The organism is Streptomyces sp. x-19 (assembly GCF_046549115.1).
GTDB lineage: Bacteria > Actinomycetota > Actinomycetes > Streptomycetales > Streptomycetaceae > Streptomyces > Streptomyces albulus_C.
This window is the reverse complement of record NZ_JAJPWK010000002.1, coordinates 1-112,705: the sequence shown is the minus strand read 5'-3', so window position 1 is coordinate 112,705 and position 112,705 is coordinate 1. Positions and strand designations below refer to the sequence as shown.

Genomic DNA, 112,705 nt, shown 5'->3' with positions numbered 1-112,705 from the left:
AGCTCCCGTCCCACGACGCCGCGGCGCGCGAGACCCCGGAGGACCGTTCGCACCGGGTGATACTGCCCCGCCGCAGCCCGAAGGCGCCCATACGACAGGTCGCCCGGCGGCTGCTGATGGCCCTGCTGGTGCTCGTCGCGACGGTCTTCATCGTCTGGATCGACCGCGAGGGCTACCACGACAACGCCGGTGGCCAGCTCGACCTGCTCGACTGCGTCTACTACGCCACCGTCACGCTCTCCACCACGGGTTACGGCGACATCGTCCCCTACAGCGCCAGCGCACGGCTGTTGAACATCCTCCTGGTCACACCCCTGCGCGTGCTGTTCCTGATCATCCTGGTCGGCACCACGCTGGAGGTGCTGACCGAACGCACCCGTGAGCAGTGGCAACTGAAACGCTGGAGAAACGCCTTGCGCGACCACACCGTCATCGTCGGCTTCGGAACGAAGGGCCGCTCCGCGGTGCAGACCCTGCGGGCCACGGGCCTGCCCCGGGAGCGGATCGTCATCGTCGACCCCAGCACCAAGGTCGTCGAATCGGCGGTGGCCGAGGGCTACGCGGGCGTGGTCGGCGACGCGACGCGCAGCGACGTCCTGCTGCGGGCCGAGATCCAGCGGGCGCACCAGATCGTCATCGCCACCCAGCGCGACGACACCGCGGTGCTGGTCTCCTTGACCGCACGTCAGCTCAACAAGCGGGCCAACATCGTCGCCGCCGTGCGCGAGGAGGAGAACGCGCCGCTGCTGCGGCAGTCGGGCGCGGACGCGGTGATCACCTCGGCCAGTGCGGCCGGCCGGCTCCTGGGCCTGTCGGTGCACAGCCCCAGTGCGGGTGCGGTCATGGAAGACCTGATCCAGCAGGGCAGCGGCCTGGACCTGGTGGAGCGTCCGGTGGTCAAGGCCGAGGTCGGCAAGTCCGTCCGGGAGACGAACGACCTGGTCGTCTCCGTGCTGCGCGGACACCGGCTCCTGGGCTACGACGACCCGCAGGCGAGCCCCTTGCAGACCGCGGACCGTCTGATCACCATCGTCCGCGCCGCCCCGGCGGAGGAGTCCGCCGTCCCCGGGAAGCCGCCCGCCAAGCCGACGTTGCCCGGCACCGCGGTCTCCCCGATGCGGCCGGCGGACGACTGACGGACCGTGGGACGGGACGCCGGCGACCGGTACGCGGGGCGGTGACCTGTGGCGGGGCCGCGCCCCGCCCTTTCGCCCCGTGGCCGGTCGGCGAGTAGCCTCGCGCCCATGCGAGCGATCACCATCCCCGAGCCCGGTGGCCCCGAAGCCCTCGTCTGGGCCGAAGTGCCCGATCCGCAGCCCGCCGAGGGCGAGGTCCTGATCGAGGTCGCGGCCAGCGCCGTGAACCGCGCCGACCTGCTCCAGCGCCAGGGCTTCTACGACCCGCCGCCCGGGGCCTCCCCGTACCCGGGCCTGGAGTGCTCGGGACGGATCGCGGCGGTCGGCCCCGGCGTGCACGGCTGGGCGGTCGGCGACGAGGTGTGCGCACTGCTGTCGGGCGGCGGGTACGCCGAGAAGGTCGCCGTCCCGGCCGGTCAGGTGCTGCCGCTGCCGCCTGGCGTCGACCTCGTGACGGCCGCCGCGCTTCCCGAAGTCGCCTGCACCGTCTGGTCGAACGTCTTCATGATCGCGCACCTGCGGCCCGGCGAGACCCTGTTGGTCCACGGCGGTGCCAGCGGCATCGGCACCATGGCCATCCAGCTCGCCAAGGCGGTCGGCGCGCGGGTCGCGGTCACCGCGGGCGGACCGGAGAAGCTGGCCCGCTGCGCCGAGTTGGGCGCCGACGTCCTCATCGACTACCGCGAGCAGGACTTCGTCCAGGAGATCCGCAAGGCCACCGAAGGCAAGGGCGCGGACGTCATCCTCGACATCATCGGCGCCAAGTACCTCCAGAAGAACGTCAAGGCGCTGGCCGTCGCCGGTCGGCTGGCGATCATCGGGCTGCAGGGCGGGGTGAAGGCCGAGCTCAACCTCGCCGCGCTGATCGCCAAGCGCGCCGCGATCACGGGCACCGGTCTGCGGGCCCGTCCGATCAGTGAGAAGTCCGCCATCGTCGCCGCCGTCCGGGAGCACGTCTGGCCGCTGATCGGCAACGGTCAGGTCCGCCCGATCGTGGACCGGGCCCTGCCGATGGCGGAGGCCGCCGAGGCGCACCGCATCCTGGATGCCAGCGGTCACGTCGGCAAGGTCGTCCTGACGGTCTGAGCCGGCCGCGACCCCGCCCCGGGGCCCTGAACGCCCCTCGCCCCTCCCCCTGCCGGCAGGTCACCCGGCCGATCTGCCCGAGATGCCGCGGTGCACCCGCTGTGTGACGCTGGGCACGTCACTCGACGGCTCGGCACGGGAGGGGCACCGTGGTCGCTCCAGGGTTCCGTACGCGCATGGCCTCCAGTCTGTTGGTGCTCGCCGCCGCCCTGCCCGTCTCCTTGACGGCCGGCCCCGCGCTGGCCGCGGACCGGCAGGCCACTCCGGCCGCGCGTCCCGACGCTACGTTGGACGACTTCGCGGCGGTCCCGGTGCTGACCGGGGAGTTCTCGACGGAGCAGTACCCCGGTCGTCCCGGCGGGCTGCCGGGCTTCCCCGGCGCCTACGACTTCCGCGACTTCCCGGATGCCTTCCTGGGCCTTTCCGGCACGCTGCCGGGCTTCCCGGACCACCCCGGCGGTCCGTTCCGCCACGAACCGCGGCAACACCACCACCCTCACCCGTTCGGCCTCGGCTTCCCCTGGCGCTCGGACCCCGTGCTGGGGCTCGACGAGGGCGCCCCGGACGACTCCGCGGACGCGGATGTGGACGTCTCCGAGCCGCCTCTGCCGTCCGCCCCGCCGCATGTTCCGGCCCCCGAGCCCACACCGCCGCCGACCCATCGGCCGAAGCCGCACGAACGCACCCCCTCCACCTCGGCGGACCCCAGCCCGCACACGAGCCCTGCGCCACGGCCGCACCCCGCACGCCCGCATGACCTGGCCGTCCCGCCCACCCCGACCCCCGATCGGCAGGCGCCGGCACCCGCTCCGGAGGAGGACGGGGACTCGACCATGGCCGGCCCGGATCCGGCCGCAAGTCCCTACCCCCTCGATGCCCCGGGCGCACGGGTCGAACGGGTCCTGCCGATGGGCGCCGGGATGGCCCTCACCGGCCTGGGGCTGGCCTTCCTCGGACTGCGACTGCGTCGCCGCTGAGGTCCGTTTCACGTGAAACGGTCCGCGGTGCGGGGCGGTCGCCCTCCGTGGTTTCACGCTCCGTGGTTTCACGTGAAACCGCGGCCGAGCCACGGCGTTTTCCTAGGAGCGCTCCACCGTGAAACGCAAGAAGGCCAGGGTTTCACGTGAAACAGCCGAGAATCCGTGGTTTCACGTGAAACGTACGGCCGAGGACGGGGGTACATAACGGGCGGGTCCGACGGGCAATTCGTCGCGCCGGCAAGGGTGGATCACCTTCTGCCAGGGGCACCACCGTTCTGGACCTGTCGTACGAGAGAATGGCGGCATGGATATGCCGATGAACGAACGGTCGCAGGAGAACCAGCACGTCCTGGTCGTCGGCCCGGACGGCATGGCGCTCGGCAGCGCCGGCTCCGGTGACGGGGACGAGGGCGGGGAGCCCCGTGAGACTCCGGTGACGGACATGGTCGAGCAGCCTGCGAAGGTCATGCGCATCGGCAGCATGATCAAGCAGCTGCTGGAAGAGGTGAAGGCCGCTCCCCTCGACGAGGCGAGCCGGGTGCACCTCAAGGAGATCCACGCCAGCTCGGTCAAGGAGCTGGAGGACGGCTTGGCCCCCGAGCTGGTCGAAGAGCTGGAGCGGCTGTCGCTGCCCTTCACCGACGAGTCGGTGCCGACCGAGGCTGAGCTGCGGATCGCCCAGGCTCAGCTGGTCGGTTGGCTGGAGGGCCTCTTCCACGGCATCCAGACCGCGCTCTTCGCCCAGCAGATGGCGGCCCGCGCCCAGCTGGAGCAGATGCGCCGTGCCCTGCCGCCCGGTCTCACCGCCGAGGGCCACCCGGAGCATCCCGGTCACGATGGCGCCCGCTCGGGCCCCTACCTCTGATCGAGGCGCCCGAACACCCACAACGGCCGGAGGGGCCGGCACGCAGTTCGCGTGCCGGCCCCTCCGGCCGTCAGATGCCGCTGTTCTCAGTTGTGACCCGTCGAGATGGTCAGCTCGACGGTGTCGTTGCTGCGGGGGTCCCACCAGCTGATGGCCGCCGGAGTCTGGTCCGTGACGGTGTTCTTGCCCCAGATCGCGTCGTTCTCTTCCTTGATGATCTTGTACTTCCAGCCAGCGGCCTTGATGCACGCCTCGACCGACTCCAGGTTCTTGAACTTGAACGAGGGGAAGAGGACCTTGCCCTTCTGGCTGTAGCTCGGCGTCGGATTGGTGCACTGGCTGGCCTGGATCGTCGCCGTCTTGTCCTCGGGACGGACGCTGGCGGTGGGCGACGGGGAGTAGGCGAACGTCGGGCTGTCGCTTCCGCCACTGCTGCCGCCGGATCCGGCGCTCAAGCCGATGCCGACGGCGATCGCGGTGACCACGACCACGCCCACCACCGCCGCGACGATGATCACCCCGCTGTTGTTCTTCCGGGGGCGTGCCGGTGGCATGGCGCCCGTCACCGGCGCGGGCGGACCGGGGAACGGTGGCGGGGCCTGGAAGCCGCCGGTGAACGGCGGGGGCGTCGGGGCCGGGGCCGGGGCCGGCGTCGGGTAGGGGCTGTTCACCGGCGGCGGCGTCGAGGGGCCGAAGGCGGCCTGCGTCGGCTGGTACGGCTGCTGGACGCTCGGCGGCACCGGGGTGTGCGGGTTGCCGGAGGCGGTGGGGAACACCGCGGAGGAGACCGAGGCGCCACTGGTGCGGGCCCGCGGGCCTTCGCTGATGATCAGCGGTGTCGCGCCGGACTGACCGGAGCCGGCGATCCGCAGGCACTCGTCCCGCATCGCCTCGGCGGTCGGGAACCGTTCGTTGGGGTTCTTCCTCAGCGCCCGGGCCACCAGCGCGTCCACCGCCGGCGGCAGCGAGCGGTTGATGGTCGACGGGACCGGCGGCTCTTCCTGCACGTGGGCGTAGGCGATGGCCAACGGGGAGTCCGCGTCGAACGGCAACTGTCCGGTCAGCAGCTCGAAGAGCATGATGCCGACCGAATACAGGTCGGAGCGGGCGTCCACGCCGCGGCCCAGGGCCTGCTCGGGCGAGAGGTACTGCGGGGTGCCGACGACCATGCCGGTCTGGGTCATCGAGGTCACGCCGGACTGCATGGCGCGGGCGATGCCGAAGTCCATGACCTTGACGACGTTGCGCTTGGTCATCATGACGTTGCCCGGCTTGATGTCCCGGTGGACCAGGCCCATCTCGTGGCTCGCCTCCAGGGCGGCGAGCACGTCGGCGGTGATTTTCAGCGCCTTTTCCGTCGGCATCGCGCCGTGCTGCGCGATGTCGGAGTCCAGCACGGAACGCAACGGCTGGCCGGCGACGTACTCCATGATGATGTACGGCACCATGCCGCCGTCGAGCTGGTCCTCGCCGGAGTCGAAGACCGAGACGATGTTGGTGTGCGTGAGCTTCGCCACGGACTGGGCCTCGCGCCGGAAGCGCTCGCGGAACGCCTGCTCGCGGCCGAGCTCGGTGTGCAGGGTCTTGATCGCGACCTCGCGGTCCAGCACGCTGTCATAGGCGAGGTGCACGGAGGCCATGCCGCCGGCGCCAAGAAGATCACGAAGCTGGTAACGTCCACCGCCGACCGAACGGCCCTCGAATTGGCCTTGAGCGCCGTCCTGGCTCATCGTTCCGCTTCCCCCTAGGCGCACTGCCCGTATGTCTAGCGATCAAAAACTAGAATTCCGCAGCCAAGTCTGCCCCAGGGCACGGACACGTCAAGCTGTGTGCCCGTTCCGTGACCAGATGTGCAAGATCCGGGCACGGTCATGAAGGGGCTCGGACTTCCGGTCACCCCTGGTGAACTTGCGACACTTGGGATGCGGAGGGTTTGATGGCCGGTCCACGACGGACCGGTGGGTGCCGCGGAACCTGTAGCGTGCTCTAGCGAAGACCGAGACCTTACCGCTGCAATGCGGATCGATTCGACGGCGAGGACCGATGGCACCGACGCAGCGCCCCCAAGGGCCGTCCGATCCTGACGCCACCGGCTCCAACGTCTCCGACGCGCCGGAGCTGTGGGGCAACGGCGGGCTGGTCGGTGACGGCCGCTACCGCCTGACGCGTCGGCTGGGCCGCGGCGGCATGGCCGAGGTGTTCGCCGCCGAGGACGTGCGCCTGGGCCGGACCGTCGCCGTGAAGCTGCTGCGCGCGGACCTCGCCGAGGACCCGGTGTCCAAGGCCCGCTTCACACGCGAGGCGCAGTCCGTCGCCGGTCTGAACCACCACGCGGTCGTCGCCGTCTACGACTCCGGTGAGGACTTCGTCAGCGGCAACACCGTGCCGTACATCGTGATGGAGCTGGTCGAGGGCCACACCATCCGGGACCTGCTGCTCAACGCCGAGGCGCCGCCGCCGGACCAGGCACTGATCATCGTCTCCGGGGTGCTGGAGGCGCTGGCCTACAGCCACCAGCACGGCATCGTGCACCGCGACATCAAGCCCGCGAACGTGATCATCACCAACAGCGGCGCCGTGAAGGTGATGGACTTCGGCATCGCCCGCGCCCTGCACGGTGCGCAGTCGACCATGACCCAGACCGGCATGGTCATGGGCACCCCGCAGTACCTCTCCCCGGAGCAGGCGCTCGGCAAGACCGTCGACACCCGCTCCGACCTCTACGCCACCGGCTGCCTGCTGTACGAACTCCTCGCGCAGCGGCCGCCGTTCACCGGTGAGACCCCGCTCTCGGTTGTCTACCAGCACGTCCAGGACATGCCGGTGCCGCCCTCCCAGGTCGCCGACGCGGTGCCGCCGGAGCTGGACGGCCTGGTCATGCGGTCGCTGGCCAAGGACCCCGACGACCGGTTCCAGAGCGCCGAGGAGATGCGCGGTCTGGTCCAGTACTCGCTGCAGATGCTGCACGAGCAGGGCGGCCACACGGGCACCTGGAACACCGGCCCGGTCGCGCTGCACGAGGGCGGCCACACCATGGCGCTGCGCGGCGGAGCGGCCGAGACCTCCGTCATGTCGCACGCCGACGCCGGGAAGACCACGGCCCAGCCGATCCTGACGCCCGGCATGCGGGACGACGACGGCGGTTTCGAGGGCGGCTACCGCCAGGCGAAGGGCGGCCGCGGCAAGATCTGGCTGATCGCGGTGCTGGCACTGATCGCCATCGCGGTGGGCGTGGCCTTCGCGCTGCAGAACACCAACGCCAACGAGCACAAGCCCAAGACGCCGGTCACCCAGTCCCCGCAGCCGTCCCAGTCGGACGAGACCACCCAGCCGCCGACGGACGAGCCGTCCACCACGGACACCTACCCGGGCAGCACCAGCGGCGGCGGGAACCCCTACACCCACCGCCCGACCCACCAGCCGAGCACCCAGCCGTCGTCCGAGCCGACGCCCTCGAGCCAGCCGAGCTCGGAGCCGCCGACCAGCACCACCGGCGGGACGACCGACGGTGGCACCACCAACGGTGGCACCACCAACGGCGGGACGACGGACGGCGGGACCACCAACGGCGGGACGACGGACGGCGGGACCACCAATGGCGGGACGTCGAACGGCGGGACCACCAACGGCGGCACGTCGAACGGCGGGACCACCAACGGCGGCACCACCAACGGTGGCACGACGCCCCTCGGCGGGGCGACCGGCGGCTGACCGGGACGGATGGACGGGCTGGCGCCGTGCGCGTCAGCCCGTGAACGCCCTTCGCACGGCGGGGAATTCGCGGGTCCACCACACGGCCAGCGCGGCCGCCGCGGGGAACTGCGGATCGGTGCGTCGGTCGCCGAGCCGGTAGCGCCAGGTCAGCATCCAGAAGTCGTTCAGCCGCTCCCACCACACCCGGTGCACGGCCGCGGCCAGCTCGTCGGCCCCGGCCCCGCACACGCTGCGGTAGGCGGCGGCGTACGCGGCGACCTTCGACAGGTCCAGCGTGCCGCAGGGACGGACGAAGAAGATCACGGCGGCGCGCACCGCCTCCTCCGCGCGCGGGTGGACGCCCAGCCGGTCCCAGTCGACGATCGCGCCCGGTTCGGTCCCGCGGTAGAGCACGTTCAGCGGGTGGAAGTCGCCGTGCACCCAGCCCGCGGGGGGCTCCGCACCGGGAGCCGGCCGGCGGTGCGCCTGCCGCTCCAGGAGGGCCCGGCGCTCCAGGAGGCGGTGCTCGGCGAGCTCGTCGAAGCTGGTCCGCGGCCGGGCACCGCGGGCGAGCGCCAGCAGCTCGTCGATCGTCTCGAAGGTCCGCTCCGGGTCGGCGGCGGCGTCCGTGCCCGGCGGCCGCGGTGGCGCCGGTTCGTCGGCCATCACCTGCTCCAGCGTCGTGTGGACCAGCCCGAGCAGCCCGCCGAGCCGGCGCGACTGCCCGTCGGTCAGTGCCGTGCCGCTCAGATGTCGGCCCGTCCTCCAGGGGTGCAGGGCGTAGTGGCGGCCGTCCAGGACGGTGAAGGTCCGCCCGTCCGTGCCCCTCACGGGCGGGACGACGGGCAGGCCGCACCCGGCCAGCCTGCGGGTGGCGCGGTGCTGGCGGGTGAGCGCGGCCCGGTCGCCGTCGAGGTGGTGTTTGAGGAAGTAGCGGCCGCGGGTGGTGGCGAGGAAGTAGCCGTGGTTGAGCAGGCCCTCGGCGACGGGTTCGCAGGACAGCGGTGCGCCGGCTCCGTCGTAGTGGCGCAGCAGGGATCCGAGGGTGTCGCGGTCGGGCGTGGCCGCCGACCGGACTACAGATGAGCGCAGCACGCGCCAGATGTTAGATCAACTTCGCCCAGTGGAGTGGGTGCCCCGGAAAGCCTCACAGAGGGTGTGCGTATCCGAAGACCGGGACGTCCGTGAGGTGATGCAGCGTCACGAATTCCGGCTCGATCCGCAGGAAGACCGCGTCGTACGGGACACCGTCGGCCAACCGCGGGGTGCGGCCGAACAGTTCCCGCTCGACCGGGGTGGGTTCGATGACCCGGGCGGTGCCGGTGAACTGCACGGACCAGGTGTCGCGGGCGCCGCTGTTGACGTTGTCGGCCTCGTAGGCGACGACGCTGCCGTCCAGCGCCCGGTGGTACTCGTAGCCGCGGTGCAGGCGCAGGAGCACGCGACCGTCGACGACGACGTGCCGGGTGACGGTGGTGAAGGGGAGCGCCCGCCGGCTGGCCGACACCCGGCCGTAGGGGGTGCTGCTCAACAGCTCGATGGCGCGGAAGACGTCGGTGGGCATGGTGTCACCCTGCCCGCCCGGTGTGGCGGCGGGTAGGGGCGGCAGCCCCCGCGACGCGGGACGTTGGTCCCTTCCGCCGGTCCCGGAACCGCCGGCTCCGGGGTCGTGGCCTTGGTGTCGTTCCTGTTCAGCGCCGTTCGGCCTGCATGCGGGCAACATAGGCAGCGGCCTGGGAGCGGCGTTCCATGCCGAGCTTGGAAAGCAGGCTGGAAACGTAATTCTTGATCGTTTTCTCGGCGAGGTGGAGTCGTTCGCCGATTGCGCGATTGGTCAATCCCTCGCCGATCAAATCGAGGATCTTGCGCTCCTGCTCGGTGAGGTTCGCCAGTCGGTCGTCGCCCTTCGCGGCGTTGCCGTCGCGGAGCCGTTCCAGGACGCGGGCGGTGGCCACCGGGTCGAGCAGCGATTTCCCGGCCGCCACGTCGCGAACCGCGGAGAGGAGTTCACTGCCGCGGATGGCCTTGAGGACATAACCGGACGCACCGGCCATGATCGCATCGAACAGGGCCTCGTCGTCGGCGAACGAGGTGAGCATCAGGCACTTGATCTCTTCGTCCTGGGCGCGAATCTCGCGACAGACCTCGACGCCGCTGCCGTCCGGGAGGCGGACGTCGAGCACGGCCACGTCCGGACGCGTCGCCGGGATCCTGACCAGCGCATCCGCCGCGGTGCCGGCCTCGCCGACCACCTCGATGTCGTCCTCGACCGACAACATTTCGTGGACGCCCCGCCGGACCACTTCGTGGTCATCGAGCAGGAAAACCGTGATTTTTCCGTCTTCACGCACCTTCCTAGTCTCACACATCAACTCTTCCCGTGCTCCAGGTCACCGATATAACGTGCCGTTGTCCCGGCGGCCTGCAACGCTGTGACCAGGAGTTGTTCCCAGCCTTCGCGATTTACTTGGAAATCCAAGCAAAATCGCAGGTCAGCGCCATTTCCACTTCGGCTTTGACAATGGGTAACGTGCAATGAGCAGGCCACTCCGGGGCGCTTTGTTCCACCCGGATCCGGCCGCGTTCGCACACACCCCGTGCGCCGTATCGGATACCGGGTGAGCCGCAAACGGCCACCGGCGGACCCCGGGGGCCGGACAGACGGAGGAGCAGCACGTGACCGTGGAAGGCACTGCCGAGCGGAAAACCGCCCGCGGCGGCAGCAAGCGCACCACCGCCAAAAAGACGACGCCGGCGAAGAAGGCGACGCAGTCCAAGGCCGGGAACAGCGCCGGGCCGGACCAGGCGGAGCAGGACCAGCTCGTACAACTGCTGACCCCGGAAGGGACGCGGGTCGAGCACCCGGACTACACGATCGACCTCTCTCCCGAGGAACTGCGCGGTCTCTACCGCGACATGGTGCTGACCCGGCGGTTCGACGCCGAGGCAACCACCCTCCAGCGCCAGGGCGAACTGGGCCTGTGGGCCTCGCTGCTGGGCCAGGAAGCCGCACAGATCGGTTCCGGCCGCGCGCTGCGCGACGACGACTACGTCTTTCCCACCTATCGGGAGCACGGCGTGGCCTGGTGTCGCGGCGTCGACCCGACGAACCTGCTGGGGATGTTCCGCGGCGTCAACCACGGCGGCTGGGACCCCAACAGCAACAACTTCCACCTCTACACCATCGTCATCGGTTCGCAGACGCTGCACGCGACCGGTTACGCGATGGGCGTGCAGAAGGACGGCGCGGATTCCGCGGTCATCGCGTATTTCGGTGACGGCGCGTCCAGCCAGGGCGACGTCGCCGAATCCTTCACCTTCTCCGCGGTCTACAACGCCCCGGTCGTCTTCTTCTGCCAGAACAACCAGTGGGCGATTTCCGAGCCCACCGAGAAGCAGACCCGCGTCCCCCTCTACCAGCGCGCCCAGGGGTACGGATTCCCCGGCGTCCGGGTGGACGGCAACGACGTGCTGGCCTGCCTGGCGGTGACCAAGGCGGCGCTGGACCGCGCGCGCACCGGCCAGGGCCCCATGCTGATCGAGGCGTTCACCTACCGCATGGGCGCCCACACCACCTCCGACGACCCGACGCGGTACCGCCCGGACGAGGAGACGCTGGCCTGGGAGGCCAAGGACCCGATCCTGCGGCTGCGGAAGTACCTGGAGGCCGAGGGCTTCGTCGACGACGCCTACCTCGCCGCGATCGACGAGGAGAGCGACGTCCTGGGCAAGCGGGTCCGCGACGTCGTACGGGCCATGCCCGACCCGGATCACCTGGCGATCTTCGAGAACGTCTATGCCGACGGGCACGCGCTCGTCGATGAGGAGCGCGCGCAGTTCGCCGCCTACCAGGCGTCGTTCGCGGACGCCGACGCCGCCGCGGAGGGGAACTGACCATGGTTGTCCACGAGAAGATCACCATCGCGAAGGCGATCAACGCGTCGCTGCGGGCCTCCATGGAGGCCGACCCCAAGGTCCTCATCATGGGCGAGGACGTCGGCAAGCTCGGTGGCGTCTTCCGGGTCACCGACGGGCTCCAGAAGGACTTCGGCGAGGACCGGGTGATCGACACCCCGCTCGCCGAGTCCGGCATCGTCGGCACCGCGATCGGCCTGGCCCTGCGCGGCTACCGACCGGTCGTGGAGATCCAGTTCGACGGCTTCGTCTTCCCCGCCTACGACCAGATCGTCACCCAGCTCGCGAAGATGCACGCGCGGGCGCTGGGCAAGGTCAAGGTGCCGGTCGTCATCCGCATCCCGTACGCGGGCGGCATCGGCGCCGTCGAGCACCACTCCGAGTCGCCCGAGGCGCTCTTCGCGCACGTCGCCGGGCTCAAGATCGTCTCCCCGTCGAACTCCTCCGATGCCTACTGGATGCTCCAGCAGGCCATCGCCGGGGACGACCCGGTCATCTACTTCGAGCCCAAGCGCCGCTACCACGACAAGTCGCGCCTGGACACCGAGTCGATCCCGGACCCGCTGCACAAGGCCCGGGTGACCCGGGCCGGCTCCGACCTCACCCTGGTCGCCTACGGCCCGATGGTGAAGGTCTGCGAGGACGTCGCCAAGGTCGCGGCCGAGGAGGGCAAGTCGGTCGAGGTGGTCGACCTGCGCTCGATCTCCCCGATCGACTTCGACACCGTCCAGTCCTCGGTCGAGAAGACCGGCCGGCTGGTCGTGGTCCACGAGGCGCCCGTCTTCTTCGGCTCGGGTGCGGAGATCGCCGCCCGGATCACCGAGCGCTGCTTCTACCACCTGGAGGCACCGGTGCTGCGGGTCGGCGGTTTCCACGCCCCCTATCCGCCGTCCAGGCTGGAGGACGAGTACCTTCCGGGGCTGGACCGGGTGCTCGACGCCGTTGACCGTGCGTTGGCGTACTGAGGGCTGAGGAGAGTCGTGACCATGACTGCAGGGACCGCCGGCGCCGCGCACACGCAGCGCATCCGCGAGTTCAAGATGCCCGACGTGGGCGAGGGCCTGACCGAGGCCGAGATCCTCAAGTGGTACGTCAAGGCCGGTGACACCGTTGCCGACGGCCAGGTCGTGTGCGAGGTCGAGACCGCCAAGGCCGCCGTGGAACTGCCCATCCCCTACGACGGGGTGGTGCACGCGCTCCACTTCGACGAGGGCACCACCGTCGACGTCGGCACCGTGATCATCGCGGTCGACACCGACCCGGGCGCCGGTCCCGTCGGGGAGGCCCCCGGTGAGGCTGCGGCGCCCGCCGAGGAGGACGACGCCGAACCGCAGGGCCGGCAGGCGGTGCTGGTCGGCTACGGCGCCGCGCCGTCCTCGACCAAGCGCCGGGCGCGCAAGCAGCAGCCGGGGGTGCCGGCCCAGTCGGAGCCGGTGACCGCCGGGCTCCAGGCCGAGCTCAACGGGCGCAGCGCGCCGGCGCCTGCCACCACTCCGGTGGCCGTGCCCGTAGCGCCGGCGGCACCCGCCGCCGCCGTTCCGGTCGCCGAGCGTCCGCTGGCCAAGCCGCCGGTCCGCAAGCTCGCCAAGGACCTCGGCATCGACCTGGCGACGGTCGTCCCGACCGGGCCGGGCGGCGTCGTCACCCGCGACGACGTCTACGCGGCCGCCGCACCGGCCGAGGCGGCGGCGCCGGCCGCCCCCGAGGTGGCCGTCCCGACGGCGGTGGCCCCGGTCACCGCCTTCGACGCCGCGCGCGAGCGTCGGGTGCCGGTCAAGGGCGTGCGCAAGGCCACCGCCCAGGCGATGGTCGCCAGTGCCTTCACCGCGCCGCACGTCACGGAGTTCATCACCGTCGACGTGACCCGCACGATGAAGCTCGTCCAGGAGCTCAAGCAGGACCCGGACCTGGCCGGGCTGCGGGTCAATCCGCTGCTGTTGGTGGCCAAGGCGTTCCTGGTCGCCATCAAGCGGCACCCGGAGGTCAACGCCGCCTGGGACGAGGCTACTCAGGAGATCGTCTACAAGGACTACGTCAACCTCGGGATTGCCGCGGCCACCCCGCGCGGCCTGCTCGTCCCGAACATCAAGGACGCGGGGGCCAAGACGCTCCCCCAGCTCGCCACGGAGCTGGGCGAGTTGGTGGCCACGGCCCGCGAGGGCAAGACCTCACCGGCGGCGATGTCCGGCGGTACGGTCACCATCACCAACGTCGGCGTCTTCGGCGTCGACACCGGCACCCCGATCCTCAACCCGGGGGAGTCGGCGATCCTCGCGGTCGGTGCGATCAAGCTCCAGCCGTGGGTCCACAAGGGCAAGGTCAAGCCGCGCCACGTCACGACCCTCGCCCTCTCCTTCGACCACCGGTTGATCGACGGCGAGTTGGGCTCCAAGCTGCTCGCGGACATCGCGGCGATCCTGGAGCGGCCCAAGCGGCTGATCACCTGGGGCTGAGTCGGCCGGACTGATCGTCCGGGGCGGGAGTCCGGGACGACGGTGGGGCGGTGTTTCACGTGAAACGGTCGGTGCGTTTCACGTGAAACACCGCCCTTGGTCGTTGCTCAGCCGCGGATGAGGTCGACCACGCGGCTGAGGTGCGCCACCGGGCCGGTCGGGGCGGACGGGTCGACCGGCGCCGCGCTGCGGGCCAGTACGGCGCCGGCCCACACGGTGGCGACGATCAGGGCCAGTGCGACGGCGTTGCGCGCACGGTGGCCGGTGTGCGTCCTGGACTGCATGGTCAACTCCCCTTGTACGGGTGCCTTATCGGTTCCGTGTGTCCATTCACCCATGGGAATGCGGCCGTTCCGTACGCGTCAGGTACGGACTCGCGTACGCCTTGAGTCGGACCGTGGGTCCCCCTCGGGTCCCCCTTTCGAGCGGGGCCGTCCTCGACCGGAAAGAGTTTGCTGCCGGCCGTCCGGCTCCCTACGGTCGGCGAAATGAGCAGTCACACGGTCATTCGGCGCTATCGGGACGCGGATCAGGACACGGTCTGCGACCTGTGGTCCAGGGCGTCGAAGCAGGCGCATCCGTTCATCGAGGGAGAAGGCGAGGGGGAGCGGGCCCGGATCCTCCGCGAGGTGCATCTCGTCCGGGCGGAGAAATGGGTCGCCGAGCGCGACGGGGCCGTCATCGGCGTGCTGGGGCTCCGGGCCGGGGACGACGCCGGGGCGGAGATCGGCGGGTTGTTCGTGGCGCCGGAGGCACAGGGCGCCGGGACCGGCCGGGAGCTGGTGGAGCATGCGGCCGCGCGGTACGGCGCGCTGACCCTGGAGGTCTTCGAGGAGAACGCCCGGGCCCGGCGGTTCTCCGCCCACCTGGGCTTCACCGAACGCGGGCGGTGGATCGACGACCAGACCGGCCACCCGCTGATCGCCGCGGAGCGGGAAGCCCCGCTGCGGTCGGTGTCGTGGCTCCACGTGCGGGACGGCCGGCTGCTGAGCGTGCGGACGCGGGGGAACGACACCTTCTACCTCCCGGGTGGCAAGTACGAACCGGGGGAGACGGCACGCGAGGCGCTCTCCCGGGAGCTCTCGGAGGAACTTGGCCTGCGCATCCCGGCCGCGGAGCTCTCCGAGGCGTTCGTCGTCCACGACGTGGCGCACGGCAAGAACGGTCGGCGGCTGCACATGACCTGCTTCACCGGTGGCCCCCAGGACATCGCGCCGGCCCCCGGCCGGGAGATTGCCGAGTACGCGTGGTTCGACCGCCACGAGTCCTCCGCGCGCTGCGCACCGGCCCACCGGCAGGTGGTGGACCGTCTGGTCGCGCAGGGGCGGATGTCGGCCTGAGGAGACGGTCGGCCGGCGCTCCGAAGCAGCTCCGGCCGACCCCGCATAACGCCTCTTACCAGGGCAAATATCTCGTTGATCGTCCGCATTGCGGAATGCCGTGCCGGTCGCATACTTGTTGTATCTATCCTGTGCGCATGCCATCAGCGTCCCTGTCCACCGTCCCCACGAGGGAGACCGGTCCCGTTCCCGCCAAACAGCCACCCGCTGCCGAGCGGGTCTACACCCACATCAAGGACGCCGTCCTGGAGCGCCGCTACGAGGGCGGGATGCTGCTCACCGAAGGGGAGCTCGCCGACGCGGTGGGCGTCTCCCGCACCCCGGTGCGGGAGGCACTGCTGCGACTGGAGGTGGAAGGGCTGATCAAGCTCTACCCGAAGAAGGGCGCGCTGGTCCTTCCGGTCTCCGCGCAGGAGATCGCCGATGTCGTCGAGACCAGGTTGCTGGTGGAGAAGCACGCCGCGGCCAAGGCCGTGCCCGCCGGCGCCGCGCTGATCAACGAGTTGACCGAACTGGTCGAGACGATGCGGGCGCAGGCCGCGGCGGGCGACCTGGCCGCTGTGTCGATCACCGACCGGGCCTTCCACGCCGCCATCGTGCGCAGCGCCGGCAACCAGATCCTGGACCGGCTCTACGAGCAGCTGCGCGACCGGCAACTGCGGATGGGCGTCGCGGTGATGCACGCCCACCCCGACCGGATCACCAAGAACATCACCGAACACACCGAGATCCTGGAGGCCCTGCGGGCCGGCGACGCCGAAGCCGCCACCGACGCCGTACAGCGGCACGTCAGCTGGGTCCGCAACCTCGCGCAGGGGAACGAGCGATGAGCGGGCGTACCGACGGTGCTGCCGGCAGCGACAGTTCCACCAGTGGTGGCATAGGCGGCATAGGAGGGGGCGGCGTCCGGCTGCTTCCCTCGGACCCGCCCGGTGGCCGGAAGGCCGTGGCCGTATGGGGCATCGGCGTCGCCGTCTACTTCGTCGCGATCACCTACCGCACCAGCCTCGGCGTGGCCGGCCTGGACGCCGCCCACCGTTTCCACATCAACGCCTCCGCGCTGTCCACCTTCTCGATCCTTCAGCTGCTGGTCTACGCGGGCATGCAGATACCCGTCGGCCTGCTGGTCGACCGGCTGGGCGCGAAGAAGGTCCTGACCATCGGCGTGGTGCTCTACACCGCGGGCCAGTTCGGCTTCGCGTTCTCGGACTCGTACGGCATGGCGCTCGGCTCGCGGGCGCTGCTGGGCTGCGGTGACGCGATGACCTTCATCAGCGTGCTGCGGCTCGGCTCCCGCTGGTTCCCGGCCCGTCGCGGCCCGATGATCGCGCAGATCGCCGCCCTGGTCGGCATGGCGGGCAACCTGATCTCCACCCTCGTCCTGGCCCGCCTGCTGCACACCTTCGGCTGGACGACGACCTTCGCCGCCAGCGCCCTGGGCGGCATCGTTGTGCTGGCCCTGCTGCTGCTCTTCCTCAAGGACCACCCCGAGGGCTTCGCCCCGCCGCCGGCGTCCCGCGAGCACAGCGGCGCCGCGTTCATCCGCGGCCAGATCGCGGCCGCCTGGCGCGAGCCCGGCACCCGGCTGGGCATGTGGGTGCACTTCACCACCCAGTTCCCGGCGATGGTCTTCCTGCTGCTGTGGGGCCTGCCGTTCCTCGTGGAGGCGCAGGGTCTCTCCCGCGGCACGGCCGGTGAGCTGCTGACCCTCGTGGTGCTCTCCAACATGGCCGTCGGCCTGGTCTACGGCCAGATCATCGCGCGCCACCACGCGGCGCGGATGCCGCTGGCGCTGGGCACCGTCGCGGCCACCGCCCTGCTGTGGGCGCTCACCCTGTGCTGGCCGGCCGCGCACGCGCCCATGGCGCTGCTGGTCGTGCTCTGTGCGGTGCTGGGTGCCTGCGGCCCCGCGTCGATGATCGGTTTCGACTTCGCCCGGCCGGCCAATCCGCCGGAGCGCCAGGGCACCGCGTCCGGCATCGTCAACATGGGCGGCTTCACCGCCTCGATGACCACGCTGCTCGCGGTCGGCGTCCTGCTTGACGCCACCGGCGACAACTACCGGATCGCCTTCGCCTCGGTCTTCGTTCTGGAGGCGCTCGGCATTTCGCAGATCCTCCGGCTTCGTCGGCGTGCGGCACGGCGCGAACGGGAACGGTTGGTGGTCAGCAGGGTCGAGGCCGTTCACGTCCCGGCCTGAGGACGGTCGCCGGTCTCCCCGGCGGACGCGTCCTCGGTGGCGGCGCGGCGAGGGGTGTTTCACGTGAAACGGCGAATCCCTTGCGGATCGCCCAGTCGACGGGCAGCGGTGTGGGCGGATGGAGACCGCGCTTTCGGGTTTCCTCGCGTCACCGCTTGTGCGCTGCCTGCGTCAGCGCTTCTGCCGCGGAATCGGTCGGGGTGGGCGTGGCTGCCTGCGGCGGGTGGATGTTGATGGTGTGCCCTTGGTGGACGCTGCCCGCCGTGATGTTCTGCGCGGTGTTCCACATCCCGCCGCTCCCCCGGCCCTCTTCGACCCCGGGGCGGCCGTCCCCCGCCTTGACCGTTCCCTCCACCGCGTCGCGCCCCTCGCAGCCGAAGCCTGCCGAGCCACGCTGCCCCAGCGAGCCCAGCGGCCCCTCAATCCCTCGTGGGACGCCCCGTCCGGGCCACTGGTTCCTCTCGGGAGTGCCTGAGCGGCCCGGGCGTTACGGCGTGACGGCGAAGTTGTCGAGGATGGCGTGGGCGAGGTCCTGGTCGCCGTCGATCTTGATCTGCTCGACCAGGGCCGCCGGCCGGACCCGTCCGCACGCCAGTTGGTGGAAGGCGTCCCAGTCCATGGTCAGCGTCACCGTCGGGCCGAGCGAGACGCTGCCGTCGATGGTGGCCTTCCCCTCGGCGTCGACCCGGACGGTCCGCATGAACTCCACCGGGCCGCTGATGTCGAAGACCACCGTCGAACGGGCCGGCGCCTTGGCCCGTTTGGTGACGATCCCGGGCAGTGCCCGCACCAGCAGGTCGCGGGCCACCAGCGCACCCGCCGAGTCGAGGTTGCCGGGCTTGCCGAACACCCGGCGGAGGTCCTGCTCGTGCGCCCAGACATCGAACGCCCGCTGCTCCAGGACGAATTCCAGGGTGCGCTCCTCGCCGAGCGGGCTGCGTACCACGGTGTCCGGCTGACGGGTCTCGTTCCGCAGCTGCCGGGAGCGCCGGATGATGGTGTATTCGAGCTCGCTGAGCATCTCCGGCGCGGTGTGGTGCCGGCGGACGTCCACCTGGACCTCCATCCGGCGGGCCGACTCGCTGCGCACGTGGTACAGGTCGCGGGGCAGCGTGTGGATCGGCCGGGGGTCGCCCAACATCTCGCATTCCAGGCCGATGACGTGGGAGACGATGTCACGCACGGACCAACCTGGCAGGTCCGTCGCCCTGTTCCACTCGCCTTCGACGAGCGGCGTCACCAGCTCGGTTATCGCTTCTATGGAGTGCGTCCAGGCATCGATGGAGGACTGAAGGCTGGGATGGACGGTCACGGGACCCCTCGAACGGTTCGTACGCGGGCTGCTGTCTGGCAGTTAAGTTACGCTGCGCACCGGCACCCCGGCAGTGCTTTCGGGTGACCATCGTAGGCGGATGTTTGACGGTCGGGCCGTTCGAAAGCGTTGCCGGTGGTACTGTGCGCGATTCGCCGCTCCCGATTGGTGCGGAGTCGGCGCGACCGGCCAATTACCGTACGGTAAGAGGGTTTTGGTCGGTACGCCCGGCGCGTCCTCAGTCGTCCTCCCGCTCCCGCTCGGCCATCCGGATCACGGAGACCGCGACGGCGATCAGCAGCGCCGGGTCCGCGTCCTCCCGCACGACATTGACCGCGTAGGTGTCACGGACGGTCAGCCACCGCCGTGAGATCTCGGCGAGCAGTTCGCCGTCGTACTCGACCGCGAACTCCCGATCGAGGATCTTGCCGCTCACGTCCAGCTCGGTGCCGTCGACCAGTTCGACGCGGAAGTGATGGCGCAGCAACGAAAGGCGCTTGCGCTTGATGGTGGCCAACGGCTCGTCGTCCCGCTCGATGGTCATCGCGTCGCGCAGGCTGAACATCTTCTTGCGGATGGTGATCAGGACCCGCCGCTCGGTGTCCTTGAGCTCGAAGGTCTCCCGCAGCCGGAGCGCCTTCCCGTCCACGAGGAACGCGTGCCGTCCGTGATCGTCGTCGACCCAGTAGTCATCGCCGATGCCGAAGATCCGGTCGTGCACGAAGTACTTGCGGGAGCGAGGGTGGTGCGCCTCGTGGGATTGCAGCATGGGTGACGTGTTCCCCGTGGCCCCTGCGGAATGCCTGGACACCGGAGTGACGTTGAATGTCCACATGGCTTCACGTGCGCGCGTCCGGGCCCCCGAGCTGATCGGCAAGGGCGGCTGGCTCAACACCGGCGGAAACGACCTCACCCTCACTGACCTGCGAGGACGCATTGTCATCCTCGATTTCTGGACGTTCTGCTGTGTGAACTGCCTGCACGTCCTGGACGAGCTGCGGGAGCTGGAGGAGCGCCACCGCGACTCGGTCGTGATCATCGGTGTGCACTCCCCGAAGTTCGTGCACGAGGCCGACCACCAGGCCGTCGTCGACGCCGTCGAGCGGTACGGCGTCGAGCACCCCGTCCTCGACGACCCCGAGCTCGCGACCTGGAAGCAGTACGCGGTGCGGGCCTGGCCGACGCTGGTGGTGATCGACCCCGAGGGCTACGTCGTGGCCCAGCACGCGGGCGAGGGCCACGCGCACGCCATCGAGACGCTCGTCGAGGAGCTGATCGCCGAGCACGGCGCCAAGGGCACGCTGCGGCGCGGGGACGGCCCCTACGTGCCGCCGGAGCCGGTCGCCACCGACCTCCGTTTCCCCGGCAAGGCCGTGCGGCTGCCTGGCGGCACCTTCCTGGTCTCCGACACCACTCGGCACCAACTGGTCGAGCTGGCCGCCGACGGTGAAGAGGTGCTGCGCCGGATCGGGAGCGGGGAGCGCGGGCTGGGCCCGGACTCCTTCAACGAGCCGCAGGGACTGGCGCTGCTGCCCGACGGCACGGTCGCCGTCGCGGACACCGTCAACCACGCGGTCCGGGTCTTCGACCCCGCGACCGGCACGCTGGAGACGGTGGCCGGCACCGGCAAGCAGTGGTGGCAGGGCTCGCCGACCGCGGGCCCGGCCCGCGAGGTGGACCTCTCCTCGCCGTGGGACCTCGCCTGGTGGCAGGACCGGCTGTGGATCGCGATGGCCGGCGTCCACCAGATCTGGGCCTACGACCCGGCCGACGGCACGGTGGCGGTGGCGGCCGGCACCACCAACGAGGGCCTGGTGGACGGTCCCGCGGCGGAGGCGTGGTTCGCCCAGCCCTCCGGGCTCGCGGCGGCCGGCGACCGGCTGTGGATCGCAGACTCGGAGACCAGCGCGGTGCGCTGGATCGAGCGGGCGGCCGACGACGCCGCGGACGGTTACGTGGTCCGCACGGCCGTCGGCACCGGCCTCTTCGACTTCGGGCACCGGGACGGCGCCGCCGAGCAGGCCCTGCTCCAGCACCCGCTGGGCGTCACCGCGCTCCCCGACGGTTCGGTCGCCGTCGCGGACACCTACAACCACGCGCTGCGCCGCTACGACCCGGCCAGCGGTGAGGTGACCACCCTCGCCACCGATCTGCGGGAGCCCTCCGCGGCGGTCCTCGCCGACGACGACATCGTGGTGGTGGAGTCCGCGCGGCACCGGGTGACCCGGCTCCGGCTCCCCGAGGAGGCGGTGCGCGTCGAGTCTGTGGCCCACCGCACCCAGCGGGCCGCGACCGACATCGCCCCCGGCACCCTGCGGCTCGATGTGGTCTTCCAGGCCCCGGCCGGCCAGAAGCTCGACACCCGCTACGGTCCCTCCACGCGGCTGCTGGTCAGTGCCACGCCGCCGGAGCTGCTCGCCGACGGGGCGGGTGCGGGCACGGACCTGGCGCGGGACCTGGTCCTCGCGGACGGCGCGACCGAGGGCGTGCTGCACGTCTCGGCGATGGCCGCGTCCTGCGACGACGCCCCGGACGTCGAGTACCCGGCCTGTCACGTGCATCAGCAGGACTGGGGCGTGCCCGTCCGGATCACCGGGGACGGCACGGCCCGGCTGGGCCTCGTGCTGGCGGGGCTGGACGCGGAGTAGCCCCGGCCACCGGCCCCCAGTCGAGGCTACGCGTGCCGGCCTGGGGGTCGGCGGCCGCGGGACGTCACCCGACGCCGGCCTCCAGCTTGGCCGCGGAGAGGGTGCTGTACCAGTTGGTGACCTTGCTCTGGCCGACGGAGACCGTCGTGTACTTCTCGGCGAAGTTGTAGGTCACGGGCTGGCCGGTGGTCCGGGAATCCTCCGATCGGCCCATGAACCGGACGGCCACGTCCTTCTGCTTCGTGCCCAGGGCGGCGGCGCTGGTGGTCGGGATGACCGCGTAGGCGGTGGAGTGCGGCCGCAGGGTCACCAGGTGGCCCGAGTCGGGCTTCACCCTCGGCAGCGGCGTCTTCGCCTGGTTGAACGACAGCAGCGGCGCGTTGTACAGCGTGCAGCTCAGCGAGCCGGAGGAGTTCCGGTACCGCACGGTCACATACCCCTTGGGCCCCGTCACCTGGCCGAACTGGAGCCGGGCAGTGGTGAGGTAGCAGTTCGACACGTGACGGTTGGCCGCCGCGCCGGCGCCGGCCCCTGCCGCGGCGGCGCCACCGCCGATGATCTTGCGCTTCTTGCTCTTGGAGGACGAGCTCGTCTTCGACTTCGAGGAGCTGCTGTTGCAGCCGGTCAGCGCGAGCGAGCCGGTCAGGCCGAGGGCCAGCGCGGCGTACACGGCGGAGCGGCGACGGGTGCGGCGTGCGGTCATGGAAGGTCCCCCGGTGAGGTACTGCGGACGGCGAGGCGGCTATGTCATGGCACGGCCACGATAGCGACTGCCCCTCGAAGGGCCGGGGCGGGTGCGTTCCGCCCGGCCTCCGGCTGCTTTTTCCCCGGTGTGGACGGCTCAACCCGGGCGCGGTCAGTTCGGGCACCGGGGCAGCTCGTCGTCGAGCTGCTCCGGCCGGACGCGGATGCCCGGCATCCAGGCCCTGCCACCGTCATGGTCGACCCGGAACCAGATGCTGCTGTGCCCGCCGGCCTCGTCGGTGACGCTGATCCCGTCGGCGATCCTGCAGATGGCCTGCAGGACGTCGCCGTGCCAGACGCGGCCCACGACGTTGGGCCGCAGGTACGGCGCATAGGGGTCGCGGGCCAGCCCGAGCGCGCAGTAGTCGGTACGGCTGTGTTGGCAGGCCCGTTCGATGTTGTTCACGGTGATCCGGGCCGAGCCGGCGGCCGGTCCCGCGCCCGCCGCGGCCGATGCCCGTCCGTCGCCCGCCACCCGGCCGTCCGCGTCCGAACCGGTCAGCGCCATGACGGCGAATGCCGCCCCGGCGAGGACGGCGGCGGTGCCGAGCCCGGCCAACACCAGTCGCAACCGCCGCCGCCCCGGCGCTGCCTCCCGTGGATCCGCACCCGCCACCTCCTCCACGATCTCGCGGTCCGCCGCTGCCTCCGCGTCCGGTTCGGCCGCTGCGGGCGGTTCCGTAGCCGGCGTCGCCGCCTCGTCCGCCGCCTCCTGGGCGCGGTGGAGCAGCTCCACCAGTGCCGGCAGCCGGTCCTCACCAGTGAAGGAGAGCTTGCACCACTGCACCAGCAGTCGTTCATCGGGCAGGCTCTGGCCGCGTAGATAGCGCGACAGGGACGAGCGGCTGGCCGGCAGGCGGGCTGCTAACTCCTGGAGGCTGTAGCCCAGTTCGCCGTGCATGCGGCGCAGTGCGGAGACGAAGTCCCGGGCGGGACCGGAGAGCTCAGCCGGGAGTGGGGCCAGTGGTTTGCGTCGGACATTCGTGGCGTCGTTCTCATGGCCAGGCACGCCTCGCATTCCAGCACAGTGGCCATGCGCGTGCGAGGGGCACTTCCGCTCCCCTGTGACGGAAGTACCCCTCGTTACGCGATCCGGAACGAACCCGGACCGTTCGGTGACGTTTCACGTGAAACAGCGCGCTGCGGCCCGGTCGATCGTGAGCCAGCTCGGCCGTACGTGCCTCGCCCCCCGTTCGCTGCCGCCGTTCAGTCGCCGAACACCACGGGCCGGTACGGCGTGAACTCCGGGTCACCGCCCGGCAGGCCGTAGGTCAGGTTCCGGTGGTCGGTGCCGTGGTCACCGCGCTGCTCGAATGCGGTGTACGAGGAATGTGCGGCGTCGTCCCACTTCTCGAAGATGACGACGTGTCGGTTGTTGTTGTCCCCCGACGCGTCGACGAGGAGGTCACCACCCCTCAACGCGCCGAGCGAGATCGGCCGGGTGAGACCGCGATCGGTCGCCAGGCCCACGGTGTTGGTGCCGGGTGTCGGCAGCCGGAGGGCCATCGACACATAGCCCGAGCAGTCCTGCCGGTAGCCGTCCTTCCAGACCTGGGACTGGCTGTACGGGACCTGGGACCCGTTGTCGGCGGTCAGCCAGGTGGCGGCGCGCGCCAGCATCTCCCGGCGTGCGGCACCGGGGCCGGGCGGCGGGCCGCCCTGCACGGGTATGTCCGGCAACCGGTCCTGCGGTATGTCCACCGCGACCACGGTGAGAAAGCCGCTGACCGGCCTGGTGAGGTGCGCCATGTAGGTCGAGCAGGCGTTGCCCTCGCACACGCGCCGACCGGTGTTCACCTGATAGTCGGCGGTGATCCGGTCCTTCCCCGGTGCCGAGGCATTGATCATTCCGACGGCGGGGGAGCCGGTGTCGGCGCTGGCGTGCACCACCCAACGGGTCCCCCAGGTGGGGAAGTCGGCGGCGGCCCGCGGCGTCGAACCGACGGCGCCGTGCGCGACCCCGGCGATCCCGGTGATGCCGAGACCCGCCGCGGCGGCCGTCGGAAGCACCCGGCGCAGCAGGGTCCGGCGGAGCAGGGACCGGCGGAGCCCGGATGCCGCGCCCACCAACGGGGTTGTGCCGTCCCCCGGTGGCGTGGTGCCGTGTTCCTCCATGCCGGTGCCCCTCCGCCTCGTCGGTCCTTGGTGCCGTCCGCGGGGTCCGCTCGCGACGACGGAGACCATGGTGGGCCGGGACGGCCCCCGTGCACCGCCGCTGCGCGGCCTGTGGGACGTCGCTCTCGTCTCACAGGGCTGTGACCTGCGGTGACGTGGCGCGCGACGGCGGCTTTCGGGACGCCGAGGGGTGCCTGCTGGGACATGACGGGACAGCCGCGGGCAGATCCGGAGGCCGTGCCGCACGCGGCTGCTGAGGACCGACGGGAAGCGGGCAAGAGGAAAGGGCGCCCGCCGGGGGAATCGCGGGCGCCCTGCTTCGGGGGGCCGTCGTCGGCCCTACGCGGTCCGGACTACCAGGAGGCCGCGGTGTTGGGGTCCGACTGCCAGTACGTCACCTGCGCACTGTCGTCGAGGTACGCCGAGCCGCCCGGCAGCGCGACCTTCACCGACCCGCCGACGCTCCCGTCGCCGTCACGACCGGCGAGGCTGACGGAGAGCGAGGTCGCCGTGCGGCCGCCCTGGGCGTCACCGTCGGCCCGGGACAGCAGCACACCGGCGTAGCCCGATTCCCCCGGTGCCAGGGTGATCACGGCCTGCGGCTTGCTGTCCGGAAGGTCGGCCACCGGCGACTGTGCCTCGTCGAACTGGAGGTAGGGGTAGGCGTGGAGGTCGCAGGTGGCGCCGGAGGTGTTGGTGGCCTGCAGCAGCAGGTGGTTGATCGGGCGGGTCAGCGGCTGCGCCACGATGCGGACCTTGGAGGGGTCACAGGTGGTGCGCCGGGCACTCGACCCGCGGCCGCCACCGTTGGCGGCCTGTCCCGAACCGGCCGTGGGACCGTGCTTCCCGCCAGCGGCCGTGCTGTCCGCGACGGTGGCGTCGCCCGTGCCGCTCTTCCCGGTCGCACCGCCGTTGCCCTTGGCGCCGCCGTTCTCCTTCTCCGCCGGGGTGGGTGCGCCCTGGTCGTTGTGCATGCCGTTGGCCGCGGGGTCCTTGGCGTCCTGGGGCGCGGGGTCGAACGGCTTGGCGTCGCTGGTCTTGAGCGGGTTGTCCTGGCTTCCGCAGGCGGTGAGGGTCAGCGCGGCCACCGCGGTCAGCCCGGCCGCGGCGATCCGCAGCGTACGGCGCCGGGCCGAACGGGTCGTACGGGCCGTGGTGGCGGCATCGGTGCGTGGCATGTCCGGTCTCCCCCCGGGCGGCGGAGCGCGGCGAGGCGCTCCGCGGTCTGGCCCGGCGTGGTCGGCCGGCCCTGGTCCTGCGGTCTGTCCACAAGACTGCCGACCGCCGCTGCCGTACCGCTAACGCCTGCCTAACGCCCATGTCCCCCGTCGCGGCCGTGGCTCAGCCGGCCCCGCTTCCCGGGCGTCCGCCCGACCCGTCGGGCTCCGTTCCCTCGCCGCCGTCCGGTCGCCGGCCGCCCTCCGCACCCCCGTCCCGGGCGAACAGCTGCGTCAGGGCGCTGATCGTGTAGACGTCGGTGGCCTCTTCGTCCACCAGGTGCATTTCCGCGAGCCGTTCGAGTCCGTCCTGCGTGCGCTCCTGGTCGTACCCGGCGAGGGCAGCCGCGGCTGAGGCGTTGAGATGCCCGTCGGGACTGTTGGCCAAGGCCCGCAGCAGCCGGGCGTCGTCCGCGGACAGCCGGGCGACCGACACGCGCAGCGCCGCCGCTATTCCGGTGTCCTCCGCCGACAGCAGCGCCAGCCGACGCCGCTCGTCGCGCAGCGCGGAGGCCAGTCGGGCCAGTCGCCAGCGCGGCCGGGCGGTCAGCTGTGCCGCCGCAGCGCGGAGCGCCAGCGGCAACCCGTCGCACAGATCCACCAGTTCGCGGGCCGCCGCCGGGTCTTCCGCGACCCGGCCCGACCCCAGCATGGCGCCGAGCAGCGCAGCGCCCTCGTCGTGGCCGAGGGCCTGGAGGCCCACCGGCCGGGCGCAGTCCGTGGCGACCAGTCCGTCGAGCCGGCTGCGGCTGGTGACGACCGTGACGCAGTGCGGACCACCGGGCAGCAGCGGCCGCACCTGTGCCGAACTCCGTGCATTGTCCAGGACGACCAGCACCCGGCGCTCGGCTACCAGCGAGCGGAACAGCGCCGAGGCGGCCTGCGTGGAGCTCGGTACCCGTTCCGGCGGGGTGCCGAGCGCCTGGAGGAAGTCGCGCAGGACCTCGGCCGGAGCCGTCTCGTCGCCCTCGCCGAAACCGCGCAGATCGGCGAAGAGCTGGCCGTCGGGGAAGGAGCCGGCGTGCAGGTGCGCCCACTGCACGGCGCATGCCGTCTTGCCCACCCCGGCCGGGCCGGCGACCACGGCGAGCGGGCTCTCCCCGGCCGTACGGTCCGTCAACACGTCCGTCAGGGAATGCAGTTCGGCCTGCCGTCCCAGGAAGCGGGCAGGCGGCCGGGGAAGCAGGCGAGGTGCCCCGCCGGACCCGCTCCGGCCGGTCTGCGCCGGGTCGCCGGCCCCGCCCGTGCCCCCGTCACGGGGAGCCGGTGCGTCAGCGTCGTGTTTCACGTGAAACGCGCGCCCCTCGGCCGGAGCGCCCGCTGCCCCGCGCGTCGGCTCCGCGGCCTTCCGGGGATCGTCCGCGGTCTCCGCCCGAAGGATCTCCTCGTACGCCGACCGCAGCCGCTCGCCCGGATCGACGCCCAGCTCCTCGCTGAGCAGTCGTCGGGTGCGGTGGTACCACTCCAGCGCATCGGACTGCCGGCCGGTCTGGAACAGCGCCCGCATCAGCGCGGCGATCAACCCCTCCCGCAAAGGGTGGTTGACGGCCGCGGAGTACAGGACGGCCGCGGCCTGTTCGTTCTCGCCGAGCGCGCCGTACGCCCGGGCCAGTGCCTCGACGGCCGACAGCCTGCGCTCTTCGAGGGCGTGCGCGGCGGCCGCGAACGGCGGGCTGGTGACCGTGCCGGTGAGCGCCGGCCCGCGCCACAGCCCCAGTGCCTCGCGCAGCAGCGGGACCGCATCGGCCGGCGCTGCCTCGGGGCGGGCCAGCGCGACCAGTTCACCGAACCGGTGGGCGTCGATCAGTTCTTCCGGCAGCCGAAGCAGGTAGGCCGAGCCGTGGGTGGCCAGCTCGATGCCGAACGCCTCGGCACCGCCCGCCGCCAGCGTGGCGCGCAACCGCGAGACGTGCCCTTGGACGACCGTCCGGGCGTGCTCGGGCGGTTCGTCCTCCCACAGGGAGTCGATCAACTGCTCCAGTGGAACGGTGGTGTTGGGCTGCAGAAGCAGCAGTGCCAGCACACTGCTCCGTTTGGCGGGCCCGAGCGACAGCTCCTCGGAGCCGCTCAGCACGGAGATCGGGCCGAGCAGTGAGAATTCCAACTCAGCTCTCCAGGAAAGCCGCGAGGGCGTTCGCCAGCAGGTACGGGTCCTGCGCGCCGCACAGCTCGCGGGCCGAATGCATGGACAGGATCGCGACGCCGATGTCGACGGTCTGGATGCCGTGTCGGGCCGCGGTGATCGGCCCGATCGTGGTGCCGCAGGGCATCGCGTTGTGCGAGACGAAGGACTGCCAGGGCACTCCGGCCCGTTCGCAGGCGGCGGCGAACACCGCACGGCCGCTGCCGTCGGTCGCGTACCGCTGGTTGACGTTCACCTTCAGGATCGGTCCGCCGTTGGGCATCGGGTGGTGCCCCGGCTCGTGCCGGTCGCTGTAGTTGGGGTGCACCGCGTGCCCGGTGTCCGACGACAGGCAGATGGTGCCGGCGAAGGCCCGCGCCCGGTCCTCGTAGCTGCCGCCGCGGGCGAAGACCGAACGCTCCAGCACCGTGCCGAGCAGCGGGCCGTCCGCGCCGGTGTCCGACTGGCTGCCGTTCTCCTCGTGGTCGAAGGCGGCCAGCACCGGGATGCTGGTCAGCCGGTCACCGGCGGCGGCCGCCGCGGTCAGCGCGGCCGTACCGGCGTGCACGGACAGCAGGTTGTCCATCCGCGGACCGGCGACGAGTTCGCGGTCGCGCCCGAGGTAGGCGGGCGGTTCCACGCTGTGGACCATCAGGTCCCAGCCCTTGATGTCGCCTGCGGGGACCCCGATCTCCTCGGCCACGAACGCGATCAGGTCGCCCTCGGCGACCTCGCCCAGGCCCCAGATCGGCGTCATATGGCGCTGCTTGTCGAGCTTGAGCCCCTCGACGTTCACCGATCTGTCCAGGTGGACGGCGAGTTGCGGCACCCGCAGCAGCGGCCGGTCCACGGTGACCAGCCGGTTGCTGCCGTCCCGCAGCGTCACCCGACCGCTGAGCCCCAGATCGCGGTCGAGCCAGGTGTTGAGCAGCGTTCCGCCGTAGATCTCCACGGCGATCTGCCGCCAGCCGCGGGAGCCGGTGTCCGGGATCGGTTTGACCCGGAGGTTGGGGGAGTCGGTGTGCGCCCCGACGATGCGGTACGGGGTCGCGGCGTCGGCCCCCTCAGGCACGTACCAGGCGATGATGGCACCGCCGCGCAGCACGTACGCGCCACCGCTCCGGCCGTCCCACGCGTCGGTCTCCGCCACCTGACGGAAGCCTGCCTTCTCCAGCCGCTCCGCTGCGTTCGCCACCGCGTGGTAGGGCGACGGACTGGCGGCGAGGAAGGACATGAGGTCGTCGGTGTGGCCGCGGTCGTAGCGGACGGAGTTGGTCATGGATTCAGCATAAGGAGCCAACTCCGCACTTCCGCGTGCCCGAGGGGTGCGACTCCATTGCCTTCCGGCCACGATTTCCCCCTCGCCGGGCGGATGCGCCGGCGGAATGAGCGGTTTCCGGGCCACTTGCGGGACAACGGGGCCCACGGGCAACGGTGGGCGTCCTCCGCACCACCCGCCCACACAACGGTGGTGCCCGCCTCCCGGGGGGATGAGAGGCGGGCTCCACCAGTGTGATCAGTGATTCTGAGAGGTTTGTGAGAACCGGGTGACGGTCCGGGAACAGGCCCCGGACCGTCCGGACTCAACGGTGCCTCAGAACGCGGCCTCGTCCAGCTCCATCAGGGACTGGTCGATGGAATCCGCCAGCGTGCGCTGGAGCGTGACGCCCGGCAGGACGTTGTGCGCGAAGAACTTCGCGGCGGCGATCTTGCCGGCGTAGAACGCCTTGTCCTTCGACGACGCGTCGGCCAGCTTCTCGGCGGCCACCGCGGCGCCCTTCAGGAGCAGGTAGCCGATGACGACGTCACCGGAGGCCATCAGCAGGCGGGTGGTGTTGAGACCGACCTTGTAGATGGACTTGACGTCCTGCTCGGTGGCGGCGAGGTCGGTCAGCATGACGCCGACGATCGCCTCCAGCGCCTCGGCGGCCTTGGCCAGCTCGCCGCGGGCCTGCTCCAGCTCGGCGCCGCCCTCGGCGTCGGCCAGGAACGCCTTGATGGTCCCGGCCAGCTGGGTCAGCGCCGCGCCCTGGTTGCGGACGATCTTCCGGAAGAAGAAGTCCTGGCCCTGGATGGCGGTGGTGCCCTCGTAGAGGGTGTCGATCTTGGAGTCCCGGATGTACTGCTCGATCGGGTACTCCTGGAGGTACCCGGAGCCACCGAAGGTCTGCAGCGACTGGGCCAGCTGCTCGTAGGACTTCTCGGAGCCGTAGCCCTTGACGATCGGCAGCAGCAGGTCGTTCAGCGCGTTGGCGGCGGAGACGTCCTCGCCCGCGGCCTCCTTGACCATGATCTCGTCCTGGACCGTGGCGGTGTACAGCACCAGGGCGCGCATGCCCTCGGCGTACGCCTTCTGCGTCATCAGGGAGCGGCGCACGTCGGGGTGGTGGGTGATCGTGACGCGCGGGGCGGACTTGTCGGTGAACGCCGCCAGGTCCGGGCCCTGCACGCGCTCCTTGGCGTACTCCAGGGCGTTGAGGTAGCCGGTGGAGAGGGTGGCTATCGCCTTGGTGCCGACCATCATGCGCGCGAATTCGATGATCCGGAACATCTGGCGGATGCCGTCGTGCTTCTCGCCGATGAGCCAGCCCTTGGCGGGGTGGCGGTCGCCGAAGGTCATCTCGCAGGTGTTGGACGCCTTCAGGCCCATCTTGTGCTCGACGTTGGTGGCGTAGACGCCGTTGCGCTCGCTCAGCTCACCGGTCTCGAAGTCGAACTCGTACTTCGGCACGAGGAAGAGGGACAGGCCCTTGGTGCCGGGGCCGTGGCCCTCGGGGCGGGCGAGGACGTAGTGGAGGATGTTCTCCGCCATGTCGTGCTCACCGGAGGTGATGAAGCGCTTCACGCCCTCGATGTGCCAGGAGCCGTCCTCCTGCTGGACCGCCTTGGTGCGGCCGGCGCCGACGTCCGAGCCCGCGTCGGGCTCGGTCAGCACCATGGTGGAGCCCCAGCCCTTCTCCACGGCGACCTTGGCGATGTGCTTCTGCTGCTCGGTGCCCTCCTCGAAGAGCACGCCGGCGAAGGCCGGGCCGGAGGCGTACATCCACACGGCCGGGTTCGCGCCCAGGATGGTCTCGGCGAAGGCCCACAGGAGCGAGCGCGGCGAGGTGGTGCCGCCGATCTCCTCCGGGATGCCCAGCCGCCACCACTCGGCGTCCATGTACGCCTGGTAGCTCTTCTTGAAGGTGTCCGGCACCGGCGCGGTGTTGGTGTCCGGGTCGAAGACCGGCGGGTTCCGGTCGGCGTCGGCGTAGGAGTCCGCCAGCTCGTTCTCCGACAGGCGGGCGATCTCGGACAGCACGCTCTTTGCGGTGTCGACGTCCATCTCCGCGAACGGTCCGGTGCCGTACACGCTGTCGCGGCCGAACACCTCGAAGAGGTTGAACTCGATGTCGCGGAGATTCGACTTGTAGTGCCCCATGGGTACGGCTCCGTAAGGGTTCGGGAGGGCCTCTGTACGAGGAAGACCTCGACGCGAGGAAGGGACCTCGATACGCAATACCAGCAAGTAGCTACGATGATGCTACCCATCAGTAATAAGAAGCAACCCCTAACGGCCGATCTGTGACGAGCGTCCCCCGCGCGACCCTCGAATCAGTACGCTGTGGCGCATGTACGGCTACGACCAGAACGCGGGTGCCGGGCAGCAGTACGGAGCGCCGCCCCCGCCGCAGCAACCGGCCCCCGGGGGCTACGGCGAGCAGCCGCTGTATCCCGAGCCGTCCCCGCCCTCCCTCGCCGACGCGGTGCGCGCCTTCACCACCGGGTCGATGTCGGCCGAGGACTTCCAGGGCATCTTCTCGACGTCCAAGGTCTACTGCCCGCGCGGTGACAACCCCGGCTTCCTGGCGCTGCACAACACCCAGCAGCCGGTCATCCCGATGTTCACCTCGCTCAAGGAACTGCGCCGGTACGCCGGCAAGGAGTCCAAGTACTTCGTGATCACCGGCGCCGAGGTGCTCGACCTGCTGCCGACCGGCTACGGGTTCGTCCTCGACATGGAGGGCGACCACCGGATGGTCTTCGACGCGAAGGCCGTGGAGCAGATGGTCGACTTCGCCATGCGGCGGATGTACGGCTAGTCGCCGGCGCTCCCCGGATGTCTGACGCCGCCCTTCGGGGCGGCCTTCTTTTGCCCTGCCGCAACTCGCTGACCTGCTGAAACGCCCTGACGCGAGAAGCGGGAATGTCGCACGCCTTGCGGGTTGTTCATCTTTCAACTAACTTGATTGAAGCGCGAACGACCGAGGAGGCCGTCATGCCCGCAGTGACCGTTGAGAATCCGCTGACCCTGCCGAAGGTGGCCGCACCCGCCGGTGCGCGCACCCGACCCGTGCTGACCGTCACCACCGCCCCGAGCGGTTTCGAGGGCGAGGGCTTCCCGGTGCGCCGAGCCTTCGCCGGGATCGCCTACAAGTACCTCGACCCGTTCATCATGATGGACCAGATGGGCGAGGTGGAGTACGCGCCGGGAGAGCCCAAGGGCACCCCGTGGCACCCGCACCGCGGCTTCGAGACCGTGACCTACCTGCTCGACGGCACGTTCGTGCACCGCGACTCGCACGGCGGCGGCGGGGTCATCAATGACGGCGACACCCAGTGGATGACGGCGGGCTCCGGTCTGCTGCACATCGAGGCGCCGCCGGAGTCGCTGGTCATGTCGGGCGGTCTCTTCCACGGCCTCCAGCTGTGGGTGAACCTCCCGAAGAGCGACAAGATGATGGCGCCTCGCTACCAGGACATCGGTGGTGGCAAGGTCAAGCTGCTGACCTCCGCCGACGGCGGTGCGCTGCTGCGGCTGATCGCCGGTGACATCGACGGCCATCAGGGGCCGGGCATCACCCACACTCCGATCACGATGATGCACCTGACGGTGAACCCGGGTGCCGAGGTGACCCTGCCCTGGCGCACGGACTTCAACGGTCTCGCCTACGCCCTGGCCGGCAGCGGCACGGCCGGCGCGGAGGGCCGTCCGTTCCACATGGGCCAATCGGTGGTCTTCGGCGAGGGCGATGCGCTCACGATCCGGGCCGACGAGAGCCAGGAGTCGCGCAGCCCCAACTTCGAGGTGGTGCTGCTGGGTGGGCTGCCGATCCGCGAGCCGATGATGCATTACGGACCGTTCGTCATGAACACCCACGCCGAACTGGCTCAGGCCTTCGAGGACTTCCAGGCCGGCCGGCTGGGGACGATTCCCGCTGACGCGCGCTGAGCGGCCGCCGAAGGTGGGATCGCGGGGGCGGTGTTTCACGTGAAACACCGCCCCCTCACTCGTGTTTCACGTGAAACGCCGCGCTGGCGACCCGTCGTCCGGACGTGAGGTGGCCCTCCAATGTCCGTCAACCGCGGCCCGGCCGTGGTGGACTGTCCGAGTGCGAAACGACTCGGATCAAGACCGGAGTGGTGCCGAGCACGGCCGGCCGCCGCACTCCCCGCCGCTGCTCCCGATCGAGGCCCGCCGAGCCGCCGCCTGGTGCGCGGCCGGGCTCCTGGTGGCGGCGGTGGTGGCCGTCGGCGTCTGGCTCTGCGTCGAGTTGAGCGCGGCGGTCACGCCCGTGCTGCTGGCCCTGCTGGGCAGTGCGCTGCTCGGGCCGTTGTACCGGCGGCTGGTGGCGATGCGCCTCAACCGCTCACTGGCGGCCGGGCTGACCTGTGCCGTGTTGATGGTCGTGGTCGGTGGAGCCGGATACATCGTGGTCAGCGCGCTGGTCGACACCGGGGACCAGATCATCGCCTCGCTCAAGGACGCGGCGAGCGACCTCACCAAGCACTTCGGCGTGGCGGGGAACTCGCTCAGCGACCTCGCCACCAACGCCAAGACGCTGGTGACCAAGTTCGGCAGCAGCGCGGCCTCCGGGCTGCTCGCGGGCGTGAGCATCGTGGGTCAGTTCATCGCCGCCGCGGTGCTGGCCCTGCTGCTGACCTTCTTCTTCCTGCGCGACTCCGACAAGGCGGTCCGCGCGCTGCACGACTGGGCGCCGGGCGACTCGGCGCCGCGGGTGGAGGGGATGGCCCGCAGGGGCTTCCAGTCCATCGAGGGGTTCATGCGCGGCACCACCTTCATCGCGCTGATCGACGCCATCTGCATCACCGTCGGCCTGCTGATCCTGGACGTTCCCGGTGCGCTCGGCCTGGGCGCGCTGGTCTTCGTCGGCGCCTACATCCCCTACCTCGGCGCCTTCATCTCCGGCGCGGTGGCGATCCTGGTGGCGTTCGCGGACCGCGGCTTGGTGATCGCGCTCTGGGCACTCGGCGTCGTGCTCGCCGTCCAGGTGCTGGAGGGCCATGTGCTCCAGCCGATGATCCAGAGCCGCACGGTGCAGATGCACCCGGCCGTCGTCATGCTGGCGATCACCGCGGGTGCGAGCGTCGCCGGGATCCTGGGCATGCTGCTGTCGGTGCCGCTGACGGCGGCCGTCTCCGGCGTCCTGCACGAACTGCGCAAGCACTACGCGGCGGGCTCGGCCACGGACTCCTCGGGGCCGGACGACACCGGACCCGACGGCTCCGCCAGCGTCCCGGCGTCCTCGTAGAGCTCGAACCACGTCGACTTGCCGTCCCCGCGCGGGTCCACTCCCCACGCCCCGGCGAGCAGCTCCAACAGCACCAGGCCGCGCCCCGAGGAGGCCAGCTCACCGGGGCGGCGGCGGTGCGGCAACTCGTCGCTGGCGTCCGCGACGTCCACCCGCAGGCGCCGGGTGCCGTGCTCACCGGAGACCTCGGCCACCAGCAACGCGTCCCCGTCGGTGTGCATCAGCACGTTGGTGACGATCTCGGAGACCAGCAGCACCGCGGAGTCGACCTGGTCCGGGTCGTGCCAGTCGTGCAGCACGTCGCGCATCTGGCGGCGCGCCGCGGCGATCCGCTCCGGCTCCGCTTGGGCGACCGAGAACACCGTGCGCCGCCCGGGCCGCTGGGCGAGCCGGTCCCCGGCGTCCAGGCCGCAGCTGGCACCCTCGCGGGAGAGCAACAGCAGGGCGATGTCGTCCTCGCGACGGTCCACCAACGGACCGGTGGTGTGGTGCGACGACGGGCCGTGCACCGCCTGGACCAGACCGTCGGCCAGCCGTTCCAGGCTCTCCGCGACCCCCTCGTCGGTGCCGGCGCGGTGCCCCTCGAAGACGTCGCGCAGCCGCCCCCAGCCGGTTTCCAGGTCGTGTCCGCCGGTCTCGATCAGTCCGTCGGTGCAGACCAGCATGGTCTCGCCGGGCTCCAGCACGATCCTGGTGGTGGGGTAGTCGCCGTCCGGGTCGATGCCCAGCGGCAGCCCGCCGGACGTGGGCCGCAGCATCACCGTGCCGTCGGCCATCCGGATCGCCGGATCGGGGTGGCCGGCCCGCGCCACGTCCAGCAACCCGGTGGCCGGGTCCACCTCGACGTACAGACAGGTCGCGAACCGCTGGTCCTCGCCGTGTCCGCGGAACTCGGTCTCGTTGATCCCGGCGAGGAAGCGGGAGGCGCGGGAGAGCACCGCGTCCGGGTGGTGGCCCTCGGAGGCGTAGGCGCGCAGCGCGATCCGTAGCTGCCCCATCAGCCCTGCGGCCCGCACGTCGTGTCCCTGGACGTCGCCGATGACCAGCGCGATCCGCCCGGACGGCAGCGGGATCATGTCGTACCAGTCGCCGCCGACCTCCAGGCCCCCGCCGGTCGGTACGTAACGGGCCGCGACCGCCATCTCCGGGATGTCCGGCTGCACCGTGGGCATCATGCTGCGCTGCAACCCCACGGCCAGCTCGTGCTGCGACTCCTGCACGCCGGCCCTGGCCAGTGCCTGCGCGAGCATCCGTGCGACGGTGGTCAGCACGGAGCGCTCGTCCGGCGTGAAGGCGACCGGCTGCGCGAACCCGGCCTTCCAGGCGCCGATCGTCCGGCCCGCGTTGACCAACGGGAGGTACGCCCAGGACCGGTGGTCGAAGGGGGCGGCCAACGGCCAGGTGATGGGGTAGCGGCGCTGGTAGTCCTCCGGGGTGGGGAGGTAGATGGCCCGGCCGGTCCGCACGACCTCGGCGGCCGGGTAGTCGGTCTCCAACATCATCTCGGAGAACGGCAGCTCGTCGTCGGGGAGCTGCCCGTGGTGACCGATCACCGAGAGCCGGTCGCCCTGGATGCCGAAGACCGCCAGGGCGTCCGGCATGAACCCCGGCATGGAGAGCCCGGCCGCGACCCGCAGCACCTCCGCGGTGGACCGTGCCTCAGCCAGGGCCCGGCCCGCGTCCAGCAGGAACGCCTCGCGCGAACGGCGCCAGTCGCCGGTCACCGGGGTCCGGGCGGCCGAGGTGCCGGGCTGCGGTTCGGGCACCTCCTGGAGGGTGCCGACCAGTTCGAAGTCGCCGTCGACGATCTGGGGCCGCGAGCGGGAACGGACGGTGCGCAGCACTTCCCCGCGCTCGTCCACGATGCGCAGCCGTGCCTCGGCGAGGGTTCCCTCGGATACCGCCAGCTGGACGACGCCGTTGATCTCGGCGAAGTCGACGGGATGAAAACGGGAGCGCACGGCCGCCTCGGTGACTTCGACCGGCTCGGCGGGAAGGCCCAGCAGCCGGGCCGCTTCGGCATCGAGGGTCACCCGGCCGGATGCGTTGTCCCAGCGCCACAGGCCGGTCGCGAGGACGGCCAGGAGCTCCTTGGTGCGCATTGCATCACTTTAGGCGGATTTGACGTGGCCCGACCAGCGAGCCGGGCGTGACCATCGTCGCAGCCCGGGGGCCCGGTTTCCCGCAGGGGGAACGCTGATGGGTATATGTCAACCAGGCCGCTTGGGGCGGGCGGTAACCTGGAGCGGTTATGCCACTCCTGGGGTGGTCTTTCGGGTGATCCACAAGGCGATCGATCGGGCGCGCCAGCCTGGTGCCTCCCCTTCCCGCCCGTCAGCTCCCCACCTCGACTCGCGACGACTTGGATGAGCGATGCATCGGTACCGGTCCCATAACTGCGGCGAGCTCCGAGCCGCGGACGTCGACACCGACGTCCGTCTCAGCGGCTGGCTGCACAATCGACGTGACCTGGGCGGCATCCTCTTCATCGATCTGCGTGACCACTACGGTCTCGTGCAGCTCGTCGCCCGCCCCGGCACCCCGGCCAACGAGGTCCTCGGTTCGCTGACCAAGGAGACCGTCGTCCGCATCGACGGCAAGGTCAGCGCCCGTGGCGCCGACAACGTCAACCCCGACCTGCCGACCGGTGAGGTCGAGATCGAGGTCACCGAGGTCGAGGTGCTCGGCGCCGCCGAGCAGATCCCGTTCACGATCAACGCCGAGGACGGGGTCAACGAGGAGAAGCGCCTCGAGTACCGCTTCCTCGACCTGCGTCGCGAGCGCATGCACCGCAACATCATGCTGCGCACGGCCGTGATCTCCGCGATCCGGCACAAGATGGTGGCGCTCGGCTTCAACGAGATGGCGACCCCGATCCTGTCCGCGACCTCCCCCGAGGGCGCCCGCGACTTCCTGGTCCCGTCCCGTCTGCACGCCGGCAGGTTCTACGCGCTGCCGCAGGCCCCGCAGCAGTTCAAGCAGCTGCTGATGATCGCCGGCTTCGACCGCTACTTCCAGATCGCGCCCTGCTTCCGCGACGAGGACGCCCGCGCGGACCGCTCGCCGGGCGAGTTCTACCAGCTCGACGTCGAGATGAGCTTCGTCGAGCAGGAGGACGTCTTCCAGCCGATCGAGCAGCTGATGACCGAGCTCTTCACCGAGTTCGGCAACGGCCGCACGGTCACCTCGCCCTTCCCGCGCATCCCGTTCCGCGAGGCGATGCTCAAGTACGGCTCCGACAAGCCGGACCTGCGCGCCGAGTTGGAGCTGGTGGACGTCTCCGACGTCTTCGCGAACTCGGGCTTCAAGGCGTTCGCCGGCAAGCACGTCCGCGCGCTGGCCGTGCCGGACACCGCCGAGCAGCCGCGGAAGTTCTTCGACCAGCTGGGCGACTTCGCCGTCACGCAGGGCGCCAAGGGCCTGGCCTGGATCCGCGTCGGCGAGGGCAACGCGCTCAATGGCCCGATCGCCAAGTTCCTCACCGACGACGACGTCAAGGCGCTGGTCGCGGCCCTCGACCTCAAGCCCGGTCACGCCGTCTTCTTCGGTGCCGGCGAGTTCGAAGAGGTCTCCAAGATCATGGGCGCCGTCCGCGTCGAGGCCGCCAAGCGCGCCGGCCACTTCGTCGAGGGCGAGTTCCGCTTCTGCTGGATCGTCGACTTCCCGATGTTCGAGCGCGACGCGGACACCGGCAAGATCGAGTTCTCCCACAACCCGTTCTCCATGCCGCAGGGCGGCCTGGAGGCGCTGGAGACCAAGGACCCGCTGGACATCCTCGCCTGGCAGTACGACATCGTCTGCAACGGCACCGAGCTCTCCTCCGGCGCGATCCGGAACCACGAGCCGGAGGTCATGTACAAGGCGTTCGCGATCGCCGGGTACGACAAGGAGACCGTGGAGGCCGAGTTCGGCGGCATGCTCCGCGCCTTCAAGTTCGGCGCCCCGCCGCACGGTGGCATCGCCCCGGGCGTCGACCGGATCGTCATGCTGCTCGCCGACGAGCCGAACATCCGCGAGACGATCGCCTTCCCGCTCAACGGCAACGCCCAGGACCTCCTGATGGGCGCCCCGTCCGAGGTCGACGAGGCCCGCCTCAAGGAGCTGCACCTGAGCATCCGGACCGGCCCGGCGAAGCCCACGCCGTACAAGCCGACCAAGTAAGCAGCACCGGACGAGGGCCCGGGACCGCCACCGCGGTCCCGGGCCCTCGCGCATCCCGCGGCACCTGCGCGCGGGGCCCGCACGGACGACGGCGCCCCTGGACCGGATCGGTCCAGGGGCGCCGTCGTACTTCCCGTCAGATGCGGGCGTCGGGCCTCAGCCCTCGTCGCCGCCGAACCGCTCCCGGTACGCGGCCAGATCATCCTCGGTGATCTTCGCGAAGAGCACCGGCGGCACGGTGAAGGACGTCCCGGCGGGCACGAACGCCAGCGCCTTCGCCTCCTCCTGCGACACCCAGGTAGCGGTGTCGCCCTCCAGCGCGAACGCACCGCGCATGGCCTTCGCCGACGCCGGGATGAACGGCTCGGAGACCACCGCGTAGAGGTGGATGAGGTTCATCGCGGTCCGCAGCGTCAGCGCCGCCGCGTCCTTGTCCGTCTTGATCTCCAGCCACGGGGCCTTCTCCTCCAGGTAGGAGTTGCCCGCGCTCCACAGCGCCCGCAGCGAGGCCGTCGCCTTGCGGAACTGGAGCGCCTCCATGTGGCCCTCGTACTCCGCGAGCAGCCCGGCGATCTCCTCGCCCAGCTTCTGCTCGGCGGCACCGGCCTCGGCACCGGCCGGCACGTCGTCACCGAACCGCTTCCGCGAGAACGAGAGCACGCGGTTGACGAAGTTGCCGAGAGTGTCGGCCAGATCCTTGTTGACCGAGGAGGAGAACAGCTCCCAGGTGAAGGACGTGTCGTCCGACTCCGGGGCGTGCGCCATCAGGAAGTAGCGCCAGTAGTCGGCCGGCAGCAGTTCCAGCGCCGCGTCGGTGAAGATGCCGCGCTGCTGCGACGTGGAGAACTTCCCGCCGTAGTAGTTGAGCCAGTTGAACGCCTTGAGGAAGTCCACCCGCTTCCACGGCTCGCGGGTGCCCAGCTGCGTCGCCGGGAACATCACGCTGTGGAACGGCACGTTGTCCTTGGCCATGAACTCCGTGTAGCGCACGTCGTCGGCCTCGTACCACCACGACTTCCAGTCGCGCTCCTCCGGCGCCTGGTCCGCCCACTCCTTCGTCGAGCCGATGTACTCGATCGGGGCGTCGAACCAGACGTAGAAGACCTTGCCCTCGGCGGCCAGCTCGGGCCACACGTCGGCCGGCACCGGCACGCCCCAGTCCAGGTCACGGGTGATCGCCCGGTCCTGGAGGCCCTCGGTCAGCCACTTGTGGGCGATGGACGACGCCAGGGTCGGCCATTCCTTGCTGCCGTTGCCGGCCAGCCAGCCCTCGACCTCGACCTGGAGCTTGGACTGGAGGAGGAAGAGGTGCGTGGTCTCGCGGACCTCCAGGTCACCGCTGCCGCTGATCGCCGAGCGGGCGTCGATCAGGTCCGTCGGGTCCAGGACCCGGGTGCAGTTCTCGCACTGGTCGCCGCGCGCCTTGTCGTAGCCGCAGTGCGGGCAGGTGCCGACGATGTAGCGGTCCGGCAGGAAGCGGCCGTCGGCGTTCGAGTAGACCTGGCGGATGGCCCGCTGCTCGATGAAGCCGTTCTCGTGCAGCTTGCGTGCGAAGTGCTGGGTCAGCTCGACGTTCTCCTGCGAGGAGCTCCGGCCGAAGTGGTCGAACTCCAAGCCGAAGCCGTCGTAGATCGCCTTCTGCTTGTCGTGCTGCTCGGCGCAGAACGCGGCGACGGACTGCCCTGCGTCCTTCGCGGCCAGCTCGGCGGGCGTGCCGTGCTCGTCGGTCGCGCAGATGTAGAGGACGTCGTGCCCGCGCTGTCGCAGGTAGCGGGAGTACACATCGGCCGGGAGCATGGACCCCACCATGTTGCCCAGGTGCTTGATCCCGTTGATGTACGGAAGGGCGCTGGTGATGAGGTGTCGAGCCATTGCCGGCTGCTCCCAAGTCGCTACGGTGAGTGATGATTTGCTTTACGCAACGTCAATATCGTACTGGACGGGGTGGAGGTCCCCGCCCGAGTATTTTCGGGCCTGGAGGAGGTCGCCGGGCGGCGGCTCGCCCCGTCCGTTTCACGTGAAACGGGCCCGCCCCTTCCCGTCCATCATCACGCACCCGCCGTGCGCCCCTCCGTCTCGTTTCACGTGAAACACAGTGGAAGGGGGCCGTTTCACGTGAAACCTTCCCCGCGCGCTGAGGGCGGCCGGGAGAGGCGGGCGCGAGGCCGGACGGCGGCGTGGAAAGGAAACAGGCCGCGGCAGGACCCGGTCGGGGCCTGCCGCGGCCTGAGTGGCGCGGGTGCCGAGCGTCAGCTGTCCTTGAGGACCTTGGCGGCGCGGGCCTCGGTGAGCCACTCGGGGAACTCGACCATCAGCTGCTGGTAGAACGCGTCGTGGGAGAGGCTGCGCGGGTCGCGCCCGGCGTGGAAGAAGCCGGCGTTGTCGACGGCTCGCTTCGCCGGGACGGTCAGGTCGTCGAGCTTCCGGAGGAAGTCGAAGCCCTTGGCCTCCGGATCGCCGAAGCCGATGAACTGCCAGAAGATGGGCAGTCCGGCCGCTTCGCACAGGGCCCGCTCGGCGGCGGGCTTGGAGGTCGGCGCACCGTCGGTCTGGAAGATGACGAAGGCGGGGTGGCTGGAGCCCGACTTCTTGTAGTGCGCGACGACGGCCTCGATGGCCCAGTGGTAGTTGGTCCGCCCCATGTGGCCGAGGCCGGAGTGCAGTTCCTCGATGCGGCCCGCGTAGTTGGTCAGGTCCAGGTCGGCGGAGCCGTCGACGTCGGTGGAGAAGAAGACGACCGGGACGGTGGCCTCGTCGTCGAGGTGCGCGGAGAGCCCGAGGGCCTGCTCGGCGAGGTGCTGGACCGTGCCGTCCTTGTAGTAGTTGCGCATCGAGCCGGAGCGGTCGAGGACCAGGTAGACGGTGGCGCGCTGGGTGGTGAGCTGGTGCTTCTCCAGAGTGGCGCGCGCGGCCTCGTAGAGGGGGAGGAGGTCGGGGGCGACCGTGGCGACGGAGTCGACCGTGGCAGCCACGGGAGACGCCGGCTCGGCCTCGGTGGCTTCGGCGGGAGCGGTGCTCCGTGCGGCTTCAGCGGGCTGCGCCGGCCATGCGGTCTCCGTGGCGGTCTCCGTGGAGACGGCGGCCGGTGCCGGCGTGGCGGCCAGGGACTCGGCAGGCGCCGGCTCGTCGACGGCCTGGATGGTCGCCTCCGTGGTCGCCTCTGCCTCTACTGCCGGTTCGTTGGCCGCAGTTGCCTCTGTGTCCGCCTCGACGGTCGCCTTGGGTGCCGCTTCGGGGGCCTCCTCAGGAGCCTTGGTGACCTCGGCCGTCGACGCGCCCGCGGCCTCTTCCGTGGCTTCCCCGGCTGCCGTGTCGGCGTCGGCGGCCGGCTGCGCCGCTGCTTCGACGTCGGCCTCGGCCTTCTCCGCCTTCTCCGACGGCTCGGCAGTCTCGACCTTCTCAGTCTTCTCGGCCTTCTCGACCGGCGCCGGCTGCTCGTCCGGCTCCGTCGCGGGGGCGTCGGCCGTCGTGGTCGGTGCGGTGGAGGGAGCGGGGCCGTCGAACGCCTGGCTGACCAGGTCGGCGGCGCTGTCGGTGTCCGCGGCAGCCGCGGTGGATGCCGCTTCTTCTGCCGTTTGTTCTGCCTCGTGCGTGTTCTCGTGCGTCGCCGCGCGCTGTTCCACGACCTTCACCGTGCCCGCGTCGGCGGCCGCGTCGGTTTCCTTGGGCCGGGCCGGCTCCGTCGTCTCGACAACGGCCACCGGCTCGTCCGTCGCGTCGGTCGTGGCCTTCTCGGCGGTCGACTCGTCGCGGTTCGGGGTCTCGTCCTGCGTCGGCTCCGCCTTCGTGGGGGGCTCCGGCGCGCGCTCGACCGGGCCGCTCTGGGCGGGCAGCGAGGCCGTGACCGGGGCGGGTGCCGGCCCGGAGGTTTCGCCGGGCGCCGTACGGGCGGCCGGGACCTCGACCTCGGGGGGCGTGGTGGTGGTCGGGGTGGCCGGAGCGGGGGTGGATTCCTCGCGGGCCTCCGGGATCGTTGCCGACTCGGGCTGGTCGGCATTGTTCCGGGCCGCGCCGGATCCGTCACGGGTCGCCTTGGAACGACCGAAAGCGTTGCGCAGCAGACTTCGAATGCCCATCGGCTGACCTCTCTTGCGTGTGGTGGGTGCGGCGAATGTCCGTGAAGCGCGGACATGTCCCTGACCAGGACGGATACGTAAGGGTAGCGGTCTGCACCGACTTGATCGCGGGAACCCGCGGCTCGGTTGCTGGGCCATACGGGGGTGTTGGGCGGGGCGAGGGTTTCGGTCGGCGCGGCGTCGGGCCGGAAAGCGCATGTCGGGCCACGCGAATAGGGCGCGCGCTCTTCGAGGGAAAGCCCGATTGATCGTTTTCAAAGGGGCGTTCCTGTCGCTCGTATGGCGGCTCTTGACCGCATTCGTGGTGCAGAAGTTACGTATGAGCTGCCCAATGTGACGGATGGCGAAATTGTCGACGGACTGTCACGGGGGTTCCGGGCGGAGCGGTGGATGCCTCAACTGCTCCGATGCAAGGGCAAGTTCAGGTGGGGGTGATGGAGGGTCGCCGGATATCGGTGTCGTCAGTCCCGAAGAGGGTGTTTTGTCGCCAGCTGTTCACCCGTGCTTCGTTTCACGTGAAACATGAGCGTGGTGCGGTCAGTTGTCACGGATCTTGCGGCCTCGCTTGCGCACATCACGTGGGGGAAACGAACAGGCAAGAGCTCGGTAAGAAGTAAGTCGCGCAGGTATCCGATTCGCGGATGCGTCCGTCTTCTCCGGTGACCATTGTCCTGAGCCGCCCGTTGTGCCTCGGGGGGCGGCCGGTGAGAAGGCAAGAACCCTTTCGAGGGTGACGGGAGATGTGGGCGCATGGGGCTGACCAGTCAGTCGCTCGAAATCACAGTGATCGTGCTGGCGGTGGTCTGTGTTGCCGCGACGGTGTGGCTCTGGCCCCGACTGTCGCGGAACGGGTGGCGTCACGTGTTGGGGAGGCTGGGGGCCATCGTGGTCACCCAGGTGTCGATCGTGGCAGCGCTCGCCCTCGCCGTGAACACGAACTTCGAGTTCTACGGCAACTGGGACGAGCTGCTGGGCAACAACGATCAGGCACCGGCCTCGGTGAGCCAGGGGGACGGGCAGTACGCCACGGTCGGCAACATCAAGGGCGGACTGATCCAGCCCGCCGGCCCCCAGGGGCTCGACCGGGTGACCGGACTGCCGAAGGGCCCGGCCGACAAGGTGGGCAAGGTCGAGTCGGTGCGGATCATCGGCCGCCGCACCCGGGCCATCAACCCGGGCTTCGTCTATCTGCCGCCGCAGTACTTCCAGCAGCAGTTCCACCGACAGCGGTTCCCCGTCATGGTCGTCATCAGCGGCTACCCCGGCGGGATCATGAACCTCGCGCAGCACCTGCAGATCCCGCAGAACGCCGGTCGGCTGATCGCGCAGGGCAAGATGCAGCCGACCGTGATCGTGATGGTGCGGCCGACCATCGCGCCGCCGCGCGACACCGAGTGCGTGGATGTGCCGGGCGGCCCGCAGGCCGAGACGTTCTTCACCAAGGACCTGCCGGACGCCATGAAGTCGGCCTACCGGGTGGGCCACGACCCCAGTGCCTGGGGTGCGTTCGGATACTCGTCCGGTGGCACCTGCTCGCTCCAGCTGGCGATGCGCAACCCGCAGGCGTACACCTCCGCGGTCTCGCTCTCCGGTGACTACGCGATCAAGGACGACCTGACCACCGGCAGCCTCTTCGGCCCCGGTCCGACCGGCGCCCAGCGTCAGCACGAGCACGATCTGCTGTGGCGGTTGCAGCACCTGCCCGCGCCGCAGGTCTCCGCGCTGGTGGCCAGCAGCCGCCAGGGCGAGTCGGACTACGGCGACACCATGAAGTTCATCCACGCGGTGAAGGCGCCGATGCGGGTCGACTCGATCATCCTGCCCCGAGGCAGCCACCAGTTCGGGACCTGGCGCAGGGAGGTCGTGCCGGCCCTGGAGTGGCAGAGCCAGCAGCTGACGTTCCCGCAGGACACCGAGCCGAACGCGCCGCAGAAGCCGGCACCGGGCGGGGAGAAGGGCGCCGCCAAGGGGCAGGCGCCGGCCGACGACCGGTCCCACAAGCGGGTGGAGGCGGAGCGCCCACAGGGCTGACACGACCGCCGGCAGGGCGGTGACGTGTGCGAAGGGGGCGCCGGACAGGGTCCGGCGCCCCCTTCGTCATGCGGTCGCTCCCCCCGGGTGAGGACGTCGCTCCCGTCTCCAACCGCACCGTCCGGGACGCGGGGCCCCGCCCCAACGGGACCTCGGCGCGTCCCGACGGGCCCGGTTCACGGCCGGTAGACCATCCCCGGTTCCGGCTTCGCCGGGGAGAGCAGCTGCGACACGGTGACGACCGTGTAGCCGCGCTTCTTGAGCTCCTTGAGGATGCCGGGGACGGCCGGCACGGTGCCCTTGTAGATGTCGTGCAGCAGGATGATGCCGTCGCGCTTGGTCTGGTCGAGCACCCGCTTGGTGATCAGGTCCGAGTCGGTGGTCTGGTAGTCCTTCGCGGTCACGCTCCACAGGACCTGCGCCAGGCCGAGCTCCTTGCTGATCTTGGAGACCTCTTCGTCGGTCCGGCCTTGCGGCGGGCGCATCAGCGTGGGCGTCTTGCCCGTGATCTTGCGGACGTCCTCCTGGACCCTGGACAGTTCGCGCTTGGCCTCGTCCGGCTTGATCTCCGTGAGGATCTTGTGGGACCAGGTGTGGTTGGCCAGCTCGTGGCCCTCGGTGTCGATCCGCTTCACCTCGGCGGGGCGCTCGGCGATGTGGTTCTTGCCGAGCATGAAGAACGTGGCGTGGGCCTTGTTCTCCTTGAGGATGTCCAGCAGCCGGTTGGTGTTCTCGCTCGGGCCCGCGTCGAAGGTCAGTGCCACGCACTTGGCCTTGTTGCAGTCGACGGCACCGTCACCGGCTCCGGCCTTCGCGTCCTGGGCCTTGGTGTCGCTCGCCGCGGCGTCGGCTCGGGCGTCGGCCGGCGCGGTGACGTCGTACGAGGCGCAGCCGCTGAGGGCCAGGGCCAGGGAGGCGGCCGTCAGCAGCCCGAGTACGGACGAGCGGCGGGTCGCGGATATCTGCTTCGGCATTGCGGTGTCTTTCCTGGAGTCGTTCGCCGGTGAGCCGGCGGCTGTGGAGTTCTCGGCCGTCTTCCTCGGATCCCTGCGCCCACGGGCGGTGCCCGGAGCGTCCGCGTCCCGGTCTCCGGGCATGGCGAAGCGGACGCGAACGGGCCGTGGCCCGGCGCGCCGATCGCCTTCCGAACGGACTCCCAGGACTATACATAGGGGGTACACACCATGTGTATAGAGGGGGTGTGGTGTGGCGCTGGCAACAGCCCGATCGGACGCACCCCGCGCGACACCCCCACCGCACCCGCGGTGAACTGCTGCTGTGACCGCCCCGCCGGACGACTGCCTGGCCCGCAACGACTGGATCTGCGGCGACTACCTGAGCACCCGCCGCCAGATCCTGCTCGACGCGGTCGGCCAGCACGTGCAGTTGACCGTGGTCTCGGTGGGCCTCGGGCTGGTGATCGCCGTCCCGCTGGCGCTGCTGGCCCGCCGTCGACGGTGGACGGTCGGGCCGGTCCTCGGCATCACCACCGTGCTCTACACGATCCCGTCGTTGGCGATGTTCTCGCTGCTGCTGCCGGTCTACGGCCTCTCCGCCACCCTCGTCGTGGTCGGCCTGGCGCTCTACTCCCTCACCCTGCTGGTCCGGAACATCCTCGCGGGCCTCGACGGCGTGCCGGCCGGTGCCACGGAGGCCGCCCGGGGCATGGGGTACGGGCCGATGCGGCAGTTGCTGACGGTGGAACTGCCGCTTGCGGTGCCCGCCGCGATGGCCGGTCTGCGCATCGCCACGGTCTCCGCGGTCGCCCTGACCACCGTCGGCGCGATCGTCGGGTACGGCGGGTTGGGCAACCTCATCTACGCCGGCATGAACTCCTACTTCAAGGCGCAGGTGCTGACCGCGTCCGTGCTCTGCGTGCTCATCGCGGTCGCCTTCGACCTGCTGCTGCTCGGCCTGGAACGCCTGCTCACTCCGTGGCGGCGGGCCGGCCGCAGCCCGCGACCGGCCCGCGGGCGACGGCCGCTCACCGCCTCCGGACGGCGGGCGTGAGCACCCCCGCCGCCGTCTGGTCCTGGCTGACCACCGCTGCCAACTGGTCGGGCGAGAACGGCATCGGGCACCGGCTCGCCCAGCACGCCGTGCTCACCTTCGCCTGCCTCGTCCTCAGTGCCCTCATCGCCCTGCCGATCGCGCTGACGCTGGGCCATCTCGGCCGCGGTGGCGCCCTCGCGGTCAACCTCGCCAACGTCGGCCGTGCGGTGCCGACCTTCGCGGTCCTCGTCCTGCTCCTGCTGACCCCGATCGGGCGGCACGGGCAGTGGCCGACGGTCATCGCGCTCGTGCTGTTCGCCGTGCCGCCGCTGCTGACCAATGCCTACGTCGGGATGCGCGAGGTGGACCAGGACGTGGTCAGGGCCGCCCGGGGCATGGGGATGACCGGGATGCAGCTGGTGTGGCGGGTGGAGGCGCCGCTCGCCCTGCCGCTGGTGTTGACCGGGGTGCGGATCGCCGCCGTGCAGCTCGTCGCCACCGCCACGCTGGCCGCCCTGGTGGGCGGCGGCGGACTCGGCCGCATCATCACCGCCGGCTTCAATCTGGCCAGTACCCCGCAGGTGGTGGCCGGCGCGGTGGTGGTCGCGGTGTTCGCGTTGTTGATGGAGGCCGTGTTCGAGCTGGTCCAGCGGTTCGCCCCGGCGAGGGCGCGCGGGCGGACCCGGTGAGGGCGCGGCGTGCGAGCTCGGCCCTGCTCCGCCCGGTCCGGGGCGCGCTCGGTGTGTCGAGCGCCCTGGCCGTCCTGTGCGGGCTGGTCTCCTGCGCCGGTGGGCCGTCGCTGGAACACCGGGGCGCGATCACCGCCCCGCCCGGCGACAGCCGCGATCTCGCCATCGGCTCGGCCGGTTTCACCGAGAGCGAGTTGCTGGCCCAGATGTACGCGGCGCTGCTCGGCCACGCGGGCTACCGCACCCACGTCCTCACCGTCGGCAACCGCGAGCTGTACGAACCCGCGCTGGAGGCCGGCCAGATCGACGTCGTCCCGGAGTACGCCGCCACCTTCGCGGACTGGCTCAACGCCAAGAAGTACGGCCCCGAGGCAGCCCCCGTCGCCTCCCCCGACCTGGACCGCACCATGACCGCCCTGCGTCGCCTCGCCGCCCCGCGTGGTCTGACGGTCCTCCCGGCGGGCCGGGCCGTCGACCAGAACGCCTTCGCGGTGCGTGCCGCCTACGCCGCCGAGCACCGCCTGCGCACCCTCAGCGACCTGGGCCGCGCCAAGCTGCCGGTACGGCTGGCGGCGGGTGACGAGTGCGTCCAACGGCCGTTCTGCGCACCGGGCCTCCGGAAGACGTACGGCATCGACATCACCGCCGTGGACCCCAAGGGCGTCGGCACCACGCCCGCGAAACAAGCGGTGCAGAACGGCCAGGACCAGATGGTGCTGACGACCAGCACGGACGCCACCCTCGACCAGTTCGGTCTCGTCGTCCTCGCCGACGACCGGAAACTCCAGAACGCCGACTACGTCGTCCCCGTCGTCAACCGCGCCCGGGCCGGCAGCGCCCGCCCGGCCGCCGCTCTGAACCGCCTCAATCACGTGCTGACCACCGAAGACCTGGCCCACCTCAACGAGCAGGTCGACAGCTGGCGTCGGCTGGCCGCCGACGTGGCGCACAACTACCTGGTGTCGAAGGGTCTGTTGAAGGACTGACCGGGGCGTGGTGTTTCACGTGAAACACCCACCCGGGCCGTCGCTCCCGGTGGGCGTTTCACGTGAAACACCACGCCCCGGCCGCCCCTCATTCCGTCGGGACCGAGTCCACCTCCGGCCGTCCCCGCGACACCTCACGGTCCTCCGGGGTGATGGTGCGGCGCAGCGCCTCGTGCAGGGCGGTCGGGGTCAGGACGCCCAAGAAGCGCCGACCGTCCAGGACCGCGATCCAACCGGCGTCGTGCTTCAGCATTTCGCTGAACGCCGCCTTGAGGGTTCCGGACGCCGGGATCCACGCCTCCATCCGCCGCGCATGGTCCGCCACGGTTCCCCCGGCGCCCGCCAGACGCTCGGTGCCCACCCAGCCGTGCAGCGCCCCGTCGGCGTCCAGCACCACCGCCCAGCGCGCTCCTTCGGCCCGCAGCCGGGCCACTGCCTCCGCGGCCGGCTCGGCGAGCCGGGCGAACGGCGGGCGCTCCAGGTCGGCGCGGTCGATGGCGGTCACCGAGAGTTGCTTCAACGCCCGGTCGGCGCCCACGAATTCGGCGACGTAGGGCGTGGCGGGTGCGCCCAGCACCCGCGCCGGGGTGTCGAACTGCTCGATCCGCCCGTCGCCGTAGACGGCGATCCGGTCGCCGAGCCGGATGGCCTCCTCGATGTCGTGGGTGACCAGCAGCACCGTCTTGTGCATGGTGGCCTGGAGCCGCAGGAACTCCTTCTGGAGGCGGTCCCGGACGACCGGGTCGACGGCGCCGAACGGCTCGTCCATCAGCAGCACCGGCGGATCGGCCGCCAGGGCGCGGGCCACCCCGACCCGCTGGCGCTGACCACCGGAGAGCTGATCGGGGTAGCGCGTGCCGTAGACGCCCGGATCCAGCCCGACCAGGTCGAGGAGTTCGGCGGCCCGCTCCCGCGCTTTGGCCCGCTTCCAGCCGGTCAGGACGGGCACGGTCGCGGTGTTGTCGAGGACGGTGCGGTGCGGGAAGAGCCCGGTCTGCTGGATGACGTAGCCGATCCCGCGGCGCAGTCGGACCGGGTCGACACCGGACACGTCCGCGTCGTCAACGAAGATCCGTCCACTCGTGGGGTCGATCAGCCGGTTCACCATCATCATCGTCGTCGTCTTGCCGCACCCGGACGGTCCGACCAAGGTGACCAGCTCACCCTCGTCGACGTCGAACGAGAGGTCGTCGACAGCGGTGGTCCCGTCGGGATAGCGCTTGGTGACCGACTCGAACCGGATCATTGCGCCATTGAATCCCGCTGCCCCGGACCGGTCCCGTCATGCGGGCAATCGAGTGGGGAAACGGAACGGGGACGGGGGCCGTACGAGTTGCTTCCGGGGCACCGCCTCCCGTCCTGCCGCGCCCGGCCCGGCCGGCGTGCTTACGATCCACTCCGGCCGCTCCTCGGAAGGGTGGAAGGGAACGCCACATGAGAGCCGTAGCAGTCAACGCCTTCGGTGCGGACCCGCAGCTCATGGAGCTGCCGCAGCCTGAGCCGGGGCCCGGTGAGGTTCTGGTGCGGCTGGCCGCCGCCGGGCTCAACCCCGTCGACTGGAAGCTCGCCGACGGCATGTTCGGGGAGGCCGTCCACGCGAAGTTCCCGCTGGTGCTGGGGGCGGACGGGGCCGGTGAGGTGGTCGCGGTCGGGAGTGGTGTGCGGCGCTTCACCGTCGGGGATCCGGTGTTCGGCCAGTTCCAGCGGCCGGATCGGGGCGGCGGTTCGTACGCCGAATTCGCCGTGGCCGAGGAGGGCGCCATCGCCCTGGCCGCCCGCAGCGTCACCTACGCCACCTCCGCCGCCGTTCCGACGGCCGGGATGACCGCCTACAACCTGGTCGAGGAGACCCGGATCGGCGAGGGCCGGCAGGTGCTGATCGTGGGCGCCACCGGCGGGGTCGGCACCTTCGTGACCCAGATCGCGGCCGGCCGCGGCGCGGAGGTGATCGCCACCGCCCGTCCGGCCAAGGCGGAGTTGATGCGCACGCTGGGGGCCGCGGAGACCGTCGATCACACCGCGGGGCCGATCGCCGACCAGGTCCTGGCGAGCCGTCCGGACGGGGTGGACGTGCTGATCGACATGACCAGCGACGCGGCGGGGTTCGTCGAGCTGACCCGGACCGTGCGGGACGGCGGTGTGGCGGTCTCGCTGATCGGCTCCGCCGACGCCGACGTCCTCACCGAGCACAACCTGCGTGGCTTCAACTTCGTCAACCGCCCCTCCCCGCAGCTCCTGGAGATCCTCGCCGGCCACCTCGACGCGGGCCGCCTGACGGTCCTGGTGGGGCTCGAAGTCCCCTTGGAGGAGGCCCCCGAAGCGCTGGCCGCCAGCCGCACCGGGCGGGCGCAGGGCAAGACGGTCCTGGCGATCTGAGGGCACCCGCCCCCGGTCCCGAGCGGGCCGTCACCGGCGTGGACGGTCCTCGGCGGGCCCGCGCCGGCCACCACGACGCACGCTCCGCACGCCGGGGCACGCCGTCCACCAGGGCACCGCGTCGCCCTGACGGGTCGACGGCACGGCGCGACGGAGGCGGACCGTCAGCGGGCCCGCGACGGCCAGGGCGATGGTGACCGCCGCCGCGCCGACCGTGGTCCAGGCGCCGGAACGCAGGGAGGCGGTCAGGGCATCGGTGTAGGCGTCGGCGGCGGGGCGCGGGACGGTGGCCGGCAACGCGTCCAGGAGGCGGGCCCGGAGCAGTGCCAGTGCCGTGGTCAGGAGCGCGCAGGCGACCGCGCAGCCGACCGCCGTGCAGATCAGCGCCCGGCGGCGACGTCGGGTCAGCAGCAGACCGGTCAGCAGGCAGAGCCCGGCGGCCGGCGGCAGGAACAGCGCACCGGTGCGTGCGGCCTGGAAGCCGGTCCGCAGGCGCGGCACGTCGGGGGACTTCAGCAGCACGATCGAGGCGCCGGTGGGCGGCACCCGGCGGACGATGTCGATGCCCAGCCCGTTGCCGGACAGCTGGTGCCGGACGCGCTCGATGACCGGCGAGAGGTCGAGGGTGACGGGGGCGTCGCCGGAGGCGGTCAGCGTGCCGTCCAGGGTGCGGTGGGCGGTGCGGTGCACGCCGGTCCACATCGCGGGGAAGGTGCGCCCGGTGACGACCTGGCGCACCTGTTTGTCGACGAACTCGCGGATGCCGCGGGTGAACTTCCGCCGCAGTGCCGGTCGTTCGGTGCGGGGCACCACCTTGAGCAGGCCGTCCAGCCGCACGTGCGGCATCACGCCGTCGGTGACGTCCCGGACGATGGCGTCCTGGACGGCGGGGTTCCCGGCGAGCGGGGCGACTGCGGCCACGTAGCGCTCGGTGTCGGTGAGTTCGGCGCGGGCCCAGAGGGCGGCCAGGCTCAGTGGCAGCAACAGGGTTCCGACCAGCAGCAGCGCGGTGCCGACCAACGAGCGGGCCCGCTGCGGTCGCCTTGGAGGGCAGCGCGCCGCCGTCACCCGTCCGTCGGCGCGTGCGGGTGCACTCGCGGACATGCGTCCCGGTCCTTCCTGCGACGGCGATGGCTGCCATCTCCAGGCAAGTCCGTACGCTGGTCGGCCGCGAGCGGGACGGGTGCCAATGGGTGACCGCGTGGGCGAGCGGGCGCACGGGTGACCCGGCGCCGGGGCGGGCCCGCGCGCTGCTCAGCCGGGTGCCCGCTGCTTCGCCGCGCGGCGGCGGCCGGTCAGTGCCGGTGCGGTCCCGGGCGGTGGACGGGGCCGTGGGAGTCGTCGCAGTGGCTGCCGGAGGGGTGCTCGGGGGAGGGCCGCGGGCCCAGGGTCAGCAGCTCGTCCTCGTCCTGTTCGCCGAGGTGGTCGACCTGGAGCGTGGCGTGGGTGATGCCGTACTCGGTGTGCAGCAGCTCCTGAAGGCTGCGGCGGACCTTGTGGCAGTCGCCCGCCGGGGCGACCAGGATGTGCGCGGAGAGCGCGGGCTGCCCCGAGGTGATCTGCCAGATGTGCAGGTCGTGCACCTCGACGACCTGGTCGGCGGCGACCAGGTGATCGCCCAGCGCGTCCGGGTCGATGCCGGCCGGCGCCGCCTCCATGAAGATCCGGCCGGACTCCCGCACCAGCCCCGTGCCGGCCTTCAGCATCAGCGCGACGACGACGAGCGAGGCGATCGCGTCGGCCTGCTGGAAGCCGGTGGTCAGCACGACGAGACCGGAGATCGCGGTGGCGATGAAGCCGAACAGGTCGGTGAGGATGTGCTGGTAGGCGCCCTCGACGTTCAAGCTGGAGCGGTTGGCCTTCGACAGGAACCAGGTGCAGATCAGGTTCACCACCACACCGGACAGCGCGGTGATGACCACCAGCCCGCCGGTGACCTCGGGCGGCGAGATCAGCCGCTGGACCGCCTCGTAGGCCAGCCAGAGGGAGAGCACGAGCAGGGTGATGCCGTTGGCCTGCGCGGAGAGGATCTCGGCGCGCTTGAGGCCGTAGGTGTACCCGCCCCGTGCGGGCTTCGCGGCCAACCGCATCGCGACCAGCGCCAGCACGATCGACACCGCGTCGGTGAGCATGTGGGCGGCGTCCGAGATCAGCGCGAGTGATTGCGCCAGGAAACCGATGACGACCTCGATCGCCATGTAGGCGCTGAGCAGGATCAGCGCGGCCCGCAGCCAGCGCCGATCGGCGTCCGGGGACACGGCATGGGTGTGGCTGTGTGCATGGCTGTGCCCGCCGTGGGCGTGCTCGGACATGGGCGCGCTCCTTCTCCTGGCTTCACCTTGCTCCTCGCAGCGAAGCAAACCGCACTTCGACAAAAGATCCAAAGGCTGCACCGGTGACCGTTGTCATTACCGTCAAACGGGCTATCGTTCCTGGTCAGAGCGGTGCGGCGGAGAGGCGTGAGCGGACGGACACGGTCCGGTCCGGTGCGCTCCGTGCGGTGGTCGTCCCTCGTTTCACGTGAAACGAGCTGCCGGCTACCGGCGGCCGTCAGGCGGCCCGTGCACGGCCCGTGGCGACGGGGTGCAGCGCCGCGTACGCCAGAGGTGCCGACGGATCGATGGACACGTCGAGCGGCGCCGGTGCGGCGCCGGCCCGGACGAGCAGGTCGCCGACGGCCGCGATCATTGCGCCGTTGTCCGTGCACAGCCCCAGCGGCGGGACCCGCAGGGCGATGCCGGCGGCGGCACAGCGCTCCTCGGCCAGCGCGCGCACCCGGGAGTTGGCCGCCACGCCGCCGACCACCACCAGCGTGCCGACGCCGTACTCGGTGCAGGCGGCGACCGCCTTGCGGGTCAGTACGTCGGCGACGGCCTCTTGCAGCGCGGCCGCGCCGTCGGCGACCGGCAACGGACGGCCCGCGGCGCGGTGCGTCTCCGCCCAGCGCGCCGCCGCCGTCTTCAACCCCGAGAAGGAGAACGCGAACCGCTTCTCGGCCGGGCCCGTGGTGAGCGGGCGGGGAAAGTGGACAGCGCGCGGATCCCCCTCGCGCGCTGTCCGGTCGATGGCCGGACCGCCCGGGTAGGGCAGTCCGAAGACCCGCGCGACCTTGTCGAAGCACTCGCCGGCGGCGTCGTCCACCGTGTCGCCGAGGTGCACGATCGGGTCGCGGGCCAGGTCCCGTACGAGCAGCAGCGACGTGTGCCCGCCGGAGACGATCAACACCACGCAGGGGTCGGGCAGCGGACCGTGCGCGAGGGTGTCGGCGGCGACGTGGCCGGCGAGGTGGTGGACGCCGTAGAGCGGGACGCCCAGCGCGTACGCCAGACCTTTGGCCCCGGCCAGTCCCACCTGGAGCGCGCCGGAGAGTCCCGGTCCGGTGGTGACCGCCACCGCCCCGATGTCGGATGCCTGTAGGCCCGCGTCGGCCAGCGCGCCGCGCACCACGGGCGTCAGCGCGTGCAGGTGTGCCCGAGCGGCGATCTCCGGCACCACTCCGCCGAACCGCGCGTGCTCCGCCATGCTCGACGCGACGGTGTGCCCGAGCAGGCGCCCGTCCCGGACCAGGCCGGCGCCCGTCTCGTCGCAGGACGATTCGATGCCCAGCACCACCGGCGAGCCCATGGGCCGCACTCCTTCCGCGTCGCGTTCCGTGCCCTGGACAGTATTAGCAAGTAATTGCAAACAATGTGCAAGAAGGGTGGGGGTGGGCGCACCGGAGCGTGCCGGGAGACGTGCGCCCTCCCCGGGAGCCGGAGCCGCCGGGCCGGTCAGTAAAGTTCGGCACCCGTCCCCCGATCGCCCCGCGACCTCCGTTCGGTCCCTTCGTGCCCCGAGGTGCCCCGCAGTGACTCCCCCGCTCCCGCTCTCCGTCGTAGGCATCGGGGCCGATGGCTGGGAGGGACTGTCGCCGGCCGCACAGCGGGAGCTGGTCGCGGCCGAGGTGCTGATCGGCGGGGCGCGCCAGCTGGCGCTGCTGCCCGCGGAGTGCGCCGGGGAACGGGAGCCGTGGCCCTCGCCGCTGCGTCCCGCCGTGCCCGGGCTGCTCGCCGCCCACGCCGGACGCCGCGTCTGCGTGCTGGCCAGCGGGGACCCGATGTTCTACGGCATCGGCCGGACCCTGACCGAGGTGATGGCGCAGGACGCGGCGGTGCGGCGGCCGCTGCGCGTGGTGCCGCATCCGTCGTCCGCGGCGTACGCCTGCGCGCGACTGGGCTGGGCGGTGGAGGACACCGACGTCGTCACGCTGGTCGGCCGGCCGGTGGCGAACCTCGTGCGGGCGCTGCACGACGGACGGCGGGTCCTGGTGCTGTCCGCCGGGCCGGCGACGCCCGGTGAGGTCGCGGAGCTGCTGCGGGAACGGGGCTTCGGCCCGACCCGGATGCGGGTGCTCGAACAACTCGGCGGCGCCCGCGAGCGGGTGGTCGAGGGTCGGGCGGAGCGCTGGGACGCGCCCGCCGGCGATCCGCTCAACGTGATCGCCCTGGACTGCGTGCGGGCGCCGGACGCGCTCCGGCTGCCGGTCGTGCCCGGCCTCCCCGACGACGCCTACGAGCACGACGGCCAGTTGACCAAGCGTCATGTTCGGGCCGCCACCCTGGCCGCGCTGGCCCCCGCGCCCGGCGAGCTGCTCTGGGACATCGGCGGGGGGTCCGGCTCCATCGCCGTCGAATGGCTGCGCGCGCACCGCAGCTGTCGGGCGGTCAGCGTTGAACGGGACGTCGCGCGGGCGGCACGGATCGACCGCAACGCACGGGCGCTCGGCGTCCCGGCGCTGCGCGTGGTGCAGGGGGCCGCGCCCGCCGCACTGACCGGACTGCCGACGCCGGACGCGGTGTTCATCGGCGGCGGACTGACCGCCCCCGGCCTGGTGGACGCCTGCTGGGAGGCGCTGCCCCCGGGCGGACGGATCGTCGCGAACACCGTGACGCTGGAGTCCGAGGCGCTGCTCACGCAGTGGTACCGGCGGCACGGCGGCGAACTGGTGCGGCTCGCGGTCGCCCACGCGGTGCCGGTCGGCGGCTTCACGGGCTGGCGGCAGGCGATGCCGGTCACCCAGTGGTCGGCGGTCAAGCCCGGCTCGTCCTGCGCGCCGGACCCCGGCTCGCAGGAGGCCGCCGCGCCGCCACGCTCCCAGGACCCCTCGTAACCTCCCCAGGAGACCGACAGCCATGACCGTCTACTTCATCGGTGCGGGCCCCGGCGCCGCCGACCTGATCACCCTGCGCGGCGCCCGCACCCTCGCCTCCTGCGGGGTCTGCCTCTACGCGGGAAGCCTGGTGCCGCGCGAACTGCTCGCCGAGTGCCCGCCGGGGGCCCGGCTGATCGACACCGCGCACCTGGACCTGGACGCGATCACTGCGGAGCTGGTCCGCGCCCACGAGGAGGGCCAGGACGTGGCCCGGCTGCACTCCGGCGACCCGTCGGTGTTCAGTGCGGTGGCCGAGCAGATGCGGCGCCTGGACGCGGCGGGGGTGACGTACGAGGTCGTGCCCGGAGTACCCGCGTTCGCCGCGGCGGCCGCCGCGCTCAAACGCGAACTGACCGTGCCCACCGTCGGCCAGACCGTCATCCTCACCCGCGTCGCCCAGCGCGCCACCCCCATGCCCGACGGCGAGGACCTGGCCACTTTGGGGCGCAGTGGTGCGCTGCTGGTGCTGCACCTCGCCGCGATGTACGTGGACCGGATCGTCGACGAACTCCTGCCGTACTACGGTGCCGACTGCCCTGCGGCCGTCGTGGCGATGGCCTCGCGGCCCGACGAACTCGTCCTGCGCGGCACGCTCGGCGACATCGCCGACCAGGTGAAGGAGGCGGGCGTGGTCCGGACCGCCGTGATCATGGTCGGCCGCACGCTGGGCGCCGAGCAGTTCCGCGACAGCCACCTCTACTCGTCGGAGCGCGAGCGGCCGCACGCGCCCTGCGACGGCAGTGCCTGAGGCGACGTCAAACACGCTGTGCGGCAGACCTGTACGGCTGAATTGTATGACCGCATCGGGGTGAATATCTGTTTTCTGTTCGCGGAGGTCGGTAAGGAAGCTGCGACACCCAGGGGGGTTGACGCAAAGGAGCACGCCAGGATGCGTACCAGAATGGCCGCCACCGCGGTCGTCGCCGCGACCGTGCTGACCCTCACCGGCAGCACCGTCGCCACCGCCAGCGGCAAGGACACCCCGCGCCGGTCGAAGGACAGTCCCGTCAAGATGGCCGCCTGTGCCCTGGGCAGCGCGCTGGGCGCGCTGACCGGTGGGGACGACAGCTGCATGCGGGAGCGGATGGACCGCGCACGCGAGATGGCGGCGCGCAAGGCCCTTGGCGAGCGCCGTCGGTCCGAGGCGGGCCGCGAGGACGAGATGGGCCGCGAGGACGGCATGAGCCGTGAGGAAGGGCTCAGCCGCGGGGAGACACTGCCGCGGATGTGACGAGGGGCTGCACGGCGGGGCGTCGGATCCCGGCCATCGGGCCGGGGCGAGTTTCACGTGAAACATCCGGCGCCAGTCGCGCTAGCCTCCCGGCCCCCGTGACTCCGCCCGGCCCACCACCAGCCCCGCTCGATCGATGCAGATGACGTCGACGGCGACCGGCGCACCCCGCAGTACGGCCAGTGACGCGTCCCGTGCCGTGGCCGCCACCAGGTCGCCGAGGGGAACGCCGGCCGCCGCGCACAACTGGAGCGCGGCGAGGCCGGTGTTGGCCCCGGCCACCGCCTCGGCCAGCGCCTCGTCGGCGCCGCCCTGCCGCGCCAGTTCGGCGAGGAAGCCCTTGTCCACCTGGGACCGTGCCGAGTGCAGGTCCAGATGACCGGCCGCCAGTTTCGACAGCTTGGCGAAGCCGCCGCAGATCGTCAGCCGGTCGACGGGATGGCGGCGGACGTACTTGAGCACCGCCCCCGCGAAGTCCCCCATGTCCAGCAGCGCGTCCTCCGGCAGGTGGTGCAGGGCGACCGCGACCTTCTCCGACGTCGAGCCGGTGCACCCGGCGACGTGCCGTCGGCCCGCGGCGCGGGCCACGTCCACTCCGCGCCGGATCGAGTCGATCCACGCCGAGCAGGAGTACGGCACGACGATCCCGGTCGTCCCCAGGATCGACAGGCCGCCCAGAATGCCGAGGCGCGGATTCCAGGTGCTGCGGGCGATCTCCTCGCCGTGGTCGACGGAGATCTCCACTTCGACGTCCGCGGTGGCACCGCTGCCGGCGTGCTGCTGTGCGACGCGCGCCAGGTGCTCCCGGATCATCTGCCGCGGCACGGGATTGATGGCGGGTTCGCCGACGTCCAGCGGCAGTCCGGGGCGGGTGACCGTCCCCACGCCCGGACCGGCCGCGAAGACCACGCCGCTGCCGGCCGGCAGCGCCCGCACCGTGGCCCGCACCAACGCGCCGTGCGTCACGTCCGGATCGTCCCCGGCGTCCTTGACCACCCCGGCCATGGCGGTGGCCGGTCCCGCCCCGGCGCCGGTCAACTCCTCCACCGCGAGAGCGAAGGACGGCGTCTGCCCCTTCGGCAGAGTGATCGTCACCGGATCCGGGAACTCCCCGCGCAACAGCGCCGTGTACGCGGCCGTGCTGGCGGCCGTGGCGCACGCCCCCGTCGTCCAGCCGTGCCGCAGACCGGTGTGCGCGAGCTGCGCGCTCCGCCCTCCCGTACCCTTCGGTTGCGTTTCACCCACGGAGGAACCCGCCGCTCATGCCGACCTCACCCGTCCACGAACCCGTCCGCCAGGTGCTGATCCTCGGCGGCACCACGGAGGCCCGCCGCCTCGCCGCGGCCTTGGCGACGGAGCCGGGGGTGCGGGTGACGACCTCGCTGGCCGGCCGGGTGGCAACCCCCCGGCTGCCCGCCGGCGACGTGCGCATCGGTGGGTTCGGCGGCCCGGAGGGCCTCGCCCGCTGGTTGCGCGAGCACGCGGTGGACGCGCTCATCGACGCCACCCATCCTTTCGCCGACACGATCAGTTTCAACGCGGCCCAGGCCGCCGCCACCGCCCATGTTCCCCTGCTGGCCCTTCGCCGCCCCGGTTGGGACGCGCAGCCCGGGGACGTCTGGCACCCGGTCCGCTCCCTCACGGAGGCCGCCGCCGTCCTGCCCACCCTCGGTGACCGGGTTTTCCTCACCACCGGCCGAATGGGCCTCGCCCACTTCGCCCACCTCACGGACCCGTGGTTCCTGGTCCGCTCGGTGGATGCCCCCGAGCCCCCGCACCCGCCCCGGATGACGACCGTCCTGGACCGCGGCCCGTTCACCCTCGAAGGCGAACGGGAACTGCTCCGCCGGCACCGCATCGACGTGCTGGTGACGAAGGACAGCGGCGCCGCGGCGACCGCCCCGAAGCTGGCGGCCGCACGGGAGGCCGGGGTGCCGGTGGTGGTCGTCCGGCGACCGCCGGTCCCGGAGGGCGTGCCGGTGGCCGCCGAGCCGGGCGCGGCGGTGGACTGGGTGCGCACGCTCCTCGGCTGACGCCGCGCGGGCGGTCAGCGCTCGGGGTACCTGCGCGGCGTCCAGACCACCTCCGAGTCGTCCCCGCGCCGGACCCGCTGGGTCTGGGACGAGCCGACGAGCAGGATGGTGCGCATGTCGACCTGGGCGGGGTCGAGGTCGGTGAGCCGCACGGTGCGGAGCGATTCCTCGGGGCCGCCTATGTCGCGGGCGAGGATGACCGGGGTGTCCGGCGCGCGGTGCTCCAGCAGGACGTCCCGGGCCTTCGCCACCTGCCAGGTGCGGCTGCGGGAACCGGGGTTGTAGAGCGCCAGCGCCAGGTCGGCGGAGGCCGCCGCACGCAACCGTTCGGCGATCACCTCCCAGGGCTTGAGGCGATCGGAGAGCGAGAGCACCGCGTAGTCGTGGCCCAAGGGGGCGCCGGCGCGGGCGGCGGCGGCGTTGGCGGCCGTGACGCCCGGCAGCACGCGCACCGGAACGGAGCGGTAGGGCTCCTCCGACGCCACTTCCAGGACCGCTGTGGCCATGGCGAAGATGCCCGGGTCGCCGCCGGAGACCACGGCCACCCGGCGGCCGCGGCGGGCCAGGTCCAGGGCGAATTCGGCGCGTTCCGACTCGACCTTGTTGTCCGAGGGGTGCCGGTGCTGGCCGGGGCGCACCGGGACGCGGTCCAGGTACGTGGTGTAGCCGACGAGGTCGTCGGCGGCGGCGAGGGCGCCGCGGGACTCCGGGGTGAGCCAGCGCGGGCCGGCCGGGCCGGTGCCGACCACGACCACCTCACCGCGGTCCGCGGCCACCGGCTCCGGCTGCTGCGCGGCGGTGGCGATGCGGCTGGGCACCACCGCGACCGAGAAGTACGGCACGGAGTCGGCATCGACGTCGGAGAACGCGCCGGTGCGCTCCCCGGCCATGGTGGCGCGTTCGACGTAGCGGGCCTCGGTGAGCCGGCCGGAGCGCTCCAGTGCACGACGGACACCGGGGAAGGTGCGCCCGAGCTTCATCACGACGGCGGAGTCGGTGGCGCTCAGACGCGCCGTCAGCTCCTCCTCGGGCAGGGTGCCGGGCAGGACGGTCAGCACCTCGTCGGCCTCGGTGAGCGGGGTGCCCAGGCGGGCCGCGGCGGCACTGATGGAGGTGACGCCGGGGATGACCTCGGTCGGGTAGCGGTGGGCCAGCCGCTTGTGCATGTGCTGGTAGGAGCCGTAGAAGAACGGGTCGCCCTCGGAGATCACCGCGACGGTGCGGCCGGCGTCCAGGTGGGCCGCGAGGCGCGCCGCCGCCGCTTCGTAGAACTCGTCCAGGGCCCCGCGGTAGCCGCCGGGATGGTCGGTCGACTCGGTGGTGACCGGATAGACCAGGGCTTCCTCGATGTGGTCCGGGCGGATGTGCTGCGCTGCGATGGAGCGCGCGATCGACCGGCCGTGCCGGGCGCTGTGGTAGGCCACCACGTCGGCCCGGGCGATGACCTCCACCGCCCGCACGGTCATCAGGGACGGGTCGCCGGGGCCGAGGCCGACGCCGTAGAGGTGGCCGGTGGACCGCTCCGGGGACTGCGCGGCCGCCGGGTCCGTCGTGCCGCTGCTCGCCTGCTGCTCGCTCACGCCTACTCTTCCTCGCTCGCCAGGGCGTTGATCGCGGCCGCGGCCATGGCACTGCCGCCGCGCCGCCCGCGCACCACGATGTGATCCAGCTTCGACGGATGGTCGATCAGCGCGTCCTTGGATTCGGCCGCGCCTATGAAGCCGACCGGGATGCCGAGGACGGCGGCGGGGCGGGGCGCCCCCTCCTCGATCATTTCGAGGAACCGGAAGAGCGCGGTGGGCGCGTTGCCGAAGGCGACCACGGCGCCCTCCATCCGGTCCCGCCACAGTTCGAGGGCGGCAGCGCTGCGCGTGGTGCCCATCCGCGCGGCGAGTTCCGGGACCGACGGGTCGCCGAGGGTGCACAGCACCTCGTTGTCCGCCGGCAGCCGCTTGCGGGTCACCCCGCTGGCGACCATCGTGGCGTCGCACAGGATCGGCGCACCGGCCCGCAGCGCGGCGCGCGCACTGGCCACGACGCCCGGGGTGAAGGCCAGATCGCGGACGAGATCGACCATGCCGCAGGCGTGGATCATCCGAACGGCGACCCGGCTGACGTCGGCGGGCAGTGCGGAGAGATCCGCCTCGGCGCGGATGGTGGCGAAGGACTGGCGGTAGATGGCCGCCCCGTCCTTTTCGTAGTCGAACGCGGTCACTGGGGCCTCGGGGTGGTGGGTTGAGGGGTGGAGGAGAGCGGGGCAGCCGGAGGGGCGGCGGATGCGCTCGGCGTTTCACGTGAAACGACGCCCGGCCGGGGCGTTTCACGTGAAACGGTGCCCGGCCCGGCTGTTTCACGTGAAACCGGCGGTCGGGCAAGGGAGTTGGGAGGCATCGCGATGGTCCGATAGCCGTCGGGCGTCGCCAGCACGTCGACCCAGGCACCGTGCGGATGGCCGCACCGCCGCTCGCAGCCCGACCAGTGCACGGGCAGTCCGACGGGCGCACCCGAACCGTCCGCCGGAACCGTTTCGCCCCCGGCGAGCACGCCCGCCGCATCGCTCCGCACGTCGGTGAGGGACTTGGCGCAGCCGGGCAGGCCGGTGCAGGCGGTGACCCGGCGCCAGGGGGATGTCGGGTCGGTGATCAGGCCGGCGGCGGCGAACTCGCGCAGCCGCCGGTGCGCCGGTGCGGCGGCCAGGCCGGGGACGACGACACCGCGCCAGGGCGTGAGGCGCAGTTCGCCGTCGCCGTCCGCGGCGGCGGTCGCGGTCAGCAGCCGCCACTGGGCCGCGGTCAGCCGGCCGAGCGGAGCCAGGACGGCCAGCGCACGGCGACCGTCGGGCCCCTCGACCGGGCCGGGGGCGGTGGCGTCGGCGTAGTGCGCGGCCGACCCCGGGACGGGGGCGGCCGGATGTTCCACGTGCTCCGCGGCGATGCCCGCGGCCCGCAGCGCACGCTGCACCTCCTGGGCGGTCAGCGCTCCTGCGGTGGGGAGCTCACGGACGCGCCAGGCGCCGCTGCCGCGCTCCGCGGCGGCGGCCAGGAAGACCTCGGCGGCCGTCAGGGCCGCCCGCGGGGCGGCGTCCGCCGCGATCCGCAGTGCAGCCCGGTCGTCGCCGACCCGGAGCAGTGCTCCCCACCCGGACGCGGCGCCCGGCGCGTACCCGGCGGCCGGTGGGGCCTGTCGACCGGATTCTGCGAGCAAGGTCACATCGCCGCCCAGGCCCGCCACGTCGCCCCGACCGTCGTCGAGGACGAACAGGAAGCGGCCCGAAAGCCCCGTCGCGGCGTCGCTCGCACACAGCAGCGCGTCCAGGCTGCGGGCCCACAACCGCACGTCGGAGGGGGTGTGCCGGTCCAGTCCGGCCAGCGGCGAGGCCAGTACGTTGCGGATCCGCTCATGGCGTACGGACGGCAGCAGCCCGGCGTCGGCGAGGAGGTCGGCGAGGTGCCGGCCGCCGTCGTCGGGCAGGCCGCGCAGTTCGACGTTGCCGCGGGAGGTGAGCGAGAGGTGCCCGTCGCCGAGGCGTTCCGCGGCGTCCGCCAGGGCGGTGGCCTGGCGGACCGTCAAGTCCCCTGCGGGGAGCCGCACTCGGGCCAGGTTCCCGTCGGCGGCGGAGTGCAGCCGCAGCGCTCCCGGGCAGGCGTCACCGCGGTCCCGAACGGGTGGTTCGGCCCGGTCGGGGCGTGGTGCGGGGGAGGGCGGCATGGCGGCGAGCATACCTACGTCGGTTTCGCCCGGAACCGTGGCGAGGGGGGCGTGGAGGGCGGCTGAGAAAGGCCCGCTCCCGCGGTGCGGCCGCAGCCCTTACTATGCAGGTCGGCGGGTCGGCTGACCCGCCGGACGCCAGCGACGGCGCCAAGGGAGGAAGCCCGGTGAGAATCCGGCGCGGTCCCGCCACTGTGAACCCGGCCACCGCCGGGTGAGCCAGGAACTCCCGCCGTCCATACGACCACCCGGGGCGTGGACACCCCGAGGAAGGGCTGCGCCGTGATCCTGCTGCTGTCGACGTCCGACACCGATCTGCTCAGCGCCCGGGCGGCCACGGGTCCCGTGCCGTACCGGCTCGCCAACCCCGCCCGCCTCGACGTCGCCGAACTCCCCGGGCTCCTTGAGGGCACCGACCTCGTCGTCGTCCGGCTGCTCGGCGGCATCCGCGCCTGGCAGGACGGCCTGGACGTGCTGCTGGCCGCGGGCCAGCACCGCCCGGTCGTCGTGCTCACCGGCGAACAGGCCCCCGACGCCCAGCTCATGGAGGCGTCCACGGTCCCGGTCGGCATCGCGGCCGAGGCGCACGCCTACCTCGCGCACGGCGGTCCGGCCAACCTCTCCCAGCTGGCCTGCTTCCTCAGCGACACCGTTCTGCTCAGCGGCCACGGCTTCGAGCCGCCCGCGGCCGCCCCGTCCTGGGGCCCGCTGGAGCGTCCGGCGTCGGAGGCGACCGGCCCGACCGTGGCGGTGCTCTACTACCGCGCCCACCACATGAGCGGCAACACCCGCTTCATCCACGACCTGTGCGACCAGGTCGAGCGGGCCGGCGGTCGCCCGCTGCCGCTGTACGTCGCCTCGCTGCGGGCCCCCGAGCCGGAGCTGATCGAGGAACTGCGCGCCGCCGACGTCATCGTCACCACCGTGCTGGCCGCGGGCGGCACCAAGCCCGCCGAAGCCTCCGCGGGCGGCGACGACGAATCCTGGGACGCCGGCGCGCTGACCGCCCTGGACGTGCCGATCCTGCAGGCGCTCTGCCTGACCGGGGCGCGCGCCGCCTGGGAGGAGAACGACGAGGGCCTCTCCCCGCTCGACGCCGCCTCGCAGATCGCCGTGCCGGAGTTCGACGGGCGCCTGATCACCGTGCCGTTCTCGTTCAAGGAGATCGACGAGGACGGGCTGCCGGTGTACGTCGCCGACGCCGAGCGGGCCGCCCGGGTCGCCGGGATCGCCGTCCGGCACGCCCGGCTGCGCCACATCCCGGCCGCCGAGAAGCGGCTGGCGCTGGTGCTGTCGGCGTACCCCACCAAGCACTCCCGGATCGGCAACGCGGTCGGTCTGGACACCCCGGCGAGCGCCGTCGCGCTGCTGCGCCGTCTGGAGGCCGAGGGCTACGACTTCGGTACCGAGCCGGTGCCCGGCCTGGCGTCCGGCGACGGCGACGAGCTGATCTACGCCCTCATCGAGGCCGGCGGCCACGACCAGGAGTGGCTGACCGAGGAGCAGTTGGCCCGCAATCCGGTCCGCATCCCGGCCGCCGACTACCGCCGCTGGTACGGCACCCTGCCGCAGGAACTGCGGGAGTCCGTGGAGGAGCACTGGGGCCCGCCGCCGGGCGAGATGTTCCTCGACCGCAGCCGCAACCCCGAGGGCGACATCGTGCTGGCCGCGCTGCGCCGCGGCAACCTGCTGATACTGATCCAGCCGCCGCGCGGTTTCGGCGAGAACCCGATCGCGATCTACCACGACCCCGATCTGCCGCCCTCGCACCACTACTTGGCGGCCTACCGCTGGATCGCCACCCCCACCGCCGACGGCGGGTTCGGCGCCGACGCCATGGTCCACCTCGGCAAGCACGGCAACCTGGAGTGGCTGCCCGGCAAGAACGCCGGCCTCTCCGCCGCCTGCGGTCCGGACGCGGCGCTCGGCGACCTGCCGCTCGTCTACCCGTTCCTGGTCAACGACCCGGGCGAGGGCACCCAGGCCAAGCGCCGGGTGCACGCCACGCTCGTCGACCACCTCGTGCCGCCGATGGCCCGCGCGGACTCCTACGGTGACATCGCCCGGCTTGAGCAACTGCTCGACGAGTACGCCGCGATCTCCTCGATGGACCCGGCCAAGCTGCCCGCCATCCGCGCGCAGATCTGGACCCTGATCCAGGCCGCCAAGCTCGACCACGACCTGGGCCTGGAGGCACGCCCGGACGACGACGGCTTCGACGACTTCCTGCTGCACGTCGACGGCTGGCTCTGCGAGGTGAAGGACGCGCAGATCCGCGACGGCCTGCACGTCCTGGGCGCCGCCCCGGTCGGCGAGGCCCGGGTCAACCTCGTGTTGGCGATCCTGCGCGCCCGGCAGATCTGGGGTGGCACCTCCGCGCTGCCCGGGCTGCGCGAGGCGCTCGGCCTGGACGAGTCGGCCGCGACCCGCACCGCCGCCGACGAAGCCGAGGCGGTCGCCCGCGGACTGGTCCAGGCCATGGAGGACGCGGAGTGGGACCCGGCCGCGGTGGCCCGGGTCGCCGCGGGGCACCCGACCGCGGTCGCGGACGTCCTCGACTTCGCCGCCCGGCAGGTCGTCCCGCGACTGGCCGGCACCACGGCCGAGGTCGACCACGCGGTGCACGCCCTGAACGGCGGGTTCGTTCCGGCCGGTCCGTCCGGCTCGCCGCTGCGCGGCCTGGTCAACGTCCTGCCGACCGGCCGCAACTTCTACTCCGTCGACCCCAAGGCCGTCCCGTCGCGGCTGGCCTGGGAGACCGGGCAGGCGCTCGCCGACTCGCTGCTGACCCGCTACCGCGAGGACAACGGTGACTGGCCGGAGTCGGTCGGCCTGTCCCTGTGGGGCACCAGCGCGATGCGCACCTCCGGCGACGACGTGGCGGAGGCGCTCGCGCTGCTGGGCGTCCGCCCCGTCTGGGACGACGCCTCGCGCCGGGTGACCGGTCTGGAGGCCGTCGAACTCGACGAGCTGGGCCGCCCCCGGATCGACGTCACCCTGCGCATCAGCGGATTCTTCCGGGACGCGTTCCCGCACGTCATCGGCCTGCTCGACGACGGGGTGCGGCTCGCCGCCGGCCTCGACGAGCCCGTCGACCGCAACTTCGTCCGGGCCCACGCCCAGGCGGACCTCGCCGCACACGGCGACGAACGCCGGGCCACCACCCGGATCTTCGGCTCCCGTCCCGGCACGTACGGCGCGGGCCTGCTCCAGCTCATCGACTCCCGCGACTGGCGCACCGACGCCGACCTCGCCGAGGTCTACACCGTCTGGGGCGGCTACGCCTACGGGCGCGGGCTGGAGGGCCGTCCGGCCCGGGAGGAGATGGAGACGGCGTACAAGCGCATCGCGGTGGCCGCCAAGAACACCGACACCCGCGAGCACGACATCGCCGACTCCGACGACTACTTCCAGTACCACGGCGGAATGGTCGCCACCGTCAAGGCGCTCAAGGGCAAGGCGCCCGAGGCGTACATCGGCGACTCGACCCGCCCCGAGACGGTCCGCACCAGGACGCTGGTGGAGGAGACCTCCCGGGTCTTCCGGGCCCGGGTCGTCAACCCCCGCTGGATCGAGGCGATGCGCCGCCACGGCTACAAGGGCGCCTTCGAACTCGCCGCCACCGTGGACTACTTGTTCGGCTACGACGCCACGACCGGGGTCGTCGCCGACTGGATGTACGACAAGCTCGCCCAGACCTACGTCCTGGACCCGGAGAACCGCGCGTTCCTCCAGGAGGCGAACCCCTGGGCGCTGCACGGAATCGCCGAGCGCCTCCTGGAGGCCGAGTCCCGCGGCATGTGGGAGAAGCCGGACGCGGAGACGCTGGCGGCGCTGCGCGAGGCGTTCCTGGAGACCGAGGGCGAGCTGGAGGGCGAGGACTGACAGCTCGGGGGCGTGACGGAGGGGCGGTGTTTCACGTGAAACACCGCCCCGGCCTCCCTCCGCTCCGCGGAGGCCCTCCCCTCAACCCACCGGCCACGCACGCCGCTTGGCGAAGTGCAGCCACGCGACCAGGGCCACCAGGACCGCGGTCGCCCCGCCCAGCACCATCACCACCGCGGGGGACGTGCGGTCCACCACCATCCCGCCGGCCAGCGCGCCGAGCGACAGCGTCGCCTGGAACGACGCGGTGAACAGCACCGAGGCCGCCTCGGGCGCCCCGGGCGCCGCCTTGGCGAACCAGGTCTGCGAGGCGACCGGCACCGCGCCGTACGCGACGCCCCAGACCACCAGCAGGGCCAGCGCACCGACCGGTTCCCGACCGAGGACCGGCAGCAGCAGCGTGGCCAGGGCCAGGAGCGCGGCTGCGGTCCCGAAGACGGTGCGCGGACGCCGGGCCACCACGGCACCGCCGGCGAAGTTCCCCACGACCCCGGCGACGCCGTAGACCAGCAGGAACAGCGTCACCGTCGCGGCGGTGGTCAGATGCGTGGTCCGTTCCAGGAACGGCGTCACGTAGGTGTACGCGCCGAAGTGCGCCAGCACGACCAGGAACGTCATCAGCAGCGCGAACCGGGTGTGCACCCCGCGCAGCGTGGCGCGCAGCAACGCCGGGCTGGTGGCCCGCACCGCCGGCAGCGGCGGCAGCACCAGGGCGGTCAACACCCACACCCCCAACGCCAGTCCGCCGACCGCGGCGCAGGCGGTGCGCCAGCCGGCCAGATCGCCGAGGAAGGTTCCGGCGGGCACCCCGATCACCGAGCCCAGCGGCACCGCGGAGAAGATCACGGCGGTGGCCCGGCCCGCCGACGCCGCCGGTACCAGTCGCTCGGCGAGCCCGACCCCGATCGACCAGAACCCGCCGATGACCACGCCGACCAGGACCCGGGACAGCAGCACCAGCCAGTAGACCGGAGCGGCCGCGGCCGTGAAGTTCGCCAGGGCCAGCAGGGCGACGAGGCCACAGAGCATCAGCCGCCGGTCGAACCGGGCGGTCGCCACCGTCACCGTCGGCGCCGCGCAGGCGGCGAGGAACCCGGGAAGCGTCATCATCAGCCCCGCGGTGCCGTCGGAGACGCCGAAGTCCGCCCCGATCCGGGTAAGCAGGCCGATCGGCAGGATCTCGGTGGTGACGATGGTGAAGATGCCGAGGGTCACCGCCAGCACGGCGAGCCGGCCCTTGAGCGGCGCCCGACCGGCCGGCGCCGGGGGCGCCGGGCTCCCGGAGTCCGGTGGGGCCGTGGTCCGGTGCGGGCGTCGGGCGGGGGCGGTGCGGGGGCTGCCGGTGGTCGTCATGGTGTCCGTCCTGAGAGGCGACCGGTTGCGGTGCTCTCAGTCCAGCAGCCGCCGGCCCGACGGTCCGGCGCCTTTCCGACGTGGTGGTTCCGCCGCCGGGGACGCCGGCCGGTGGGCCTTCAGCCCTTGGTCGTCCCGGCGTGGATCTCCCCGTTGCCGGTGGTCAGATCGAGCCGGTAGCGGCCCGCCGGGTCGTTGCGCACCGCGATCCGCTTCGCGCCGTTGGAGGTCTGCGCGGACACCCGGAACGGGGCGTCCGGCACGGTCACCGACAGCGCGCCGTTGGAGGTCTTCGCCCGGACGTCCTGCGGCTTCGTCGCGGTGAGCGTGACCTCTCCGTTCGAGGTCTCGGCCTTGATGCCGGTGCCCGCCAGGCCCTTTCCGGTGATCGCGCCGTCGGTGGTGCGGACGTCCACCGCGCCGGACACCCCGTCCAGGTCGATCGCGCCGTTGCTGGTGGTCACCCGCACCGCGGCCACCTTGGACAGGTTGAGCGCGCCGTTGGAGGTCCTGCCGGTCACCGGCACCGTGCCGGGCAGGTCGACCGTGTACGTCACCGAGCAGTGCTCGCCGCAGCCGCCGAGCACCAGGGTGCCGCCCTCGACCCGGTGCGTCGGCCCCTGCGGCCGGTCGCCCCGGTAGGTGACCTTGCGGTGCACGCTGGCCGTGTTCCCGCCCGTGCCGCCGCGCACCGTCACGCCGCCGTCGGAGGTGTCCACCCGCACCGCCGTGATCTTCTGCGCCACCGTGGCGTCGTCGGAGAAGGTCTCGCCGACCACGAGGCCGCACGCGCCGAGCGTCAGTGCCCCGGCCGCGGCCAGTGCCGCGGCCCCGGTGAAGCGGACGTGCCTGCGCATGAAATCCCCCCGGAATCCGGTCCGTTCACGGCTCAGGGTCGGCCCGTCGCCGCTGTGGTCCGGGCCCGCGCCACGGCCTGCCGGCCGCCCGCACCGGGCCCACTGCCACCGACCCTAGGCACTTCCCGCCCGTTGGACCATGGGGCTGTCCCCCGGGCCCCGGCGGGGGCAGACCTCCGGGTGCGACCGCCGGGCGCCGGTGCGACGCTGGCTGTGGGGACTGTTCCGCTGCGGCATGAGGAGGCTTCCGGTGACCGGCACGGGCAAGGGTACGAACACGAAGGCGTGGCACGCGGAGATCGACATCGTCGAATCCGGCAGCGAGGTCCGGGCCGAGGCACGGCTGCGCGGCAAGGACGGCGGTCAGCTCATCGGCGAGGGATCCGCCCGGTGCAACCCGGCGGACGAGAACGTCCCGGCCATCGGGGACGAGTTGGCGACGGCGCGGGCGCTGTCCGACCTGAGCCACCAGTTGCTCAGCCGCGCCGCGCACGACATCGAGGTGCACACCGCCCGCCCCGTCGAGCGACTGCACGCCTGACGGGCCCCGTGCGCCCGGCCCCGGGCGGACCGGTCGCCGGTCCGCCCGCGGCCCGTGCGCGCACCCGTCCCCGCGACGTCCGGTCCCCCGGGGGCCGGGCGTCGGTCGTCCTCGTCGTCAGCTGTCCTTCGCGGAGAAGTTCGCGCCGACGGTGAACGTCACCGCCCCCGGTGCCGCCTGCGCCGACTCCGTGATGGTGGTGCCGGGCAGCCGCGAGGCGAGCACCTGGGCCTGGGTCTTCATGCCGGGCGGGTAGCTGATGGTGGACTTGTCGGAGCGCTCGCCGTTGTCGGTGAAGACGACGGTGAAGCCGAGCTGGCGCAGCTTCTGGGCGGCTTCCCCGGCGAGGCCCGTGGTGACGGTGCCGTTGAGCACCCGCACCCGGACCGAGCGCGCCGTCACCGGGTTCTTCTCGGCCTCGGCGAACTTCTTCTTCCCGGCGGCGCCGACCTCCCGGTCGTGGGCGAGGTCGGCGAACAACTCGCCGGCCTGCGGGTACTGCCAGATGACGTTGGCCTTGTCGGTGGGGACGTCCGCCTCGCGCGGATAGGTGGGGACGGTGAGGAAGGTGAGGCGGTCGCTGGGGATGTCCTTCACCGTGGCGGCGAGGTCGTACAGCGGCTTGATCCCGGCCAGGTCCTTGTCGGTGGTGAGGGACTTGGTGGCGGAGTCGAGGAAGCCGTAGAGGTCGGTCGGGCTGGTCAGCTTGGACTGCGCCTTGGCCGCGATCGCCTTCATGAACTCCTGCTGGCGGCCGATCCGGCCGAGGTCGGAACCGTCGCCCACGCTGTAGCGGGTGCGGACGTAGCCGAGCGCCTTCTCGTCGGTGACGTTCTGGCAGCCGGCCTCCATGTCGAGGTGGGCCTTCTTGTCGTGGATGGCCTGCTTGGGGCAGACCTCGATGCCGCCCAGCGCGTTGACCATGCCCTTGAAGCCCTGGAAGTCGACCGAGACGAAGTGGTCGATGCGCAGGCCGGTGTTCTTCTCGACGGTCTTGATGCTGCACGCCGCCGCCTTGTTGACGTCGCCGCCGAGCCCGCCGAGGGTGTACGCCTCATTGATCTTGAAGTGGTGCGGGGAGGACTGCGAACCGCCGCCCTTGTCGCACGCCGGGATCTCCACCCAGGAGTCGCGCGGGAAGGACACCGCGGTGGCCCACTTATGGTCGGCGGAGATGTGCAGCACCATCAGGGTGTCCGACTGCATGGTGGTCAGCCCGCTGCCGTACTTCCCGCCGGTGCCCGCCCGGCTGTCGGAGCCGACGACCAGGATGTTCTTGGAGCCGGGGCTGAGGTTGACCGGCCGGTCGCCGCCCAGTTCGCTGTTCACGTCCGCGCCGTGGATGTTGCCGTCCAGGTGCTGGTACACCCACACGCCGACCCCGGCCGTGCCGAGCAGGAGCACCCCGAGCACCCCGCCGGTCCACGCCACGATCCGGCCGCGCCGGGTCATCCTCGTCTTCCCGCCCTTGCGGGAGCCGCCGCCGGCCCGTCGTCCGGAGCCGGTCCGCCGCCGTTCGGCGCGGCCGCCGCCCGCGCCGCGGTCGCCGTCGTCCGCCGCCGAACCCCGGCCGCTCCCGTTGCCCCGCCGGGCCCCCTGCCTGTGCGTCGTCCTGTCATGCACGCCGATGGCCCTTCTGGTCCTTCTGGAGCTGGTCTTGCCGAGTGCGCAGGTGTGCGGACGCGGGGGTGGGCGCGCCGTCGGTGACGGGTGGCGGTGCCGGCCGGGGGCCTCGGGGCGGTGGCCCGAACCGGTGCGTCAGATGCCCTCGGTGGGCAGCAACCGCACGGATTCCGGGTCGTAGCGGAGCCATTGGGGACGGCTGCCGTGCGGCACGGTGCGCAGCAGGCACCACGTCTCGCCCGCCCCGTCCGTCCACCAGGCGCTGATCCGGCCCAATTCCCAGGCGCCGTCGGGGTATTGGACCTCGACCGGTTGATAGACCCATCGCACTTCCGCCTCTGGAGGCGGGCTGTCCCAGGTCAGGGGTCCGCACCTCGTCGCCATCTCCCCCTCCGGCAGCGCCCGTTGCGCATGTCAGCCGCAACCCTACCGGCAACTTCTACAAGGCTGTAGAAGTCGGTTGGTGTGCTCCGGGTCACAAAGAGGTGTCCGTCGCGTGGCGTGCTGGAGAGTCCGGCATCAGTGTGCACTCACCACGGCGTTGCTGCCTTCAGAACGAGGAACAGAGCTACCGACGCGTTCAGCGCGGACAGCGCGGACGCCGCCGTGCCCGCCGCGGCGACCAGCGCGGCCAGCCCCGCCGGGGTCAGCGCCGGCGGCCAGGTGCGGGCCGAGGGCACCGGGCCGAGCAGCGCCGCCACCCGCCGCGGCACCGGCCCGGGTTCGGGCGCGGCGAACTGCACCGCCACCGGGTACGGCGCGGGCCGCGAGATCAGCGCGGCCTTCCCCACCGCGCGGGCGGTCAGCCGCCGGTCGCCGACCGCCCGGGCCGCCTCCTCGTCCGCCCAGCGCTCGGCGCTGAACGCGACCGCGGAACGCAGCGGCAGCAGCAGCGGGTTGACGCACCCGGCCAGTCGGGCGGCGAGCAGGTAGCGGTGGTGGCGGCAGTTCAGGTGCGCCCGCTCGTGGGCGAAGAGGGCGCACCGCTCGTCCTCGTCCAAACTCCGCAGCATGCCCCGGGACACCGCGATCCGGCCGGCCCGGGCCGGCCGCCCCGGTCGTGCGGGGGTGCCGGGCACGGCGTAGGCGTACGGATCGTCGTCCGGCAGCACCGCGGGATCGGTGCCGACCGGCAGGACGTCGAGCGCGCGGTGGGCCCGGAGCCGGATGCGGAGGTCCCGGCGCAGGGCGGCGCCGCACACGGTGAGGGCGGCGGTCAACGCGAAGATCGCCGCGATGCCGGCCACCTCGGCGAACGGCACGGCGGCCCGCACCTCCGGGTCCGACCAGCCGTCCGGCAGCGGGTTGCCGGGCAGTTGGGCGGTCCCGACGACCACCAGGAGGCCCAGGCAGAGCGTGCTGCACACCCCGAGGACCACGGCCAGCAGGGTCAGCAGCCGCGTGGTCACCCGCGGGTGCAGGTGCTGCTCCGCGAGCCGGGCGATCGGCAGCGCGGTCAGCGGCAGGACGAGCGGCAGGAAGACGAAGACGCCCACCGGTCACCCCCCACGGGCTTCGTCCGAGCGGCCCGCGCGGCCCGTCCCCGGGGCGGGACCGGGAGCCCGGCCGTCGTCCTCGGCGCGGGCCAGGAGGCTGCGCAGCACCTCCTCGTCGTGCGCCGAGAGCGCCGAGACGAAGCTGGTCAGCACGGCGTCCCGGTCCGGTTCGCCGTCCAGGACGCGGCGCATCCGCAGCGCCGCGAGCCCGGCCTCGTCGGCCGCGGGGGTCCACAGGTAGGCCCGGCCGGACCGTTCGCGGGTGACCGCCCCCTTGGCGTGCAGCCGGGACAGGATCGTCATCACGGTCGTGTAGGCGAGGTCGTCGCCGAGCCGCTCCTGGACCCAGGCGGCGGTGGCCGGTCCGGGTGCGTGGTGCAGCACGGCCAGCACCTGCGCCTCCAACTGGCCCTGTCCGCGCCGGGCCCGGTCCCGTCCGTTGCCGCCGAGGGCCTTGCCGAAGGGTGTTCCGCCCATGTCGTCGCCTCCCGTCGCGCCGGGCGTCCCGCGGGCTGGGACGCCGGGGCATTTTACGGCGGCCGAGGCCCCGCCATCCGGTCCGTCCAAGGGTTCGCACCCGCGGGCGTCGCTCCCGGCCGCGCTTACTTCTACACTCCTGTAGTTTTTCCGCCAGGTCCTAGTTCACAACCGGGAACCGGTCACGGCAACCGGCACCGGCCACCACCTGGAGGGAAGCCATGGGAGTCTCGCTCGCCAAGGGCGGCAACGTCTCGCTGTCGAAGGAAGCGCCCGGCCTGACCGCGGTCTCGGTCGGTCTCGGCTGGGACGTGCGGACGACCACCGGCGCCGACTACGACCTCGACGCCAGCGCGCTGCTCTGCACCGACGCCGGGAAGGTTGTCTCAGACCGGCACTTCGTCTTCTACAACAACCTCACCAGCCCGGACGGCTCGGTGCAGCACACCGGCGACAACCTCACCGGTGCCGGCGACGGCGACGACGAGACCCTCAACGTCGCGCTGGACGGCGTGCCGGCCGAGGTCACGAAGATCGTCTTCCCGGTCTCCATCCACGACGCCGAGGGCCGCGGCCAGAACTTCGGCCAGGTGCGCAACGCCTACATCCGCGTCGTCAACCAGCAGGGCGGCGCCGAACTGGCCCGCTACGACCTGACCGAGGACGCCTCGACCGAGACCGCGATGGTCTTCGGCGAGCTCTACCGGCACGGCGCGGAGTGGAAGTTCCGCGCCGTGGGCCAGGGTTACGCGTCCGGGCTGGCGGGGATCGCGGCGGACTTCGGCGTCAACGTCTGAGCCGGGCGCACCGGCCCCACGACGCGGACGAGGTCCGTCGCACGGCACGGGAGCGGGGGCGCGCCGGCCCCCGCTCCCGTCGTGGTCAGACGTCGAACTCGGCCGGGGGGATCCCCAGCGCGAAGCACACCTCGCGCACGACCGCGCGCTCGGTCGGGTCGAAGTCGCCGTCGGCACCGCCGATGACGATGCCGATCTGGACCACCGCCCGTGCCTCCACCGGCTTCTTCTTCACCTTCCCTATCTCCTGCATCAGCGCGACCTTGCCAAAGTCGAAGTCGGCGGCGAGCTTGTCCAGGCAGCCCTCGAAGCGGAGCCGCAGGTCGTCGGCGGGGAAGTTCTGCAGCGCCTCGTTGGTGGCGATCAGCTGCGCCACCCGCCGGCGCTCCGACGGGTCGACGACCCCGTCCGCGGCGGCCACCAGGGCGCACATCGCCATGCTGGCGTCGCGGAAGGCGCCGCTCTTGAGGTCGTTCTTCTTGGCGACGAGCTGGCTCTGCATCGTCTGCGCGGACTCTCGGATCCGGTCCCAGAGCGCCATGTGAATCTCCTCGGCTGGTCGTGCGGCGAGCATGCGAAGGGCGGGCCCTGGGCATGCTTCACGCATGCGTTTGGTCATGCGTAAGTAAAATCTACAGCCCTGTAGAAGGTGCGCGGATGCCACCCCCGGTCGTCATGGCCATCTTTGGCGCGATATGCCCCCACTGTGCGGAGTACGGTGGAGAAATCAGTGCAAAGCGAAGAGTTTCCGACGATGTCCGGGATGCTCGCGTCGTGAGTGCCCGGGACCCTGCGGGTGAGCGCCATGCAGACCTTCTTGTCCGTGCTCGTGCTGCTGGCCCTGATCGCGTTGGGCGTGCTGTTCCTGATCCGGGTCAACGCCCAGACGGTCGGTCGGCCCACCCCGCACCGGTACGCGCACCTGAAGGAATCGTTCCAGCAGCGGCTGCACAAGCACCCGCATGGCGCCGGCCCCGGGGCGCACCCGACGGGCCCGCCGCCTTCCCGGGAGCCGGGCGACGACCGGTGACGCCCGCCGCCGGCTCCGCCCGCCCGTCGCCCGACCACCGCCCCTCGACGACAGGCTTCGCCCGGCCCCTCCCGTTCCCGGCGATCACGGCCGCCGCGGTCGCCATCCGCCGCGTCAGGAGCGACGTATGACCACCGCCCCCGAGGGCCGCTCCCCGCACCCCCGCCCCCCGCAGCACCACGCACCGCCACCGGTCGCCCGACTGGCCATCGCCCCGCACGGGGAGGTGGCCCGGCGGATCGACGGCGTGTGGTGGCCGCACTCCACGGACCTGCTCACCGAACTCCCCGAGTTGCTGGCCGCGTTGCCCTTCGACTGGCCGCGGATCACGCACGCCACGGTGAACGGTGCCGGCTGGCCCGCGCTGCCCGGCCGGATCCTCGTCGCCGGTCACGTCGTCCGACTGCGCCACACCACCAACCGCCCCGGCCCGGACACCGTCTGCCTGGTCGCGGCCGGCCACGGCCGCTGGGACCTGCTGATCCTGGCGCCCGCGACCCCCGAGCCCGACGCGCTCCGGATGCTGGCGGAGACGGCGCGGGCCGGCGTGCCGACGCCGGCCTGACGCCGCATCACCTGGCCGACACCGCATCACCCCACGGAACGCGGCGGCCGCGCGCGGAGCATGGCCGTCGGTCTCCGGCATACCGCGGGAATCCGGAGCGCGCATCCCGCGGCTTCGCCCCGCGGCCCCCGCACCGCCGCGAACCGGTCGCTCCATCGCCCTCCGATCCCCCTGCTGCCTGGGGTTTTCCGGGGGCGACTACTGCGGACGGGTGGTGTTCATCAGAAGAACGCCGATCCGGGGGCGTGGGTCCGCGAATCCTCCCATTGCGTACTCATCATAAGAAAACGCAACAGGAAGAACTCTGTGGATCCCTCCCGGGGATCCCGACCGAAAGAGAGGGACCATGGCTGCGACCAAGGTCATGAGGTTCTGGGCGGTGTGCCTGGCGGTGCTGGGCAAACTGCTCGCGTCACTGGGGGTCTCCGCCGCCGCGTCCGCGGCCCGCCGGGAGGCCGTGCTCTACGAGCGGACCCTGGGCAGCACCGCCCCGGGCACGGCCCGCCCCGAAGCGCTGCACGGCGCCGAACCGGACCCCGATCCAGGTCCGTTGACGCCTGCCGCGGGCCCCGTCAAGCCCTTCGTGCCCGCCGCGCGCACCGCCCCCCGGTACGGCGAGGCGTCGTCGGTCCGCCGCCGGGTCCCGCTGCCGACGCTGCCGCCGACCATCAAGCAGCGCATCCGCGCCGAGGCGCACGGGGCCTCCCCCACCTCCCGCGTCCGCCGCACCGCCGGCGCCCTGCCGTTGTCCATCGGCCCGTTCGGCGACCCCGCGCACCTCGACGCCGCTGCCGCCGCCCCGGTCATCCCGGCCGCCCGTCGCCGCGAGCGCAGCACCGCCCATGCCGTGTGAGTCGAACCGCGCATGCGCCCCGGCAACCCGACGCACCGCAGTCCGGTGCGCTCCCCGCCGCCAACCCCAGCGGCAGGATTGGCAGCACCGAACGGCGCCCACGGCCGGCAGCAGCACCCGCAGCACGCTGCCGAACGCACCGGGCACCACCCCGAGCAGCACCCCGGGCGTCCCGTCCGGCGTGACCGCACGCACCGCCAGATCCGATGGCGGAGCCCACGAACGGACCCACCACAGGCCCGACACCAGGCCCGTTGCCAAGTCGGACGCCAGGCCCGGCAAGAGGGGCGAACCCAGCTCCACGAGTACTCTCCACCGCAGTACCCACACACTTTGACGTGACGTCGCGTTCGACGTCGAGGGCACGAGGCCGGACACGAGCCGGTGACGAAGCCGTGAACGCCCCACGTGAGGCCGGACAGCAGAAGCCGCCGCAGCAACCGACAGGAAGCCGCAGGCAGCTACAGACCTCCAGCCCCCGGGCAGTCGAGGCTTCGGACATCCGTGGTTTCACGTGAAACGGCATACGGTAGACGGCAGTTCCGCTTTGAGGACCGGGATCGAGCCCGGTGCGCCGTGAGCGGAGTCCCGCCGCCCGGCCCACGATGACGAAGCGCACCGCACGGCCCGGCGCTGACCGGGGACGGCCAGCACCCTCACCGACCGGCCGCAGGGACCGGCACGGCGCGCAGCGCTCTCAGGGAGAGCACACGGCCCGGCCGGGACACCGCCTGTGGTGGCCCACGACGCGCGTGACGCGTCCGTGACGAGCCGTCGGGAGCGATCACCGGGACGCCGGACGTCCGCGTCGACCGGTGCGCGCGAGCCGTCCGCCGCCTCCGCGCAGGATGTCGTCACGCAGCAGCCGTCCCGCGACGGGCGGCCCTTTGGCATGCCCGGGATTCCGGCGGGGGGCCGGCGCGGGACCGGACGGGCGCCGGACAGAACACCTAGGGCAGGATCACCGCGTGCGGATCCGGCTCTGCGGCGTTGCGGGCGCCGGCGCTCAGTTCCCGCCAGGACTCCATGGCGAGTCGGAACGCACCGGCCTGTTCGTACCCCGCGGCGGCGGCCTTGAAGAACTCCTCGGTCTCCGCGGCCCGCCCGCCGGCGCGGTGCGCGCGGGCGACCTGGAGCAGACAGCGTGCCCGGTCCAGCGGGGACAGTCCGGCCATGTCGGGGTCGATCGCGGCGACCTGGGCGGCGGCCCCGGCGGGGTCGCCGTGGCGCAGTGCGCCGACCGTCTCCAGCACGGCCAGCCAGGTCCGCGCCGATGCGGTGTCCACCAGCGCCGCGGCCTGCCGGGTGCGGGCCAGTAGGGCGTCCGCCTCGTCCAACGGGCCGGCGGTGAGCGCCAGGAGGGTCCGGGCGCGGGCCAGGCGGAACCGCTGGCGGACGCCGTCCGTCGACGCGATCAGCGTCTCGGCCTCGGCCAGGAGCGCCAGCGCGCCGTCGGTGTCACCGGCCAGGTACTGCGCACCGGCCGCCGCCCACAGTGCACCGGCCCGCACTTCGCCCGCGGGCAGCGGAGCGACCTCGGCGCGCAGATGCGCGCCGAGCTCGTCCGCGCGGCGCCATTCGCCGCTGTCCACGCATGCGGACAACAGCACGATGTGGGCCTGCGCCCGCTCCGGACGGCCGGGCTCCAGCCCAGCGGTGACCCGGACGGCGTCCTCGGCGGCCCGGACGGCGTCGGACAGCCGGCCGCCGGTGCGCAGCAGATGGGCCAGTTCGACGGCGACCCTGGCGTACAGCACCGGCGCGGAGCGGGTCATCGGATCGTCGAGCAGTCGGCGCAGCGCCGCCTCGTGCGGGGCGGGGTCGTCGAACCGGCCGAGGACCGTGGCCAGTTCCCAGCGGGCTTCCCAGCGGACCGGGTCCTGGTCGCTCCCGTCGGCATGTGCGAGGACGGCCTCCAGTTGGCGCCGGGCCGCGGGCCAGTCGCCGGTCAGCTGGCTTGCCCGGGCCGCCACCAACCGGCCGACCAGGTCGAGGCGTTGGGCCTGGCGGTCGGGCGGCCGGCGGACGGTGCTGAGTGCCTCGACGGTGGTGCCCAGCCGCTCCGCCAGGGAACGGACGATCTTGGTGCCGGGGATCCGGCGGCCGTTCTCGACCAGCGAGACGTAGCTGGGGGAGAGGTCCGTCCCGGCGAGGTCCCCCTGGGAGAGCCCCTGAGCGCGCCGGATCTCCCGGACTCGTTGTCCAAAGGCGGGCTGCTCGATCGTCAAGGGAATCGCTCGCAGTTGACTTGGGGGAACGGACGGTGACGGCGAGTCTACCCACGGGCCCACGCCGCGGGGTGATCTGTGGACGGCCCGCCGTCGGCCCGGCCGGCCCCCTCGTGACGGCTTGTCATTTTTTGTCACGCCGGCCGTCGGCTCGCCGCCTCGTTCCCTCCCGAGCGGCGACGATGCGTGGATTATCCGCCACCTGCTTGGGCGGTCCATTTTGTCAGAATCCGGAGGTTGAAATCCATGACTGGGCATGACGATAAGAGGTAATCGCGGGCGGTGTCTTCGAGTGAACTGCGCGCTAGTGGGCCGTGGCGTCGACGGGTGAAAGGCGGGGCGGTGAAGCTTCCGCCTTTTATTCGACCGGCTGGCCGGTATTTTCCGGCGGAGAGGGGCCCATTCCTACCTCCGGCTCCCCTCCCCGGCAACTCACGCGCAACAAAACCGGACGCCAACGCAGGGGTGTGGCAGGTCGGTTGGCTTGTGCGGAACGGCCGGCGGGTAGGCCGAATCCGTATCGACTTCTTGTTGACTGCTTGGTAAAGTGCCCGCTATTCGTTGCGACTCGACGACGACGTGGGTACCCGGCCGAAGTCCCGGGCCATTCGAAATCTGAAGGGTTTGTCGCATGCCTGAGCCGGTGGACACCGGGCGGCGAATCAAAGAGCTCCGGGTCAGTGCGGGAATGACCCAGCACGAACTCGCCGGACCGGACATCTCCGCCAGCTACATCTCCCTCGTCGAACGCGGCAAGCGCATTCCCAGCGGCCGCGCCCTGAAGATCCTGGCCGGGCGGCTCGGCGTCGGCATGGCGGACATCTCCGGGGGCGCCGCACGGGCGGAGTCCGCCGGCCGGGTCCGCCGGCTCGACCTGGTCGGCCGGCTGGTCGCGGCCCGCCGCCAGTGGGAGGGCGGCGATCCCGAAGGGGCGCTGCGGGCGTTCCGCGCGCTGGCCGGCACCTCACCGGTCGGCCGGCCGGACGACGTGTACACCGAGGCCCAACTCGCCATCGCGGAAATACTGGGCGCGCAGGGCCGCGCCGACGACGGCGCGGCCGTCCTGCTGCGGATGCTGGACGGCCTCGGCCCCGCCGGCTACGCGGAGACCCGGGTGCGCGCCCTGATCGCCCTGGCCGACCTGTTGGAGTCGGCCGGCCGGGTCCAGGACGGACTGCGGTACGCGCTCACGGCCTCCCTGGAGGAGGCCGTCACCCCACCCTCGGAGAGCGCCTTCCACTCGCTGTTGCTCCTCGACGCACTGACCCGGTGCGCCTACTGGAGCGGCTGCGCCCATTGGGCGACGGGGACCGGCCTGGGGGAGCCGCCCACCGACGGCGGGCTGCCGGGCCCGCGCGCCGGCATCGCCCTCCACCGGGCGCTGGACCTGTGGGACCGCGGCGCGACCGACCGGGCCGCCGCGCTGCTGGCCGAGACCGCCCGCCGGGTCACCCCCGCCGCCGGCTTCCGCCTCTGGGAGGCCGTCAACGGCCGCCATGCGTTGCTGCTGCTCGCCCGTGGCGAGCGGTCCGCCGCGCGGAGCATCGTGGAGCGCGGGATGGTCGTCGCCTCGGTGGCCCAAGAGCCCGACTTCCCCCTCTGGTTGACGACCGCGGAGGCGGTCTGCGCGGAGGCGGCCGGCGACCACGCCCGGGTGCGCGAGCGCGGCGAGCAACTGGCCGCGCTGCCCGATGACGGGCGGTGTCACGAGAAGGCCGCCGCGCTGTCGGAGGTCGCGGGAGCCTGTGCGCGGCTGGGCGACCGGGAGCGGGCGGCCGGGTACCTCCGTTACGCCGCGGAGCTGTTCCGGCGGGCCCAGGCGTACCGGCACGCCGACCGGGCCCGGGAACGGCTGTCCGACCTCCTGGAAATGCGGAACTGACCTCCCCCGCACCCCCGTTGGCGGCGAGCCGCCGCTATTTCTTGGCCTTCCTGCCCGCTCCGAACAGGGCGAACAGCGCCTCCGCTGCGCCGACGACCGCCAGCACCAGCCCGGCCTTGTGCAGCGAGACCACCGGCGTCTGCACCTCCTTGGTGGTGAGCCACAGGATGACGCCGACGATCGCCAGGATGACGCCGACCGCAATGCCCTTCATGAATTCCCACGTCCTCGTCGCTGGTGCGGATTCGGTTGACCGCACCAGCGTCCCGCCCGGCCCGGGCGCAGGGATCGTCCGCAGGTAGGCACTTCGCCCGGCGACGACTGTCACTTTCTCTGTACGTCGGGTCCTACCGGCGGCTCGGCCGTGACAGTCACATGGCGTGATTTGCCAGTCATGACTTGATCCGAGTTTCCTGCGCCGTAGGTGGATTCCACGCCCTTTCGGCAGTCATGACGGGGAATCGGGCGGGTGGCGGTGGCGGCGCGTCCTGTGACTCGGCACGTCCTCGCGCGCGGGCGCGCACCCGTGGACCGACGGTGGCGGACGCCCGGGCGCCGTGGCCCAACGGCGCGTGGAGGGCGCGGGTTGGCGACCGCACGGGTGAAAATCCCTTCCCCTGGCGTACCCAGACCTGCCGCCCGACCTGACGGCGGGTTACCTGGTGCCTGCCCCTCAGTCGTGGCGAGCGCGATGCCGCGACCCCGCTGGAGCATGCAGGAGGAAGTACGCCATGTCGTCGCCGCTCGCCGGCCGCACCGCCGGACCGATCCCCTCCGCCGTGCGCGCCCTGTTCCCCGTGCTGTTACTCCTGGGTGCCGCGGTCGCCACCGCGGACCCCGCGGCCGCCGCGCCACCACCGTCCTCGGGCACCGACTGGGACCAGATCGCCGCCTGCGAGAGCAGCGGCAACTGGCACACCAACACCGGCAACGGCTACCACGGCGGCCTCCAGATCGCCCCGTCCACGTGGCGCGCCTACGGCGGCGGCCGGTACGCCCCGCGCGCCGACCTCGCCAGCCGCGCCGAGCAGATCGCCATCGGCGAGCGCATCGCCCAGGACCGCGGCCTCTCCCCCTGGCCCAACTGCGGTGTGCAGGGCGCCGCGACCAGCGACCGCGCCGCGTCCAGCCGGGGCCCCGCGCCCCCCTCTGCCGAGGCCCACCGCACGACGCCGCGGCGCGGCACCTACACCGTCCGTCCCGGCGACTGCCTCTCCGACATCGCCCACCACACGGACGCCCCCGGCGGCACCCGCAACCTCTACGCCCTCAACAGGGCGCGCCTACGGAACGGCCCGGACCGGATTTACCCGGGGCAGCGGCTGCGGTTGACGTGAGCTCGGCCGCGGGCGACGCGCCCGCGGCGGCCCGGACCGGCTTGTGCGGGACGAGGTACGGCATGCAGACGTCGGTGATGACGACGCCGAAGCCGACGACGGCGAGTGCGGTCATCACGGTGCCGACACGTGCCATGGGGGAGTTCTCCTTGGAGGGGTGGGTCGAGCCGCGGGCAGGCCGAATTAGCGGCTCATGGCCAGCGAGAAGGAGGAAGCGGAACCCGAATTCGGGCTCACCGCGGCAAGTTAAACGAAGATCAGTCGCCCGTGCAAATCTCTATACAAAGGCGCGATGGCCCTTATTGGGAGATGCGGATTTTTCGCGCATGGAAAATTCATTTGGCATATGTCAATAGAGTCCACGGCGTGGTCGGGCGGAACGAAAAGCGCAGGTTCAGCCTGTCTGTCGCTTTTGCTTGACTATCCCTCCGGGGTTATTTCCCCGTGGCGCCGCAGCCGGTTCAGGGCTCGTTCGGAACGGGATTCCTCCGCGCGTGCGCCGATGCGTCGATAGATGGTGAGGCTCTCCTCCAGGTGGGCGGCGGCCTGCCGGACGCAGCCGATCCGTTGTTCGGCGCAGCTGAGGTCGTACAGGACGGTCGCCTCCTCGCCGGTGGCGCCGATGCGGCGGGCGGTCGAGAGGGCCGCCACGTGTTGCGGGATCGCCTCCTCGGTCCGGCCGACCGCCTGTAGGGCCTTGCCGATGCCGTTCAGTGCGATGGCCTCGCCGCGCTGGTCGCCGACGCTGCGCAGGGTCGGTAGGGCGGTCTCGTACAGGCCGAGTGCCTCGGGGGCCTTGCCGGTGGTGGTGAGGATGCCCGCCAGGTTCACCTGGAGCGTCGCGAGGTCGCCCCGGCTGCCCATGTCCCGGTGGGTCTCCAGGGCTTCCCGATAGGCGTTTTCCGCGGATTCGTAATTTCCGCTCCGCTTCTGCAATTCGGCGATATTGTTCAAGGTACGGTAACGGCCCCGCTGGTCCCCGACATCGGTGAATCCCGAGAGTGCCCGGCGTAGGCACGCGAGGGACTTTTCCTTCTCGTCCAATTGGAGATAGGAGATCCCCAGGAGGTTGTAGCTCCGTGCGACCTGTAACTGGTTCGATGTTTGCAGTCGCAGATTCAGTGAGAGTTCCTGGAGGTCGCGGGCCAGTGCATATTGCCCGGTGTGCCACAGAGGGATGGTCAGTTGGTGGAGGCATTCGCCTTCCAGCCCCGGGTCCTTCAGTGTGCGGGCCAGGTCGAGGGCCTCCCGCGCCGTGCGGTGCGCCTCCTCGTACTGACCGCTGTGCGCGCACACCGTACTGAGGTCGAGGAGGGCGCGGGCCCGGGCCGCGGCGTGGCCGGCGGCCTGCCAGTGCGCGAGGGCGCGCCGCAGCAGGGGTTCGGCCGTGGCGAGGTACCCCTCCACGTCCAGGAATCCGGCGAGGACGTGGGTGAACAGGGCCAGTTGGCCGGCCGGCCCGTGCGTGCGCACGTGGTCCAGTGCGGCCAGCAGGTTGGCGCCCTCGGTGATGAACCACTCCTCGGCGTCGTGGGCGGTGGCCGGTTGCGGTCCGTTCGCCGTCGGGAGAACCGTGCCGTCCGGGGTCACCGCGACCCGGGCCCGGAAGGGGAAGGCCAGCCGGTCCGCCCGGTCCGCGACGTACAGGTAGTGGTCGGTCAGGCGGCGCAGGGCCAGCCGGGCCTCGTCCGGCGGGTCGACGTCGAGTGCGGCGGGGGCCGCGTCGGCGATCAGCGAGCGGGCGTACTCGCGCAGCAGGTCGTGCATCCGGAAGCGGTGCGGGGACGGTTCGGTGACGAGGTGGTACGCGAGGAGGCGTTCCAGTGCGCGGGCGGTGACGTCGGGCGGGAGTCCGGTCAGCGCGGTCGCGGCGGGGACGCCGAACTCGCTCCCGGTGTGCAGCCCGATCCGTTGGAAGACCAGCCGTTCCAACGGGGGCAGGGTGCGGTACGAGACCTCCAGGACCGTGGACAGCCGCCCTTCGTGGTCGTCGATGGCGGAGAGCCGGCTGGCGGCGTCGTTGAGCAGGCGCAGCAGGTCGGCGGTGGTCCAGGAGGGATGGGACAGCAGCCGGCTCGCCATGAGTTCGATGGCGAGGGGCACGTAGCCGCAGAGCCGGACGAGGTGCGCGACGTCCGCCCGGTGGGGGGCGGCGTGCGGTCCCAGCCGGTTCTCGAAGAGGGCGATCGCGTCCTCGCGCGGCAGCACGTCGAGGGAGAGCGGGCGGACGCCGGGCAGGCCGGTGAGGCGCTGGCGGCTGGTGACGATCACCACTGTGGGGGAGGCGCCGGGGAGCAGCGGGCGGACCTGGGCGGGGCCGGCGGCGTCGTCGAGGACCATCACCATGCGGCGGTTGCGCACCGCGCTTCGCCACAGCGCGGCCAACTCGGCCTCGTCCTGGGGCAACGGCCCGGGGACCGTGCCCAGCATGCGGAGCAGGACGGTCAGTGCGTGGGCCACGCCCAGGGGCGGCTGGTCGGGCGCGTGGCCGCGCAGGTTCAGGTAGAGCCGGCCGTCGGGGAAGTGGTGGCGCATCTGGTGGGCGATGTGCACGGCCAGCGAGGTCTTGCCGACGCCGCCCATGCCGCCGATCGCCTGGAGGGCGACGACCGGGGCGGCGCCGCCGCCCTCGGAGAGTGCCGCGCCCAACTGCCGGAGTTCGGCGCGGCGTCCGATCCACGGGACGTCGCCCGGCAGGTTGTCCGGGACGTCGGGGGTGCGAGGCGCGGTGGTGGTCGTGGTGGCCGGTAGGAGCGCGGCCAGGGGGGCCGAGGCGAGGATGCCCTGTTGGACGCGGTCCAGCCGGGGGCTGGCGTCGGTGCCGAGGTCGTGCACGATGCGGCGCTGGGTGCGGTGCAGGAGGCGCGTGGCGTCGGCGGTGCGGCCGCAGCCGTGCAGGGCGAGGGCGAGCCGTTCGACGAGCCCCTCGTCGACGGGGCGGTCCGCCACGAACGGCAGCAGGACCGGGACCGCCTCCCCGAACCGGCCGGCTTCGAGCAGGATCTCGGCCCGCAACATCGCCGCGGCGAGGCTCTTCTCCCCTACGGCGGACCGCAGTTCACCGGCCCAGTAGGCGGAGATGCCGGCCAGGGGCTCGCCGCACCACAGCGTCTCCGCGCGGTCGAGCAGCTGGAGCGCGTCGGCCGCGCTGTTGCTCTCCTTCAGGGAGCGTGCCTGGTTGACCAGGCTGACGTAGCGGCGCAGGTCGACGCGGTCCGGATCGACGTCCATGACGTAGGAGTTGGCCCGGGTGCGGACCGTGGGCGCCGGTTGCCCGTCGATCTCCAGCGCCTTGCGGATGCGGGTGACGTGCACGTACAGGGCGGCCCGGGGCTTCGCCGGCGGGTGGTCGTCCCAGATGCGGTGCACGAGCGTGTCCATGCTCACGGTGCGGCTCGCGTCCCAGGCCAGTGCGGCGAGCGCCAGACGGGTCTGTCTGGGGCCGGGATCGCGGCGCCGGCCGGCCGCCCGCACCTCGACCGATCCGGAAAGTCGAATTTCGATCTCCACCAGCGCCCCCTCCCGCCGGTCGGTCCCGCTTATCGAGGATGACACGCATGGCCTGACCGGTGCCATATCGGATTGGTTGAAGTCCAAATCTGACTTCACGATGAACGGCTTTGTTCGGGGGGCGGAAAAGCCGGGGAGAGATGTCAACTGCGTTCCAGCACGGCGGCATTGACAATGCATATGCCGGTGACAATCGAGTGCATGGCGAGGAGGAGGTTACGGACGTGCCGACTCCGGAATCGGACGGGTGGGAAGAGCTGCTTTCGGCCATGGTCGGCTTCGGCGCACCGCTCGACGGCGCCGCGCACCTCCGGGGGCGGCGCGTGCAGGCCCGCGACATCCAGGGCGGCGTCCACCTCCACCACCAGGCCACGCCCACCGTTCCACGGCCCCGGCAACTTCTCCCGGTACGCGCACGGTTGGTGGGCCGGGAAGTCGACCTGCGGGCGTTGGACCGGCTCCGCGCCGACCGGGGCGGCGGGGGCCCGCTCCTTGGTGGTCGTGAGCGGATTCGCCGGTGCGAGGAATTCCGTCGTGGAGGGCCGACACGGTGAATCCGGTGGTCGTTCAGGGTGAACGGGGCGGATCGACCGCTCTGCCGGCTTGGTCGAACTGCGGACTGCCGGTAGCAAGACTCCGGGGATTTCCAACCGTGAGGGGCAGGATCGCACTGTGAAGAGAGCACGCCGCATGAAGAGGGTGATGGTGGGCCTTTCCGGCCTGCTCCTGGTGGGCGCCGGGGCGTCGCCGGCGATGGCCGGAGGGGACGGGCCGTTCGGGGCGAGCGGAGACACCTTCGTCCGGTTCTTCGCCGGATTCCGGTGTGAGGGGCGGGCGCGTTACTGCATCAACGGCTCCGTCAACAGCGGTAATACGAAGAACGCCGGGAACGTCAACCTGACCGGGAATCCCAGCAACAGCGGAAGTCCCGTGAACAGCAGCGGATCCAACAACAGCGGGTCCACCAGCACGGGTACCGCGTCGGGCAGTTCCAACCACATGCAGCAGATCGGGCAGGGCACCGGCAGCCTGCACCTGTAGAACGTCGGCGGCGGCCACCACGCGGTGCAGAACCGGGAGTGCGGGTTCTGCACCGCGTTGCGGCTATCGGGCCGCTCGGAGCCTCCGGTGTGGCCCGGCTCAGTGGAGGACCTTGAGGATCCGGGAGATGTTGTTGCTGCTGTCCTGCTGGGCCCCGTCGACGGTGTTGAGGCTGTTGGTCGAGCCGCTGGCCGTTTCGATGTTCCCGCTGTCCACGGGGTTTCCGTGGTTGAGGAAGTTGTTGCTGTTCTTGCTGTTCCCGCTGTGGACCGGGCCGTTGACGCAAGGGTGCGGCGATTTGGTCGCCGGCGACTGGTAATTGAAATCAGCGAGGCGGTTGTCGCAGACCACACCGGAAATCATGCCGGTGACGGTGCCGACGTCGGCGCCCGCCACCGCGGAGAGCAGGGAATCGCCCGGATCGGTCTGCGCCCGTGCCACGCCGGTGCCGAACAACACCAGTCCGCACGCCCCGACGACGGTCCCCGCCTGCATTAGTTTCTTCACGGCTCTCCTTGCCCGATCGGCCTGCTGATGCCAGACGTATCGTGCTGCGGTTGTCCGTCCGCGGCGTTCAGAACCCGCAGGGAGCCAAACGCTCGCGGGCCATATTCAGCCGGGTGGCCCAACGGCCGCGCGCCCCCTCGCGGCCGGCCGGATCGGGGGAAAACCCCACCACGAGCGGGCGGTCCGCCGGATGGGCCGCCGGGCACGGGACAACGAACCTTGGCACATGACGAGTTACAGGGGGATCAAGGTCCGCAGGGCGTTGCTGCTGGGACTGTCGGGCGCGTTGACCGCGGCGACGCTGGGCGTCGCCGCGCCGTTCGCCCGGGCGGTGGACGGCGCGCGCGGCGAGGGCGGGGCGCCGGCGCCCCGGCTGGCCTGGCGGGCCTGCGAGCGCGCCGGCGGGCCGGCGGGGCAGGAGTGTGCCGACCTTCCGGTGCCGTTGGACTACCGGGACCCGGCGGGACCGCAGGTCTCGCTGGCGGTGAGCCGGGTGCGCAGTGACCGGCCGGCCGCCCGGCGGGGCACGCTGTTGGTGGTCCCGGGCGGTCCGGGCGGTTCCGGGGTCGACCGGCTGACGCAGCGGGCCCCGGCGCTGCAACGGCAGCTGGCGGGCACGTACGACCTGGTCGGCTTCGATCCGCGCGGGGTGGGCGGCAGCACGAGGGGCGGCTGCGGACTGGACCCCGCCGACCGGGAGTTGGTGACGTTGCGGTCCTGGCCGACGCCGGACGGCCGGATCGCGGAGAACACCGCCCGGTCGCGCCGGATCGCGCGGTCCTGCGCACGCCACGGCGGCGCGCTGGTGCGCAGCATGAGCACGGCGAACGAGGTGCGCGACGTCGAACGGCTGCGCGCGGCGCTGGGCGAACGGAAGCTGTCCGCCTGGGCCGTGTCGTACGGGACGTACGTGGCGGCGGCGTACGCCCAGGCGCACCCGGACCGCACCGACCGGTGGGTGCTGGACAGCAGTGGCGATCCCGATCCGGCGCGGGTGGCGCGGGGCTGGCTGGCGAACATGGCGCAGGGGGCGGACGACCGGTTCACCGACTTCGCGGCCTGGGCGGCGGACCCGGCGCGGGCGGCGGACGGGCTGCGGCTCGCCGAACGAGCCGCCGAGGTACGGCCGTTGTTCCTCGCCGTCGCGGCGGAGCTGGACCGGCGGCCGAAGTCGTCGAACGTGCCGGGGACGCCGCTGACCGGCAACCGGCTGCGGCAGGCGATGCAGACCGCGCTCTACGGCGACGAGACCGCCTTCGCCCGGCTGGCCGCGCTGGTCAAGGCGGCCCAGGACCCCGCCGCGACCCCGCAGTTGCCGGCCGACGTGGCCGGTCCGCTGCCCGACGCGGACGCCGCCGTGACGATCGCGACGATCTGCAACGACGTGGCGTGGCCGCGGGACCCGGACGGCTACCGGCGGGCGGTGGCCGTCGACCGGGTGCGCCACCCGCTCACCGCCGGCATGCCGGCGAACGTCACGCCCTGCGCGTTCTGGCCGGACCGGCCGGCCGACCCGCCGGTCCGGATCACCGACCGGGGCCCCGCCAACGTGCTGATGGTGCAGAACCTCCGCGACCCCGCGACGCCCTACTTCGGGGCGTTGAAGATGCGGGCGGCGCTCGGGGCGCGGGCCCGGCTGGTGACCGTCGACCACGGCGGACACGGCGTCTACCTGGCGAACGGGAACGCCTGCGCGGACCGGGCCGTGACCGGGTACCTGCGGGACGGCCGGCGGCCCGCGCAGGACGCGTACTGCGCGGGGTGAGGCCGACGGCCGGGCCGCCTGGTGGCGGCCCGGCCCTCGCCCCGGCCCGCGCCGGGCGGGCCCGGGCCCGCCGCACCACGGCACGGCGCCGCGTTTCACGTGAAACACCGCTCCGGAGCCATCCGTCCGCCCTGCCGCCCGCCCCCTAACCTGGGAGGAGGAAGCCGGTGCGTGCCGATGACCGCTGATCCCGTCACCCTCGCACTCTGCGGCGACGTGATGCTCGGCCGCGGGGTCGATCAGATCCTGCCGTGCCCCGGCGACCCGGAACTGCGCGAACCGTACGTCCAGGACGCCCGGATCTACGTGGGCCTGGCCGAGGCCGTCAACGGCCCCGTCCCCCGCCCCGTCGACGTCCGCTACCCCTGGGGCGCCGCCCTGGACGCCCTCGATGCCGCCGCGCCCGCCGCCCGCGTGCTGAACCTGGAGACCTCCGTCACCCGGCGGGGCGCCTTCGCCCCCGGCCGGCAGATCCACTACCGGATGCACCCGGCGAACCTGCCCTGCCTGGCCGCCGCGCGTCCCGACGTCTGCGTCCTGGCCAACAACCACGTCCTGGACTTCGGCCGCGAGGGACTGACCGAGACCCTGCGGAGTCTGGCCGCCGCGGGGCTGCGCACGGCGGGCGCCGGCGACGACGCCGAGGCGGCCCGCCGCCCCGCGGTCGTCCCCCTGCCCGGAGGGCGCCGGCTGCTCGTCCTCGCCCTCGGCATGCCGTCCAGCGGTATCCCCCGCACCTGGGCCGCGACCGCCCGGCACGGCGGCGTGCACTGGGCGGACGGCCCCTCGCCGGCGACCGCCGCCGCGGCGGCCGCCCTGCTCCGCAGCCGCAGGCGGACCGGCGACCTGACCGTGGTGTCGGTGCACTGGGGGTCCAACTGGGGCTACGGCGTGCCCCGCGCCCAGACCGCCTGCGCGCACGCCCTCGTCGACGCCGGCGTGGACCTCGTCCACGGCCACTCCGCGCACCATCCGCGCCCCGTGGAGGTGTACGCGGGCAAGCTCATCCTCCACGGGTGCGGCGACTTCATCGACGACTACGAAGGCATCACCGGCTACGAGCGCTACCGCGACGACCTGCGCCCGCTCTACCTCGCCGCGCTGGAGCCCGGCACCGGACGCCTGCGGGAACTGCGGATCGTCCCCTTCCAGGCCCACCGGATGCGGCTGCGGCACGCCTCCGCCGCGGACGCCCGCTGGCTCGGCGCCCTCTTCGACCGCCTCGCCCGCGGGTTCGCCCCCGCCGTCCTCACCACCGACCCCGCCCCGGCGCTGACCCTGCACCCGGCCCGTGCGCCGGGGCCCGTACGGTAGCGCCGCCGGTCCGGTTATCGGCCGGCGTCCGCCACCGCCGTGGCCAGCGTCAGCACCCGCCGTGCCTCCTCCACGTGGAGGTTCTCCACCATCCGGCCGTCCACGGTGACCACTCCGCGGCCCTCGCGGTCCGCGGCCTCGAACGCCTCGATGATCCTCAGGGCCCGCGCCACCTCCTCCTGGGCCGGCGCGAACGCCCGGTTGCACGGCTCGATCTGCGACGGGTGGATCAACGTCTTCCCGTCGAACCCGAACTGCCGCCCCTGGACGCACTCCGCCTCGAACCCGGCCGGGTCCTTGACGTCGTTGAACACCCCGTCCAGGATCGCCTTCCCCGCCTCACGGGCCGCGAGCAGCGCCAGCGACAGCCCGGTCAACAGCGGTGCCCGGCCGGGCACGTGGGCGGCGTGCAGTTCCTTCGCGAGGTCGTTGGTGCCCATCACCAGCACCGTCAGCCGCTCGCTCGCACCGGCCACCGCGCGGGCGTCCAGCATCGCCCGCGGTGTCTCCACCATCGCCCAGATCGCCGTGCGGTCCGGGGCGCCGGCCGCCTCCAGGTGCCGCTCCACCTCGTGCACGGTCCGTGCCGACTCCACCTTCGGCACCACCACCGCATCCGGTCCGGCCTGCGCCGCCGCCCGCAGGTCGTCCGCGAACCACCGCGTGCCCGGCCCGTTGACCCGGATCGTGACCTCCCGGCGGCCGTACCCGCCGGCGGCCACCGCCGCCGCGACCCGTTCCCGGGCCGCCTCCTTGGCGTCCGGGGCTACCGCGTCCTCCAGGTCGAGGATCAGTCCGTCCGCCGGCAGCGACGCCGCCTTCTGAAGCGCCCGCGCGTTGGCGCCCGGCATGTACAGCACCGACCGGCGCGCCCGCACGCCCTCCTGCGCCTCGTCCGTCGCAGCCATGGCCCCTACTCCGTTCCCTCGTCGCTCGCCGCCGCGTACGCCGCCCGCAGTGCGGGATCGCGCGTCACCAGCGCGTCGGCGAGCTCCACCACCACCCGGCACTGCTTGACCGTGGCGTCGTCCTGCATCTTCCCGTCGATCATGACCGCACCGGTCCCGTCGCCCATCGCCGCGATGACCCGGCGCGCCCAGGCGACGTCGGCCGGCGCCGGCGAGAACACCTTCTTCGCGATCCCGATCTGCACCGGGTGCAGGCTCCAGGCCCCCACGCAGCCCAGGAGGAACGCGTTGCGGAACTGGTCCTCGCACGCCACGGTGTCCTTGATGTCGCCGAACGGCCCGTAGTACGGCAGGATCCCGTGCGCCGCGCAGGCGTCCACCATCCGCGCGATCGTGTAGTGCCACAGGTCCTGCTGGAACACCGCGCGCGGCGCGTCGGCCGCACCCGGCTGCGGGTCCTGGCGCACCAGGTAGTCGGGGTGCCCGCCGCCGACCCGGGTGGTCTTCATCCGTCGGCTCGCCGCCAGGTCCGCCGGTCCCAGCGACATGCCTTGCATGCGCGGGCTGGCCCCGGCGATCTCCTCGACGCTCGCGACCCCGCGCGGCGTCTCCAGGATGGCGTGCAGCAGGATCGGCCGCCGCACCCCGGCCTTCGCCTCCAACTGCGCCACCAGCCGGTCGACGTAGTGGATGTCCTCGGCGCCCTCCACCTTCGGCACCATGATCACGTCGAGCTGGTCGCCGACCTCGGTGACCAGCGTCAGCAGGTCGTCCAACGCCCACGGCGAGTCGAGGCTGTTGATCCGCGTCCACAACTGCGTCTCGCCGAAGTCGGTGCCGCGGGCGATCTCCACCAGCCCGGCCCGGGCCGCCTCCTTGCGGTCCGCGGCGACCGCGTCCTCCAGGTTGCCGAGCAGCACGTCGACGTCCGGCGCGATGTCGGGCACCTTCGCCGCCATCCGCGGATTGCCCGGATCGAAGAAGTGGATCATCCGTGACGGCCGGAACGGCACCTCCCGCACCGGCTCCGGAGCCCCCACGGCCAACGGACGGAAAAAGTCCTTCGGAGCACGCACCCTGCCTCCCACCTCGCACCGAACGCCCCGGCCCGGAGCCGGCCAACGGCGCACACTCTAGGCCCGCCACACCCCTCTTGTTACCGGGCAGTACGTGTGCCGTTGATCACGGAAAGCGAGGAGTGGTCGGGCTGTCGCCGTGCGCACTGCGGCGGCACCCGCCGCAGAGCCCGGGCCCGGAAGCCCGGCGCCCCACGCGCGCCGGGGTTCCCCCGCGCAGGTGGTTTGGCCGACCGCTCCGCGGGCTGGCGGTCGGACGCGCCGCTGTCGCTGAGCATCGGGAACCGCGACGGCGTCGTCCCCGGGGACGGCCGCCCCGCGGAGGGCGGGTCGGTCACGTGGAGCGGCGACGCGGGGAAGGGGTCGGTGACCTTCTTCGACAACGGCGGTCGCTTCGAGGGCACCGCCCAGTTCCCCGACGAAGGCCCCGTGGCTACCGGGGCACGATCCAGGACTGACCCCGCCCCGCGCGCAACGCACCGGGCCCAGGCTGCCGGCCTGGGCCCGAACTGCGCGGCGGGCGAAGGGAATTGCCGTTGCGCGTCGCTGAGGGGGGCGACGGCGCGCCCCAACGGGCCCTGAGCAACGGGCCATTTGGGGCGCGATAGCACGTTCCGTCGCACGGCAGTGTAATTAGGGGCGCTTATTACCTGTTGTTTAACGACCCTGTCACAAGGCAAGCGGGCCTTGAACCGCTCCCCGGCCGGACGCGTGACCTACGAGTGACACCTGTACGCCGCACGTTTCGGGGAGATTCATGAAGCGCAGATGGTCGCTCATCACCGCGATCGCCGTCCTGACCGTCGCGCTGGCCTTCGTCGTCGTGCAACTGGTGCGCGGCCAGGGGGCCGGCGACCAACCGGCCGCGGCGAAGCCGGTCGCGTCCGCTCCGGGCACCGACCCCGGCGCGCTGCGCGGCGTCGCGTGGTGGCCGCTGCACCAGTCCGGCACCGCGAAGGTGGGGGAGCGCGACGCGGAGGTCCTCGGGCGCACGGAGTGGGTCGACGGTCCCACGGGCGGTGCCCTGCAGTTGGACGGGCTCAGCGGCTACGCCGAGACCGGCACCCGGCTCGACACCAAGGGCCAGGACTATTCGATCGCCGCACGGGTGCGGCTCACCGCCGACGACATGAACGGCTTCCACACCGCCATGTCCCAGGACGGCGACCAGATCAGCGCGTTCTTCCTCCAGTACTCCGGTCAGGACCAGAACTTCGCGTTCAGCTTCTCCGGCGCCCGCACCGTCGCGGAGAAGACCGAGAAGCCGCAGGCCGGCCGCTGGTACCACCTCACGGGCACGTACAGCCAGAAGGACCACCGCATGCAGCTCTACGTCGACGGTCGACTGGCGGGGAGCCGGATCGCCACCAACAGCGTGGACCCCACCGGCGAGGTGGTGCTCGGACGCGCCAAGTTCAACGGGGAGACGGTCGACTTCTGGCAGGGCGACATCGCCGACGTGCACCTCTACGACCGGGAACTGACGCCCCGTGAGGTCGAGTCGCTGTCGGCCCGCGAACCGGACTGACCGTGGCACCGGGGCGGGCCCACCGCCGACGCAGGCCGGCGGACACACCGCACGGAGCGCACGCACGACCGCTCGCGGCAGTGCCCGCCGGCCTCCCGCAGCCGGCTGACCCGTCTCGCCCACAGATGACCGGAGAGGAAAAGGCCCTTGTCGGCCAGCGCTTCGACCGAAGACCGCATACCGGACCCCGCCACGCCGGAGTCCCGCCCGGACGAGTTCCTCAGGGCCCTCTACCACTCCCACGGCAGCGCGTTACTGCAGTTCGCCGCACGGCGCCTGGAGGGCGACTGGCACCGTGCCGAGGACGTCCTCCAGGAGGTCGCGATCCGCGCCTGGCGGCACGCCGAGGAGCTCGACCCGACCGCGGAATCGGTGCGGCCGTGGCTGTTCACCGTGCTGCGCAACCTCGTCATCGACGGGCACCGGGCCCGCCAGGCCAGGCCGCCGGAGAGCGGTGACCCGGAACTCGCCCACCTGACGGTCCCGGACGACGTGGACCACGTCCTGACCTCCCAGGTACTCGTCGAAGCGCTGCGCGACCTGCGGCCTTCGCAGCGCGAGGTCCTGCTGCACGTGCACTACCTGGGGCGCAGCGTCAACCAGACGGCCCAGGTCCTCGGCGTTCCGCCGGGCACCGTCAAGTCGCGGACGCACTACGCCGCGCGCGCCCTGCGCGAGGCGCTGCACAATCGCGGACTGCACGTGGACGGCCAGGAGCGCGAAGCCGGCTGAGGCTCACGCGAAACGCCCCACGTGCCGGGTGATCTCCAGGCCGAGCGGTCCGGTGTCGAGTGTGCCGCCGGCACCGGCCCGCCAGCGCCACCCCGCGGGCGCCTCGCCGACCACCAGCAGCGCGTCCCCGCGTCCCAGGGCGTCCAACGCGCCCTGCCGTCGCGGAAGTTGCGAGGCGTCCACCACGAACAGGTGCGGGGCCTCGCCCTGGACGGCGATCCGGCTGCTGCCCTCGATCAGCCGGAAGATCTGGGTGACGTCGGAGACTCCGGGCTGCGGCTGTCCCGGTGCCCCCGAAGCGGCCCGGGCGAACGCCTCCTCCAAGGTGGCCGCGGTGTGCAGCCGCGAGCTGTGCGGCCCGTCGCCGGTCACGAGTCCCGCGCCTGCCAGGGATCCCACCAGGGTGACCTCGGCGAGGGCGCCCACCGGGCTGGAGAGCGTCTCGGCGACGAGGGCCCGCACGAGGCTGTGCACCTCCTCGTCCGGGCCCGTCACGGACACCGGTCCGGACGAGCGGGAGAGGTCGACCAGCACCCGGTCGGGGCCGTCCAGCCCCACCGTCACCGTCAGCGCGTACGGCAGGGCCGGCTCGCCCTCCGGACCGGGGCGGTGCAGGGCGTCGAGCGAGGCCGTCCAGCGCTCGCCGTCCTCCTCGGCGGTCCAGGGCGCGGGGGCGGTCTCCTCCGCGCCGGCCAGCAGCAGTCCGAGCCGCTCCTCGGAGTAGACGACGGCGTACAGGTCGGGCAGCGACCGGCCGGAGCGCAGGCACTCGCCCGTCAGCCGGCGCAGGCCCGCGTTGACCGCGTCCAGCGCCTCCCGTCCCACGACGGCGGCCGAGGCGGCGACGGGCTTCGGCGGGCGGGCCCGCCACTCGGTGACGGCCAGCGCGGCCACCGCCCCGATCAGCGCCAGCCCCAGCACCGCGGCCAGGACGTACCAGATCATCTTCTGACTCCTTGTCGGGACGCCCCGGCGGCGGAGCCGGGACGGTCGAAAGCGGGGCGGCACCGCGGCGGCGTCGCGGCGCCGTGCCTCCCAAGGCGACTACGGCGCCGGCCCCCGGATGGTTCACGGGCCCGCCAGGTGAACCATCCGGGGACCGGCGCCGTAGCTCACGTCAGTGGCACGGGAGCCGTCGAACACGGCTCCCGAGGCCCCCCATTCGCGCCGGCTGGAGGACGTTTCGTGTCGTTGATGTTGACCGTGGTCGAGGGGGACGGTGACGCGTTCGACGTCCACCTCGACGCCGACCCCGACACGCCGGTGGGCGCCGTCGCGGAGGCGCTGGCCGGGGCGGGCGGCGGCCACCGGCCCCCGGAGGGCCTCGGCCTGTACGCCGGCGACCGCCTGTTGCCCGCGGACCTGCGGCTGCGGGACTCGCCGCTGCACCACGCGGCCGTCGTCGGCCTGGGCCGCCCGGCGGGCACCGCGTCGGCCGAACCGGACGGGCTGGTGGAGGTCCGTGCGGTCGGCGGGACCGCGGCGGGCGCGGTGCACCGCCTCGACATCGGCGAGTACCGGATCGGCCTGGCGCACGACGGGACCGCCCAGGTGCTGCGCGCCATGCCGGACCGGCCGTTCGCCATCTTGACGGTGGGCCCCGGAGGGCGCTGCCGGGTGGCGCCGGACGCGGCCGCGCCGGCCGGCGACCCGCCGCAACTGGACCGCGAGGACCTCGCCGAGCCCACCGCCTGGCCGGCCGGCGCGCAGCTCCTCGTCGGCGGCTGCCTGCTCGAACTGGCCCTGCCGCAGCGGCCGGACGCGGCCGTGCAGCCCTCGGAGGACGGCGCCGGCTGGGACTACAACCGGCCGCCGCGGCTGCGGCCGGCCGAGAACGCCACCCGCTTCACGCTGCCCTCCCCGCCCGCCTCGCCCGCCGCCCGCCCGCTGCCGTGGATCACCGCGCTCGCCCCGCTGGTGATGGCGGTGGCCGGCGCGCTGGTCTTCGGCCGCATGTCGATGCTGCTGTTCGGGCTGCTCTCCCCGGTCGCCATCCTCGGCAACTACCTGGTGAGCCGGCGCAGCGGACGCCAGTCCCACTCGGACGCCGTCACCGCCTACGAGGAGAAGAAGGCCCGCATCGAGGGCGACGCGCAGCAGGCCCTGGCGGCCGAACGCACCGCCCGGCGCCGCGGCTTCCCGGACCCGGCCGAGGTCGTCCTGACCGCCGTCGGCCCCCGGCGCCGCCTGTGGGAGCGCCGCACCTCGGACGCCGACTTCCTGGAACTGCGCATCGGGACCGCCGACCTGCCCTCCGACGTGGTGCTCCAGGACCCGACCAAGGACGAACACCGCCGCCAGGACCCGTGGACCGCGTACGACGTCCCGGTGACCGTTCCGCTGCGCCAGCACGACGTGCTGGGGATCGCCGGCGAGGGCCCGGTCGCCCGTGCCGTCGCGCAGTGGGCCGTCGCCCAGGCCGCCGTCCTGCACAGCCCCCGCGACCTCCAGATCCACCTGCTGACGACCGGCGGCCCGGGCCGGGACAGCTGGTCCTGGCTGCGCTGGCTGCCGCACGTGCGCAAGAAGTCCGGCGACACCCCGGCCAGCATCGGCTACGGCACGGAGACCTGCGCCCGGCGGGTCGCCGAACTGACCGCGCTGATCGCCGAGCGCGCCGGAACGGACGACCGGCGGAAGCGGTCCGCCGGCCCCGACGTCCTCGTCGTCCTCGACGGCGCCCGCCGGCTGCGTTCGCTGCCCGGCGTCGCGCAGATCCTGCGCGACGGACCGGCCGTCGGCGTCCGCGCGGTCTGCCTGGACGCCGAGGAGCGGCTGCTGCCCGAGGAGTGCCAGGCCGTCGTCGCCGAGGAGCCCGGCGGAACCGTGCGGGTGGGACGCTCCGGGCGGGGCACCGTCGGGGGCATCCGGCCCGACGCGGTGTCCCAGGACTGGTGCCGGTCGCTGGCCCGCGCGATGGGCCCGCTGCGCGACCCGGGCGGGGCCGACGAGGAGGCCGCCGTGCTGCCCGGCGCCGCGCGGCTGCTCGACGTGCTCGCCCTCGACCCGCCGCAGGCCGCCGGCATCCGGGCGCGCTGGGCGGCCGGGGGCCGCTCGACCCGGGCGGCCGTCGGCGTCTCCCTGGACGGCCCGTTCTTCCTGGACCTCAAGCGGGACGGCCCGCACGGGCTGGTCGCCGGCACCACCGGCTCCGGCAAGTCCGAACTGCTGCAGACGCTGGTCGCCTCGCTCGCGGTGGCGAACCGGCCGGACGCGATGACGTTCGTCCTCGTCGACTACAAGGGCGGCTCCGCGTTCAAGGACTGCGTGGACCTGCCGCACACCGTCGGCATGGTCACCGACCTCGACGCCCACCTCGTCGAGCGGGCCCTGGTGTCGCTGACGGCGGAACTCACCCGGCGCGAGCACATCCTCGCCGCGGTCGGCGCCAAGGACATCGAGGACTACGTCGACCTACTGGAGCGCAACCCGGCGGGCCACGAGCCGATGCCCCGACTGCTCATCGTCATCGACGAGTTCGCCTCCATGGTGCGCGACCTGCCGGACTTCGTGAAGGGCCTGGTCAACATCGCGCAGCGGGGCCGCAGCCTCGGCATCCACCTGATCCTGGCGACGCAGCGCCCCAGCGGCGTCGTCTCCTCGGAGATCCGCGCCAACACCAACCTGCGGATCGCCCTGCGGGTGACGGACTCCGGCGAGAGCCAGGACGTCCTCAACTCCCCCGAGGCCGCGTCGATCTCGCAGAGCACGCCGGGCCGCGCCTACGTCCGCCTCGGCCAGAACTCCCTCGTGCCGTTCCAGTCCGGTCGGGTCGGCGGCCGCCGACCCGGTGCCGCGGCGAGCTCGCTGCCGGCCCCCTGGGCGGTGACCGTCGGCTGGGAACGGCTCGGCGAACCGCTGCCGCCGCGGCCCCGCGCCGCGGCCGCCCCCGCCGAGGTGGAGACCGACCTCGCCGGACTCGTCCGGGCCATCCGGGACGCGGACCGGGAGATGGGCATCCCCGCGCAGCACAGCCCCTGGCTGCCGCCACTGCCCGAGCAACTGGTCACCGGCGAACTGCCGCCGGTCCCGCCCTCGGACTACGACCTCGCGCCCGTCGCGTACGGCGTGGTGGACCTGCCCGCCCAACAGGCCCGACTCCCCCTGGTGATCGACCCGGCGACGCTCGGGCACCTGCACGTCATCGGCTCGCCCCGGCAGGGCAGGTCGCAGACGCTGCGCACCATCGCCGGCACCCTGGCCTACGCCCACTCCCCGGACCGCCTGCACATGTACGGCATCGACTGCGGCAACGGCGCCCTGCTGGCCATGGAGGGGCTGCCGCACTGCGGTGCCGTCACCCAGCGCACCCAGCCCGACCGGGTGGCCCGGCTGCTCGCCCGGCTGACGACGGAGCTCGCCCGGCGGCAGGAACTGCTCGCCGCCCACGGCAGCGCCGACCTGCCGGAGCTGCGCCGCAGCCTGCCGGAGGCCGAACGGCCGCCGCACATCGTGCTGTTCATCGACCGGTGGGAGGTCTTCGACAAGCAGCTCGGCGAGTACGACGCCGGAAACCTGCTGACCGGCGTGCTGAACCTGCTCCGGGACGGCGGGAGCGTCGGCATCCACCTGGTGATGACCGGCGACCGGGCGCTGTTCTCCAGCCGGGTCAACGGCTCCACCGAGGACAAGCTCGTGCTGAAGCTCAACGAGAAGTCCGAGTACGGCATGATCGGCATCACCCAGCGGAACGTCCCCGACGAGATCCCGCCGGGCCGCGCCTTCCGCGCCGCTGACAAGGCGGAGGTGCAGATCGCGCTCCTCACGGACAACCCGGAGGGCCAGGCGCAGGCCGCGGCGCTCCAGCAGATCGCCGAGTACTGCCGCCAGCGGGCGGCCCACCTGCCCGCCGCCACCCGGCCGTTCCGCGTCGACACCCTGCCGGACCGGCTCACCTGGGAGGAGGCGGTCCGCTACCTGCCGCGGCCGCTGCCCTCCGCCCGCTGGGCGCTGTCCGGCGTCGGCGGCGACGAACTCACCGCGTTCGGACCGGACTTCGGCATCACGCCGACGTTCCTCGTCGCCGGTCCCGCCCGCTCGGGCCGCAGCACCGTCCTGGCGACCCTGGCCCTGTCGCTGCTGTCCGTCGGGACGCCCGTCGTCATCGGCGCGCCCGCCCGGTCGCCGTTGCGCCGACTCGCCGGCCGGCCCGGGGTCCTCGCGGTCTTCGACGAGTCCGACATCGACCCGACCGCGCTGGAGCAGGCGCTGGCCTCCTCGGCGCAGGGGGCCGTGGTGCTCCTGGACGACGCCGACCTGCTGCTGAAGTCGAAGGCCGAACCGGTCCTCACGCCGATCGCCAAGTCCGGTGCCGAGAACGGCCGGGGCCTGGTGATCGCCGGGCAGACCGACCGGCTCTCCTCCGGGTTCTCCGGCTGGCACACCGAGGCCCGCCGCAACCGGTGCGGTCTGCTGCTGAAGCCGCAGAACATGAGCGACGGCGAACTGATCGGCGTCAAGGTGCCCCGCAGCCGCCTGGGCGCGACCCGCCCCGGCCGGGCGATCCTGCACCTGGGCGACGGCGTGCTGCGCACCGTGCAGGTGCCGGAGACGGTGCTCCCGCCGGCCGGTAGCTGAGATCCACGGCAGAGGGCTCCCGCCCCGGCGACGGCCGGGGCGGGAGCCCTCACGCGTTCCGGGACGCGGCCCGGATCAGGTCGACCCGTCCACGTAGCTGGGGTCGCGCACGAACGTGCCCTGCGACCCGCCGGGGACGGCCCCGTTGATCGCCCAGCCGAGCCCGGCCACGCCGATGAGGTTCGAGCTCTGGTCGAACCACGTCCCCGTCTTGGTCCAGATGTTATTGAGGCCCGGCAGCTGCTTGAGCACGTCCGGGACCTTCATCGTCCCGTTGGGGAACTTCGACAGGATGTTTCCGACGAAGGCCGTCGGATCCTTGAACCCGGTGAACCCCTTGAGGGTCGGGCCGATGCTCTTGATGTTGATCTGGATCGTCTTGAGATCGTTCCCGACGGTCTTGAGGGTGTTCGCGATCCCGCCCAAATTGGCGATCTTGACGAGGCCGACCCCGCCGAGCACCAGCCCGAGACCGCTGAGGACCATGTCGAGGATGTCCCACTCACCCGACTGAATACTGTCGACGATGTTCATGATGAAAGGGATGGCCGCGGTGACCAGACTGGCGATCGTCAGGATGAGCCCGAGGCCCTGGAGCCCGGGGATGAGCATGGCGATGATCCCCAGGGCGGCGCTGATAAAGCCGAGCACCTTCTTGAAGATGTCCTTGATCTTGTCCCACAGGCTCTTGCCCCCGACCGCCTCGCCCGACGCCTCGTCCAGGGCGCGGGCCGCCGTCGAGGCGTCCGACTCGCGCAGCTCCTGCGCGTCCTCGGCGAGCATCCGGGCGGCGTCGAGGTCCCGCTGGGCGGCGTCGACGTCCCCTTGCGCCGAGGACTGGTCGTGCCGGGCGTTCTCCATGGCCTGCCGCGCACTGCGCCGGGCCGCCTCGTCGTCCGGCGGCGGCGGGTCCGCCGCGTCCAGGCCGCTGATCACGGACCCCGCCGCGGTGGCGGCGTCGGTGGCCCGCTGCAGCCGCTCCTTGGCGTCCCGCCCGTCGACCATGGCGTTGTCCGCCTTGCGCTGATGGTCCGCCAGCTGGTCGGCGTACGTGCTCAGCGCGCGGGCCGCCTTGTCGTACGAACTGTGCAGCTTCTCCACCTGGTTGGCCAGGTCCCCGAGCTTGTCCCGGAGCTTGTCCATGGCCTTGCCCTCGCCGATCTGGCGACCCTTGAGGCCGCTGACGATGGGGAGTGCCTGGTCCGCGTCGTCCGCGACGGCCCGGTACCGGCCCGCGAGCGTCGTGAGCATCTCCGCATCGCCCGGCGTCGGGTCGTCCGAGAACCCGAAGACCGTCTCCCACTCGGACACCGCTGGCCGCGCCATTGCCGCGCCCTCACTTTCCGTTCTCGTCCATGCCCTGCGGGCCCTGTGCGGCCGACACGGCCGTGCCCTTGCTCTTTACTTCCACGAAGCGCAGCGTGCCCGCGATGGCGTCGAACACCTCGAAGAACTGGTCCTTGAGCTCCACGTTGGGCGTGGAGCTGGAGACCACCAGGTACTCGCGTCGGCCCGGGATCGGGAACAGCGTGTGCAGCAGCGCCGTGCGCACCGGCTTGCCCTTGTAGTCGATGTCCTCGATCGAGGCGATCCGCCCGACCGGCCCGACCTCCGCAAACTCCAACAGCTCCACCTCGCGCGGCGGGTACCCGCTGCTCTGCGGGCCGTCGGCCTGCATGCCCGCCCCGAAGAGCACCTCGGCCAGGTCCGCCGGCTGGTCCTCCGGCACGGGCATCCGCACCACGACGGAGGTGGCGCTGAGCATCGAGTCCCCGCCGGGGAACGCCACCATTCCCGCCGCCTGGAGCGCCCCTCGGGCGTAGGCTTCGCGGGCCGTGTGCCGGGTGGTGCGGATCAGGCCGTCGAGCCGCTCGCGGGAGAGCTGCGGAACTCCCCTCGCCTGGTGCTCGATCCGGCGGCGGATGGACGCGTCCCGGGTGCTCGGGTCGAGGTCCAGGTACCACCACGAACCGGGGTAGCGCAGCTTGTAGTGCGCGGGTGCCCCCGGATCCCGGTCCGTGACCGGATGCGTCATGACGCGTGTCCCTTCTACCAACGGGCTCTCTGCCCTCCGGCTCTCGTCAGCTCTTCTTCGACTCGTCCAGCGCCTTGACGGTCTCGTCGTCCGTCTGCGTGAAGGCATCGGCGATCTTCTTCGTGTTCTCGGAGAAGACCTTCACGTTGTCCTGCACCTTCTCGTGGCCCTCGCTCCACTTGTGGTCGAAATACGCGAGGGATTCGGCGAGCGTCGAATCACCCACGTCGCTCTTCGACCCGACGTCGCTGAGCCGCGCGGTGTTGTTGATCCGCTCCCCGATGTCCTCAAGCGACTTGACCGTCTCGTTCAAGTCCTCGATGGGGACGCTGATGCGGGTCATCGGCTGCTCCTCTCCGGCCAGTACCGTCCGGTCCCGCCCTCCGACCGGAGGGCGGGACCGGACACGGGGCCACGTCAGCCGATGGCGCCGGACGTCTGGTCGTCGGTGTCGACGAACGCGTCGGCGACCTGCTTGATGAACTCGCTGACGCCCTGCAGACCCTCGATCGCCTTCTCGGTGCCGTTCTTGTACTCCTCCCAGAACGGACGGAACTTGGTCTCGGAGCCCGGCGTCGCGTAGGCCGCCTCGACCATCTCGTCCATCTTGGTGTTGGCCTCGTGAAGGCTCTGCTGCATCAGTTCCTTCTGGTTCTGCAGCCAGGTCGACGCCTCCCGCATCTCGTCCGGGCTGATCTGAATGTTGCCGCCGGCCATGTCGGTTCCTTCTCTCGTTGCGGATCGCCGCGGCCGCTCGGCCGCTCACACCCGGCTCTACGCGGCCCCCGCCAGCCCGGTTCGGCCTGTTGCGGAACGGTGACGAAAGATCGCGCACCGCCCACACCCCCACCGCCCGGCCACGCCCAACTCGGCCACGGCCAAACGCCGTCCGACACCAGCCTTAGTTACTTGGCGGTGGGGGCCCTGTCGGAGGTAGCCGGATTGGCTCGTGGGGGACCGTAAGAATGTTCGTTGTGCCCCAGGGCCGGCCACCAGCCCGCGAAGGCTGGGGTACGGGCGCGCGCGGAGGTTCTCGTTAGGCTGGGTGGCGCCGAGAAGTCAGGACAGGCGGTGCGGTGGGGGTTCCGCTCGTCCGAACCCGGCCCGCCTTCGCCGCTGGAGGATCCCTTCACCATGCGTCCGGACCATCACCACTCACCGAAGGATTCGAGCCTGTCGAACTCGTCACCAGCCGCGTTGCGGCCGTCGGCGGAGCTTCCGGGGCGCCTGTTCTGGTGGGAGAGCCGCCGGAGCATGCTGTTCGATGTGGCGGTCGCGCTGGGCTGCGTGATGGTGTTCGTCTTGCTTGCCGAGATTCCGGGGGGCTATCCGTTCGGGCTGCCCGCTCCGGTTTTCTTCGCGTTGGCAGTCGTGGCGGGCCTGGCGCTGGTCTGGCGCCGCCGCCTGCCGACGGCGGTGTGTCTGGGGATCATCGCGGCGACGCCTTTCCAGGTCACGCTCTTCACGCTGCCCGTCAGCCTGTACTCGCTGGCCAAGTACGGGCGCAGCGGTCGCAATCTGATCATTCTGTCCCTGGGCGCTGGGCTTGCTGCCGCCGTCGCGCTGCTGGAGTCCGGCCTGGCCAGCCTGCTGAACCGCCTGCCGTTCATGGTCCTTTTGGTGGCGGGGCCGGTGCTGTTGGGCATGTATGCGGGTGCCCGGCGGATGGTGGTGGACGGTTTGCGGGAGAAGGCCGAACGGCTGGAACGCGAGCAGAGCCTCCTTGCGCGGCAGACCCGGATGGCGGAGCGGACCAGGATCGCCAGGGAGATGCACGACGTTGTGGCACATCGGGTCAGCCTGATGGTCATCCACTCCGGCACCCTGGAGGTCGATCCGGCAAACAGCGAAAAGACGGTCCAGACTGCCGAATTGGTCGGCCAGATCGGTCGGCAGGCTCTGGAGGAACTTCGCCAGGTGCTCGGCGTGCTGCGGACGGAGGACGAGGGCGGCGAGGGCGGCGAGGGCGAGGAATCTGCCCCGCGCGCGCCACAGCCCACCTTGGACGACGTACCCGTGCTGGTCGAACAGTCGCGCGCCACCGGTATGCGGATCGAACTGACCCGGTCAGGGACTGTGCGGCCGCTGGACGCGACGTGCGAGCGCACCGCGTACCGGCTGGTCCAAGAGGCGCTGACGAACGTGCACAAGCATGCGTCAGGCGCCGCCACGCACGTCGATCTGCGCTACACGCCCGACGCACTGCAGGTCACGGTGGAGAATGAGGCCGGTTTGGACACTCCGCCGACCGGTCTGCCCAGCGGCGGCCACGGTCTGATCGGACTCGCCGAACGCGTCACCGTCCTGGGAGGCACCTTCGAGGCCGGCGCACGGCCAGACGGCGGTTTCCGGGTCGCCGCCGTCCTGCCCACGCCACCTGCCGACACCCCCGCCAGAAAGGCCGCTCCATGAGCGTTCGCGTCCTGCTCGCCGACGACGAGGATCTCGTCCGCTCCGGCCTGATCCTGATTCTGCAGGCCGATCCCGATATCTCGGTGGTCGCCGAGGCGAGCGACGGCGCGCAGGCCGTACACCTGGCTCGTACGCACCGGCCGGACGTGGTGCTCATGGACATCCGGATGCCGGTCATGGACGGCCTGGCCGCGACCAAGGAGATCACCAGGCTTCCCCACCCCCCGAAGGTGGTGGTGCTCACCACCTTCGACCTGGACGAATATGTGCACGCGACGTTGCAGGCCGGGGCGATGGGCTTCCTGCTGAAGAACACCCCGCCGCGCGACCTGATCCGCGCGGTCAAGACCGTCAACAGCGGCGACGCCATGCTCGCCCCGTCGGTGACCCGTCGCCTGCTCGCCGCCTTCGCCACCCGCGACACCGACCGGACCGCCGAGGCCCGTAACCGTCTCGGCGACCTGACCGCACGCGAACGCGAGGTGCTCAAGCTCGTTGGCGAGGGCAAGCCGAACGCCGAGATCGGCACCTGCCTGCACATGAGCGAGGCCACGGTGAAGACCCACGTCAGCCGGGTCCTTGCCAAGCTGCAGTGCGCCAACCGCGTCCAGGCCGCGATCGTCGCCCACGACGCCGGCCTCCTCACCACGTAGCCCGGCCCGCAACTCCCGGTGTACGCAGGCGGAGTCGTCATGCGTCGCGTCGACCCAGCAGGCTCAGGGCCACTGCCGTGGCCGCCGCCGTCCACGCGCACAGCACCGCGAATCCGCCCCAGGGCGGAAGTCCGCCGAGCATCGGGCCGACCTGTGTGATCGCGAGCCCGGCGTTGGGCGGCGTCATGCCGACTGGCAGGTACCGCTCCATGCGGCTGACCGACGAGCCGGACACCAGAAGCGGTACGACGAAGATCAGCACGAACATCACGATGATGCCGCCGGTCGTGCCGCGCACGATCGTGGTCACCACGAGCGAGAGCACGGCCAGCACGCCCAGATAGAGCCCGGCACCGAGCACCGCCCGGACCACCTGCGGATCCGCGAACGTCCCCGAGACACCCGGTGCGGACGCGTACACGACGGCGAAGGAGAGCACGCTCAGCAGCACCCCGGTGACCAGGGCGAGTGCGCCCACGACGAGCGCCTTCGCCATGAGCCACCGCGCCCGCCGCGGCACGGCCACCAGTGACGTACGGATCATCCCGGTGCCGTATTCGCTGCCGATGGTCGTGGCCGCGAGGACCACCACGGCCAACTGGCCGAAACCAAGGCCCAGGTGGCTCATGCTCACCAGAACCTGGACGGACAGTCGGCCTTGCGCCTGTTCCTTGAGAGCGACCAGTACGGCGACGCCGACAGCGAGCGCGGTCAGGGTGGACAGGCACCACGCGGTGACGCCCACGGTACGGATCTTGACCCACTCCGACCGGATCAGGTTGGCGAACACCGGCTCGCCCGGACGGCCACGGCGGGTGGCGGCAGGAATGGTGACGGACATGGAAGTACCTATCTGAGAGAAGCTGAGAGAAGCGTGCCTGTGCGGCGGTGGCGGAATCAGATCTGGTCGGGCGTACCGGTGCGGTACTCCACGCTGTGCCCGGTCAGCTCCATGAACGCCGCTTCCAGCGAGACGCGCTGTTCGGACAGCTCGTGCAGCTCGGCACCGCACGCGAACGCCATCGCGGAGATCCGCGCGGCGTCGAGACCGGTGACGAGGAGGGTGTCCGCACCATCGATGGTGGTCTCTCCCCCGGCCTGCCGGATCCGTTCGCCGAGTTGATCAGCCTGCGGGGTGCGTACCTTGACCGCACGGCGTGAACTGCTCCCGACGAGCTCCCGCACGCCGGCGTCGGCGATGAGCCGACCCCGGCCGATCACCACGAGGTGGTCCGCGGTCAGCTCCATCTCGCTCATGAGATGGCTGGACACGAACACGGTGCGGCCCTCGGCGGCGAGTCCCCTCATCAGGTCGCGGACCCAGCGGACGCCCTCGGGATCGAGGCCGTTGACCGGCTCGTCGAACAGCAGCACCTGCGGATCGCCGAGAAGGGCGGCGGCGATGCCCAGCCGCTGGCTCATACCCAGCGAGAAACCACCGACCCGCTTCCCGGCCACCGAGCCGAGGCCGGTGATCTCCAGCACCTCGCGCACCCGCCGACGCCCGATCCCGTTGCTGTATGCCAGCCCCAGCAGATGCCCGTACGCGCTGCGACCGGGATGTGCCGCCTTGGCATCGAGCATCGCCCCCACCTCGTGCATCGGATGACGCAGCTGAGGGAACGGCCTGCCGTTGACCAGCGCACTACCTGACTCGGGGTGATCCAGGCCGAGGAACATCCGCATCGTCGTGGACTTGCCCGCCCCATTCGGCCCCAGGAAGCCGGTTACCTGGCCGCTACGCACCGTGAACGACAAGTCGTCCACCGCCACCTTCCCGCCATAAGCCTTCTTCAGCGCCCTGGCCTCCAACATCGCGCCACCCAACGCACACGCTCCCTTCCTTGATGTCCAGCGGAATTCCGGCTGCTCAAGCACCGTACGAACCCGAACGCGCCACCGGGACGCCCAAAAGGTGAAACCGTCGTCCGCGCATCGTCGCGACCTGCGCCGGCGTCCTCCTACCAATGACGGATGAGCCGGTACATCGATCGGCCGACCGGCACGACCTCGCGTGCGGCGGCCGGGAGCTACGTCCAGTTGCCCAGGAGACACAGCGCGGCCTGGGGCCGTCTCCCGATAAGGGCGTGGTGATGCGCCGATGAGGCAGCGGTCTGTTGACCGTCATGGTCGTCCGGTTCGTCGCTTACCTCGACACCTACCGGGGGCCGGCCCCCCAGGCGGCAGCCCTGCTCGGCGCACTCCTGACCAACTGGTCACCTTCGCGCCCTGCTTCCCGCCGCCGTACTTCGCCGAACACATCCTCGTTACCGCCGCGGACGCCCTCACCCTGGGACAGCGGCCGAGGCGGGCGCTTCTCCGGTTGGCGGCAGGCCGCTGAGGCACACGATGTTCACAGCGGTGGCTGTGAGTACGTGTTGCAGGTGAGCTTTGGGCCGACCTCTGGACCGGTACACGAGCGACGTCCGGGCCCACCTCAAGCCCCGCATCGGGCATGCGCGGATCGATCACCAGAAACCGCTGCCACGCTCTCCGGTCTCCGACCAACCGATGACAGCTCGGGCGTGACTGACTCAAGTCACAGAGCGTGCGTCACGCTATTCGACATGATCGCCCCTCAAGGCGCCTGAGTCGGTACGGGAGTTCGCGAAATCCACCCTCCGACAGTAGATGGGGCTGGTGGAGGGCTGGCCGACCTGGAAATGGCCTAGGCAACAAACAAGGCCCAGGTCTCCGACCTGGGCCTCAACTATGGAGCGGGTGACGGGAATCGAACCCGCGCTCTGAGCTTGGGAAGCTCATGTTCTACCATTAAACTACACCCGCGTAACACCGCCCGGTCTGGAGTGAAAACCAGTCTGGAGGCGGAGCTTCGTCGCACACTCTACCCCATCGCCGTGCCGCGGTGCATTTGGCATGTCCGGGTGGTGGGTGGGGTGCCTCGGAGGGGGTGTCGGGGAGGTGGTTGGGCGGGCTCCGCGGGGCGGTACGCGGGTGCGCGGCACGGGAGTTGAGGCGTACGGTGGGGCACCGGAGTGCCGCCTGTGAGTGCACCCAGTTCATCCCCTAATGTGGCTTTTGTTGTCCATGCAGTTGGGAGAGGGACTTGATGGAGCGCACCGTCGTACGTTGTGCCGAGGGGCACGTCTTCAGCACCGCTTCGTTCCCCATGCAGACCACCGACCGGCTCGGTCCCGGGCGGCTGCTGCGCTGCCCGCGCTGTGCTCGGCTGCGGCACTCGGTGCCGGTGGAGCACGCCAAGCGGTAGCGGCGGTCGCGGGGTCGCGGTGAAGGTCGGCGGCGATCTTCGGGCGTGACGTCGAGGTGAGGTTCGTGCGGCCCGGTCCCTGATGGGGGCCGGGCCCTCGTCGTTCGGAGGGGTGTGCGCGGGCGCGTATCCTCGTCTGCGTGCTTCTCTCAGACAAGGACATCCGGGCCGAGATCGACGCCGGTCGGGTGCGTATCGATCCCTACGACGACGCGATGGTGCAGCCGTCCAGCATCGACGTGCGGCTCGACCGCTACTTCCGGGTGTTCGAGAACCACCGCTACCCGCACATCGACCCCGCCGTCGAGCAGGCCGACCTGACCCGCGAGGTCGTGCCGGAGGGCGAAGAGGCGTTCATCCTGCACCCCGGCGAGTTCGTGCTGGCCTCGACGTACGAGGTCATCTCGTTGCCGGACGACCTCGCCTCGCGCCTGGAGGGCAAGTCCAGCCTGGGCCGGCTCGGGCTGCTGACGCACTCGACCGCAGGGTTCATCGACCCGGGGTTCAGCGGGCACGTGACGCTGGAGCTGAGCAACGTCGCGACGTTGCCGATCAAGCTGTGGCCGGGCATGAAGATCGGGCAGCTGTGCATGTTCCGGCTGACCTCGCCGGCGGAGCACCCGTACGGCAGCGAGCGCTACGGCTCGCGGTACCAGGGGCAGCGCGGTCCGACCGCGTCGCGATCGTTCAAGAACTTCCACCGTACGCAGGTGTGAGGCACCTTACGCAGGTGCGAGGCGGGGCCGGTGCGGGTCCCGGAGACGAGGAAGAGGTCTGGGAGAGTCGTGGGTGACGTGCGGGAGAACCTGACGTACGAGCTGTTCGGCGGAGCGATACGCGAGCTGGCGCAGACGATCGCGGATGACGGGTACGAGCCCGACATCGTGCTGTCGATCGCCCGGGGCGGCGTTTTCGTGGCCGGTGGGCTGGCGTACGCGCTGGACTGCAAGAACATTCACCTGGTGAATGTCGAGTTCTACACCGGGGTGGGCACCACCTTGGAGATGCCGGTGATGCTCGCGCCGGTGCCCAACGCGATCGACTTCTCGGACAAGAAGGTGCTGATCGCGGACGACGTCGCCGACACCGGCAAGACGCTGAAGCTGGTGCACGACTTCTGCCTGGGGACCGTCGCCGAGGTCCGCAGCGCGGTGATCTATGAGAAGTCGCACTCGCTGGTGAAGTGCGAGTACGTCTGGAAGCGCACGGACGACTGGATCAACTTCCCGTGGAGCGTCGAGCCGCCGGTGGTCCGGCGCGAGGGCCAGATCCTCGACGCCTGACGCACCGCGGCACGTCCGTCCCGCGAGCCCGCGATTGCTGCGGGCTCGCGGCGTTTTGCGGCGCGCCTTTCGGCCAGTTCTGTTCCGGGTGTTCCACCGGTCACTACCTCCGAGTAGAAACCGGCGGTAACAGCAGACCGGAGGGGAGGCCCAATGGTGCGTGCGAGACGCGGGCCGCAGTGGAGCGGACGCGGACGAGGGCGGCGGCTGCGGGCCGCCGTGGCGGTGTCGGCGGCGGCGCTGACCGCCGCGTTCACGGTGACGGCGGGCGGCGCGAGTGCCGCCCCGGCCCGGACCGCGACGGTGGGAACCGCAACGACGGCCGGGCGGCCGGCCGTTGCCCCGCTGTCGCCGGAACTGGAACGGATCCGGGCACAGGCGGCGACGAAGCTGTACGGCGACGCCGCCGTGCGGCCGCTCGACGAGCGGAAGACCTCGCTCATCTCGTTGGGCGACAGCGAGATCGCCGGCGAGGGCGTCGGGACGTACGAGCCGGGGACCGACGGGCCCACCAACTGGTGCCACCGGTCGCCGGATTCCGCGATCCACCGGACCGGCATCGCGGCGGACGTGACGTACAACGTCGCGTGCTCGGGCGCGTACACCGGCAACATCCGGTTCGGCGGCACCAAGCAGTACGCCGATGAACTGGTGCAGAGCGACAGTCTGGCCATCGCGGCGCGCAACACCCGGCTGAAAATGGTCCTGCTGGTCGCCGGCGCCAACGACGACCTCCAGTTCGGGCCGGTGATGACGGACTGCGTCGAGCGCTGGTTCCTGCTCCAGGGCACCTGCGAGCCCAAGTACCAGCCGGGCTGGCAGGCCCGGGTGGACGGGCTGGTGCCGAAGGTCGAGGCGACGGTGCGGGACCTGCGGACCGTGATGCGGGACGCCGGGTACGCCGACGGCGACTACCGGTTCGTGGTGATGTCGTACCCGAGCCCGATCGGCCCGGACGTCGAGGACAACCCGGACTTTCCGGGGAAGATCCCGGGCGGGTGCACCGGGTACACCTCGGACTCCGGCTGGGGACGCAACGCGGCGGTGCCGGCCTTCGAACGCGGCGTGCGCAAGATCGCACAGGACACCGGCGTCACCTACCTCGACTCCTCGCGGCTCTTCCACGGGCACGAGGTGTGCATGCCCGAGACCTGGGCCCGCGGCCTGTACGTGAACCTCTCCAACCCCTTCCCGCCGGACGCCAATTCGGTCCGCCAGTCCTTCCACCCCAACGCCCGCGGGCACGGCGCGTTCGCGTCCTGCCTGACGCAGCTGTACGCGGCGCCGCAACTGCGCGAGGCGTCCTGCGCCGACCCGGCGAACACCGGGCGGCCCGAGCTGTACCCGGGCGCCTGGGACGACGCCTACCGGCCGCTGAAGAACGCCGCGACCGGGACCTGCGTGGACGCCACCGGCGGGCTGTCCCGCAACGGCACCGCGGTGGGCGGCTGGGACTGCAACGGGCAGCGCAACCAGGGCTGGTGGTACGACCAGGGCCGCAAGTCGCTGCACGTGGAACTGACCCAGGCGAGGTGCCTGGACGTGCCGGGCGCCCGCTACGAGGCCGGCGCCGCACTGGTGCTGTGGAACTGCTCGGGCGCGGCCAACCAGCAGTTCGCCAGGGACGGCGGCACGCTCCGCCCGACCGCGGCCCCGTCGCTGTGCCTGACGCTGGGCGCGGCGAAGGACCCGCTGCGGCTCCAGAAGTGCGACGGGTCGGCGGGCCAGCGGTTCGCCTGACCGGCCGCCGGAAGCCGAGGGCGGTCCGGCCCACGGAACGACGAGGGGCCCGTTCCGAGAGACGTCGGTGACGTCCTTTCGGAACGGGCCCCTCGATCCGTGGGCCGGACCGCGTCGTACGCCGGTTACAGCGTGCCGAGCTTCACCAGGGCCAGCAGCGCGACCAACTGGATCGCGGAGGCGCCCAGGGCCTTCGGCCACGGCAGGTCGTGCGACTTGCTGACCATGGAGGTCAGCAGGTAGCCGGTGGCGAGCCAGGTGGCCCACCCCAGCACCTGGACCAGCGGACTGTCGCCGCCCAGGAACATGGCGAAGAGCAGCCGAGGCGCGTCCGGGATCGTCATGACCAGCATGGACAGGCCCACGGTCGGCTGCCAGGCGCCGTCACCGCCCAGCTGGCGGGCCATGGTGTGGGTGACCGCGCCCAGGATCAGACTGCCCAGGATGAACATCACCGAGGTGATCAGCACCCACGGGACGCTGTTCCCCATCGTCTGGTTGAGCACGTCCTCGCGGGCCTTGTCGAAGCCGAAGACCGCGAGCAGCCCGTAGACGAAGGTGACGATCAGCGCCGGGGCCCACAGGGCGTGGTCCCGCATCTGCCAGAAGGTGGGCGTGGGCCGCAGCACGATGCCGGACAGCAACTGCTGCCACGGCAGCCGCGGACCGGCCGGGGGCGCGCTGCTCTGGCCGGCGCGGTAGGTGCCGCCCGCCGCGTACTGGCCGTCGGCCGGCCCGTAGCCGTCCCCGTACCCGTCGTAGGCGTCCGGGGCCTCGCCGACGCTGAACTGCTGGGTGTGCCCCGGAGCGTTGTTGAGGTTGTCGTAGGCGGGGTGCGTCGGCTCCGCCGCCTGGTAGCCGCCGTCGCCGAAGTACTCGGGCTGCCCCTGCGGGCCCGGCCCGCCCTGGGGCGCGCCGTACGCCTGCGGCGCCGAGGGCCACTGTCCCTGCGGAGGCTGCTGCCCGTACGGCGCCGGCGGGCCGTACCCGTGCGGCGCCTGCTGCCCCGCCTGCTGTCCGTCCTGCGCGGGTCGGGCATCCCGTCCGCGCCCCATCCTGAATCCAGCCACGCCCTCGAAAGTACCTGGTCCCACTGCGCGGGTGGGGCCGCGTGCTGGGGCAGCGGCCCTTTGGAGCCGAGCTGTGACATCCCCTAGGGGGTTCCCCTCCGGGGGGTGGGTTTCCCACGTTGTCCGCTGCGCGGGCTTCTTCCCACGTTGTTGGCTTTCCCGCCGTGGGGTTGTTGTTTGCGCCTGCGGCGCGGGGCCGCTGCGCGGGGCGTTGTCCGCTGCGCGGGGCTTGTGGGGTGCGGTGCCGGGTTGGCGGGTGGTGGGGTGCCCGGACTGCTGCGCTTTACGTCCGGGCACCCCACCACCCGCCAACCCGTCCCCTCCCGTGAGTGGGTGGAAAGGGGTGGGTTGGGGCTTGTGTTGGTGGGTTGCTGCGGCTCCGTGGGTGTGGATTCACATGCATGGGCATACCCAGGGGTTTCACGTGTGTGAGCGCGTCCAGGGTGGTGGCCAGCACCGACCCGCCGGGCCTCGGCCCCACCCACCCGTCTTTCCACCCACCCCAACGGGAGGGGGCGGGCCGGAGGGGGTGGTGTGCAGGACGTAAAGCGCAGCAGTCCTGCACACC

At 72.0% G+C, this 112,705-nt stretch carries 95 protein-coding genes, 1 tRNA gene and 1 riboswitch (1 of these 97 cut by a window edge); of the genes, 46 read left to right on the top strand and 50 right to left on the bottom strand.

What is annotated here, in order from left to right:
- From ACLJT4_RS04820 to ACLJT4_RS04805, 4 genes are all read left to right on the top strand, one after another.
- On the top strand, nucleotides 1-1,136 hold the 3' portion of the coding sequence (locus ACLJT4_RS04820) for a potassium channel family protein (RefSeq protein ID WP_016575321.1). The gene continues 4 nt to the left of window position 1, outside the view; only the last 1,136 of its 1,140 coding nucleotides appear in the window; the start codon falls outside the window, past its left edge; it ends in the stop codon at nucleotides 1,134-1,136.
- Between the two features lie 108 nt (nucleotides 1,137-1,244).
- On the top strand, nucleotides 1,245-2,222 hold the full coding sequence (locus tag ACLJT4_RS04815; protein WP_016575320.1) for an NAD(P)H-quinone oxidoreductase: 978 nt from the start codon (nucleotides 1,245-1,247) through the stop codon (nucleotides 2,220-2,222).
- 176 nt (nucleotides 2,223-2,398) lie between these two features.
- Entirely contained in the window at nucleotides 2,399-3,199 is an 801-nt protein-coding gene (locus tag ACLJT4_RS04810) for a hypothetical protein (protein WP_411121148.1), read from the top strand.
- A 307-nt stretch (nucleotides 3,200-3,506) separates the two neighbouring features.
- Nucleotides 3,507-4,067 carry a bacterial proteasome activator family protein gene (locus tag ACLJT4_RS04805; protein WP_411121147.1) on the top strand — a complete coding sequence of 187 codons (561 nt, stop codon included), beginning with the start codon at nucleotides 3,507-3,509 and terminating at the stop codon, nucleotides 4,065-4,067.
- An 86-nt stretch (nucleotides 4,068-4,153) separates the two neighbouring features.
- Here ACLJT4_RS04805 and ACLJT4_RS04800 read toward each other — a convergent pair whose 3' ends face one another.
- Nucleotides 4,154-5,797, bottom strand: a complete 1,644-nt coding sequence (locus ACLJT4_RS04800) for a protein kinase domain-containing protein (RefSeq protein ID WP_411121146.1) — start codon at nucleotides 5,795-5,797, stop codon at nucleotides 4,154-4,156.
- 313 nt (nucleotides 5,798-6,110) lie between these two features.
- On the opposite strand from ACLJT4_RS04800, the gene ACLJT4_RS04795 reads away from it, so the two are divergent.
- Nucleotides 6,111-7,778 carry a protein kinase domain-containing protein gene (locus ACLJT4_RS04795; protein WP_411121145.1) on the top strand — a complete coding sequence of 556 codons (1,668 nt, stop codon included), beginning with the start codon at nucleotides 6,111-6,113 and terminating at the stop codon, nucleotides 7,776-7,778.
- Between the two features lie 33 nt (nucleotides 7,779-7,811).
- Here ACLJT4_RS04795 and ACLJT4_RS04790 read toward each other — a convergent pair whose 3' ends face one another.
- The 3 genes from ACLJT4_RS04790 to ACLJT4_RS04780 all read right to left on the bottom strand — a co-directional run bounded on the left by ACLJT4_RS04790 (nucleotide 7,812) and on the right by ACLJT4_RS04780 (nucleotide 10,111).
- Nucleotides 7,812-8,855 carry a phosphotransferase gene (locus ACLJT4_RS04790; RefSeq protein ID WP_411121142.1) on the bottom strand — a complete coding sequence of 348 codons (1,044 nt, stop codon included), beginning with the start codon at nucleotides 8,853-8,855 and terminating at the stop codon, nucleotides 7,812-7,814.
- Between the two features lie 52 nt (nucleotides 8,856-8,907).
- Nucleotides 8,908-9,324: a pyridoxamine 5'-phosphate oxidase family protein gene (locus tag ACLJT4_RS04785; protein WP_016579327.1), complete on the bottom strand. Its 417-nt coding sequence runs from the start codon at nucleotides 9,322-9,324 to the stop codon at nucleotides 8,908-8,910.
- Between the two features lie 127 nt (nucleotides 9,325-9,451).
- Nucleotides 9,452-10,111 (bottom strand): response regulator, encoded by a 660-nt coding sequence (locus tag ACLJT4_RS04780; protein WP_016579326.1) that lies wholly within the window; start codon nucleotides 10,109-10,111, stop codon nucleotides 9,452-9,454.
- 325 nt (nucleotides 10,112-10,436) lie between these two features.
- Here ACLJT4_RS04780 and pdhA point away from each other — a divergent pair, with 325 nt between their 5' ends.
- From pdhA to ACLJT4_RS04765, 3 genes are read left to right on the top strand one after another with little or no spacing between them, the layout of a single operon-like run.
- Complete coding sequence (pdhA, locus tag ACLJT4_RS04775; RefSeq protein WP_411121141.1) at nucleotides 10,437-11,654, top strand: pyruvate dehydrogenase (acetyl-transferring) E1 component subunit alpha; 1,218 nt, start codon at nucleotides 10,437-10,439, stop codon at nucleotides 11,652-11,654.
- A 2-nt stretch (nucleotides 11,655-11,656) separates the two neighbouring features.
- Complete coding sequence (locus ACLJT4_RS04770; RefSeq protein WP_411121140.1) at nucleotides 11,657-12,640, top strand: alpha-ketoacid dehydrogenase subunit beta; 984 nt, start codon at nucleotides 11,657-11,659, stop codon at nucleotides 12,638-12,640.
- Nucleotides 12,641-12,661: 21 nt separating this feature from the next.
- The gene (locus tag ACLJT4_RS04765; protein WP_411121139.1) at nucleotides 12,662-14,128 is read left to right on the top strand and encodes a dihydrolipoamide acetyltransferase family protein; all 1,467 of its coding nucleotides are present in this window, start codon (nucleotides 12,662-12,664) and stop codon (nucleotides 14,126-14,128) included.
- A gap of 107 nt (nucleotides 14,129-14,235) precedes the next feature.
- Here ACLJT4_RS04765 and ACLJT4_RS04760 read toward each other — a convergent pair whose 3' ends face one another.
- A complete protein-coding gene (locus ACLJT4_RS04760) occupies nucleotides 14,236-14,412 on the bottom strand; it encodes a hypothetical protein (RefSeq protein WP_411121138.1) in 177 nt (58 codons plus the stop codon).
- A gap of 204 nt (nucleotides 14,413-14,616) precedes the next feature.
- Here ACLJT4_RS04760 and ACLJT4_RS04755 point away from each other — a divergent pair, with 204 nt between their 5' ends.
- From ACLJT4_RS04755 to ACLJT4_RS04745, 3 genes are all read left to right on the top strand, one after another.
- Nucleotides 14,617-15,468: a GNAT family N-acetyltransferase gene (locus ACLJT4_RS04755; protein WP_411121137.1), complete on the top strand. Its 852-nt coding sequence runs from the start codon at nucleotides 14,617-14,619 to the stop codon at nucleotides 15,466-15,468.
- Between the two features lie 137 nt (nucleotides 15,469-15,605).
- Nucleotides 15,606-16,298 carry a GntR family transcriptional regulator gene (locus ACLJT4_RS04750; protein WP_411121136.1) on the top strand — a complete coding sequence of 231 codons (693 nt, stop codon included), beginning with the start codon at nucleotides 15,606-15,608 and terminating at the stop codon, nucleotides 16,296-16,298.
- A 116-nt stretch (nucleotides 16,299-16,414) separates the two neighbouring features.
- The gene (locus ACLJT4_RS04745) at nucleotides 16,415-17,668 is read left to right on the top strand and encodes an MFS transporter (protein ID WP_038526085.1); all 1,254 of its coding nucleotides are present in this window, start codon (nucleotides 16,415-16,417) and stop codon (nucleotides 17,666-17,668) included.
- Nucleotides 17,669-17,816: 148 nt separating this feature from the next.
- Here ACLJT4_RS04745 and ACLJT4_RS04740 read toward each other — a convergent pair whose 3' ends face one another.
- The 3 genes from ACLJT4_RS04740 to ACLJT4_RS04730 all read right to left on the bottom strand — a co-directional run bounded on the left by ACLJT4_RS04740 (nucleotide 17,817) and on the right by ACLJT4_RS04730 (nucleotide 19,749).
- Nucleotides 17,817-18,023 (bottom strand): hypothetical protein, encoded by a 207-nt coding sequence (locus ACLJT4_RS04740; protein ID WP_411121135.1) that lies wholly within the window; start codon nucleotides 18,021-18,023, stop codon nucleotides 17,817-17,819.
- A gap of 132 nt (nucleotides 18,024-18,155) precedes the next feature.
- A complete protein-coding gene (locus tag ACLJT4_RS04735) occupies nucleotides 18,156-18,980 on the bottom strand; it encodes a maleylpyruvate isomerase family mycothiol-dependent enzyme (protein WP_376169530.1) in 825 nt (274 codons plus the stop codon).
- Nucleotides 18,981-19,218: 238 nt separating this feature from the next.
- Nucleotides 19,219-19,749 (bottom strand): LURP-one-related/scramblase family protein, encoded by a 531-nt coding sequence (locus ACLJT4_RS04730; RefSeq protein WP_016571790.1) that lies wholly within the window; start codon nucleotides 19,747-19,749, stop codon nucleotides 19,219-19,221.
- 64 nt (nucleotides 19,750-19,813) lie between these two features.
- Between ACLJT4_RS04730 and ACLJT4_RS04725 the strand changes: the two genes are divergently transcribed.
- On the top strand, nucleotides 19,814-21,628 hold the full coding sequence (locus ACLJT4_RS04725) for an NHL domain-containing thioredoxin family protein (protein WP_411121133.1): 1,815 nt from the start codon (nucleotides 19,814-19,816) through the stop codon (nucleotides 21,626-21,628).
- A gap of 64 nt (nucleotides 21,629-21,692) precedes the next feature.
- On the opposite strand, the gene ACLJT4_RS04720 is transcribed toward ACLJT4_RS04725, so the two are convergent.
- The 7 genes from ACLJT4_RS04720 to ACLJT4_RS04690 all read right to left on the bottom strand — a co-directional run bounded on the left by ACLJT4_RS04720 (nucleotide 21,693) and on the right by ACLJT4_RS04690 (nucleotide 31,247).
- Nucleotides 21,693-22,331, bottom strand: coding sequence for a DUF4232 domain-containing protein (locus ACLJT4_RS04720; RefSeq protein WP_411121132.1), 639 nt, complete (start codon nucleotides 22,329-22,331; stop codon nucleotides 21,693-21,695).
- A 153-nt stretch (nucleotides 22,332-22,484) separates the two neighbouring features.
- Nucleotides 22,485-23,390, bottom strand: a complete 906-nt coding sequence (locus tag ACLJT4_RS04715) for a helix-turn-helix domain-containing protein (protein WP_411121131.1) — start codon at nucleotides 23,388-23,390, stop codon at nucleotides 22,485-22,487.
- 188 nt (nucleotides 23,391-23,578) lie between these two features.
- The gene (locus ACLJT4_RS04710; protein ID WP_411121130.1) at nucleotides 23,579-24,487 is read right to left on the bottom strand and encodes a hypothetical protein; all 909 of its coding nucleotides are present in this window, start codon (nucleotides 24,485-24,487) and stop codon (nucleotides 23,579-23,581) included.
- A gap of 353 nt (nucleotides 24,488-24,840) precedes the next feature.
- On the bottom strand, nucleotides 24,841-25,665 hold the full coding sequence (locus ACLJT4_RS04705) for a DUF4232 domain-containing protein (RefSeq protein WP_411121129.1): 825 nt from the start codon (nucleotides 25,663-25,665) through the stop codon (nucleotides 24,841-24,843).
- A 163-nt stretch (nucleotides 25,666-25,828) separates the two neighbouring features.
- On the bottom strand, nucleotides 25,829-27,808 hold the full coding sequence (locus ACLJT4_RS04700; RefSeq protein WP_411121128.1) for a BTAD domain-containing putative transcriptional regulator: 1,980 nt from the start codon (nucleotides 27,806-27,808) through the stop codon (nucleotides 25,829-25,831).
- A 1-nt stretch (nucleotide 27,809) separates the two neighbouring features.
- Entirely contained in the window at nucleotides 27,810-29,105 is a 1,296-nt protein-coding gene (locus tag ACLJT4_RS04695) for a M18 family aminopeptidase (RefSeq protein ID WP_411121127.1), read from the bottom strand.
- Nucleotides 29,106-29,420: 315 nt separating this feature from the next.
- Entirely contained in the window at nucleotides 29,421-31,247 is a 1,827-nt protein-coding gene (locus tag ACLJT4_RS04690; protein ID WP_411121126.1) for an acyl-CoA dehydrogenase, read from the bottom strand.
- Between the two features lie 190 nt (nucleotides 31,248-31,437).
- Here ACLJT4_RS04690 and ACLJT4_RS04685 point away from each other — a divergent pair, with 190 nt between their 5' ends.
- The 3 genes from ACLJT4_RS04685 to ACLJT4_RS04675 all read left to right on the top strand — a co-directional run bounded on the left by ACLJT4_RS04685 (nucleotide 31,438) and on the right by ACLJT4_RS04675 (nucleotide 34,359).
- Complete coding sequence (locus ACLJT4_RS04685; RefSeq protein ID WP_016571781.1) at nucleotides 31,438-31,908, top strand: SseB family protein; 471 nt, start codon at nucleotides 31,438-31,440, stop codon at nucleotides 31,906-31,908.
- A 176-nt stretch (nucleotides 31,909-32,084) separates the two neighbouring features.
- Complete coding sequence (locus ACLJT4_RS04680; protein ID WP_411121125.1) at nucleotides 32,085-33,038, top strand: pirin family protein; 954 nt, start codon at nucleotides 32,085-32,087, stop codon at nucleotides 33,036-33,038.
- 160 nt (nucleotides 33,039-33,198) lie between these two features.
- Entirely contained in the window at nucleotides 33,199-34,359 is a 1,161-nt protein-coding gene (locus ACLJT4_RS04675) for an AI-2E family transporter (protein WP_411121124.1), read from the top strand.
- Here the strand turns inward: ACLJT4_RS04675 and ACLJT4_RS04670 are convergent.
- A complete protein-coding gene (locus ACLJT4_RS04670; protein ID WP_411121123.1) occupies nucleotides 34,275-36,461 on the bottom strand; it encodes a SpoIIE family protein phosphatase in 2,187 nt (728 codons plus the stop codon). The two genes, ACLJT4_RS04675 and ACLJT4_RS04670, sit on opposite strands and share 85 nt — an antisense overlap.
- A gap of 271 nt (nucleotides 36,462-36,732) precedes the next feature.
- On the opposite strand from ACLJT4_RS04670, the gene aspS reads away from it, so the two are divergent.
- Nucleotides 36,733-38,520, top strand: a complete 1,788-nt coding sequence (gene aspS / locus ACLJT4_RS04665; protein WP_233657184.1) for an aspartate--tRNA ligase — start codon at nucleotides 36,733-36,735, stop codon at nucleotides 38,518-38,520.
- 156 nt (nucleotides 38,521-38,676) lie between these two features.
- Here aspS and metG read toward each other — a convergent pair whose 3' ends face one another.
- Nucleotides 38,677-40,392: a methionine--tRNA ligase gene (gene metG, locus ACLJT4_RS04660; RefSeq protein ID WP_016571776.1), complete on the bottom strand. Its 1,716-nt coding sequence runs from the start codon at nucleotides 40,390-40,392 to the stop codon at nucleotides 38,677-38,679.
- Nucleotides 40,393-40,769: 377 nt separating this feature from the next.
- Complete coding sequence (locus tag ACLJT4_RS04655; RefSeq protein ID WP_411121121.1) at nucleotides 40,770-42,596, bottom strand: VWA domain-containing protein; 1,827 nt, start codon at nucleotides 42,594-42,596, stop codon at nucleotides 40,770-40,772.
- 750 nt (nucleotides 42,597-43,346) lie between these two features.
- Between ACLJT4_RS04655 and ACLJT4_RS04650 the strand changes: the two genes are divergently transcribed.
- Nucleotides 43,347-44,627, top strand: a complete 1,281-nt coding sequence (locus ACLJT4_RS04650) for an alpha/beta hydrolase (RefSeq protein WP_016578759.1) — start codon at nucleotides 43,347-43,349, stop codon at nucleotides 44,625-44,627.
- A 176-nt stretch (nucleotides 44,628-44,803) separates the two neighbouring features.
- Here ACLJT4_RS04650 and ACLJT4_RS04645 read toward each other — a convergent pair whose 3' ends face one another.
- Complete coding sequence (locus ACLJT4_RS04645; protein WP_411121120.1) at nucleotides 44,804-45,601, bottom strand: polysaccharide deacetylase family protein; 798 nt, start codon at nucleotides 45,599-45,601, stop codon at nucleotides 44,804-44,806.
- Between the two features lie 304 nt (nucleotides 45,602-45,905).
- Here ACLJT4_RS04645 and ACLJT4_RS04640 point away from each other — a divergent pair, with 304 nt between their 5' ends.
- The 3 genes from ACLJT4_RS04640 to ACLJT4_RS04630 are packed head-to-tail and all read left to right on the top strand — an operon-like array spanning nucleotide 45,906 to nucleotide 48,294.
- Nucleotides 45,906-46,637, top strand: coding sequence for an ABC transporter permease (locus ACLJT4_RS04640; protein WP_016578757.1), 732 nt, complete (start codon nucleotides 45,906-45,908; stop codon nucleotides 46,635-46,637).
- On the top strand, nucleotides 46,634-47,308 hold the full coding sequence (locus tag ACLJT4_RS04635) for an ABC transporter permease (RefSeq protein ID WP_037633624.1): 675 nt from the start codon (nucleotides 46,634-46,636) through the stop codon (nucleotides 47,306-47,308). Before ACLJT4_RS04640 ends, ACLJT4_RS04635 begins: the two co-directional genes overlap by 4 nt.
- A 53-nt stretch (nucleotides 47,309-47,361) precedes the next feature.
- Nucleotides 47,362-48,294: an ABC transporter substrate-binding protein gene (locus ACLJT4_RS04630; RefSeq protein WP_411121118.1), complete on the top strand. Its 933-nt coding sequence runs from the start codon at nucleotides 47,362-47,364 to the stop codon at nucleotides 48,292-48,294.
- Between the two features lie 88 nt (nucleotides 48,295-48,382).
- Here the strand turns inward: ACLJT4_RS04630 and ACLJT4_RS04625 are convergent, their stop codons facing one another.
- Nucleotides 48,383-49,540: an ABC transporter ATP-binding protein gene (locus ACLJT4_RS04625; protein ID WP_411121117.1), complete on the bottom strand. Its 1,158-nt coding sequence runs from the start codon at nucleotides 49,538-49,540 to the stop codon at nucleotides 48,383-48,385.
- Nucleotides 49,541-49,728: 188 nt separating this feature from the next.
- Between ACLJT4_RS04625 and ACLJT4_RS04620 the strand changes: the two genes are divergently transcribed.
- On the top strand, nucleotides 49,729-50,670 hold the full coding sequence (locus ACLJT4_RS04620) for an NADP-dependent oxidoreductase (protein WP_411121116.1): 942 nt from the start codon (nucleotides 49,729-49,731) through the stop codon (nucleotides 50,668-50,670).
- Nucleotides 50,671-50,700: 30 nt separating this feature from the next.
- Here the strand turns inward: ACLJT4_RS04620 and ACLJT4_RS04615 are convergent, their stop codons facing one another.
- From ACLJT4_RS04615 to tsaD, 3 genes are all read right to left on the bottom strand, one after another.
- Entirely contained in the window at nucleotides 50,701-51,774 is a 1,074-nt protein-coding gene (locus ACLJT4_RS04615; protein ID WP_411121115.1) for a hypothetical protein, read from the bottom strand.
- Nucleotides 51,775-51,965: 191 nt separating this feature from the next.
- Entirely contained in the window at nucleotides 51,966-52,982 is a 1,017-nt protein-coding gene (locus ACLJT4_RS04610; RefSeq protein WP_411121114.1) for a cation diffusion facilitator family transporter, read from the bottom strand.
- 238 nt (nucleotides 52,983-53,220) lie between these two features.
- Nucleotides 53,221-54,294 carry a tRNA (adenosine(37)-N6)-threonylcarbamoyltransferase complex transferase subunit TsaD gene (gene tsaD, locus ACLJT4_RS04605; RefSeq protein WP_411121113.1) on the bottom strand — a complete coding sequence of 358 codons (1,074 nt, stop codon included), beginning with the start codon at nucleotides 54,292-54,294 and terminating at the stop codon, nucleotides 53,221-53,223.
- Nucleotides 54,295-54,517: 223 nt separating this feature from the next.
- Between tsaD and cbiE the strand changes: the two genes are divergently transcribed.
- From cbiE to ACLJT4_RS04590, 3 genes are all read left to right on the top strand, one after another.
- On the top strand, nucleotides 54,518-55,819 hold the full coding sequence (cbiE, locus tag ACLJT4_RS04600; protein ID WP_411121112.1) for a precorrin-6y C5,15-methyltransferase (decarboxylating) subunit CbiE: 1,302 nt from the start codon (nucleotides 54,518-54,520) through the stop codon (nucleotides 55,817-55,819).
- 22 nt (nucleotides 55,820-55,841) lie between these two features.
- On the top strand, nucleotides 55,842-56,609 hold the full coding sequence (cobM, locus tag ACLJT4_RS04595) for a precorrin-4 C(11)-methyltransferase (protein WP_411121111.1): 768 nt from the start codon (nucleotides 55,842-55,844) through the stop codon (nucleotides 56,607-56,609).
- Between the two features lie 141 nt (nucleotides 56,610-56,750).
- The gene (locus ACLJT4_RS04590; protein ID WP_411121110.1) at nucleotides 56,751-57,092 is read left to right on the top strand and encodes a hypothetical protein; all 342 of its coding nucleotides are present in this window, start codon (nucleotides 56,751-56,753) and stop codon (nucleotides 57,090-57,092) included.
- A gap of 81 nt (nucleotides 57,093-57,173) precedes the next feature.
- Here ACLJT4_RS04590 and ACLJT4_RS04585 read toward each other — a convergent pair whose 3' ends face one another.
- Nucleotides 57,174-58,337, bottom strand: a complete 1,164-nt coding sequence (locus ACLJT4_RS04585) for a cobalt-precorrin-5B (C(1))-methyltransferase (protein ID WP_233657169.1) — start codon at nucleotides 58,335-58,337, stop codon at nucleotides 57,174-57,176.
- 17 nt (nucleotides 58,338-58,354) lie between these two features.
- On the opposite strand from ACLJT4_RS04585, the gene ACLJT4_RS04580 reads away from it, so the two are divergent.
- Entirely contained in the window at nucleotides 58,355-59,125 is a 771-nt protein-coding gene (locus tag ACLJT4_RS04580; protein ID WP_411121109.1) for a cobalt-precorrin-6A reductase, read from the top strand.
- Between the two features lie 14 nt (nucleotides 59,126-59,139).
- Here the strand turns inward: ACLJT4_RS04580 and ACLJT4_RS04575 are convergent, their stop codons facing one another.
- The 3 genes from ACLJT4_RS04575 to cobG are packed head-to-tail and all read right to left on the bottom strand — an operon-like array spanning nucleotide 59,140 to nucleotide 62,845.
- A complete protein-coding gene (locus tag ACLJT4_RS04575; RefSeq protein WP_411121108.1) occupies nucleotides 59,140-60,705 on the bottom strand; it encodes a precorrin-2 C(20)-methyltransferase in 1,566 nt (521 codons plus the stop codon).
- A 2-nt stretch (nucleotides 60,706-60,707) separates the two neighbouring features.
- Nucleotides 60,708-61,340, bottom strand: a complete 633-nt coding sequence (locus tag ACLJT4_RS04570; RefSeq protein WP_044376979.1) for a precorrin-8X methylmutase — start codon at nucleotides 61,338-61,340, stop codon at nucleotides 60,708-60,710.
- Nucleotides 61,337-62,845, bottom strand: coding sequence for a precorrin-3B synthase (gene cobG / locus ACLJT4_RS04565; RefSeq protein ID WP_411121107.1), 1,509 nt, complete (start codon nucleotides 62,843-62,845; stop codon nucleotides 61,337-61,339). Before cobG ends, ACLJT4_RS04570 begins: the two co-directional genes overlap by 4 nt.
- An 85-nt stretch (nucleotides 62,846-62,930) precedes the next feature.
- Nucleotides 62,931-63,083: riboswitch (cobalamin riboswitch) on the top strand.
- 32 nt (nucleotides 63,084-63,115) lie between these two features.
- On the opposite strand from cobG, the gene cobN reads away from it, so the two are divergent.
- Nucleotides 63,116-66,718 carry a cobaltochelatase subunit CobN gene (cobN, locus tag ACLJT4_RS04560; RefSeq protein WP_411121676.1) on the top strand — a complete coding sequence of 1,201 codons (3,603 nt, stop codon included), beginning with the start codon at nucleotides 63,116-63,118 and terminating at the stop codon, nucleotides 66,716-66,718.
- An 81-nt stretch (nucleotides 66,719-66,799) separates the two neighbouring features.
- Here the strand turns inward: cobN and ACLJT4_RS04555 are convergent, their stop codons facing one another.
- On the bottom strand, nucleotides 66,800-68,071 hold the full coding sequence (locus ACLJT4_RS04555; RefSeq protein ID WP_411121106.1) for an MFS transporter: 1,272 nt from the start codon (nucleotides 68,069-68,071) through the stop codon (nucleotides 66,800-66,802).
- Nucleotides 68,072-68,190: 119 nt separating this feature from the next.
- Nucleotides 68,191-68,928 (bottom strand): DUF4097 family beta strand repeat-containing protein, encoded by a 738-nt coding sequence (locus ACLJT4_RS04550; RefSeq protein ID WP_411121105.1) that lies wholly within the window; start codon nucleotides 68,926-68,928, stop codon nucleotides 68,191-68,193.
- A 250-nt stretch (nucleotides 68,929-69,178) separates the two neighbouring features.
- Between ACLJT4_RS04550 and ACLJT4_RS04545 the strand changes: the two genes are divergently transcribed.
- Entirely contained in the window at nucleotides 69,179-69,469 is a 291-nt protein-coding gene (locus ACLJT4_RS04545; protein ID WP_407615310.1) for a DUF1876 domain-containing protein, read from the top strand.
- A gap of 117 nt (nucleotides 69,470-69,586) precedes the next feature.
- Here ACLJT4_RS04545 and ACLJT4_RS04540 read toward each other — a convergent pair whose 3' ends face one another.
- The 4 genes from ACLJT4_RS04540 to ACLJT4_RS04525 all read right to left on the bottom strand — a co-directional run bounded on the left by ACLJT4_RS04540 (nucleotide 69,587) and on the right by ACLJT4_RS04525 (nucleotide 73,065).
- Entirely contained in the window at nucleotides 69,587-70,921 is a 1,335-nt protein-coding gene (locus tag ACLJT4_RS04540) for an LCP family protein (protein ID WP_411121675.1), read from the bottom strand.
- A 306-nt stretch (nucleotides 70,922-71,227) separates the two neighbouring features.
- On the bottom strand, nucleotides 71,228-71,422 hold the full coding sequence (locus ACLJT4_RS04535) for a hypothetical protein (protein WP_016571092.1): 195 nt from the start codon (nucleotides 71,420-71,422) through the stop codon (nucleotides 71,228-71,230).
- A gap of 200 nt (nucleotides 71,423-71,622) precedes the next feature.
- A complete protein-coding gene (locus tag ACLJT4_RS04530; protein ID WP_411121104.1) occupies nucleotides 71,623-72,588 on the bottom strand; it encodes a M56 family metallopeptidase in 966 nt (321 codons plus the stop codon).
- Nucleotides 72,589-72,591: 3 nt separating this feature from the next.
- The gene (locus ACLJT4_RS04525; protein ID WP_411121103.1) at nucleotides 72,592-73,065 is read right to left on the bottom strand and encodes a BlaI/MecI/CopY family transcriptional regulator; all 474 of its coding nucleotides are present in this window, start codon (nucleotides 73,063-73,065) and stop codon (nucleotides 72,592-72,594) included.
- Between the two features lie 221 nt (nucleotides 73,066-73,286).
- Between ACLJT4_RS04525 and ACLJT4_RS04520 the strand changes: the two genes are divergently transcribed.
- Nucleotides 73,287-73,862, top strand: a complete 576-nt coding sequence (locus ACLJT4_RS04520; protein ID WP_016571095.1) for a TerD family protein — start codon at nucleotides 73,287-73,289, stop codon at nucleotides 73,860-73,862.
- Between the two features lie 85 nt (nucleotides 73,863-73,947).
- Here the strand turns inward: ACLJT4_RS04520 and ACLJT4_RS04515 are convergent, their stop codons facing one another.
- On the bottom strand, nucleotides 73,948-74,403 hold the full coding sequence (locus ACLJT4_RS04515) for a tellurite resistance TerB family protein (protein WP_344574728.1): 456 nt from the start codon (nucleotides 74,401-74,403) through the stop codon (nucleotides 73,948-73,950).
- Nucleotides 74,404-74,667: 264 nt separating this feature from the next.
- Here ACLJT4_RS04515 and ACLJT4_RS04510 point away from each other — a divergent pair, with 264 nt between their 5' ends.
- From ACLJT4_RS04510 to ACLJT4_RS04500, 3 genes are all read left to right on the top strand, one after another.
- On the top strand, nucleotides 74,668-74,892 hold the full coding sequence (locus ACLJT4_RS04510; RefSeq protein ID WP_020963616.1) for a hypothetical protein: 225 nt from the start codon (nucleotides 74,668-74,670) through the stop codon (nucleotides 74,890-74,892).
- Nucleotides 74,893-75,019: 127 nt separating this feature from the next.
- Complete coding sequence (locus tag ACLJT4_RS04505; RefSeq protein ID WP_411121102.1) at nucleotides 75,020-75,457, top strand: DUF5994 family protein; 438 nt, start codon at nucleotides 75,020-75,022, stop codon at nucleotides 75,455-75,457.
- Between the two features lie 346 nt (nucleotides 75,458-75,803).
- Entirely contained in the window at nucleotides 75,804-76,310 is a 507-nt protein-coding gene (locus tag ACLJT4_RS04500) for a DUF6344 domain-containing protein (protein ID WP_411121101.1), read from the top strand.
- Between the two features lie 950 nt (nucleotides 76,311-77,260).
- Here ACLJT4_RS04500 and ACLJT4_RS04495 read toward each other — a convergent pair.
- Nucleotides 77,261-78,538 carry a helix-turn-helix domain-containing protein gene (locus ACLJT4_RS04495; RefSeq protein ID WP_411121100.1) on the bottom strand — a complete coding sequence of 426 codons (1,278 nt, stop codon included), beginning with the start codon at nucleotides 78,536-78,538 and terminating at the stop codon, nucleotides 77,261-77,263.
- A gap of 631 nt (nucleotides 78,539-79,169) precedes the next feature.
- On the opposite strand from ACLJT4_RS04495, the gene ACLJT4_RS04490 reads away from it, so the two are divergent.
- Nucleotides 79,170-80,420, top strand: a complete 1,251-nt coding sequence (locus tag ACLJT4_RS04490) for a helix-turn-helix domain-containing protein (protein WP_411121099.1) — start codon at nucleotides 79,170-79,172, stop codon at nucleotides 80,418-80,420.
- A gap of 34 nt (nucleotides 80,421-80,454) precedes the next feature.
- On the opposite strand, the gene ACLJT4_RS04485 is transcribed toward ACLJT4_RS04490, so the two are convergent.
- Complete coding sequence (locus tag ACLJT4_RS04485) at nucleotides 80,455-80,634, bottom strand: DUF5708 family protein (protein ID WP_411121097.1); 180 nt, start codon at nucleotides 80,632-80,634, stop codon at nucleotides 80,455-80,457.
- Nucleotides 80,635-81,151: 517 nt separating this feature from the next.
- Here ACLJT4_RS04485 and ACLJT4_RS04480 point away from each other — a divergent pair.
- Entirely contained in the window at nucleotides 81,152-81,757 is a 606-nt protein-coding gene (locus ACLJT4_RS04480) for a transglycosylase family protein (protein WP_411121096.1), read from the top strand.
- Nucleotides 81,758-82,177: 420 nt separating this feature from the next.
- On the opposite strand, the gene ACLJT4_RS04475 is transcribed toward ACLJT4_RS04480, so the two are convergent.
- Together ACLJT4_RS04475 and ACLJT4_RS04470 are read right to left on the bottom strand one after the other, a co-directional pair.
- Entirely contained in the window at nucleotides 82,178-85,267 is a 3,090-nt protein-coding gene (locus ACLJT4_RS04475; RefSeq protein ID WP_411121095.1) for an AfsR/SARP family transcriptional regulator, read from the bottom strand.
- Nucleotides 85,268-85,410: 143 nt separating this feature from the next.
- Nucleotides 85,411-85,632, bottom strand: a complete 222-nt coding sequence (locus ACLJT4_RS04470; protein ID WP_411121094.1) for a hypothetical protein — start codon at nucleotides 85,630-85,632, stop codon at nucleotides 85,411-85,413.
- Between the two features lie 325 nt (nucleotides 85,633-85,957).
- Between ACLJT4_RS04470 and ACLJT4_RS04465 the strand changes: the two genes are divergently transcribed.
- Nucleotides 85,958-86,308 (top strand): hypothetical protein, encoded by a 351-nt coding sequence (locus tag ACLJT4_RS04465; protein WP_275463978.1) that lies wholly within the window; start codon nucleotides 85,958-85,960, stop codon nucleotides 86,306-86,308.
- 99 nt (nucleotides 86,309-86,407) lie between these two features.
- On the opposite strand, the gene ACLJT4_RS04460 is transcribed toward ACLJT4_RS04465, so the two are convergent.
- The gene (locus ACLJT4_RS04460) at nucleotides 86,408-86,803 is read right to left on the bottom strand and encodes a hypothetical protein (RefSeq protein WP_411121674.1); all 396 of its coding nucleotides are present in this window, start codon (nucleotides 86,801-86,803) and stop codon (nucleotides 86,408-86,410) included.
- Between the two features lie 238 nt (nucleotides 86,804-87,041).
- Here ACLJT4_RS04460 and ACLJT4_RS04455 point away from each other — a divergent pair, with 238 nt between their 5' ends.
- Nucleotides 87,042-88,580, top strand: coding sequence for an alpha/beta fold hydrolase (locus ACLJT4_RS04455; protein WP_411121093.1), 1,539 nt, complete (start codon nucleotides 87,042-87,044; stop codon nucleotides 88,578-88,580).
- 177 nt (nucleotides 88,581-88,757) lie between these two features.
- Nucleotides 88,758-89,894: a CapA family protein gene (locus ACLJT4_RS04450; RefSeq protein WP_411121092.1), complete on the top strand. Its 1,137-nt coding sequence runs from the start codon at nucleotides 88,758-88,760 to the stop codon at nucleotides 89,892-89,894.
- Between the two features lie 14 nt (nucleotides 89,895-89,908).
- Here the strand turns inward: ACLJT4_RS04450 and ACLJT4_RS04445 are convergent, their stop codons facing one another.
- On the bottom strand, nucleotides 89,909-90,802 hold the full coding sequence (locus tag ACLJT4_RS04445) for an HpcH/HpaI aldolase/citrate lyase family protein (protein ID WP_411121091.1): 894 nt from the start codon (nucleotides 90,800-90,802) through the stop codon (nucleotides 89,909-89,911).
- 5 nt (nucleotides 90,803-90,807) lie between these two features.
- Nucleotides 90,808-91,878: an HpcH/HpaI aldolase/citrate lyase family protein gene (locus ACLJT4_RS04440; protein WP_411121090.1), complete on the bottom strand. Its 1,071-nt coding sequence runs from the start codon at nucleotides 91,876-91,878 to the stop codon at nucleotides 90,808-90,810.
- Between the two features lie 96 nt (nucleotides 91,879-91,974).
- On the opposite strand from ACLJT4_RS04440, the gene ACLJT4_RS04435 reads away from it, so the two are divergent.
- The 3 genes from ACLJT4_RS04435 to ACLJT4_RS04425 all read left to right on the top strand — a co-directional run bounded on the left by ACLJT4_RS04435 (nucleotide 91,975) and on the right by ACLJT4_RS04425 (nucleotide 94,138).
- Nucleotides 91,975-92,460 carry a hypothetical protein gene (locus ACLJT4_RS04435; protein WP_411121089.1) on the top strand — a complete coding sequence of 162 codons (486 nt, stop codon included), beginning with the start codon at nucleotides 91,975-91,977 and terminating at the stop codon, nucleotides 92,458-92,460.
- A gap of 175 nt (nucleotides 92,461-92,635) precedes the next feature.
- Nucleotides 92,636-93,406 carry a LamG domain-containing protein gene (locus ACLJT4_RS04430; protein WP_411121088.1) on the top strand — a complete coding sequence of 257 codons (771 nt, stop codon included), beginning with the start codon at nucleotides 92,636-92,638 and terminating at the stop codon, nucleotides 93,404-93,406.
- A 147-nt stretch (nucleotides 93,407-93,553) separates the two neighbouring features.
- Nucleotides 93,554-94,138 (top strand): sigma-70 family RNA polymerase sigma factor, encoded by a 585-nt coding sequence (locus ACLJT4_RS04425; protein ID WP_411121087.1) that lies wholly within the window; start codon nucleotides 93,554-93,556, stop codon nucleotides 94,136-94,138.
- Between the two features lie 3 nt (nucleotides 94,139-94,141).
- On the opposite strand, the gene ACLJT4_RS04420 is transcribed toward ACLJT4_RS04425, so the two are convergent.
- Nucleotides 94,142-95,083 (bottom strand): hypothetical protein, encoded by a 942-nt coding sequence (locus tag ACLJT4_RS04420; protein ID WP_411121086.1) that lies wholly within the window; start codon nucleotides 95,081-95,083, stop codon nucleotides 94,142-94,144.
- A 249-nt stretch (nucleotides 95,084-95,332) separates the two neighbouring features.
- Between ACLJT4_RS04420 and ACLJT4_RS04415 the strand changes: the two genes are divergently transcribed.
- The gene (locus tag ACLJT4_RS04415; protein ID WP_411121673.1) at nucleotides 95,333-99,715 is read left to right on the top strand and encodes an FtsK/SpoIIIE domain-containing protein; all 4,383 of its coding nucleotides are present in this window, start codon (nucleotides 95,333-95,335) and stop codon (nucleotides 99,713-99,715) included.
- Between the two features lie 75 nt (nucleotides 99,716-99,790).
- Here the strand turns inward: ACLJT4_RS04415 and ACLJT4_RS04410 are convergent, their stop codons facing one another.
- From ACLJT4_RS04410 to ACLJT4_RS04395, 4 genes are all read right to left on the bottom strand, one after another.
- Nucleotides 99,791-101,041, bottom strand: a complete 1,251-nt coding sequence (locus ACLJT4_RS04410) for a hypothetical protein (protein WP_411121085.1) — start codon at nucleotides 101,039-101,041, stop codon at nucleotides 99,791-99,793.
- 10 nt (nucleotides 101,042-101,051) lie between these two features.
- A complete protein-coding gene (locus ACLJT4_RS04405; protein ID WP_411121084.1) occupies nucleotides 101,052-101,750 on the bottom strand; it encodes a hypothetical protein in 699 nt (232 codons plus the stop codon).
- Between the two features lie 46 nt (nucleotides 101,751-101,796).
- On the bottom strand, nucleotides 101,797-102,093 hold the full coding sequence (locus ACLJT4_RS04400; protein WP_016577971.1) for a hypothetical protein: 297 nt from the start codon (nucleotides 102,091-102,093) through the stop codon (nucleotides 101,797-101,799).
- 74 nt (nucleotides 102,094-102,167) lie between these two features.
- On the bottom strand, nucleotides 102,168-102,467 hold the full coding sequence (locus tag ACLJT4_RS04395; RefSeq protein ID WP_016577972.1) for a WXG100 family type VII secretion target: 300 nt from the start codon (nucleotides 102,465-102,467) through the stop codon (nucleotides 102,168-102,170).
- A gap of 537 nt (nucleotides 102,468-103,004) precedes the next feature.
- Here ACLJT4_RS04395 and ACLJT4_RS04390 point away from each other — a divergent pair.
- Together ACLJT4_RS04390 and ACLJT4_RS04385 are read left to right on the top strand one after the other, a co-directional pair.
- Complete coding sequence (locus ACLJT4_RS04390; RefSeq protein ID WP_411121083.1) at nucleotides 103,005-104,162, top strand: sensor histidine kinase; 1,158 nt, start codon at nucleotides 103,005-103,007, stop codon at nucleotides 104,160-104,162.
- Nucleotides 104,159-104,815, top strand: a complete 657-nt coding sequence (locus tag ACLJT4_RS04385) for a response regulator transcription factor (protein ID WP_411121082.1) — start codon at nucleotides 104,159-104,161, stop codon at nucleotides 104,813-104,815. The genes ACLJT4_RS04390 and ACLJT4_RS04385 overlap by 4 nt, the downstream gene beginning before the upstream one ends.
- A 37-nt stretch (nucleotides 104,816-104,852) precedes the next feature.
- Here ACLJT4_RS04385 and ACLJT4_RS04380 read toward each other — a convergent pair whose 3' ends face one another.
- From ACLJT4_RS04380 to ACLJT4_RS04370, 3 genes are all read right to left on the bottom strand, one after another.
- Complete coding sequence (locus tag ACLJT4_RS04380; RefSeq protein WP_411121081.1) at nucleotides 104,853-105,656, bottom strand: ABC transporter permease; 804 nt, start codon at nucleotides 105,654-105,656, stop codon at nucleotides 104,853-104,855.
- Nucleotides 105,657-105,712: 56 nt separating this feature from the next.
- Nucleotides 105,713-106,630: an ABC transporter ATP-binding protein gene (locus ACLJT4_RS04375; protein WP_411121672.1), complete on the bottom strand. Its 918-nt coding sequence runs from the start codon at nucleotides 106,628-106,630 to the stop codon at nucleotides 105,713-105,715.
- Nucleotides 106,631-107,528: 898 nt separating this feature from the next.
- Nucleotides 107,529-107,602, bottom strand: a tRNA-Gly gene (locus ACLJT4_RS04370).
- Between the two features lie 283 nt (nucleotides 107,603-107,885).
- Between ACLJT4_RS04370 and ACLJT4_RS04365 the strand changes: the two genes are divergently transcribed.
- From ACLJT4_RS04365 to ACLJT4_RS04350, 4 genes are all read left to right on the top strand, one after another.
- Nucleotides 107,886-108,044: a hypothetical protein gene (locus tag ACLJT4_RS04365; RefSeq protein ID WP_016573140.1), complete on the top strand. Its 159-nt coding sequence runs from the start codon at nucleotides 107,886-107,888 to the stop codon at nucleotides 108,042-108,044.
- A gap of 140 nt (nucleotides 108,045-108,184) precedes the next feature.
- On the top strand, nucleotides 108,185-108,760 hold the full coding sequence (dcd, locus tag ACLJT4_RS04360; RefSeq protein WP_016573139.1) for a dCTP deaminase: 576 nt from the start codon (nucleotides 108,185-108,187) through the stop codon (nucleotides 108,758-108,760).
- Between the two features lie 69 nt (nucleotides 108,761-108,829).
- On the top strand, nucleotides 108,830-109,327 hold the full coding sequence (locus tag ACLJT4_RS04355; RefSeq protein WP_016573138.1) for a phosphoribosyltransferase: 498 nt from the start codon (nucleotides 108,830-108,832) through the stop codon (nucleotides 109,325-109,327).
- Nucleotides 109,328-109,480: 153 nt separating this feature from the next.
- Nucleotides 109,481-111,067, top strand: coding sequence for a ricin-type beta-trefoil lectin domain protein (locus tag ACLJT4_RS04350; RefSeq protein ID WP_411121080.1), 1,587 nt, complete (start codon nucleotides 109,481-109,483; stop codon nucleotides 111,065-111,067).
- A gap of 125 nt (nucleotides 111,068-111,192) precedes the next feature.
- Here ACLJT4_RS04350 and ACLJT4_RS04345 read toward each other — a convergent pair whose 3' ends face one another.
- A complete protein-coding gene (locus ACLJT4_RS04345) occupies nucleotides 111,193-112,122 on the bottom strand; it encodes a Yip1 family protein (RefSeq protein WP_411121671.1) in 930 nt (309 codons plus the stop codon).
- Nucleotides 112,123-112,705 lie beyond the last annotated feature (583 nt).

What these genes read in the sequence shown, in the direction of transcription:
- ACLJT4_RS04815 (WP_016575320.1), top strand. Translation starts at nt 1,245, where the DNA reads ATGCGAGCGATCACCATCCCCGAGCCCGGTGGCCCCGAAGCCCTCGTC.
- ACLJT4_RS04810 (WP_411121148.1), top strand. Translation starts at nt 2,399, where the DNA reads ATGGCCTCCAGTCTGTTGGTGCTCGCCGCCGCCCTGCCCGTCTCCTTG.
- ACLJT4_RS04805 (WP_411121147.1), top strand. Translation starts at nt 3,507, where the DNA reads ATGGATATGCCGATGAACGAACGGTCGCAGGAGAACCAGCACGTCCTG.
- ACLJT4_RS04800 (WP_411121146.1), bottom strand. Translation starts at nt 5,797, where the DNA reads ATGAGCCAGGACGGCGCTCAAGGCCAATTCGAGGGCCGTTCGGTCGGC.
- ACLJT4_RS04795 (WP_411121145.1), top strand. Translation starts at nt 6,111, where the DNA reads ATGGCACCGACGCAGCGCCCCCAAGGGCCGTCCGATCCTGACGCCACC.
- ACLJT4_RS04785 (WP_016579327.1), bottom strand. Translation starts at nt 9,324, where the DNA reads ATGCCCACCGACGTCTTCCGCGCCATCGAGCTGTTGAGCAGCACCCCC.
- ACLJT4_RS04770 (WP_411121140.1), top strand. Translation starts at nt 11,657, where the DNA reads ATGGTTGTCCACGAGAAGATCACCATCGCGAAGGCGATCAACGCGTCG.
- ACLJT4_RS04765 (WP_411121139.1), top strand. Translation starts at nt 12,662, where the DNA reads ATGACTGCAGGGACCGCCGGCGCCGCGCACACGCAGCGCATCCGCGAG.
- ACLJT4_RS04760 (WP_411121138.1), bottom strand. Translation starts at nt 14,412, where the DNA reads ATGCAGTCCAGGACGCACACCGGCCACCGTGCGCGCAACGCCGTCGCA.
- ACLJT4_RS04755 (WP_411121137.1), top strand. Translation starts at nt 14,617, where the DNA reads ATGAGCAGTCACACGGTCATTCGGCGCTATCGGGACGCGGATCAGGAC.
- ACLJT4_RS04750 (WP_411121136.1), top strand. Translation starts at nt 15,606, where the DNA reads ATGCCATCAGCGTCCCTGTCCACCGTCCCCACGAGGGAGACCGGTCCC.
- ACLJT4_RS04730 (WP_016571790.1), bottom strand. Translation starts at nt 19,749, where the DNA reads ATGCTGCAATCCCACGAGGCGCACCACCCTCGCTCCCGCAAGTACTTC.
- ACLJT4_RS04725 (WP_411121133.1), top strand. Translation starts at nt 19,814, where the DNA reads ATGGCTTCACGTGCGCGCGTCCGGGCCCCCGAGCTGATCGGCAAGGGC.
- ACLJT4_RS04720 (WP_411121132.1), bottom strand. Translation starts at nt 22,331, where the DNA reads ATGACCGCACGCCGCACCCGTCGCCGCTCCGCCGTGTACGCCGCGCTG.
- ACLJT4_RS04715 (WP_411121131.1), bottom strand. Translation starts at nt 23,390, where the DNA reads ATGCGAGGCGTGCCTGGCCATGAGAACGACGCCACGAATGTCCGACGC.
- ACLJT4_RS04710 (WP_411121130.1), bottom strand. Translation starts at nt 24,487, where the DNA reads ATGGAGGAACACGGCACCACGCCACCGGGGGACGGCACAACCCCGTTG.
- ACLJT4_RS04705 (WP_411121129.1), bottom strand. Translation starts at nt 25,665, where the DNA reads ATGCCACGCACCGATGCCGCCACCACGGCCCGTACGACCCGTTCGGCC.
- ACLJT4_RS04695 (WP_411121127.1), bottom strand. Translation starts at nt 29,105, where the DNA reads ATGACCAACTCCGTCCGCTACGACCGCGGCCACACCGACGACCTCATG.
- ACLJT4_RS04690 (WP_411121126.1), bottom strand. Translation starts at nt 31,247, where the DNA reads ATGGGGCACTACAAGTCGAATCTCCGCGACATCGAGTTCAACCTCTTC.
- ACLJT4_RS04685 (WP_016571781.1), top strand. Translation starts at nt 31,438, where the DNA reads ATGTACGGCTACGACCAGAACGCGGGTGCCGGGCAGCAGTACGGAGCG.
- ACLJT4_RS04680 (WP_411121125.1), top strand. Translation starts at nt 32,085, where the DNA reads ATGCCCGCAGTGACCGTTGAGAATCCGCTGACCCTGCCGAAGGTGGCC.
- ACLJT4_RS04670 (WP_411121123.1), bottom strand. Translation starts at nt 36,461, where the DNA reads ATGCGCACCAAGGAGCTCCTGGCCGTCCTCGCGACCGGCCTGTGGCGC.
- aspS (WP_233657184.1), top strand. Translation starts at nt 36,733, where the DNA reads ATGCATCGGTACCGGTCCCATAACTGCGGCGAGCTCCGAGCCGCGGAC.
- metG (WP_016571776.1), bottom strand. Translation starts at nt 40,392, where the DNA reads ATGGCTCGACACCTCATCACCAGCGCCCTTCCGTACATCAACGGGATC.
- ACLJT4_RS04655 (WP_411121121.1), bottom strand. Translation starts at nt 42,596, where the DNA reads ATGGGCATTCGAAGTCTGCTGCGCAACGCTTTCGGTCGTTCCAAGGCG.
- ACLJT4_RS04650 (WP_016578759.1), top strand. Translation starts at nt 43,347, where the DNA reads ATGGGGCTGACCAGTCAGTCGCTCGAAATCACAGTGATCGTGCTGGCG.
- ACLJT4_RS04645 (WP_411121120.1), bottom strand. Translation starts at nt 45,601, where the DNA reads ATGCCGAAGCAGATATCCGCGACCCGCCGCTCGTCCGTACTCGGGCTG.
- ACLJT4_RS04625 (WP_411121117.1), bottom strand. Translation starts at nt 49,540, where the DNA reads ATGATCCGGTTCGAGTCGGTCACCAAGCGCTATCCCGACGGGACCACC.
- ACLJT4_RS04620 (WP_411121116.1), top strand. Translation starts at nt 49,729, where the DNA reads ATGAGAGCCGTAGCAGTCAACGCCTTCGGTGCGGACCCGCAGCTCATG.
- ACLJT4_RS04615 (WP_411121115.1), bottom strand. Translation starts at nt 51,774, where the DNA reads ATGTCCGCGAGTGCACCCGCACGCGCCGACGGACGGGTGACGGCGGCG.
- ACLJT4_RS04610 (WP_411121114.1), bottom strand. Translation starts at nt 52,982, where the DNA reads ATGTCCGAGCACGCCCACGGCGGGCACAGCCATGCACACAGCCACACC.
- tsaD (WP_411121113.1), bottom strand. Translation starts at nt 54,294, where the DNA reads ATGGGCTCGCCGGTGGTGCTGGGCATCGAATCGTCCTGCGACGAGACG.
- cobM (WP_411121111.1), top strand. Translation starts at nt 55,842, where the DNA reads ATGACCGTCTACTTCATCGGTGCGGGCCCCGGCGCCGCCGACCTGATC.
- ACLJT4_RS04590 (WP_411121110.1), top strand. Translation starts at nt 56,751, where the DNA reads ATGCGTACCAGAATGGCCGCCACCGCGGTCGTCGCCGCGACCGTGCTG.
- ACLJT4_RS04580 (WP_411121109.1), top strand. Translation starts at nt 58,355, where the DNA reads ATGCCGACCTCACCCGTCCACGAACCCGTCCGCCAGGTGCTGATCCTC.
- cobG (WP_411121107.1), bottom strand. Translation starts at nt 62,845, where the DNA reads ATGCTCGCCGCCATGCCGCCCTCCCCCGCACCACGCCCCGACCGGGCC.
- ACLJT4_RS04555 (WP_411121106.1), bottom strand. Translation starts at nt 68,071, where the DNA reads ATGACGACCACCGGCAGCCCCCGCACCGCCCCCGCCCGACGCCCGCAC.
- ACLJT4_RS04550 (WP_411121105.1), bottom strand. Translation starts at nt 68,928, where the DNA reads ATGCGCAGGCACGTCCGCTTCACCGGGGCCGCGGCACTGGCCGCGGCC.
- ACLJT4_RS04540 (WP_411121675.1), bottom strand. Translation starts at nt 70,921, where the DNA reads ATGACCCGGCGCGGCCGGATCGTGGCGTGGACCGGCGGGGTGCTCGGG.
- ACLJT4_RS04525 (WP_411121103.1), bottom strand. Translation starts at nt 73,065, where the DNA reads ATGGGCGGAACACCCTTCGGCAAGGCCCTCGGCGGCAACGGACGGGAC.
- ACLJT4_RS04520 (WP_016571095.1), top strand. Translation starts at nt 73,287, where the DNA reads ATGGGAGTCTCGCTCGCCAAGGGCGGCAACGTCTCGCTGTCGAAGGAA.
- ACLJT4_RS04515 (WP_344574728.1), bottom strand. Translation starts at nt 74,403, where the DNA reads ATGGCGCTCTGGGACCGGATCCGAGAGTCCGCGCAGACGATGCAGAGC.
- ACLJT4_RS04510 (WP_020963616.1), top strand. Translation starts at nt 74,668, where the DNA reads ATGCAGACCTTCTTGTCCGTGCTCGTGCTGCTGGCCCTGATCGCGTTG.
- ACLJT4_RS04505 (WP_411121102.1), top strand. Translation starts at nt 75,020, where the DNA reads ATGACCACCGCCCCCGAGGGCCGCTCCCCGCACCCCCGCCCCCCGCAG.
- ACLJT4_RS04500 (WP_411121101.1), top strand. Translation starts at nt 75,804, where the DNA reads ATGGCTGCGACCAAGGTCATGAGGTTCTGGGCGGTGTGCCTGGCGGTG.
- ACLJT4_RS04490 (WP_411121099.1), top strand. Translation starts at nt 79,170, where the DNA reads ATGCCTGAGCCGGTGGACACCGGGCGGCGAATCAAAGAGCTCCGGGTC.
- ACLJT4_RS04485 (WP_411121097.1), bottom strand. Translation starts at nt 80,634, where the DNA reads ATGAAGGGCATTGCGGTCGGCGTCATCCTGGCGATCGTCGGCGTCATC.
- ACLJT4_RS04480 (WP_411121096.1), top strand. Translation starts at nt 81,152, where the DNA reads ATGTCGTCGCCGCTCGCCGGCCGCACCGCCGGACCGATCCCCTCCGCC.
- ACLJT4_RS04465 (WP_275463978.1), top strand. Translation starts at nt 85,958, where the DNA reads ATGAAGAGGGTGATGGTGGGCCTTTCCGGCCTGCTCCTGGTGGGCGCC.
- ACLJT4_RS04460 (WP_411121674.1), bottom strand. Translation starts at nt 86,803, where the DNA reads ATGCAGGCGGGGACCGTCGTCGGGGCGTGCGGACTGGTGTTGTTCGGC.
- ACLJT4_RS04455 (WP_411121093.1), top strand. Translation starts at nt 87,042, where the DNA reads ATGACGAGTTACAGGGGGATCAAGGTCCGCAGGGCGTTGCTGCTGGGA.
- ACLJT4_RS04450 (WP_411121092.1), top strand. Translation starts at nt 88,758, where the DNA reads ATGACCGCTGATCCCGTCACCCTCGCACTCTGCGGCGACGTGATGCTC.
- ACLJT4_RS04445 (WP_411121091.1), bottom strand. Translation starts at nt 90,802, where the DNA reads ATGGCTGCGACGGACGAGGCGCAGGAGGGCGTGCGGGCGCGCCGGTCG.
- ACLJT4_RS04430 (WP_411121088.1), top strand. Translation starts at nt 92,636, where the DNA reads ATGAAGCGCAGATGGTCGCTCATCACCGCGATCGCCGTCCTGACCGTC.
- ACLJT4_RS04420 (WP_411121086.1), bottom strand. Translation starts at nt 95,083, where the DNA reads ATGATCTGGTACGTCCTGGCCGCGGTGCTGGGGCTGGCGCTGATCGGG.
- ACLJT4_RS04415 (WP_411121673.1), top strand. Translation starts at nt 95,333, where the DNA reads ATGTTGACCGTGGTCGAGGGGGACGGTGACGCGTTCGACGTCCACCTC.
- ACLJT4_RS04410 (WP_411121085.1), bottom strand. Translation starts at nt 101,041, where the DNA reads ATGGCGCGGCCAGCGGTGTCCGAGTGGGAGACGGTCTTCGGGTTCTCG.
- ACLJT4_RS04405 (WP_411121084.1), bottom strand. Translation starts at nt 101,750, where the DNA reads ATGACGCATCCGGTCACGGACCGGGATCCGGGGGCACCCGCGCACTAC.
- ACLJT4_RS04400 (WP_016577971.1), bottom strand. Translation starts at nt 102,093, where the DNA reads ATGACCCGCATCAGCGTCCCCATCGAGGACTTGAACGAGACGGTCAAG.
- ACLJT4_RS04395 (WP_016577972.1), bottom strand. Translation starts at nt 102,467, where the DNA reads ATGGCCGGCGGCAACATTCAGATCAGCCCGGACGAGATGCGGGAGGCG.
- ACLJT4_RS04390 (WP_411121083.1), top strand. Translation starts at nt 103,005, where the DNA reads ATGCTGTTCGATGTGGCGGTCGCGCTGGGCTGCGTGATGGTGTTCGTC.
- ACLJT4_RS04385 (WP_411121082.1), top strand. Translation starts at nt 104,159, where the DNA reads ATGAGCGTTCGCGTCCTGCTCGCCGACGACGAGGATCTCGTCCGCTCC.
- ACLJT4_RS04380 (WP_411121081.1), bottom strand. Translation starts at nt 105,656, where the DNA reads ATGTCCGTCACCATTCCTGCCGCCACCCGCCGTGGCCGTCCGGGCGAG.
- ACLJT4_RS04375 (WP_411121672.1), bottom strand. Translation starts at nt 106,630, where the DNA reads ATGTTGGAGGCCAGGGCGCTGAAGAAGGCTTATGGCGGGAAGGTGGCG.
- ACLJT4_RS04365 (WP_016573140.1), top strand. Translation starts at nt 107,886, where the DNA reads ATGGAGCGCACCGTCGTACGTTGTGCCGAGGGGCACGTCTTCAGCACC.
- ACLJT4_RS04350 (WP_411121080.1), top strand. Translation starts at nt 109,481, where the DNA reads ATGGTGCGTGCGAGACGCGGGCCGCAGTGGAGCGGACGCGGACGAGGG.
- ACLJT4_RS04345 (WP_411121671.1), bottom strand. Translation starts at nt 112,122, where the DNA reads ATGGGGCGCGGACGGGATGCCCGACCCGCGCAGGACGGACAGCAGGCG.